The organism is Yoonia vestfoldensis (genome assembly GCF_002158905.1).
Taxonomy (GTDB): domain Bacteria; phylum Pseudomonadota; class Alphaproteobacteria; order Rhodobacterales; family Rhodobacteraceae; genus Yoonia; species Yoonia vestfoldensis_B.
On sequence record NZ_CP021431.1, the window covers coordinates 2713634 to 2825370 of the forward strand.

The 111737-nt window shown below is 62.1% G+C and carries 107 protein-coding genes, 1 tRNA gene and 4 pseudogenes (2 of these 112 running past the window's edge); 61 read left to right on the plus strand and 51 right to left on the minus strand.

All coding sequences use genetic code 11. The annotated features are described in order from the left end of the window. The 11 genes from ureG to LOKVESSMR4R_RS13635 all read right to left on the minus strand — a co-directional run. Window positions 1–287, minus strand: partial view of an urease accessory protein UreG gene (gene ureG / locus LOKVESSMR4R_RS13585; protein ID WP_237331792.1) — the 5' portion only. Its footprint begins 322 nt before the window's first position; the window shows 287 of its 609 coding nt (coding positions 1–287); the start codon lies at window positions 285–287; its stop codon lies off the left edge, out of view. Between the two features lie 14 nt (window positions 288–301). Further along, window positions 302–955 carry an urease accessory protein UreF gene (locus tag LOKVESSMR4R_RS13590; RefSeq protein ID WP_335673966.1) on the minus strand — a complete coding sequence of 218 codons (654 nt, stop codon included), beginning with the start codon at window positions 953–955 and terminating at the stop codon, window positions 302–304. Next, window positions 930–1397, minus strand: a complete 468-nt coding sequence (locus LOKVESSMR4R_RS13595) for an urease accessory protein UreE (RefSeq protein WP_204248678.1) — start codon at window positions 1395–1397, stop codon at window positions 930–932. The genes LOKVESSMR4R_RS13590 and LOKVESSMR4R_RS13595 overlap by 26 nt, the downstream gene beginning before the upstream one ends. A 22-nt stretch (window positions 1398–1419) precedes the next feature. Then, a complete protein-coding gene (locus tag LOKVESSMR4R_RS13600) occupies window positions 1420–1644 on the minus strand; it encodes a hypothetical protein (protein ID WP_087209357.1) in 225 nt (74 codons plus the stop codon). 120 nt (window positions 1645–1764) lie between these two features. After that, window positions 1765–3525: an urease subunit alpha gene (ureC, locus tag LOKVESSMR4R_RS13605; RefSeq protein ID WP_087209360.1), complete on the minus strand. Its 1761-nt coding sequence runs from the start codon at window positions 3523–3525 to the stop codon at window positions 1765–1767. Window position 3526: 1 nt separating this feature from the next. Next, the gene (locus tag LOKVESSMR4R_RS13610) at window positions 3527–3832 is read right to left on the minus strand and encodes an urease subunit beta (RefSeq protein WP_087209363.1); all 306 of its coding nucleotides are present in this window, start codon (window positions 3830–3832) and stop codon (window positions 3527–3529) included. A gap of 48 nt (window positions 3833–3880) precedes the next feature. Continuing rightward, window positions 3881–4183: an urease subunit gamma gene (locus LOKVESSMR4R_RS13615; protein ID WP_087209366.1), complete on the minus strand. Its 303-nt coding sequence runs from the start codon at window positions 4181–4183 to the stop codon at window positions 3881–3883. Between the two features lie 3 nt (window positions 4184–4186). Further along, the gene (locus LOKVESSMR4R_RS13620) at window positions 4187–5020 is read right to left on the minus strand and encodes an urease accessory protein UreD (RefSeq protein WP_087213247.1); all 834 of its coding nucleotides are present in this window, start codon (window positions 5018–5020) and stop codon (window positions 4187–4189) included. A gap of 128 nt (window positions 5021–5148) precedes the next feature. Beyond that, window positions 5149–7437, minus strand: coding sequence for a glycosyl hydrolase family 28-related protein (locus tag LOKVESSMR4R_RS13625; RefSeq protein WP_087209369.1), 2289 nt, complete (start codon window positions 7435–7437; stop codon window positions 5149–5151). Between the two features lie 102 nt (window positions 7438–7539). Beyond that, on the minus strand, window positions 7540–7944 hold the full coding sequence (locus tag LOKVESSMR4R_RS13630; RefSeq protein WP_087213251.1) for a DUF4864 domain-containing protein: 405 nt from the start codon (window positions 7942–7944) through the stop codon (window positions 7540–7542). A gap of 126 nt (window positions 7945–8070) precedes the next feature. After that, window positions 8071–9645, minus strand: a complete 1575-nt coding sequence (locus tag LOKVESSMR4R_RS13635) for a lysine--tRNA ligase (protein ID WP_087209372.1) — start codon at window positions 9643–9645, stop codon at window positions 8071–8073. Between the two features lie 111 nt (window positions 9646–9756). Between LOKVESSMR4R_RS13635 and LOKVESSMR4R_RS13640 the strand changes: the two genes are divergently transcribed. Beyond that, window positions 9757–10176, plus strand: coding sequence for a tellurite resistance TerB family protein (locus LOKVESSMR4R_RS13640; RefSeq protein WP_087209375.1), 420 nt, complete (start codon window positions 9757–9759; stop codon window positions 10174–10176). A 94-nt stretch (window positions 10177–10270) separates the two neighbouring features. On the opposite strand, the gene dacB is transcribed toward LOKVESSMR4R_RS13640, so the two are convergent. After that, window positions 10271–11737, minus strand: a complete 1467-nt coding sequence (gene dacB / locus LOKVESSMR4R_RS13645; protein WP_237331793.1) for a D-alanyl-D-alanine carboxypeptidase/D-alanyl-D-alanine-endopeptidase — start codon at window positions 11735–11737, stop codon at window positions 10271–10273. Continuing rightward, window positions 11737–12354: a nicotinate-nucleotide adenylyltransferase gene (locus LOKVESSMR4R_RS13650; RefSeq protein WP_087209381.1), complete on the minus strand. Its 618-nt coding sequence runs from the start codon at window positions 12352–12354 to the stop codon at window positions 11737–11739. Before LOKVESSMR4R_RS13650 ends, dacB begins: the two co-directional genes overlap by 1 nt. 167 nt (window positions 12355–12521) lie before the next feature. On the opposite strand from LOKVESSMR4R_RS13650, the gene LOKVESSMR4R_RS13655 reads away from it, so the two are divergent. Genes LOKVESSMR4R_RS13655 through LOKVESSMR4R_RS13665 form a run of 3 tightly spaced genes read left to right on the plus strand, consistent with a single transcriptional unit; the run spans window position 12522 to window position 14879 of the window. Further along, window positions 12522–13454, plus strand: a complete 933-nt coding sequence (locus LOKVESSMR4R_RS13655) for an aldo/keto reductase (RefSeq protein WP_087209385.1) — start codon at window positions 12522–12524, stop codon at window positions 13452–13454. After that, a complete protein-coding gene (locus LOKVESSMR4R_RS13660) occupies window positions 13451–14521 on the plus strand; it encodes an NAD(P)/FAD-dependent oxidoreductase (RefSeq protein ID WP_087209388.1) in 1071 nt (356 codons plus the stop codon). Before LOKVESSMR4R_RS13655 ends, LOKVESSMR4R_RS13660 begins: the two co-directional genes overlap by 4 nt. A 4-nt stretch (window positions 14522–14525) precedes the next feature. Then, window positions 14526–14879, plus strand: coding sequence for a hypothetical protein (locus LOKVESSMR4R_RS13665; RefSeq protein WP_237331794.1), 354 nt, complete (start codon window positions 14526–14528; stop codon window positions 14877–14879). Here the strand turns inward: LOKVESSMR4R_RS13665 and LOKVESSMR4R_RS13670 are convergent. Together LOKVESSMR4R_RS13670 and LOKVESSMR4R_RS13675 are read right to left on the minus strand one after the other, a co-directional pair. Continuing rightward, the gene (locus LOKVESSMR4R_RS13670) at window positions 14876–17368 is read right to left on the minus strand and encodes a GcvT family protein (RefSeq protein ID WP_087213257.1); all 2493 of its coding nucleotides are present in this window, start codon (window positions 17366–17368) and stop codon (window positions 14876–14878) included. The two genes, LOKVESSMR4R_RS13665 and LOKVESSMR4R_RS13670, sit on opposite strands and share 4 nt — an antisense overlap. Window positions 17369–17534: 166 nt before the next feature. Beyond that, on the minus strand, window positions 17535–18521 hold the full coding sequence (locus LOKVESSMR4R_RS13675; protein ID WP_087209390.1) for a 2-hydroxyacid dehydrogenase: 987 nt from the start codon (window positions 18519–18521) through the stop codon (window positions 17535–17537). Window positions 18522–18627: 106 nt separating this feature from the next. Between LOKVESSMR4R_RS13675 and LOKVESSMR4R_RS13680 the strand changes: the two genes are divergently transcribed. Both LOKVESSMR4R_RS13680 and LOKVESSMR4R_RS13685 read left to right on the plus strand, forming a co-directional pair. After that, window positions 18628–19158, plus strand: coding sequence for an SH3 domain-containing protein (locus tag LOKVESSMR4R_RS13680; protein ID WP_237331795.1), 531 nt, complete (start codon window positions 18628–18630; stop codon window positions 19156–19158). A 27-nt stretch (window positions 19159–19185) separates the two neighbouring features. Further along, window positions 19186–20094: a cation diffusion facilitator family transporter gene (locus tag LOKVESSMR4R_RS13685; protein WP_087209394.1), complete on the plus strand. Its 909-nt coding sequence runs from the start codon at window positions 19186–19188 to the stop codon at window positions 20092–20094. A 65-nt stretch (window positions 20095–20159) separates the two neighbouring features. On the opposite strand, the gene LOKVESSMR4R_RS13690 is transcribed toward LOKVESSMR4R_RS13685, so the two are convergent. From LOKVESSMR4R_RS13690 to LOKVESSMR4R_RS13710, 5 genes are all read right to left on the minus strand, one after another. Further along, entirely contained in the window at window positions 20160–22181 is a 2022-nt protein-coding gene (locus LOKVESSMR4R_RS13690; protein WP_087209397.1) for a M3 family metallopeptidase, read from the minus strand. Continuing rightward, the gene (locus LOKVESSMR4R_RS13695) at window positions 22178–23245 is read right to left on the minus strand and encodes a HesA/MoeB/ThiF family protein (RefSeq protein ID WP_087209400.1); all 1068 of its coding nucleotides are present in this window, start codon (window positions 23243–23245) and stop codon (window positions 22178–22180) included. The genes LOKVESSMR4R_RS13690 and LOKVESSMR4R_RS13695 overlap by 4 nt, the downstream gene beginning before the upstream one ends. Further along, entirely contained in the window at window positions 23242–23688 is a 447-nt protein-coding gene (gene dut / locus LOKVESSMR4R_RS13700; protein ID WP_087209403.1) for a dUTP diphosphatase, read from the minus strand. Before dut ends, LOKVESSMR4R_RS13695 begins: the two co-directional genes overlap by 4 nt. Then, window positions 23685–24878, minus strand: a complete 1194-nt coding sequence (gene coaBC, locus LOKVESSMR4R_RS13705; RefSeq protein WP_087209406.1) for a bifunctional phosphopantothenoylcysteine decarboxylase/phosphopantothenate--cysteine ligase CoaBC — start codon at window positions 24876–24878, stop codon at window positions 23685–23687. Before coaBC ends, dut begins: the two co-directional genes overlap by 4 nt. 66 nt (window positions 24879–24944) lie before the next feature. After that, complete coding sequence (locus LOKVESSMR4R_RS13710) at window positions 24945–25823, minus strand: RNA polymerase factor sigma-32 (RefSeq protein ID WP_087209409.1); 879 nt, start codon at window positions 25821–25823, stop codon at window positions 24945–24947. A 90-nt stretch (window positions 25824–25913) separates the two neighbouring features. On the opposite strand from LOKVESSMR4R_RS13710, the gene cobU reads away from it, so the two are divergent. From cobU to LOKVESSMR4R_RS13730, 4 genes are read left to right on the plus strand one after another with little or no spacing between them, the layout of a single operon-like run. Further along, window positions 25914–26429 carry a bifunctional adenosylcobinamide kinase/adenosylcobinamide-phosphate guanylyltransferase gene (gene cobU, locus LOKVESSMR4R_RS13715; RefSeq protein WP_087209412.1) on the plus strand — a complete coding sequence of 172 codons (516 nt, stop codon included), beginning with the start codon at window positions 25914–25916 and terminating at the stop codon, window positions 26427–26429. After that, window positions 26426–27004 carry a histidine phosphatase family protein gene (locus tag LOKVESSMR4R_RS13720; protein ID WP_087209415.1) on the plus strand — a complete coding sequence of 193 codons (579 nt, stop codon included), beginning with the start codon at window positions 26426–26428 and terminating at the stop codon, window positions 27002–27004. Before cobU ends, LOKVESSMR4R_RS13720 begins: the two co-directional genes overlap by 4 nt. Before the next feature lie 58 nt (window positions 27005–27062). Further along, on the plus strand, window positions 27063–27752 hold the full coding sequence (locus LOKVESSMR4R_RS13725; RefSeq protein ID WP_087209418.1) for a glutathione S-transferase: 690 nt from the start codon (window positions 27063–27065) through the stop codon (window positions 27750–27752). Between the two features lie 41 nt (window positions 27753–27793). Next, complete coding sequence (locus LOKVESSMR4R_RS13730) at window positions 27794–29308, plus strand: YifB family Mg chelatase-like AAA ATPase (protein WP_087209421.1); 1515 nt, start codon at window positions 27794–27796, stop codon at window positions 29306–29308. A 48-nt stretch (window positions 29309–29356) separates the two neighbouring features. Here the strand turns inward: LOKVESSMR4R_RS13730 and gshB are convergent, their stop codons facing one another. The 3 genes from gshB to rsmI all read right to left on the minus strand — a co-directional run bounded on the left by gshB (window position 29357) and on the right by rsmI (window position 31597). Beyond that, on the minus strand, window positions 29357–30316 hold the full coding sequence (gene gshB / locus LOKVESSMR4R_RS13735; RefSeq protein WP_087209424.1) for a glutathione synthase: 960 nt from the start codon (window positions 30314–30316) through the stop codon (window positions 29357–29359). 67 nt (window positions 30317–30383) lie between these two features. After that, window positions 30384–30740, minus strand: coding sequence for a YraN family protein (locus LOKVESSMR4R_RS13740; RefSeq protein ID WP_087209429.1), 357 nt, complete (start codon window positions 30738–30740; stop codon window positions 30384–30386). After that, window positions 30737–31597 carry a 16S rRNA (cytidine(1402)-2'-O)-methyltransferase gene (gene rsmI / locus LOKVESSMR4R_RS13745; protein WP_087209432.1) on the minus strand — a complete coding sequence of 287 codons (861 nt, stop codon included), beginning with the start codon at window positions 31595–31597 and terminating at the stop codon, window positions 30737–30739. Before rsmI ends, LOKVESSMR4R_RS13740 begins: the two co-directional genes overlap by 4 nt. Before the next feature lie 104 nt (window positions 31598–31701). Here rsmI and LOKVESSMR4R_RS13750 point away from each other — a divergent pair, with 104 nt between their 5' ends. From LOKVESSMR4R_RS13750 to murJ, 3 genes are read left to right on the plus strand one after another with little or no spacing between them, the layout of a single operon-like run. Beyond that, complete coding sequence (locus tag LOKVESSMR4R_RS13750; RefSeq protein WP_087209435.1) at window positions 31702–32880, plus strand: penicillin-binding protein activator; 1179 nt, start codon at window positions 31702–31704, stop codon at window positions 32878–32880. Next, window positions 32861–35653, plus strand: coding sequence for a [protein-PII] uridylyltransferase (locus LOKVESSMR4R_RS13755; RefSeq protein WP_087209437.1), 2793 nt, complete (start codon window positions 32861–32863; stop codon window positions 35651–35653). Before LOKVESSMR4R_RS13750 ends, LOKVESSMR4R_RS13755 begins: the two co-directional genes overlap by 20 nt. Window positions 35654–35675: 22 nt before the next feature. Next, a complete protein-coding gene (gene murJ, locus LOKVESSMR4R_RS13760; protein WP_087209440.1) occupies window positions 35676–37238 on the plus strand; it encodes a murein biosynthesis integral membrane protein MurJ in 1563 nt (520 codons plus the stop codon). 51 nt (window positions 37239–37289) lie between these two features. Here murJ and LOKVESSMR4R_RS13765 read toward each other — a convergent pair whose 3' ends face one another. After that, window positions 37290–37979, minus strand: a complete 690-nt coding sequence (locus LOKVESSMR4R_RS13765; protein WP_087209443.1) for a rhomboid family intramembrane serine protease — start codon at window positions 37977–37979, stop codon at window positions 37290–37292. 87 nt (window positions 37980–38066) lie between these two features. Here LOKVESSMR4R_RS13765 and trpS point away from each other — a divergent pair, with 87 nt between their 5' ends. The 16 genes and pseudogenes from trpS (at window position 38067) to LOKVESSMR4R_RS13845 (ending at window position 50985) form a co-directional block, all read left to right on the plus strand. Beyond that, window positions 38067–39083, plus strand: coding sequence for a tryptophan--tRNA ligase (gene trpS / locus LOKVESSMR4R_RS13770; RefSeq protein WP_087209446.1), 1017 nt, complete (start codon window positions 38067–38069; stop codon window positions 39081–39083). A 93-nt stretch (window positions 39084–39176) separates the two neighbouring features. Beyond that, a complete protein-coding gene (locus tag LOKVESSMR4R_RS13775; RefSeq protein ID WP_087213262.1) occupies window positions 39177–39671 on the plus strand; it encodes a VOC family protein in 495 nt (164 codons plus the stop codon). Window positions 39672–39862: 191 nt separating this feature from the next. Beyond that, a complete protein-coding gene (locus tag LOKVESSMR4R_RS13780) occupies window positions 39863–40318 on the plus strand; it encodes a universal stress protein (RefSeq protein WP_087213265.1) in 456 nt (151 codons plus the stop codon). Window positions 40319–40405: 87 nt separating this feature from the next. Beyond that, window positions 40406–40969, plus strand: coding sequence for a NifU family protein (locus LOKVESSMR4R_RS13785; RefSeq protein WP_087209449.1), 564 nt, complete (start codon window positions 40406–40408; stop codon window positions 40967–40969). 17 nt (window positions 40970–40986) lie between these two features. Further along, on the plus strand, window positions 40987–41571 hold the full coding sequence (tsaB, locus tag LOKVESSMR4R_RS13790) for a tRNA (adenosine(37)-N6)-threonylcarbamoyltransferase complex dimerization subunit type 1 TsaB (protein WP_087209452.1): 585 nt from the start codon (window positions 40987–40989) through the stop codon (window positions 41569–41571). Continuing rightward, the gene (locus tag LOKVESSMR4R_RS13795) at window positions 41568–41987 is read left to right on the plus strand and encodes a GNAT family N-acetyltransferase (RefSeq protein ID WP_087209455.1); all 420 of its coding nucleotides are present in this window, start codon (window positions 41568–41570) and stop codon (window positions 41985–41987) included. The genes tsaB and LOKVESSMR4R_RS13795 overlap by 4 nt, the downstream gene beginning before the upstream one ends. Window positions 41988–42172: 185 nt before the next feature. Further along, a complete protein-coding gene (locus tag LOKVESSMR4R_RS13800; protein WP_087209458.1) occupies window positions 42173–43168 on the plus strand; it encodes a BMP family lipoprotein in 996 nt (331 codons plus the stop codon). Window positions 43169–43244: 76 nt separating this feature from the next. Next, window positions 43245–44270 (plus strand): annotated as a pseudogene (locus LOKVESSMR4R_RS13805) (ABC transporter ATP-binding protein); the annotation flags it as partial. 68 nt (window positions 44271–44338) lie between these two features. After that, window positions 44339–45271 (plus strand): IS5 family transposase, encoded by a 933-nt coding sequence (locus LOKVESSMR4R_RS13810; RefSeq protein ID WP_087207531.1) that lies wholly within the window; start codon window positions 44339–44341, stop codon window positions 45269–45271. 53 nt (window positions 45272–45324) lie between these two features. Beyond that, window positions 45325–45912 (plus strand): annotated as a pseudogene (locus LOKVESSMR4R_RS13815) (heme ABC transporter ATP-binding protein); the annotation flags it as partial. A 2-nt stretch (window positions 45913–45914) separates the two neighbouring features. Then, window positions 45915–47009, plus strand: coding sequence for an ABC transporter permease (locus tag LOKVESSMR4R_RS13820; RefSeq protein ID WP_087209461.1), 1095 nt, complete (start codon window positions 45915–45917; stop codon window positions 47007–47009). Next, complete coding sequence (locus tag LOKVESSMR4R_RS13825) at window positions 47006–47428, plus strand: hypothetical protein (protein ID WP_087209463.1); 423 nt, start codon at window positions 47006–47008, stop codon at window positions 47426–47428. Before LOKVESSMR4R_RS13820 ends, LOKVESSMR4R_RS13825 begins: the two co-directional genes overlap by 4 nt. After that, on the plus strand, window positions 47429–48397 hold the full coding sequence (locus LOKVESSMR4R_RS13830) for an ABC transporter permease (protein ID WP_087209466.1): 969 nt from the start codon (window positions 47429–47431) through the stop codon (window positions 48395–48397). It abuts the gene before it with no gap. Further along, window positions 48381–49187 (plus strand): purine-nucleoside phosphorylase, encoded by an 807-nt coding sequence (locus tag LOKVESSMR4R_RS13835; RefSeq protein WP_087209468.1) that lies wholly within the window; start codon window positions 48381–48383, stop codon window positions 49185–49187. Before LOKVESSMR4R_RS13830 ends, LOKVESSMR4R_RS13835 begins: the two co-directional genes overlap by 17 nt. A gap of 134 nt (window positions 49188–49321) precedes the next feature. Then, window positions 49322–50239, plus strand: coding sequence for a sulfite exporter TauE/SafE family protein (locus LOKVESSMR4R_RS13840; RefSeq protein WP_087209470.1), 918 nt, complete (start codon window positions 49322–49324; stop codon window positions 50237–50239). Next, window positions 50236–50985, plus strand: coding sequence for a TIGR02186 family protein (locus tag LOKVESSMR4R_RS13845; RefSeq protein WP_087209473.1), 750 nt, complete (start codon window positions 50236–50238; stop codon window positions 50983–50985). The genes LOKVESSMR4R_RS13840 and LOKVESSMR4R_RS13845 overlap by 4 nt, the downstream gene beginning before the upstream one ends. Here the strand turns inward: LOKVESSMR4R_RS13845 and LOKVESSMR4R_RS13850 are convergent. The 4 genes from LOKVESSMR4R_RS13850 to LOKVESSMR4R_RS13865 all read right to left on the minus strand — a co-directional run bounded on the left by LOKVESSMR4R_RS13850 (window position 50982) and on the right by LOKVESSMR4R_RS13865 (window position 56157). Continuing rightward, the gene (locus LOKVESSMR4R_RS13850; protein ID WP_087209477.1) at window positions 50982–51692 is read right to left on the minus strand and encodes an SDR family oxidoreductase; all 711 of its coding nucleotides are present in this window, start codon (window positions 51690–51692) and stop codon (window positions 50982–50984) included. The genes LOKVESSMR4R_RS13845 and LOKVESSMR4R_RS13850 overlap by 4 nt on opposite strands. After that, window positions 51689–53215, minus strand: a complete 1527-nt coding sequence (locus LOKVESSMR4R_RS13855; RefSeq protein ID WP_087209480.1) for an ATP-dependent DNA helicase — start codon at window positions 53213–53215, stop codon at window positions 51689–51691. The genes LOKVESSMR4R_RS13850 and LOKVESSMR4R_RS13855 overlap by 4 nt, the downstream gene beginning before the upstream one ends. A 133-nt stretch (window positions 53216–53348) precedes the next feature. Next, on the minus strand, window positions 53349–54644 hold the full coding sequence (ccrA, locus tag LOKVESSMR4R_RS13860; RefSeq protein ID WP_087213267.1) for a crotonyl-CoA carboxylase/reductase: 1296 nt from the start codon (window positions 54642–54644) through the stop codon (window positions 53349–53351). Between the two features lie 115 nt (window positions 54645–54759). Next, window positions 54760–56157 (minus strand): 1-acyl-sn-glycerol-3-phosphate acyltransferase, encoded by a 1398-nt coding sequence (locus tag LOKVESSMR4R_RS13865; protein WP_087213270.1) that lies wholly within the window; start codon window positions 56155–56157, stop codon window positions 54760–54762. Between the two features lie 133 nt (window positions 56158–56290). Here LOKVESSMR4R_RS13865 and LOKVESSMR4R_RS13870 point away from each other — a divergent pair. The 4 genes and pseudogenes from LOKVESSMR4R_RS13870 to deoD form a co-directional block, all read left to right on the plus strand. Further along, a pseudogene (locus LOKVESSMR4R_RS13870) lies at window positions 56291–58261 on the plus strand (methylmalonyl-CoA mutase family protein); the annotation flags it as partial. An 82-nt stretch (window positions 58262–58343) separates the two neighbouring features. Continuing rightward, window positions 58344–59276: an IS5 family transposase gene (locus tag LOKVESSMR4R_RS13875; protein WP_087207531.1), complete on the plus strand. Its 933-nt coding sequence runs from the start codon at window positions 58344–58346 to the stop codon at window positions 59274–59276. Between the two features lie 143 nt (window positions 59277–59419). After that, complete coding sequence (locus LOKVESSMR4R_RS13880) at window positions 59420–59746, plus strand: H-NS family nucleoid-associated regulatory protein (RefSeq protein WP_204248679.1); 327 nt, start codon at window positions 59420–59422, stop codon at window positions 59744–59746. Window positions 59747–59827: 81 nt separating this feature from the next. Further along, window positions 59828–60532 carry a purine-nucleoside phosphorylase gene (gene deoD, locus LOKVESSMR4R_RS13885; protein WP_087209486.1) on the plus strand — a complete coding sequence of 235 codons (705 nt, stop codon included), beginning with the start codon at window positions 59828–59830 and terminating at the stop codon, window positions 60530–60532. Here deoD and LOKVESSMR4R_RS13890 read toward each other — a convergent pair. Together LOKVESSMR4R_RS13890 and LOKVESSMR4R_RS13895 are read right to left on the minus strand one after the other, a co-directional pair. Continuing rightward, entirely contained in the window at window positions 60529–61374 is an 846-nt protein-coding gene (locus LOKVESSMR4R_RS13890) for an urea carboxylase-associated family protein (RefSeq protein WP_087209489.1), read from the minus strand. The two genes, deoD and LOKVESSMR4R_RS13890, sit on opposite strands and share 4 nt — an antisense overlap. A gap of 42 nt (window positions 61375–61416) precedes the next feature. Further along, complete coding sequence (locus LOKVESSMR4R_RS13895; RefSeq protein WP_087209492.1) at window positions 61417–62196, minus strand: succinate dehydrogenase iron-sulfur subunit; 780 nt, start codon at window positions 62194–62196, stop codon at window positions 61417–61419. Window positions 62197–62396: 200 nt separating this feature from the next. Here LOKVESSMR4R_RS13895 and LOKVESSMR4R_RS13900 point away from each other — a divergent pair, with 200 nt between their 5' ends. After that, window positions 62397–63434, plus strand: coding sequence for a glycosyltransferase family 4 protein (locus tag LOKVESSMR4R_RS13900; protein ID WP_087209495.1), 1038 nt, complete (start codon window positions 62397–62399; stop codon window positions 63432–63434). Between the two features lie 13 nt (window positions 63435–63447). After that, on the plus strand, window positions 63448–64242 hold the full coding sequence (locus tag LOKVESSMR4R_RS13905) for an FkbM family methyltransferase (protein WP_157898230.1): 795 nt from the start codon (window positions 63448–63450) through the stop codon (window positions 64240–64242). Window positions 64243–64273: 31 nt separating this feature from the next. Here the strand turns inward: LOKVESSMR4R_RS13905 and LOKVESSMR4R_RS13910 are convergent, their stop codons facing one another. The 8 genes from LOKVESSMR4R_RS13910 to LOKVESSMR4R_RS13945 all read right to left on the minus strand — a co-directional run bounded on the left by LOKVESSMR4R_RS13910 (window position 64274) and on the right by LOKVESSMR4R_RS13945 (window position 69985). After that, window positions 64274–64549, minus strand: coding sequence for a hypothetical protein (locus LOKVESSMR4R_RS13910; RefSeq protein ID WP_087209500.1), 276 nt, complete (start codon window positions 64547–64549; stop codon window positions 64274–64276). Beyond that, window positions 64549–66354, minus strand: coding sequence for a succinate dehydrogenase flavoprotein subunit (sdhA, locus tag LOKVESSMR4R_RS13915; protein WP_087209503.1), 1806 nt, complete (start codon window positions 66352–66354; stop codon window positions 64549–64551). Before sdhA ends, LOKVESSMR4R_RS13910 begins: the two co-directional genes overlap by 1 nt. 18 nt (window positions 66355–66372) lie before the next feature. Then, window positions 66373–66744: a succinate dehydrogenase, hydrophobic membrane anchor protein gene (gene sdhD, locus LOKVESSMR4R_RS13920; protein ID WP_087209507.1), complete on the minus strand. Its 372-nt coding sequence runs from the start codon at window positions 66742–66744 to the stop codon at window positions 66373–66375. A gap of 12 nt (window positions 66745–66756) precedes the next feature. Beyond that, entirely contained in the window at window positions 66757–67140 is a 384-nt protein-coding gene (gene sdhC / locus LOKVESSMR4R_RS13925; protein WP_087209510.1) for a succinate dehydrogenase, cytochrome b556 subunit, read from the minus strand. Window positions 67141–67370: 230 nt separating this feature from the next. Beyond that, the gene (locus LOKVESSMR4R_RS13930) at window positions 67371–68396 is read right to left on the minus strand and encodes a MaoC family dehydratase (RefSeq protein WP_087209513.1); all 1026 of its coding nucleotides are present in this window, start codon (window positions 68394–68396) and stop codon (window positions 67371–67373) included. After that, entirely contained in the window at window positions 68393–68596 is a 204-nt protein-coding gene (locus tag LOKVESSMR4R_RS13935; protein ID WP_007206852.1) for a DUF1737 domain-containing protein, read from the minus strand. The genes LOKVESSMR4R_RS13930 and LOKVESSMR4R_RS13935 overlap by 4 nt, the downstream gene beginning before the upstream one ends. 4 nt (window positions 68597–68600) lie before the next feature. Beyond that, complete coding sequence (locus LOKVESSMR4R_RS13940) at window positions 68601–69146, minus strand: NnrU family protein (RefSeq protein WP_087209517.1); 546 nt, start codon at window positions 69144–69146, stop codon at window positions 68601–68603. Continuing rightward, complete coding sequence (locus tag LOKVESSMR4R_RS13945; RefSeq protein ID WP_087213276.1) at window positions 69143–69985, minus strand: HpcH/HpaI aldolase/citrate lyase family protein; 843 nt, start codon at window positions 69983–69985, stop codon at window positions 69143–69145. Before LOKVESSMR4R_RS13945 ends, LOKVESSMR4R_RS13940 begins: the two co-directional genes overlap by 4 nt. Before the next feature lie 172 nt (window positions 69986–70157). Here LOKVESSMR4R_RS13945 and LOKVESSMR4R_RS13950 point away from each other — a divergent pair, with 172 nt between their 5' ends. Next, complete coding sequence (locus LOKVESSMR4R_RS13950) at window positions 70158–70460, plus strand: hypothetical protein (RefSeq protein ID WP_237331796.1); 303 nt, start codon at window positions 70158–70160, stop codon at window positions 70458–70460. Here the strand turns inward: LOKVESSMR4R_RS13950 and LOKVESSMR4R_RS13955 are convergent, their stop codons facing one another. After that, complete coding sequence (locus LOKVESSMR4R_RS13955; protein WP_087209520.1) at window positions 70461–71216, minus strand: sulfite exporter TauE/SafE family protein; 756 nt, start codon at window positions 71214–71216, stop codon at window positions 70461–70463. A gap of 157 nt (window positions 71217–71373) precedes the next feature. Here LOKVESSMR4R_RS13955 and mdh point away from each other — a divergent pair, with 157 nt between their 5' ends. The 8 genes from mdh (at window position 71374) to LOKVESSMR4R_RS13995 (ending at window position 81607) form a co-directional block, all read left to right on the plus strand. Next, window positions 71374–72336 carry a malate dehydrogenase gene (mdh, locus tag LOKVESSMR4R_RS13960; RefSeq protein WP_087213282.1) on the plus strand — a complete coding sequence of 321 codons (963 nt, stop codon included), beginning with the start codon at window positions 71374–71376 and terminating at the stop codon, window positions 72334–72336. 250 nt (window positions 72337–72586) lie between these two features. Next, window positions 72587–73780 carry an ADP-forming succinate--CoA ligase subunit beta gene (gene sucC, locus LOKVESSMR4R_RS13965; RefSeq protein WP_087209522.1) on the plus strand — a complete coding sequence of 398 codons (1194 nt, stop codon included), beginning with the start codon at window positions 72587–72589 and terminating at the stop codon, window positions 73778–73780. Window positions 73781–73836: 56 nt separating this feature from the next. Continuing rightward, entirely contained in the window at window positions 73837–74718 is an 882-nt protein-coding gene (gene sucD / locus LOKVESSMR4R_RS13970; RefSeq protein WP_087209525.1) for a succinate--CoA ligase subunit alpha, read from the plus strand. Window positions 74719–74795: 77 nt separating this feature from the next. After that, the gene (locus LOKVESSMR4R_RS13975) at window positions 74796–77759 is read left to right on the plus strand and encodes a 2-oxoglutarate dehydrogenase E1 component (RefSeq protein WP_087209527.1); all 2964 of its coding nucleotides are present in this window, start codon (window positions 74796–74798) and stop codon (window positions 77757–77759) included. Then, complete coding sequence (gene odhB, locus LOKVESSMR4R_RS13980; RefSeq protein WP_087209530.1) at window positions 77756–78973, plus strand: 2-oxoglutarate dehydrogenase complex dihydrolipoyllysine-residue succinyltransferase; 1218 nt, start codon at window positions 77756–77758, stop codon at window positions 78971–78973. Before LOKVESSMR4R_RS13975 ends, odhB begins: the two co-directional genes overlap by 4 nt. A 95-nt stretch (window positions 78974–79068) precedes the next feature. After that, window positions 79069–79479, plus strand: a complete 411-nt coding sequence (locus tag LOKVESSMR4R_RS13985; protein ID WP_087209535.1) for an MAPEG family protein — start codon at window positions 79069–79071, stop codon at window positions 79477–79479. A gap of 16 nt (window positions 79480–79495) precedes the next feature. Next, complete coding sequence (gene lpdA, locus LOKVESSMR4R_RS13990; protein ID WP_087209538.1) at window positions 79496–80884, plus strand: dihydrolipoyl dehydrogenase; 1389 nt, start codon at window positions 79496–79498, stop codon at window positions 80882–80884. Window positions 80885–81163: 279 nt separating this feature from the next. Next, window positions 81164–81607, plus strand: coding sequence for a DUF533 domain-containing protein (locus LOKVESSMR4R_RS13995; RefSeq protein ID WP_087209541.1), 444 nt, complete (start codon window positions 81164–81166; stop codon window positions 81605–81607). On the opposite strand, the gene LOKVESSMR4R_RS14000 is transcribed toward LOKVESSMR4R_RS13995, so the two are convergent. Both LOKVESSMR4R_RS14000 and LOKVESSMR4R_RS14005 read right to left on the minus strand, forming a co-directional pair. Continuing rightward, window positions 81604–82254, minus strand: coding sequence for a GntR family transcriptional regulator (locus LOKVESSMR4R_RS14000; RefSeq protein WP_087209544.1), 651 nt, complete (start codon window positions 82252–82254; stop codon window positions 81604–81606). The genes LOKVESSMR4R_RS13995 and LOKVESSMR4R_RS14000 overlap by 4 nt on opposite strands. 31 nt (window positions 82255–82285) lie before the next feature. Further along, on the minus strand, window positions 82286–82969 hold the full coding sequence (locus LOKVESSMR4R_RS14005; protein ID WP_204248782.1) for a M48 family metallopeptidase: 684 nt from the start codon (window positions 82967–82969) through the stop codon (window positions 82286–82288). A 110-nt stretch (window positions 82970–83079) separates the two neighbouring features. On the opposite strand from LOKVESSMR4R_RS14005, the gene LOKVESSMR4R_RS14010 reads away from it, so the two are divergent. Next, window positions 83080–83406: a TIGR02300 family protein gene (locus LOKVESSMR4R_RS14010; RefSeq protein ID WP_087209551.1), complete on the plus strand. Its 327-nt coding sequence runs from the start codon at window positions 83080–83082 to the stop codon at window positions 83404–83406. Window positions 83407–83487: 81 nt separating this feature from the next. Beyond that, window positions 83488–83563 (plus strand) — tRNA-Ala (locus tag LOKVESSMR4R_RS14015). A 117-nt stretch (window positions 83564–83680) separates the two neighbouring features. On the opposite strand, the gene LOKVESSMR4R_RS14020 is transcribed toward LOKVESSMR4R_RS14015, so the two are convergent. The 3 genes and pseudogenes from LOKVESSMR4R_RS14020 to LOKVESSMR4R_RS14030 form a co-directional block, all read right to left on the minus strand. Continuing rightward, window positions 83681–84562 carry a bile acid:sodium symporter family protein gene (locus tag LOKVESSMR4R_RS14020; RefSeq protein ID WP_087209555.1) on the minus strand — a complete coding sequence of 294 codons (882 nt, stop codon included), beginning with the start codon at window positions 84560–84562 and terminating at the stop codon, window positions 83681–83683. Window positions 84563–84592: 30 nt separating this feature from the next. Next, a pseudogene (locus LOKVESSMR4R_RS20765) lies at window positions 84593–86241 on the minus strand (AMP-binding protein). Between the two features lie 140 nt (window positions 86242–86381). After that, the gene (locus LOKVESSMR4R_RS14030) at window positions 86382–87299 is read right to left on the minus strand and encodes a hydrogen peroxide-inducible genes activator (RefSeq protein WP_087209558.1); all 918 of its coding nucleotides are present in this window, start codon (window positions 87297–87299) and stop codon (window positions 86382–86384) included. Between the two features lie 138 nt (window positions 87300–87437). Here LOKVESSMR4R_RS14030 and katG point away from each other — a divergent pair, with 138 nt between their 5' ends. Further along, window positions 87438–89639 (plus strand): catalase/peroxidase HPI, encoded by a 2202-nt coding sequence (gene katG / locus LOKVESSMR4R_RS14035; protein ID WP_087209562.1) that lies wholly within the window; start codon window positions 87438–87440, stop codon window positions 89637–89639. Window positions 89640–89711: 72 nt separating this feature from the next. Next, window positions 89712–90752: a flavin monoamine oxidase family protein gene (locus LOKVESSMR4R_RS14040; protein WP_087209565.1), complete on the plus strand. Its 1041-nt coding sequence runs from the start codon at window positions 89712–89714 to the stop codon at window positions 90750–90752. Here LOKVESSMR4R_RS14040 and LOKVESSMR4R_RS14045 read toward each other — a convergent pair whose 3' ends face one another. Together LOKVESSMR4R_RS14045 and LOKVESSMR4R_RS14050 are read right to left on the minus strand one after the other, a co-directional pair. Further along, on the minus strand, window positions 90753–93872 hold the full coding sequence (locus LOKVESSMR4R_RS14045; protein ID WP_087209569.1) for an efflux RND transporter permease subunit: 3120 nt from the start codon (window positions 93870–93872) through the stop codon (window positions 90753–90755). Beyond that, entirely contained in the window at window positions 93869–95014 is a 1146-nt protein-coding gene (locus tag LOKVESSMR4R_RS14050; protein WP_087209572.1) for an efflux RND transporter periplasmic adaptor subunit, read from the minus strand. Before LOKVESSMR4R_RS14050 ends, LOKVESSMR4R_RS14045 begins: the two co-directional genes overlap by 4 nt. A gap of 208 nt (window positions 95015–95222) precedes the next feature. Between LOKVESSMR4R_RS14050 and LOKVESSMR4R_RS14055 the strand changes: the two genes are divergently transcribed. From LOKVESSMR4R_RS14055 to LOKVESSMR4R_RS14070, 4 genes are read left to right on the plus strand one after another with little or no spacing between them, the layout of a single operon-like run. Further along, window positions 95223–95972, plus strand: a complete 750-nt coding sequence (locus LOKVESSMR4R_RS14055; RefSeq protein WP_257790133.1) for a 5-oxoprolinase subunit B family protein — start codon at window positions 95223–95225, stop codon at window positions 95970–95972. Then, window positions 95972–97009: a biotin-dependent carboxyltransferase family protein gene (locus LOKVESSMR4R_RS14060; protein ID WP_087209575.1), complete on the plus strand. Its 1038-nt coding sequence runs from the start codon at window positions 95972–95974 to the stop codon at window positions 97007–97009. The genes LOKVESSMR4R_RS14055 and LOKVESSMR4R_RS14060 overlap by 1 nt, the downstream gene beginning before the upstream one ends. Further along, window positions 96993–97751, plus strand: coding sequence for a LamB/YcsF family protein (locus LOKVESSMR4R_RS14065; protein WP_087209578.1), 759 nt, complete (start codon window positions 96993–96995; stop codon window positions 97749–97751). The genes LOKVESSMR4R_RS14060 and LOKVESSMR4R_RS14065 overlap by 17 nt, the downstream gene beginning before the upstream one ends. Window positions 97752–97764: 13 nt before the next feature. Further along, window positions 97765–98577, plus strand: coding sequence for a bifunctional allantoicase/(S)-ureidoglycine aminohydrolase (locus tag LOKVESSMR4R_RS14070; protein WP_087209581.1), 813 nt, complete (start codon window positions 97765–97767; stop codon window positions 98575–98577). Between the two features lie 47 nt (window positions 98578–98624). Here the strand turns inward: LOKVESSMR4R_RS14070 and LOKVESSMR4R_RS14075 are convergent, their stop codons facing one another. Beyond that, window positions 98625–99653 carry an NAD(P)/FAD-dependent oxidoreductase gene (locus tag LOKVESSMR4R_RS14075; RefSeq protein WP_087209583.1) on the minus strand — a complete coding sequence of 343 codons (1029 nt, stop codon included), beginning with the start codon at window positions 99651–99653 and terminating at the stop codon, window positions 98625–98627. Between the two features lie 47 nt (window positions 99654–99700). Here LOKVESSMR4R_RS14075 and mnmD point away from each other — a divergent pair, with 47 nt between their 5' ends. Together mnmD and LOKVESSMR4R_RS14085 are read left to right on the plus strand one after the other, a co-directional pair. After that, window positions 99701–100381 (plus strand): tRNA (5-methylaminomethyl-2-thiouridine)(34)-methyltransferase MnmD, encoded by a 681-nt coding sequence (gene mnmD, locus LOKVESSMR4R_RS14080; RefSeq protein WP_087209586.1) that lies wholly within the window; start codon window positions 99701–99703, stop codon window positions 100379–100381. Continuing rightward, window positions 100371–101246: a DMT family transporter gene (locus LOKVESSMR4R_RS14085; protein ID WP_087209589.1), complete on the plus strand. Its 876-nt coding sequence runs from the start codon at window positions 100371–100373 to the stop codon at window positions 101244–101246. Before mnmD ends, LOKVESSMR4R_RS14085 begins: the two co-directional genes overlap by 11 nt. A gap of 29 nt (window positions 101247–101275) precedes the next feature. Here LOKVESSMR4R_RS14085 and LOKVESSMR4R_RS14090 read toward each other — a convergent pair whose 3' ends face one another. Then, window positions 101276–103237 carry a lytic transglycosylase domain-containing protein gene (locus tag LOKVESSMR4R_RS14090; protein ID WP_237331798.1) on the minus strand — a complete coding sequence of 654 codons (1962 nt, stop codon included), beginning with the start codon at window positions 103235–103237 and terminating at the stop codon, window positions 101276–101278. Window positions 103238–103384: 147 nt separating this feature from the next. Here LOKVESSMR4R_RS14090 and dapA point away from each other — a divergent pair, with 147 nt between their 5' ends. The 6 genes from dapA (at window position 103385) to LOKVESSMR4R_RS14120 (ending at window position 109124) form a co-directional block, all read left to right on the plus strand. Beyond that, window positions 103385–104257, plus strand: a complete 873-nt coding sequence (gene dapA, locus LOKVESSMR4R_RS14095) for a 4-hydroxy-tetrahydrodipicolinate synthase (protein WP_087213293.1) — start codon at window positions 103385–103387, stop codon at window positions 104255–104257. A 23-nt stretch (window positions 104258–104280) separates the two neighbouring features. After that, entirely contained in the window at window positions 104281–104754 is a 474-nt protein-coding gene (gene smpB / locus LOKVESSMR4R_RS14100; RefSeq protein WP_087209591.1) for an SsrA-binding protein SmpB, read from the plus strand. Window positions 104755–104905: 151 nt separating this feature from the next. After that, window positions 104906–105772 (plus strand): 3-mercaptopyruvate sulfurtransferase, encoded by an 867-nt coding sequence (sseA, locus tag LOKVESSMR4R_RS14105; RefSeq protein ID WP_087213296.1) that lies wholly within the window; start codon window positions 104906–104908, stop codon window positions 105770–105772. Then, on the plus strand, window positions 105772–106956 hold the full coding sequence (locus LOKVESSMR4R_RS14110) for an aromatic amino acid transaminase (protein ID WP_087209594.1): 1185 nt from the start codon (window positions 105772–105774) through the stop codon (window positions 106954–106956). The genes sseA and LOKVESSMR4R_RS14110 overlap by 1 nt, the downstream gene beginning before the upstream one ends. 170 nt (window positions 106957–107126) lie before the next feature. Continuing rightward, window positions 107127–108086 carry an L-malyl-CoA/beta-methylmalyl-CoA lyase gene (locus LOKVESSMR4R_RS14115; RefSeq protein WP_087209597.1) on the plus strand — a complete coding sequence of 320 codons (960 nt, stop codon included), beginning with the start codon at window positions 107127–107129 and terminating at the stop codon, window positions 108084–108086. Between the two features lie 75 nt (window positions 108087–108161). Continuing rightward, complete coding sequence (locus tag LOKVESSMR4R_RS14120; protein WP_087213298.1) at window positions 108162–109124, plus strand: acetyl-CoA carboxylase carboxyltransferase subunit alpha; 963 nt, start codon at window positions 108162–108164, stop codon at window positions 109122–109124. Here the strand turns inward: LOKVESSMR4R_RS14120 and LOKVESSMR4R_RS14125 are convergent. The 3 genes from LOKVESSMR4R_RS14125 to LOKVESSMR4R_RS14135 are packed head-to-tail and all read right to left on the minus strand — an operon-like array spanning window position 109121 to window position 111419. Continuing rightward, on the minus strand, window positions 109121–109858 hold the full coding sequence (locus LOKVESSMR4R_RS14125) for a lysophospholipid acyltransferase family protein (RefSeq protein WP_087209600.1): 738 nt from the start codon (window positions 109856–109858) through the stop codon (window positions 109121–109123). The two genes, LOKVESSMR4R_RS14120 and LOKVESSMR4R_RS14125, sit on opposite strands and share 4 nt — an antisense overlap. Beyond that, the gene (locus tag LOKVESSMR4R_RS14130; protein ID WP_087209603.1) at window positions 109855–110748 is read right to left on the minus strand and encodes a cell division protein FtsX; all 894 of its coding nucleotides are present in this window, start codon (window positions 110746–110748) and stop codon (window positions 109855–109857) included. Before LOKVESSMR4R_RS14130 ends, LOKVESSMR4R_RS14125 begins: the two co-directional genes overlap by 4 nt. After that, complete coding sequence (locus LOKVESSMR4R_RS14135) at window positions 110745–111419, minus strand: cell division ATP-binding protein FtsE (protein WP_087213302.1); 675 nt, start codon at window positions 111417–111419, stop codon at window positions 110745–110747. The genes LOKVESSMR4R_RS14130 and LOKVESSMR4R_RS14135 overlap by 4 nt, the downstream gene beginning before the upstream one ends. Window positions 111420–111583: 164 nt before the next feature. Here LOKVESSMR4R_RS14135 and LOKVESSMR4R_RS14140 point away from each other — a divergent pair, with 164 nt between their 5' ends. After that, window positions 111584–111737, plus strand: the beginning of a protein-coding gene (locus LOKVESSMR4R_RS14140) for a zinc-ribbon domain-containing protein (RefSeq protein ID WP_087209606.1). It continues 695 nt past the right edge of the window; only the first 154 of its 849 coding nucleotides appear in the window; the start codon lies at window positions 111584–111586; its stop codon lies off the right edge, out of view.

Genomic DNA, 111737 nt, shown 5'->3' on the forward strand with positions numbered 1-111737 from the left:
TCGGGGTGGCGCGCGCGCATTTCGGCCACGGCGGCCAAGTTGATCGACGCATCTTCGCGGATCGCGGTATGCGGGCAGCCGCCGGTTTCCACGCCCATCACCCGGTCGGCGGGCAGGATCTGCATCCGCATCAGGGCTTCGGCATCTTCCTGCGTATAGATGTCATTGGTGATCACGCAGAGGCTCAGCTCATTTTTCAGCGCCCGCGCGAGGGCGGCTGTCAGCGTGGTTTTGCCCGCGCCGACCGGGCCGCCGATACCGATGCGCAAAGGACCATGGGGCGACATGCTGTGACCTTTCGTCATGACCGGAAAATCCGGCTATATTGGTTGTTGTGCTGCATGGCGGCGGTATCAACGGCAAAGACCGCCGTGCCGAGATCGTCGAGGCTGGCGTGGCTGGCCTCGGTCCCGATGCGCAGGCAGAGCGGGGCAAGATCCGCCAGGATCCGCTGCGCCTGGGTCTGGCCAAGCGGCATCAGCCGCTGTGCCGCCTGCACCAGGTTGCTGGCGAAACTTTGCAACCACAGCTGCGCGACAGGCTGGACCGCCATCGCCATCAGCCGCGCCGCGCGCCCCACTGCCACCGGATAGGCCATATCGGGCAGATCCAGCCCCCAGACCGCGCGGGTCGTCGCGGCGAAAGCGGCCCCTTGGTGCAGCGTTTCCATCCGGCGTTCCCGGCTGGGGGCCAGCACGGCGGCCAGCTCTGCCAAGGCGGCGGGGTCATCGGCTGCATGGGCCGCGCAGAGCAAGATCGCATCGCTGCGCCCTGCCCCCTGGTCCAGCACATCGGACAGCCAGTCCGCCAGATCCTGCGCATCGCGCAGATCACCGCGCCCGATGCTGCGTTCCAGCCCGTGCGACCAGGCAAAGGCCCCCACCGGATAGGCCGGCGACAGCCATTGTGTCAGCGTCAGGTAGCGCGCGTCATCCATGGCTATGCCCGTGATCATGGCCGTGGTCATGCCCCAATGTGCGCCCATGCCCATAGGCCCCCCCCTCGGGGGTGAAAGGCCCATCCATATCCGTGACGCTTGCGCCCAGCTGTTCCAGCATCGCGCGCATCACCTTGCCCCGCTGCACCACCAGCGCATCGGGCAGGATCGCGCAGGGCGCATGGCGGTTGCCGATATGCCAGGCCAGCCGGACCAGATCGCCGGTAACGCGCATCAGCGCCTCATGCGCGGCAACGACAGCGATCTGGCGGCCGTCTTCGAGCACAAAGACCTGGCCTGCATCCACTGATATTGTCCGGGGGAGATCGACAAGAAACGGCGCGCCGCTGTCGGTCAGCAGCCGTTTGCGACGCAAAAGCCGCGCGTCGTAGGTCAGGCTGACCCGATCCGCCACCGGGCCATGCGCATGGTCATGGATGGTCAGGGCACGGGCCATCATGGCGCATGCCCCAAAGTCGCAATCAGCTGCGAATGCTGAGGAATTTGGCCATCGCTTCGGCGCGGGTCATGCCCCATTCTTCGAGCTGGGCATCGGACATGTTGTTGAGCTCGTGCAAAAGACGCGCCTGCGCCGTCGCCTCGGACATATGGATGATCCCACGCCCAAGTGCGCGCAGCGGCGCCATCACCAAGCGGGTCAGTGTTTCGCGGTTGGAAATCTGGATAAAGTCTGTCTGGAAAGCCATGTTGCACCTCTATAATGCGATTACCTTTCCTCCCTGCACCCAAGCTAGCCCTTGTGCCGCGTCCCAACAACCGCGCTTTGCGCAAAGCCACTATGCGTTTTCTGCAATGCAGCATCATGGTCAGAACAGAAAATAGCGTTGCGCCATCGGCAAACGCTCTGCCGGTGCGCAGGTCAGCAAGACGCCATCGGCGCGCACCTCATAGGTTTCGGGGTTCACCTCGACATGCGGCATGGCGGTGTTCAGCTTCAGATCCTTTTTGCCGATATTGCGGGTATTGACGACGGGCAGGGTCTGTTTGGCCAGGCCCAAACTGCCACCGATGCCCGCCTCTTGCGCGGCGGCGCTGACAAAGGTGACGGCGGAATGTTCCACCGACCGCCCGTAAGCGCCAAACATCGGGCGGGTGTAAACCGGCTGCGGTGTCGGGATCGACGCATTGGGATCGCCCATCTGGGCGGCAACAATCGTGCCCCCCATCAGGATCATCTCTGGCTTGACCCCGAAAAAGGCGGGGTTCCACAAAACCAGATCGGCGCGCTTGCCGACCTCGATTGATCCGACATGGGCGGAAATGCCATGCGCAATCGCGGGATTGATCGTATATTTCGCGATATAGCGGCGCACGCGCATATTGTCATTATCGCCCTTTTCCTCGGGCAATTGGCCGCGCTGGACCTTCATCTTATGGGCGGTCTGCCAAGTGCGGATGATCACCTCGCCCACACGGCCCATCGCCTGGCTGTCCGACGCGATGATCGAAAAGGCACCCATGTCGTGCAGGATATCCTCGGCGGCGATGGTTTCGCGGCGGATCCGGCTTTCGGCAAAGGCCACATCCTCGGGGATGCTTTTGTCCAGATGATGACAAACCATCAGCATATCGAGATGTTCGTCGATCGTGTTGACGGTAAAGGGCCGCGTCGGATTGGTCGATGAGGGCAGCACATTGGGCTGGCCGCAAATCTTGATAATGTCGGGGGCATGACCGCCGCCCGCGCCTTCGGTGTGAAAGGCGTGGATGGTGCGGCCTTTCAGGGCGGCAACGGTGTTTTCGACAAAACCCGCCTCGTTCAACGTGTCGGTATGGATCATGACCTGCACATCCCAGGCATCCGCCACCGACAGACAGCAATCAATGGCGGCGGGGGTGGTGCCCCAATCCTCATGCAGCTTCAGACAGCAGGCCCCCGCGAGGACCTGTTCTTCCAAGGCCGCAGGCAGCGATGCATTGCCCTTGCCCGCAAAGGCGAGGTTCATCGGAAACGCATCCGCCGCCTGCAACATCCGCCCCAGATGCCAGGGGCCGGGGGTGCAGGTGGTGGCCAATGTGCCATGCGCGGGGCCGGTGCCACCGCCGATCATGGTGGTCAGACCGGAATAAAGCGCATCCTCGATCTGCTGGGGGCAGATGAAATGGATATGGCTGTCGATGCCGCCTGCGGTCAGGATACGGCCTTCACCGGCGATGGCCTCGGTGCCGGGGCCGATGATGATATTCACACCCGGCTGCGTATCGGGATTGCCCGCCTTGCCGATGGCCACGATACGCCCGTCTTTGAGGCCGACATCGGCCTTGATGATGCCGGTCCAATCCACGATCAGCGCATTGGTGATGACCGTATCCACCGCGCCCGCGGCCCGCGTGACCTGGCTCTGGCCCATACCGTCGCGGATCACCTTGCCACCGCCGAATTTCACCTCTTCGCCATAAGCCAACGCATTGGGGCCAGTGCCGCCCGTGGTGGCGCGACCGGCCAACTCGGCGGTCAGATCGCGTTCGACCTCGATAAACAATTCGGTATCGGCAAGCCGGACCTTATCGCCCACCGTGGGGCCGAACATCGCGGCATAATCGCGGCGGTTGATCACTGCTGGCATCTTAAAGATCCCCCATCACAGCTTGGTTAAACCCGAACACCCGCCGCGCACCCGATATCGGGATCAACGCCACTTCGCGCCTTTGGCCCGGTTCAAAGCGCACAGCAGTGCCTGCGGCGATATCCAGCCGCATGCCGCGCGCCGCCGCCCGGTCAAAATCCAACGCCGGATTGACCTCGGCAAAATGGAAATGCGACCCCACCTGCACCGGCCGGTCGCCTTTATTGGCCACCTGCAAGACCAGCACCGGCGTGCCTGCATTCAGCGTCAGATCACCCGCCGCCACGATCACTTCACCCGGTTTCATGGCATGACACCCCACTTCTTTTTTCCAAAAATACTCATCTTCTTCTTTTCAACGGATCGGATCATGGACCGTCACCAGCTTGGTGCCATCAGGAAAGGTCGCCTCGACCTGCACCTCGTGGATCATCTCGGCGATGCCTTCCATCACCTGATCGCGGGTGATGATATGCGCGCCCGCCTGCATCATGTCGGCAACAGACCTTCCGTCGCGCGCGCCTTCGACGACGGCATCGGTGATCAGGGCAATCGCCTCGGGATAATTCAGCTTCACCCCCCGGGCGAGCCGCTTGCGGGCCACCTCGGCAGCCATCGCGATCAGCAATTTGTCTTTTTCACGCGGGGTCAGTTGCATGGGTCACAATCTCCAGACACGGGGGATGGGTGCTGCGGACAGCGCCTCGATCAAGGGAATAAGGTCGCGGCGCAGGGTGAAACCGTCTGCTGCCAAAAGCCGGATCAACAACAGATCATCCGCCAAAAGGCTGGCACCGGCGGTATCGGGCAAATCCAGCGTGCCAGCCAGCGCCGCCGCCTGCGGGGCCGCCAAAAGCAGCGTTGCCATCGCCCCTGCCCCGCCCGCGATGGCCGGACGCGCCAATAATGCAGCAGCATCGCCGATCAGGCGGATCGCATCGGCAAAGACCAGCACGCCATCACGCCTTATGCGCCATTGGTCGCGCAGATGCAGGGTATGGACGACCTCGCCCATCGCGACACGGCCAAAGATCACCGGTTCCACGATCAGGCATTGTGCCGACCCGGTCAGATCGACCTGTAGATGCCGGTCCAGCGCTGCGGCATCAAACAGGATGGTTTCCTGCGGCAACCAGTCAATGCGCGCATCCTGCGCCACCTGCAGGGTCACATCGACCCGCGCCACCTGCCCCGGCAGCGCGGCATAGCCGCGTTCCGCCGCCTGCGAGGACAGCACGACATGCGCGCCCGCCTGCGCCACGATATCCAGCGCCATCCGGTCGCCACCGGTCAGCCCGCCCGAGGTGTTCAGGAAAACCGCATCAAGCGTGGGGCCATAGCTGCGCGGAAACAACGCCTTCAGCGCGCCTTGCTGGCGCAGATCGGCAATCACGCTTTGCGTGCCACGGCGCTTGGCCACAAGACGCAAAGCGCCTTGCGCACGCGGCTGCAAAGGCGCGGCCCTGTCCATGTCGATCTGCGCGCGATAGGTCATCTGCCGCCTTTCCTTGGCCTCTTGTGCCAAGGATCAGCTGCGCAGGACCAGCGGTGCCGCACCGATACCGCGCAGAAAAACGCGATATCGCAGTCATCTGCCTAAAAATGAGGCAGCTTCATCAGAAATCAGCCTGTCCTATCCATCCGCACCTGATAGCGGACCGCGCCGCGCACGGCGCTGCTCCAGTTCAGATGCACGGATCGTTGGTCCGCGCCGCGCTCTCCTTCGGCCCAGGGCAGCTCGCGGATCGTGGCATTGGCCGGCGTGGTGATCGCGCCGCTGGGCATGACGAAATCGACATGCCGCGCGCGGCCACCAAAGGGCAGGGCTTGGCCTGTATTCATAACCCATGTGCTGGCCGCCGTTGTCTGGCTATGGGCCAGCACCGCAGGGTTCGCGACGGGAAAATCGACATTGTGAAAGGTGTTGGCGCTGAATTCGAAACTGCGGGTGCGACTGAAATCCAGATCGGCAAAGGTGGTATCGACCATCTCGACCCTGTTGATGCGGCCATTGATGGCCCGGAACACATTGCCCACCACGGCAAAACCATTGATGAAATGCCCCGGACCATAGGGCTTGATGACGATGAAATTGAACCAGGGCGCGACATCATTCGTGGTAAAGATATTGCCGGTGATCGTCAGCCCGCCGAATGAAAACTGAACGCCCAGCGCCGGGCTGCTGGTATGTTCATTGGTCCATTCGATGAAATTATTGTCGCAGTAATTGCCGGTGAAAATGCTTTTCGGATTGGGCAGGGTCAACACGATCCCACCTTTGCGCACGCTGCCCGGCTCGTCATCGCCGTGAAACCAATGGTTCGCCGTGATCAGATTGCCCGAGCCCGCCAGCACGCAGAAATGCAAGAACCGGCTGGTGCGGTTGTCGCGGATCTTGACGTCATTGGCATTGGCGTTGAACCCGATGCTGACGCGGGCGGCGACCGGCACGGATTGTTCATCCGAAATGAACTGGCAGCGGTCGATCATCATCCCCTGACAGCCATAGCCGGGCGATGTCACCCCCCGGTCGCGGGGCCGGTTGATGAAACAATCGCGGATGTGAAAGGTCACGCCGTCGGGCGCCATCATGATCCCGCTGGCAACACCGCGCCCCTGGAATTCGATATCGGACAGAATGAGCTGGCTCAGCTTTTCATAGCCCGAAAAATCCAGCATATATCTGAAACGGGTAAAGGTAAAAACCTGCGTGCCCTCGGCATCATAAAGCGGATTGCTCAGCGTCAGGCGCGCTTGGGCCACATCCACCGCCATCACATAGATCTCGCGGCCGACACCGGCCCCGCTAACCAGCGACCCCACCGCGATATTGGCGATCCCGGCGACATTGGTCAGCTGCCGGTCATTGGCCGCAGCATAGCTCGCCTGCGACGTGACCACGGCTGTATCCCAGGCGGCGCTGTCATCGGGTTGAAACTGGCCATTGCGGATCACGCGGCGGGTCTCAAAGCGCAGCCGCGCGGGGTCGCAGGCCTGCATATCGACAGGTGCCGTCAACAGGATGCGCCGGCCGCACAGATCAAGCGAATCGTGATCGGCGAAATTGATCAGCGCCTGATAGGCTTTCTTGAACGCCGTTTCCTCGTCCTTGAACGCATCAAGATAGGCGTCGAAATTGTACCCTTTCTGCAAAATGAACCGATGGTCGGCGGCCTGCAGGATCCGGCCCTCAAAGCGGGTATTGTTCTGCATGGTGACATGGCCCGCCAAGCGGTAATCACCCGCAGGCACCATCACCGTCCGTCCGTTCGCCGCCGCATCAGCGGCGATAAAGGCCGGGGCATCATCGCTGACGCCGTCGCCCTTGGCACCGAAATCACGCACATCGACAAGGCTGACCAGATCACGGGTGAAAACGGCGCTGACATCCTCGATCGTGATGTCATCAATGCGCACCACCCCGCCCAGCGGGCCGGTCAGATCCAGCCCCAGATGGCCGTAATCCGCCCCGGCCCAGACCAGGTCAACCCCGGTGCGCGCGGCGGTGGCGATGATCGCGCTGATCGTGACGACCGCGCCATAGGCGGTCAATTGCGTGGCCGGGCCGGTCGTGGGCACGCCGGGCAGCAAAGTGCCATTGGCGCGCCCCGGCCAGCCCGCGATGCGCACGGACGGCAAAGGGCCCGCCACCGCCTTGACGCGGGCGGTCACGCGCAGATAACAGCCCGGCAGGATCGGCGTTTGCCCCATATAGCGGACACGGGCGACAGGATCGCGCTTGAGCACCTCCAGACAGCCCGCGAAATCCTGATCGGCGGCGACAAAGACGCCCGATCCGCTGACGGCATAGGTGTCGGACCCCGGCGTGCCGTCGCCGCTGGACCAGACCCCCAGACCCGCCGCAAAAGGCAAAGGGTTGAAAACGATGGCGTCGGTGATGGCTTTGTTCATGCTCGATCCTCACATTCTCAGCTACGCAACTGCCAAGAGGATAGAACAAAGAGCTAAAGACCGGCTGACACCACCGTCACGGTCGGGCGCGCAACGGGGGCATCAGACCCCCAGATCAGGCGCAGGCAGAAGCGTGACACCATTGATCTGCCAGCCCTGCGGCGTTGCGATCATCTGGTAATCCAGCAGATGCAGCCCGCCCTGCGCATCGCGGATCATGACCTTTTGCCACCAGAAACCCGCCATATCGCGCAGGTCTAGAAACCGCACATCGGCATTGTCCCAGACCATCGGATAGCCTTGCTGGACCATCGCGCCGAAATTGCCCTCATTGCCAAACAGGCGCTTGATATTGGGACTGGCAAAAGACCAGGCCGCCGCCACATCACGCTCATGAAAGGCTTGCAGCTGATCAGTGATCACGGATTGGATGGCCGCATGATCCTGCGCGGCAAGGGCGCTGGCAGTCAACCACAGCCCAAGAATGACGACAAAAATACGCTTCATCAGCCTCTCCATAAAATGCCCCATATCAAAGATACGCGACAAAAGGCCGATCAGTTTCAATTTCGTGCAATCATCCCATCTTCCGAGCCCAAATATCCCCGCCGGAGGCTCCGCGCCAGCGGACCCTCAGACCTCGCGCGATAGCTGGGCCTCGATCAGGGCGATGGTTTCGGCGACACCGTAAAGCGCGATGAACCCGCCAAAGCGCGGGCCTTGGGATGCGCCCAGCAAGACCTCATAAAGGGCGGTGAACCAGTTGCGCAACGGATCAAACCCATGGTCGTTGCCAACGGCGAAAACCATAGTCTGCAAGGCCTCGGCGTCAAGCCCGCCATCCCAGACCTTCAGCCGGGCCGCCAGATCCTGCAAGGCCGCGCGTTCCTGATCTGTGGGCGCCCGGTAGGTTTTGGCGGGTTTCACAAAATCGTTGTAATAGCGCACGGCAAACCCTGCCGCCTGATCCATCTGGGGGTTCTTTTCGGCGGATGCATCGGGGGCATAGCGGCGGATAAACCCCCAGAGCGTATCCTTGTCCTCGGCCCCTGATACGGATGCAAGGTTCAGCAGCATCGCGAACGGCACCACCATGTCGGACACCGGCACGTCGCCGCCGTGGATATGGAACACCGGATTGTTCACCCGGCCCGCATCATCCTGATCGGCATAGGCGCGCAGCTGCTGGTGATATTCATCCACCGCCTTGGGGATCACGTCAAAATGCATCCGTTTGGCGGTTTTCGGCTTTTGATACATGAAATAGCTCAGAGATTCCGTCGCCGCATAGGTCAGCCATTCATCAATCGAAATGCCGTTGCCCGAGGATTTGGAAATCTTCTGGCCGTTCTCGTCCAAAAACAGCTCATAAGAAAAATGGTTCGGCTTGCGGCCGCCCAGAATTTCGCAAATCCGGTCATAGATCGCGGTATTGGTGGCATGTTCCTTGCCATACATCTCGAAATCAACGTCAAGTGCGGCCCAGCGCGCGCCGAAATCAGGCTTCCATTGCAGTTTCACATTGCCGCCCGTGACCGGCAGGGTCCATTCGCGGCCATCCTCGTCATCGAATGTCACCTCGCCCCGCACCGCATCGACATTTTTCATCGGCACATAGAGCACGCGGCCGGTTTCGGGATGGATCGGCAAAAAGATCGAATAGGTTTCCTGCCGTTCCTCGCGCAAAGATTTCAGCATGACCGCCATCAGATCGTCATAGCGTTCAGCAGCCCGCAGCAGGATGTCATCGAACTGGCCCGTGCGATAGAATTCGCGCGCGGAATAGAATTCATACTCGAACCCGAAAGTATCCAGAAAACGCCGCAGCATGGCGTTGTTGTAATGGCCAAAGCTTTCATATTCGCCGAACGGGTCCGGCACCGATGTCAGCGGTTTATGCATATGCTCTTTGAGCATCTCTTGCTGGGGCACATTGCCCGGCACTTTGCGCATCCCGTCCAGATCGTCCGAAAAGCAGATCAGCTTGGTCGGAATGTCGGAAATGACCGCGAATGCGCGGCGGATCATCGTGGTGCGCAACACCTCGCCGAAAGTGCCGATATGCGGCAGGCCGGACGGGCCATAGCCGGTTTCAAACAGCACATAGCCTTTGGCGGGCGGGCCGGATTCGTAGCGTTTGAGCAGGGCGCGCGCTTCTTCAAAAGGCCAGGCCTTGGATGTCATCGCAGCGTCACGCAGGTTGCTCATTCTCTTGCTCGCAATTTCAGGCGGCACCCCAAATGGCGCCTGCACGCATACTCCCTATTGCGAGACGGACAGGGCGTCAATAAATGGGACAGGTATCGCAAAGGATAGAGAATGTCAGACGCCGGCCCATTGACTGCCCAGGACGCTTTGGTCGTTCTGATGATCAGCGTTTCCGCCGCGGATGGCAATATCCGCACATCCGAGCTGGTGAAGATCAGCAACGCGATCAACAACCTGCCGGTCTTTGCCGGTTATGATGTCGAACGCGTGCCGCAGATGTCGCAGCTGGTTTTCGACCTGCTCGAACCCGAGGACGGGCTGGAAGCCCTGTTCGGCCTGATCCGCGAAGCCCTGCCCAGCCGGTTGTTCGAAACCGCCTATGCCTTGTCCTGCGATGTTGCCGCAGCCGATGGCCGCATCGCCGGGCAAGAGGCGCGGATGCTGGAAGAAATCCGCGAAGAGCTGGATATCGACCGGCTTTATGCCGCCGCGATCGAACGCGGTGCGCGCGCCCGGCATATGATTCTTTGAAAGATTCGCGGAGAGAGCCGGGGAAAGAGTCGGGTCTTCAAAAGATTCGGGCCTCCGGCGGGGATATTTAGGCTCCAAAGATGATCAGGCCGGGTCAATAGGCCCGCAAAGCCCATTGCTGCAGGATATCTTGTTGCAGGCGCCGCGCCTGCCGGTTCCAGCTGCGCGCGCCGGGGGGGATTTCCGCGGCCAGCGCCTTGCCGCGGTTGCGCGCCGCCAGATCGGCGGCGAAGAACGCAAAGCTGAGGTCGCGCCCGCCCGCCGTGCGCAGATATCCCGCCAGGCCAGAGACGAAATTCAGCGTGCCGGTCTTGGCCTGCACCCCCGCCTGTCCGGCGCGGATCACCGTCTGGCCCTGGTCGACCAGCGCGATGTCGCGCATCAGCGGGCGCAGCCGGGGCATGACATCGGGGGCTTGCAGAAAGGTGACCATATCGGCCGCGCTGATCTGTGATGCATCGCCAAGGCCGGAATGATCCACGAATTGAGGCGCGATCCCCGGGGCGCGCGCTTGCGCCCAGCGCGCCATGCCAAGCGCCGAGCTGCGTAGCCCCTGCGCCGGTCCTTCGGTCTGCGCGGTTGCGCTAAGCCCCAGCGCCTCGGCGGTGATATTGGTGGAATAGCGCATCATCTGCGTCAAAAGTCCGGGCAGCGGCTGACCCTCGTGGCGTGCCAGTTCCACCGCCTGCGGCAAGGCATCGGTGACACGGGGGCTGCCCAGCACGATCCCCCGGCTGCGGGCGAAAACCGCAAAGACCTCGGCTGCGTAAAGCGCGGGCGCGCGCACCGGCAACCAGCGCGACCCTGCCGCGTTCAATGCCGCGCGGGCCACTGTCCAGGCATCCGTATCGCCATCACGCCGATAGGTGAACAAGGGCATATCGCGGTCCACGATCTGCATCTGCGCGATGGTCACGGGTGGGCGGTGGGTGTCGCTGCGCGCATCCATCGCGGTGATAAAGCGCTGCCCTTGCTGCTGCCATTCGAAATGGACGCGGTTATAATTCAGGTTCAGCCCGCCCAGCGCGGGATTATAGCCGACATGCGGCAATTGCGCGGGGTCGATCTGGTCGATGTAGGGCAAAGCCGCGTCCCAGATCAGCACATCTCCGGTGACTTCGCGCAGGCCCGCCGCATGGGTCGCATCGGCCAGTCTGGCCATCTCATCGGTCAGCAGATTGGGATCACCACCCCCTGCAAGGATCAGATTACCATGCAAAATGCCGTCTATCAGAGTGCCTTGCGCAAGAACCCGTGTCGTGAACCGATGCTCTGCGCCCAAGCTTTCCAGCGCATAAAGCGCCGTGACCGCCTTGGTCACACTGGCCGGTGGCAGCATGATGTCTGCGCGATAGCTTTCCAGCACCGCCCCCGTGGCCGGATCACCCAGTGCCACGCCGATCTGACCGCTGAGCCCCGCGCGGTCGACCAATGCGCCCAGCGCGTTGCGCGGTGACACCCGCGCGACTGGCCGGTAGGACCGCAGCGGGGCTTCGGCATGGGCAGTGGTCCCAAGCGTCGCGCCCAGCCCTGCCAGCATCTGCCGCCGCGTCAGCCGCATCACCAATCTCCGCGTGCGCGGATCGCCGAAGACGATTGCCGCGACATCGGCAGGTTGATGAAGGACCAGACGGGGGCCTGTGCCCGGCCCAGCCCATGGCTAGCCCTGTCGGGCAATTGCGCCGCGCCATAGATCCGCGCCGCCTTTGACAGCCGCGCCGATATCCGGTCGTCAGGCCGCGCGATCACGCCGACGGGCACGTTATCCATGATCCAGCGCCAATCCTGCCAACGGTGCAATTGCGCCAGATTATCGGCCCCCATCAGCCAGACGAACCGCACGCCCGGATAGCGCCGCTGCAAGGCCACCAGCGTCTGGGCGGTATGGCGGGTGCCAAGCCGCGCCTCGATATCGGTCACGGTCACGCGGGGGTGGCGCATCAGGGCCTGCGCCGCCTGCATCCGATCGAGCAGCGGCGCAGGCCCGTTCGGTTTCAACGGATTGCCCGGGCTGACCAGCCACCAGAGCTTGTCCAGCCCGAACCGCGTCAGCGCTGCTTTGGTGATATGGACATGGCCGTGATGCGCCGGATCAAAGGATCCGCCGAGCAGCCCGATCACCTGTCCTGCCTTTGCCACCGGAAAGCCGTGCAAGTTTTCGCCCCTTATCGGCCCCATTACCTTGCCGCAACAAGCAGGCTGGGCGGCAAAATGTAAACCCCCGACGCAAATCCCGGCATGCAAACCCCGTCTGCCAAAAGACATGCGGGCCGACCGGCTGCCGGGGTTGAAAATTCCCTGCGCCGCCGCTTTTCATCGCCACGGCGCCGTGCCAGATTGCCCGCATGACACAAATGACCACACAAGACGGCACGCCTGTTTCCCGCCTGACCTTTGGGACGATGCAATTCGGCGGCAAGGCCGATGCGGCCGAAAGTACTGCGATGTATGATGCCGCGCGTGCTGCCGGGATCACCCATTTCGACACCGCCGTGCGCTATACCGAGGGGGCGGCCGAAAAGATCCTTGGCCAGCTGGTCAAGGCAGAGCGCGACAAGATCTATCTGGCGACCAAGGTCGGCTATACCGGCGGGGCGGGCCGCGCCAATATTCTGGCGCAATTCGACATCTGCCGCAGCCAGTTGCAGATGGATCAGGTCGATCTGCTGTATCTGCACCGGTTTGACGATGACACCCCGCTGGAAGACACATTTGCCACGATGGCAGAGCTGCAATCGCAAGGGCTGATCCGGCAGATCGGCGTGTCCAATTACGCGGCATGGCAGGTGATGAAAGCGCAGGCCGTGGCGCAACGCCTTGGCACCCGGATCGATGTGATGCAGCCGATGTATTCCTTGGTCAAACGGCAGGCCGAGGTCGAGATTTTCCCCATGGCGCAGGATCAGGGGATCGCATTGGTGCCCTATTCGCCCTTGGGCGGCGGTTTGCTGACCGGTAAGTATGCCAGTGGCGGCACCGGGCGGCTGATTGATGATCCACGCTATGCTTTGCGCTATGGGCAAGATTGGATGCATGATGTGGCCGCCCGCCTGACAGCCTTGGCCCGCGATCTGGGGACCGACCCCGCCACGCTCGCCGTGGCATGGGTCATGACCCATGCGACAAGGCCATCGCCCATCATTTCGGCGCGCTCATTGGCGCAATTGCGGCCCTCGCTGGCGGCGGCGGATTTCGCAATGCCGGCGGAACTCTATGCACAGATCACAGCCCTTAGCCCAGCGCCGCCACCGGCCACCGACCGGCTGGAGGAAGCATGAAAGATTTCGTGATCATCGGGGGCGGTATCGCGGGTCTTTCCGCCGCAGCACGGCTATCGGCGCTGGGCAGCGTCACCGTGCTGGAACGCGAGGATGCGCTGGCCTATCACGCCTCTGGCCGCTCTGCCGCTTTGTTCGAGGAACATTATGGCAAGCCATCGACCATCGCGCTGAACCGCGCGAGCCTGGATTACCACCGCACAGCCGATGTGCTGTCGCCGCGCGGCTTGATGCTGGTCGGCAGCAAGGGCGAGGCCGATCTGTTCGCCGCCGATGTGCAGGCGATGCAGATGGACAAGATCACGATGGACGCGGCTTTGGCCCTGTTCCCCGTGCTGAACCCCGCCCAAGTGGACCGCGCGGCCTATGATCCGGGCGCATGGGATATCGACACCGACAGGTTGATCCAGACATTCGCGAAAACCGCGCGTGGCAATGGCGCGCAGATCGTGACCAAGGCCGAGGTGATCCAGATCAGCCGCACCGCGACGGGCTGGGCCATCCGCACGCAGGCGGGCGAATACGAAGCGCGCCAGCTGGTCAATGCCGCGGGCGCATGGGTCGATGTGATCGCCCAGATGGCGGGGATGGCCCCTTTGGGGTTCCAACCCCTGCGCCGGTCGATGGCGCGCATTCCCGCACCTGACGGGCATGATGTCCGCGCTTGGCCGATGGTCTTTGGCGCAGGCGAAGGCTGGTATGCCAAACCCGATGCCGGTGCGCTGATCGTCTCTCCTGCCGAAGAAGACCCCGCAGCCCCCCATGACGCCTATGCCGATGATATGGTGCTGGCCGAGGGTCTGGCGCGCTACGAGGCAAATGTCACCACGCCCGTCACCCGGCTGCTGGCGTCTTGGGCGGGGCTGCGCACGTTTTCGCCCGACCGGACCCTTGTGCTGGGACCGGACCCCGCGCAGGCCGGTTTCATCTGGTGCGCGGGTCAGGGCGGCTATGGGATGCAATCCGCCCCCGGTGCCAGCCAGCTTCTGGCCGATCTGGTCGGCGGAAACACGCCTGCGATTGGCCCCGATATGGTGGCAGCGCTGGCCCCCGACAGGTTTCGCTGAAAAATTGGCCGCAGCGGCCAAAGGCACCCTTACAAACCGCGCAGCCTTGGCCTATCTGCACCCGATGAAGCGCGAACGCGACCATATCCGGGCCCGATTTGACCGACAATATCGCAAGATCCAGCCCCTGGTGCCGGGCATGGCCAGCCTGCGCAAACCCGGTTGGATGATCGCGCGGGTCAGCCTTGCGGTCACCTTGATCCTGGGCGGATTTCTGGCGATCCTGCCAATCTTTGGCCTATGGATGATCCCTGTCGGCCTGCTATTGCTGGCCATCGACCTGCCGATCCTGCAAGATCCCGTCGCACGGCTGATGATACGGGGCCGCAGGTGGATCGCGCTGCGGCGCAGGCGTTAGCCGTCCTGACGGATCACCGCGTTCTGCGGGTCATAGGGGCTGTCCTCGACGATCACGGCCGGCCAAAGCTGGTCCAGCATCTTGACCTGCAATTGGGTGCCGACCGCCGCCATCTCGGGTTTGACATAGCCCATGCCGATGGATTTGCCGAAGGCCACCGAATAGCCGCCCGAGGTCAGACGCCCGACGCGGGTGTCACCGTCATACAATGCCTCGCGCCCCCATGGATCGGCATCCGCAGGCCCGTCGATCAGCAAGGTGACGCATTTGCTGCGGATCCCCTTGGCCAGCATCGCCTCTTTGCCGTGGAAATCCTTGGACAGGTCCACGAAACGCGGCAGATCAGCCTCGAGCGGTGTCGCGTCGCGGCCCAATTCATTGCCAAAGGCGCGGTAGGATTTTTCCTGCCGCAGCCAGTTCTGCGCCCGTGCGCCGACCAGTTTCATACCATGTGGCGCGCCTGCCTTTTCCAGCAGGTCGAACAGGTAATTCTGCATTTCAATCGGATGGTGCAATTCCCAGCCCAGCTCGCCGGTATAGGCGACGCGGATCGCATTGACCGGACACATCCCGAGTTCGATCTTTTGCGCAGACAGCCATGGGAAACGCTTGTTCGACAGGGCGGTGGCTGGATCGGCATCCTTGATCACGGCGGCCAGCACGTCGCGGGATTTGGGACCGGCGATGGCGAAAACGCCCCATTGCGTGGTCACATCCTGCGCGTTGATCCGGCCGAATGTGGGTTCCTTGTCCTCGATCGCCTTGAACAGGTAATCCTGATCATAGGCGGTCCATGCCCCGGCAGAGACGAGGTAATAATCATTCTCGCCATTGCGCACGATGGTATATTCGGTGCGCGTCGTGCCATGGGCGGTCAGCGCATAGGTCAGGTTGATCCGGCCCACGCGCGGCAATTTATTGGTGGTGAACCAATCCAGAAAGGCGGTCGCCCCCGGCCCGGTGATCCGGTGCTTGGTAAAGGCGGTGGCGTCGATCAGGCCCACGCCTTCGCGGATCGCCTTGGCCTCTTCCACCGCATATTGCCACCAGCCGCCGCGCCGGAAGGACCGCGCGTCATGGTCGTTGAACCCGGCGGGGGCATAATAATTGGGCCGTTCCCAACCGTTCACGAAACCGAATTGCGCGCCACGCGCCGCTTGGCGGTCATAGGCGGGCGAGGTGCGCAAAGGCCGACAGGCGGGGCGTTCTTCATCGGGATGATGCAGGATATAGACGTGGTCGTAGCATTCCTCGTTCTTGCGCGCGGCAAATTCGGTGGTCATCCAATTGCCGTAACGCTTGGGGTCAAGCGAGGCCATGTCGATTTCCGCCTCGCCATGCACCATCATCTGGGCAAGGTAATAGCCGGTGCCACCAGCCGCCGTGATGCCAAACGAAAACCCTTCGGCCAGCCACATATTGCGCAATCCGGGTGCGGGGCCGACCAGCGGGTTACCGTCGGGCGTGTAACAGATCGGGCCGTTGAAATCGTCTTTCAGCCCCGAATCCTCGCAAGACGGAATCCGGTGGATCATCGCCATATATTGGTCCTCGATCCGTTCCAGATCGAGCGGGAAGAGATCGGCGCGGAAAGAGTCAGGCACGCCATATTCAAAAACCGCAGGGGCGTTCTTTTCATAGACCCCCAAGATCCAGCCGCCGCGTTCCTCGCGCACATAAGATTGCGCATCGGCGTCGCGGATCACGGGATGTTCGACATGGCCTTCGGCGCGGAATTTCACCAGCGCGGGGTCTTGGTCCATCACGATGAATTGGTGTTCAACGGGGATCGCGGGGATCTTGATGCCAAGCTTTTTCGCCGTGGTCTGCGCATGGTTGCCAGAGGCGGTGACGACATGTTCGGCGGTGATGGTGATCTGTTCCTCGGATGGCACCAGATTGCCGCCCTTTTCGACCATCTTGGTGCAGGTCACTTCCCAATGGGTGCCGTTCCAGTGGAATGCATCGGCCTGCCATTTGCGCACGATCTCGACGCCGCGCTGGCGGGCACCCTTGGCCATGGCCTGCGTCACATCGGCGGGGTTAATATAGCCGTCGGTATGGTGATACAGCGCGCCTTTGAGGTCATCGGTATTGATCAGCGGCCATTTCGCCTTGATCTGGTCAGGGGTCATCCAGACATAGGGCACATCGCAGGTTTCGGCCGTGGATGCATAAAGCATGAATTCATCCATGCGGTCCTGCGTCTGGGCCATGCGCAGATTGCCGACCACGGCGAAACCTGCGTTCAGGCCGGTTTCCGCCTCTAGCGATTTGTAGAAATCGACCGAATATTTGTGGATATGGGTCGTGGCAAAAGACATGTTGAACAAGGGCAGCAGGCCCGCCGCATGCCATGTGGACCCCGAGGTCAGCTCGTCGCGTTCCAGCAGCATCACATCATCCCAGCCCGCCTTGGCCAGATGATAGGCGATCGACGTGCCCACGGCGCCACCACCGACGACCAATGCTTTGACTTGCGTTTTCATGCTGACGATTCCCTCGGCGCTGCTTTGGGTGCAATCTGCTTGAAAGCCGCAAGGCGCGACAGAACCAGCCGACGCCTTGTCGTCTAATTGCGACAGGCGGACCGGTTGGCGCTGGTCCAAAGCGCAGGGCAAGCGGCCCGCCGGCGGCTGGTGCGCCGGCGCGCCATCACAACATGCTGGGCACAACCAGATCCGGCGGGCGATGCCCATCGGCAAAGGTCTTGATGTTCAGGATGACTTTCTCGCCCATCTCGACCCGGCCTTCGAGCGTGGCCGACCCCATATGCGGCAGCAGGATTGCATTTGGCAATTCCTTCAGGCGCGGATTGATCAGATGGCCGCGTTCAAAGACATCAAGACCCGCGCCCGCGATTTCACCCGCGCGCAGCATCCGCGTCAGCGCGTTTTCGTCGATCACCTCGCCGCGTGACGTGTTCACGATCACCGCAGAGGGTTTCATCAGCTTCAGCCGGCGCGCGTTCATCAGGTGAAAGGTAGACGGCGTATGCGGGCAGTTGATCGACAGGATGTCCATCCGCGCAACCATCTGGTCAAGGCTTTCCCAATAGGTCGCATCCAGCGCCTCTTCGACCTCGGGGCGCAGGCGGCGGCGGTTGTGGTAATGGACTTGCAAGCCAAAGGCGGCGGCACGTTTCGCGACCGCCTGCCCGATCCGGCCCATCCCCAGAATGCCCAGACGCCGCCCCTTGATCCGGCCGCCCATCATCGCGGTCGGTGTCCAGCCCTGCCATGTCTCTGATTGGGCCAGCTTGATCCCCTCGCCCATGCGGCGCGTCACACCAAGGATCAGCGCCATCACCATATCGGCGGTGTCATCGGTCATCACGCCCGGCGTATTGGACACATGGATGCCCCGCTGGCGCGCGGTGGCCACGTCGATATGATCGACACCTGCGCCGTAATTGGCGATCAGCTTGAGCTTGTCACCCGCCCGCGCGAGGATTTTCGCGTCGATCTGATCGGTGATCGTGGGCACCAGCACATCGGCGGATTGCATCGCCTCGACCAATTCCTCGGGCGTCATCGGCGCGTCAGTGTCGCGCAATTGCACGTCGAATAATTCCTTGAGCCGGGTTTCCACCTGTTCAGGCAATTGTCGCGTCACGACAACAGTAAGATGCTTTCCTGGCATGGCTCGTCCCTCTTGGCTTTTCAAATCCGGTCCTGCATGGCAGGTTGCGCGAAAGGGACGCGCAGCACAAGAACAGCGCGCCCGAAACGGGCATAAAAGGCAGAAAATGAACAGTTTCGTCCGGTGGTCCCGCAGATTGCGCCTGGCGCTTTGTGCCGCCTTGCTGGCCGGTGCCGCCGCCGTGGCACAAGAGGCCAGCGACGGCCCCGCAATCGGGCCGGAAACCAACCTGCCGGTGCCACGCTTCGTGTCGCTGAACGCGGGCGAGGCGAATGTCCGCCGTGGCCCGTCGCTGTCGCACCGGATCGACTGGGTGTTCAAACGGCGCAACATGCCGCTGCAACTGGTCGCGGAATATGGCCAATGGCGGCGCGTCATCGACCGCGACGGCCAAGGCGGGTGGATTCATTATACGCTGCTGTCGGGCGCCCGCACCGTGCTGGTCAATGAGGCACGCACCGCGCTGCGCGCGCGCCCCGAACCTGGCGCGACCGAGACCGCGATCCTCGAACAGGGGGTGATCGCGCGGCTGGGTCAATGCGCACCCGATTGGTGCCAACTGAACGCGGGCGGCTATCGGGGATGGGTACCCAAATCCGATATCTGGGGCGTCACGCTGGAAGAATTGCGTGACTAGCTGCGGCGGATTGCCTAATCAGCGCGGATGAGCCTGCAACACGACACCCGCATGAACCTGTCCGCCGGGCTGTTATCCGTGACCGTCGCCGCCGTGCTGGTCGCGGCCAAGCTGTGGGCGCTGGCGGAAACCGGATCGCTGGCAGTGGCGGCGACGCTGGCGGATAGCGCGCTTGACCTGATGATGTCGCTGGGCGGTCTGGCCGCCATCGCCTATGCTGCCAAACCTGCCGATGACGACCATAATTTCGGCCATAGTTCGGCCGAGGATCTGGCGGCGCTGGGCCAATCCTTGTTCATCCTTGTCTCGGCGGCGGTGATCGCGGTGGCGGCAGTGCTGCGCTTGCTGGATGATACCACCGCCATGCCCCGGGCCGAAGGTTTCGGCATCGGAATCATGGTGTTTTCGATCATCGTCACGCTGGGGCTGGTCAGCTGGCAGCGCCATGTCGCGCGCCGCACCGGCAACAAGGTCGTGCTGGCCGACAGCCTGCATTACATGGGCGATCTGATCCCCAATATCGGGGCGATTGTCGCGCTTTGGGCGGCGGCCCGGTTTGGCCTGTTCCAGATCGACAGTGTCGTGGCTTTGGGGGCTGCGGCCTTTCTGGCGGTGGGGGCGCTGCGCATCGGCAAGGGGGCTTGGGATGCGCTGATGGACCGGCAGGCCGACCCTGCGATGATCGCGGGCATCCGGCAGATCGTGGACAGCTGCGACGGCGTGCGCGGTTATCACGACCTGAAAACGCGCGTCGCGGGCAGCCGGGTTTTCGTGAACCTGCATATCGAATTGGACGGGGCGCAATCGCTGGACGCCGCCCATGCGATCGGTGCGGCCCTGCGCCGCGACATTATCGCCGCCTATCCGCGCGCCGATGTGCTGATCCACAAGGACCCAGTCGGCGTGAAACGCCACCCTGACGATCCTCGCCGCTAAGGTCGCAGGGGGCGCTGCCCCCGCCCCTGCGGGACTCCCCCGGGATATTTACGCTCGGAAGATGGTCAGGCGGCCAGACCGCGGCCTTTGAGCAAAGCATCCACCCCCGGCATCCGCCCACGGAAAGCGGTGTAGAGATCGGCCGCATCCACCGATCCGCCCGAGGACAGCACGGTCTGTTCAAGACGGGCGGCGGTGGCGGGATCGAAAGGATCGCCTGCTTCCTCGAAGGCGGCGAAAGCGTCGGCGTCCATCACCTCGGACCACATATAGCTGTAATAGCCGCTGGAATAGCCGTCACCGGCGAAGACATGCGCGAAATGCGGCGTCGCGTGGCGCATGCCGATGGCGCGCGGCATCCCGATATCTGCAAGGATTTCCGCCTGCTTTTGCATCGGATCGGCGGGGGCAGGCCCGTCATGGAACCCCAGATCGACCAGCGCCGAGGCCACATATTCCACCGTCTGAAAGCCCATGTCGTAATTTGCCGCCCCCAGCATCCGTTGCAGCAGATCGGCAGGCATCGCAGCGCCCGTATCCGCATGGGTCGCGAATTCCGACAGGACAGCGGGCAGGCTGAGCCAATGTTCATAGAGCTGGCTGGGCAATTCCACGAAATCCCGCGCGACGGAGGTGCCGCTGATGCTTTCATAGGTTACATCCGACAGCATCTGGTGCAAAGCATGGCCGAATTCGTGAAACAAGGTCCGCGCGTCGTCAAAGGATAAAAGCGCGGGTTGGCCTGCCTCGGGTTTGGCAAAGTTGCACACGTTGATGACATGCGGGCGGGTGTCACCGCCCAGCCGTTTTTGCGACCGCATCGCCGAACACCAGGCCCCTGACCGTTTCGATCCGCGCGCGAAATAATCGCCGATGAAGACCGCGACATGCGCGCCATTGCGCGTGACCTCCCACATCCGCACATCGGCATGGTAGACGGGGCCGTCGATGGGGGTGAAATCCAGCCCGAACAGCCGGTTGGCACAGGCGAAGGCCGCGTCGATCATCCGGTCGAGTTGCAGATAGGGTTTGAGGGCGGCCTCATCCAGATCATGCAGCGCGCGGCGCCGTTTTTCAGCATAATAGCGCCAGTCCCAAGGTTCCAGCGGGCCTGTCTGCCCATCGGCATGCAGCATCTGTTCCAGGATCGCGGCATCAGCCTCGGCCGCGGCTTTGGCGGGGTGCCAGACCTGCATCAGCAGATCGCGCACCGCCGCAGGATGGCCCGCCATCTCGGTTTCCAGCTTGAAATCGGCAAAGCTCGCGTAGCCCAGCAGCGCCGCACGTTCTTGCCGCAGGGCCAGCGTTTCGGCCGCAATCGCGCGGTTGTCGGTCGCCCCGCCATTGGCCCCGCGCGCGCCCCAGGCGAGATAGGCCTTTTGCCGCAGATCGCGGCGCGCGGAAAATTGCAGGAACGGCACGATCAACGCGCGCGAAAGCGTGACGACAGGGCCGCCCAGGCCTTTTTCAGCCCCTGCCGCGCGGGCAGTTGCCAGCACGAAATCGGGCAGCCCGTCCAGATCATCCGCACCAAGCGGCATGACCCAGTCGCGTTCATCGGCCAGCAGGTTTTGTGTGAATTGCGTGCCCAGCACCGATAGCCGCGATTTCACCGCGCGCAGCCGGGCGGCGGCGTCCCCGTCCAGCAAGGCCCCCGCACGCAGAAAGCCACGCCGTGTCAGCATCAGCACGCGCTGTTGCTCGGCGGTCAGATCAAGCGTATCGCGGGCGGCCCAGAGCGCCTCTATCCGCGCGAAAAGCGCCTTGTTTTCGGAAATCTCGGAAGAATAGGCGCTGAGCAAGGGCGCGAAATCGCGCTGCAAAGCGTTGCGCGCGGGGGTGCTGTCGGCCCCTGCAAGGCTGTAGAACGCGCCCAGCACGCGGTTCAGCCCGGCATCAGCCAGTTCCAGCGCCGCGATCGTATTGGCAAAGTCAGGCGCATCGGGATTATCCGCAATCGCGGCGATATTGGCGCGCGACTGGGCCAGTGCGGCATCGACCGCAGGCGCGAAATCATCATCCGTGATCCGGTCAAAAGGCGGCAGGCCAAAGGGCGTGTCCCAATCGGACAGCAGCGGGTTGGTCATGGCGAAACTCCTGTCGATCGTGTCAGCCCCTTGCCCGCACAGACCGGGCAATCGGGCTGCGGCTTGATCGTGATGGTCCGGGTCTGGGCATAGAGCGCGTCATAGATCAGCAGCCGTCCGGCCAGGCTATCGCCGGCCTGGGTGATCCATTTGATCGCCTCGACCGCCATCATCGCGCCGATCACGCCGGGCAAAGGCCCCAGCACGCCCGCCTCGGCGCAGGAAGGGACCAGCGCGGCATCGGGGGCTTGGGGGAAGACGCAGGCATAGCAAGGGCTGCCATGGGCCGGATCATAGAGGCTGATCTGCCCTTCCCATTGCGTCAGCGCGGCCGCGATCAGCGGGATCCCTTGGGCCAGCGCCGTTTGGTTGACCAGATAGCGGGTGGCGAAATTGTCGCTGCCATCCAGCACCAGATCATAATCGGCGCAAAGCGCGGTTGCGATATCAGCCGTCAGCCGCCGGTGATAGGGGCGCACGGTCACGAACGGGTTCTGCGCCATCATGGCAGCAGCAGCGGAATGCACCTTGGGCATGCCGATATTCTTGTCGGGATGGATCACCTGCCGTTGCAGGTTGGTATTCTCGACAATGTCATCGTCGATCACGCCGATGGTGCCGACACCGGCGGCAGCCAGATATTGCAGCGCGGGCGCGCCCAGCCCGCCTGCCCCCACCACCAACACGCGCGCATCGCGCAAGGCCTTTTGCCCCGGCCCGCCGATTTCACGCAGCACGATATGGCGGGCATAGCGGTTCAGTTCCGTGTCCGAAAAGCTGCCGGGTTTCGCGGTGGGCGCAGCGACGGGCGTGACCCGCGCGCGCAGGCGGGCAAGGCCACGGCGATAGGCCGCAACGATGAAACCAAAGGCGATCAGCAGCCCCCATAGCCGCGCATCGCCCCCCGTCGCCATGCGCAAAGGATGGCCCGCAGGCAAGATCACATGCAGCATCATCACGCTGACCAAAAGGATGCCCAGCATCGTCCAGCGCGCGTGATACGGCGCTTTCATCGCGATGCCGATCCCCCAGAGGGCGGCGGCCATGGCACCCACCATGATCATGTGCCGGTGGACCCGAAACCGCCCGCGGCACGGGGGCTGTCCGACAGGGATTCAACCAACGTGAAATCCACCTGCACCACGGGGGCCACGACCATCTGGGCGATCCGCATGCCATGGGTGATCTGCACCGGATCGGTCCCGTGGTTCACCACGATCACCCCCACGGGGCCGCGATAATCACTGTCAATCGTGCCGGGCGCATTCAGCAGCGTCAGCCCCTGTTTCAGCGCCAGACCAGAGCGTGGGCGGATCTGCGCCTCATAGCCTTGGGGGATTTCCATCCGCAGCCCTGTGGGGATCAGCGCGCGCGCGCCGGGGGGCAGGTCAACCACGCCCCTGTCAGGCAGATTGGCGCGCAGATCAGCACCCGCCGCCCCGGCCGTTTCATAGCGGGGCAGGCCAAGCGAGCGGTCTGCCCCCGCGTCCCAAACCAGATTGATCATGCGATCTCCTGTGCGATACGTTGCGCCAGCTGGGCGGCCACGGCATCCTTGGTCATGCGTGGCCAGCTTTCGGCACCAGCCTCGGTGATCAGGGTCACGGCGTTTTCGCTGCCCCCCATGATGCCCGTCGCAGGGGATACGTCATTGGCGACGATCCAGTCGCAGCCTTTGCGCAGCCGCTTGGCGCTGGCATGGGCGATGACGTCATCGGTCTCGGCCGCAAAGCCCACGACCAGCGCCGGGCGGCCAGCGCCCATCTGCGATATCGTGGCCAGAATGTCGGGGTTTTCGGCGAATGCCAGCTGCGGCAGGCCAGTGGCTGTTTTCTTGATCTTGCTTGTGCCCGCATTGGCCACGCGCCAATCCGCGACGGCGGCGGCGAAAATGGCCGCATCGGCAGGTTTGGCGGCCTGCACGGCGGCCAGCATTTCGGCGGCGGTCTGCACGCGCACCACATGCACGCCGTCAGGGGGCGGCACATCGGCAGGACCAGTGACGAAAGTCACCTCTGCCCCAAGCCCCGCCAGCGCGCGCGCAATTGCCGTGCCCTGCGCGCCCGATGACCGGTTGGCGATATAGCGCACCGGGTCAATCGGTTCATGGGTGGGGCCGGATGTCACAAGAATATGCTTGCCCTGCAACGGCCCATCGGCCAGCGCGGCACTGATTGCGGAAATGATATCAGGGACTTCTGCCATGCGGCCGGGGCCAAATTCGCCGCAGGCCATCACGCCCTCATCCGGACCTGCCACCAGCACGCCATCAGCTTGCAAGGCCGCCAGATTGCGCTGCGTGGCGGGGTGGGTCCACATCCGCACATTCATTGCAGGCACGATCAGCACGCGTTTATCCGTGGCCAGCAGCAGGGTCGAGGCCAGATCATTCGCCAGCCCGCCCGCCATCTTTGCCATCAGATCGGCAGTGGCCGGGGCCACGACCACCAGATCGGCAGCGCGCGACAATTCGATATGGCCCATTTCGGCCTCGTCGGTCAGGTCGAACAGGTCCTGATAGACTTTGGACGCGGCCAGCGCCGACAAGCTGAGCGGGGTGACAAATTCCGCCCCCGCGCGGGTCAGCACAGGTGTCACCCGTGCGCCCTGATCGCGCAGGCGGCGCACAAGGTCGAGCGATTTGAAAGCAGCGATACCACCGCCCAGGATCAGCAGAATATGTCGCCCCGCCAGCATTGTCTTTCTCCGGTCAATTCCAGTCGGACCTTAGGGCGGAACCGACCGGAAAGACAATGTGGCGTATCAGGCAAAGAACGATTGAACTTCGGTGCTTTGCGCCTCGAGGCTTTTGCGCATCTTGCCAAAGGCCGCGGCCTCTAGCTGGCGGACACGTTCCTTGGACAGGCCGAGTTCGGACCCAAGGCTTTCCAGCGTGCGCGGATCGTCGCGCAGCTTGCGTTCGCGCACGATGAATTGTTCGCGGTCATTCAGCGCGGATAGCGCCGTGACCAGCCATTGGCGCAATGTGTCGGTGTCATGCGAATTCTCGACCTTTTCGGCGGCCTGCGGCGCGTCATCTTCCAGCGCGTCGATCCATTCGCGGCCTTCGTCATCGACTGATTGCGTGGCGTTCAGCGAAAAATCAGACCCCGACAGGCGGCCATCCATCATCTGCACGTCATGCAAGGGAACGCCGACCTCGATCGCGATCAGCTCGTGCAATTCATGCGTTTCGAGTGTGCGGCCTTCGGCGGCGGCTTCGCGTTCCAGACGGGCCTGCACGCGGCGCATGTTGAAAAACAGCGATTTCTGCGAAGAGGTGGACCCGGTGCGCACCATGGACCAATTGCGCATCACATAATCCTGGATCGAGGCCTTGATCCACCAGACCGCATAGGTCGAAAAGCGCACGCCACGGTCTGGGTCGAATTTGTCGGCGGCTTTCATCAGCCCGACCGATGCTTCTTGGATCAAATCATTCATCGGGGCGCCGTAGCGTTTGAATTTCGACGCCATGGAAATCGCCAACCGCATATAGGCGGTGATCAGCCGGTGCAGGGCTTGTTCATCGCGCTGGTCGCGCCAGGCATAGGCAAGGCGCAATTCGGTTTCAGCATCCAGCAATTCGGCCCGCATCGCGGTCCGTGACAGTGTTTGATCGGAATAACCACGAGCGGCCATTATTCTTCCCCCAGATTGTCGAGCTATGGATTAACTTTTCCTTATGTCCTTGTTACGAGAGCATTCTGAAAACGGATCACTTGAATATTCATGACAGCATTGCCAAAACTCACACTTGTCCTAGGCGGCGCGGCCTCTGGTAAATCCAGCTATGCCGAGGGGCTGATCGCCCAAAGCGGTCTGGCAAAGATTTATATCGCGACAGCACAGGTGTTTGACGATGAAATGGCGGCCAAGGTCGCGCGTCACCGTGATCTGCGCGGCAGCGGGTGGACCACTTTCGAGGAACCGCTGGACCCCGGTGCCATCTTGTCGCAGCACAAAGCGGATAGCGCGGTGCTGGTCGATTGCGCGACGCTCTGGCTGAGCAATGTGATGCTGGCCGACCAGGATGTGCCGGCCGCATCGGCGATTTTCGTGCAGGCGCTGGCGGATTGCGCGGCCCCTGTCGTTGTGGTGTCAAACGAGGTGGGGCAAGGCATTGTTCCCGATAATGCGCTGGCGCGGCGGTTTCGCAATGCGCAAGGCGCGCTTAATCAGGCGCTTGCGGCACAGGCCGACCGCGTCGTCGCGGTGATGGCGGGGCTGCCGCTGGTGCTGAAATGACGCGGCTTTGGTGGGTGCGACATGCGCCGACGCATGAAAAATCCTTTGTCGGCTGGCGCGATGTGCCTGCGGATCTGTCGGATACGGCGCTGATCGGGCGGGTCGCGGATCATCTGCCCGGCGATGCGGTGATCGTCGCCTCTGATCTGCAACGCGCCTCGGCCACGGCGGATGCTATCGGGCGGGGCCGCGCGCGCCTGCCCGATCTGCCACATCTGCGCGAGATGGATTTCGGGCTTTGGGACGGGATGGATTGGCGCGCTGTCGCCGCGCGCGACCCCGATCTCAGCCGCCGGTTCTGGGAAGAACCCGGCGATCTGCGCGCCCCCGAGGGCGAAAGCTGGAATGACGTCAGCGCCCGCGTGGCCGGCGTGGTCGATGACCTGACAATGCGTTTCGCTGGCCGTGATATCGTGCTGGTCGCGCATATGGGCGTGATCATGACCCAGATTCAGCGCGCCTCCGGCAGCACCGCCTATCAGGCGCTGGGGCACCAGATCGACAATCTGTCAGTGACACGCATGGCGCGCGACAGCACGGGCTGGACCCTGGGCGCGGTCAATCACTTGCCGTGATGGGGCAGATCACGCGATGTCGCTTTGCGCTGCCACGGGTGTCGGATAAGATCGGCGCATGACATATACAGTTTACATAGGTGATCGGTCATTCAGCAGCTGGTCCTTGCGCGGCTGGCTAATGCTGGAAAAGTTTGGCCTGCCCTATCAGACCCGCTTGGTCGGGCTTTACGCCGGGACAATGGCGGCAGAGCTGGCGCAAATCCCACCCGCGCGCACCGTGCCCGCAATGACGACACCCGAAGGCTTTGTTCTGACCGACAGCCTTGCCATGGCCGAGACCTTGGCCGAACGCCACCCAGAGCTGGCGCTCTATCCGCGCGATCCTGCCGCACGCGCGCTGGCACGCTCGATCTGCGCCGAAATGCACAGCGGTTTCAACGCCTTGCGCGGGCAATGTCCGCATATGATTACCCATGTCTGGGACGGTTTTGCGCCCTCCGATGCGGTGCTGGCCGATCTGGCCCGGATCGAGGATCTGTGGTCGCTGGCCCGCGCGCGGCACGGCGCGGACAGCCCGTGGCTGTTCGGGGATTACTCGCTGGCCGATGTGTTCTATGCGCCCGTGGCGATGCGGATCACCACCTACGGGCTGCCGGTCAGCGGCGCCGCACAGGCCTATGTCGATGCCCATCTGCACGATCCGGCGTTTCTGGACTGGCGCCGCGCGGCGCTTGCGGAAATCCACGACCCCTGGCCCTATCCGATGGATCTGCCGCGCCGCGACTGGCCCGTTAACCATTCCTAAACCGCCGCAAGCTACCCGTTAACCAAAAGCGGGAGCAGCGCATGGTCGCCATCGCCTATACAGTGGCCTTTGAAGGGATCGAGGCCCGTCTGGTCGAGGTGCAATGCGCCATCGCCCCCGGCGTGCCCGCCTTCAGCATCGTGGGCCTGCCGGACAAGGCCGTCTCCGAAGCCCGCGAAAGGGTGCGCGCGGCGCTGACGGCCATGGCCATCGCGCTGCCGTCGAAACGGATCACGATCAACCTTTCGCCCGCCGATCTGCCCAAGGAAGGGTCGCATTTCGACCTGCCCATCGCGCTGGCGCTGCTGGCGGCACTAGAGATCGTGCCGCGCGAAGAGGCCGCGCAAACCGTGGCGCTTGGGGAATTGTCGCTTGACGGCACGCTGGTCCCCGTGGTCGGCGCATTGCCCGCCGCGATGACCGCGGCCAGCGAAGGGCGGATGCTGCTGTGCCCCGCCGCCTGCGGGGCCGAGGCGGCCTGGGTCGGCGCGGCCAATGTCATCGCCCCCCGGAGCCTGGCCGCGATGGTGCGTCATTTCACCGGGCAAAACGTGATCGCACCCTCGGTGCCGGGCGAGGCACAAACCCTGACACGCAGCCGCGATTTCGCGGAAGTGAAGGGCCAGGAACGCGCCAAACGCGCGCTGGAAATCGCCGCCGCCGGGCGGCATCACCTGTTGCTGGTCGGCGCGCCGGGGTCGGGCAAATCCATGCTGGCCGCGCGGATCGCGGGCATCCTGCCGCCCCTGTCCCCTGCCGAGGCGCTGGAAACCTCGATGATCCATTCGCTGGCGGGGCTGCTGGATGATGGCGGGATCAACCGCGAACGCCCGTTTCGCGAACCGCATCACACGGCCTCGATGGCGGCCATCGTCGGCGGCGGGCGCGGCGCCAAACCGGGCGAGATTTCGCTGGCGCATAACGGCGTGCTGTTCATGGACGAATTCCCCGAATTCCCCCGCACGGTGCTGGAAACCCTGCGCCAGCCAATCGAGACAGGCGAAGTCGTCGTCGCCCGCGCCAATGCGCATGTGCGCTATCCCTGCCGGTTCATGCTAGTCGCCGCCGCCAACCCCTGCAAATGCGGCTATCTGACCGACCCCGCCCGCGCCTGCACCCGCGCGCCAATTTGTGGCGAGGATTACATGGGCCGCATTTCCGGGCCCTTGATGGACCGCTTCGATCTGCGGGTCGAGGTGCCGCCGGTCGCATTTCAGGACCTCGATTTGCCGCAATCGGGCGACAGCTCTGCCGTGATTGCCGCGCGGATCGCGGCGGCGCGCGCGCGGCAGGCGACGCGGTTCGCAGGCCATGGCGAGGCGCGGGTCAATGCCGATGCCGAAGGCCATCTGCTGGAACAGATCGCGACACCCGATGCCGAAGGGCGCGCGCTGTTGTTGCGTGTGGCGGAGAAATTCGGCCTCTCGGCGCGCGGCTATCACCGGATCTTGCGGGTGGCGCGCACCATCGCCGATCTGGACGGGTCAGAGGCGGTGCACCGCCATCATGTGGCCGAGGCTGTCAGCTACCGGCTGGCCATGGCCAAAGAGGTCTAGGCCGCTTTCCCGTTCCTGCGGAACGGGATGCCTCCGGCGGGGATATTTCTACTCGGAAGAAAGAGGGGTGGCGCGGCGCGCCTCGATTGCCAGCCAGATCTTTTCGGCGATATTGACGCCGTCGAACCGTTCCAATTCCTGAATTCCCGTGGGCGAGGTCACGTTGATTTCGGTCAGCCAATCACCGATGACGTCGATACCGACGAAAACCTGCCCTTTTTCGCGCAAATGCGGCCCGATCCGGGCGCAGATTTCGCGGTCGCGGTCGGTCAGCGCCACCTTTTCAGGGCGTCCGCCGACATGCATGTTGGACCGTGTTTCACCCGCCGCAGGCACGCGGTTGATCGCGCCGACAGGTTCGCCATCGACCAGGATGATGCGCTTGTCACCCTTGGACACGGCGGGCAGGAATTGCTGCATGATCAGCGGTTCGCGGTTGATGCCTGCGAATAATTCATGCAGCGACGCAAGGTTCGCATCCCCCCCCGCCAGTTTGAACACACCCGCCCCGCCGTTGCCGTAAAGCGGTTTGAGGATGACATCGCCATATTCCGCGCGGAAGGCACGCAATGTCTGCAGATCGCGCGCGATCATCGTGGGCGGCGTGAGGTCGGGAAAATTCAGGACCAGCAGTTTTTCAGGCGAATTGCGCACCCAGAACGGATCATTGACCACCAGCGTATCGGGATGGATCATGTCAAGGATATGCGTCGTCGTGATATAGCCCATGTCAAAGGGCGGGTCCTGGCGCAGCCAGACCACATCCATGGCGCGCAGGTCCAGTTCGGCAGGGTCCCCAAGGCGGAAGTGATCGCCCTTGACGCGCTGCACCTGCAACGGCCAGCCCCGGGCGATCACCCGCCCGCGATCATAGGCCAGCTTGTCCGGCGTGTAATAGAACAGCGCATGCCCGCGCGCCTGCGCCTCTTCGGCGATGCGGAACGTGCTGTCGGCATCAATGTCGATCGGCCCGATCGGGTCCATCTGAAACGCGACTTTCAACGCCATGGTGCCACCTTTGTCAGAGAATGATACCGCTACATGCCGCAGCGCGCCGCCCGGCGCAATGGCGTGTTCACGCCTCCATAAAGGCGTTTTCGATCACGCTGACACCGCCGCGACCATCGACCAGCGCAAGATCAAAGCGCATATCGGTCAATTGCCCCCGTGGTTCGCCTGCCAAGAATTCCCCCGCGCTGGCGCAAAGCCGGTCCATCTGCCGCCGCCCCAGCCGTTGTGCCGCCGCGGCAAAGGTCCTGCTTTTCTTGACCTCGACAAAGACGACGGTATCCCCGTCGCGCATGACAAGATCGATTTCACCAGACTTGCCCCGCCAGCGGCGCGCAGCGACCTGATGCCGGCGCAGCGCGTAATCGCGTGCGACGATATCCTCTGCGGCCAGACCGCTGTAATAATTGGCATGGCCCATCATGCCCCATCCCCCAGCGCCAGTGCGATTTGATAGACCTGCCGACGCGGCAGGCCCAGCGCCCCTGCGACAACGGTTGCTGCATCTTTGACACGCATGGTTTTCATCGCCTCCTTCAACGCCTGTGTCACATCGCCATCGGCCACGGCGGTCGCGCCTGCACGCCCGACCAGCACGACCAATTCGCCTTTGACAATGCGATCCGCATAATGCGCGGTGACATCATCCAAAGTGCCGCGCGTGGTTTCTTCGAATCGTTTGGTCAGTTCCCGGCACACCACGACCTGCCGTTCACCGCCCAATGTATCGCGCAAACTTGCTAACATTTCGCCAACGCGTTTGGGGCTTTCATAAAAAACCAGCGTAAAGGGGACATCGCGCAGCGCCGCGATTTCGGTCTCGCGTTGTTGGCGCGCGGCGGGCAGGAAGCCGATGAAGGCAAATCTATCCGTGGGCAGCCCCGACACTGTCAGCGCCGCCAGCAGCGCCGAAGCGCCCGGTGCCGCCGTCACCGGCATGGCTGCCGCAATCGCGGCCTTTCCCAGCTCATAGCCCGGATCGGCAACCAGCGGCGTGCCCGCCTCAGAGACATAGGCCACGGATTTGCCCGCGACCATATCTGCCACCAGCCGGTCGACCGCGCCTTCGCCGCTATGGTCGTGAAAGGCCACGACCTTGCGCCCGTTCAAGGGCACGCCGTGGATTTCCATCAATTTGCGCGCGGTCCGCGTATCCTCGGCGGCGATCAGATCGGCAGAGGCCAGAATGTCGAGCGCGCGCAGCGTGATATCGCGCGCCGACCCGATCGGGGTCGCGACGAAATAAAGACCGGCAGAGAGTGGCTTGGTCTGATGATTCATGGCTGGACCCTTGTCGCCCCTGCTTTATGATGCGTTTTGAATACAGTACAAGCCGCGCGGTCGCGGGACCTGCCAGTTTGTGCAAAATCAGAAGGAATACCACCATGGTCGCCGCTTTTCGTCAGGGCTGCAAGCCGGTCGCGCGTGTTTTCGCATTTTTGTCGCTGCTCTGGTTGGCGGCTTGCGGTCCGGCTTTGCAGACCGGCACCACGGGCGGCCTGTCGCTGGGTGCTGCGCGGTCGGTCCAGGTCGCCTTGCTGGTGCCCGGCGGATCAGGCGAGGGCAGCGATGCCTTTCTTGCGCAGAATTTCGAAAACGCAGCGCGCATGGCGATTGCGGATCTGAACGGGGCGCGGATCGACCTGCGGGTTTATAACACGGCGACCGATGCGGCGCAGGCGGCTGTGGTCGCGCGGATGGCGGTGGATGATGGCGCCCAGATCATCCTGGGGCCCTTATTCGCCGAAGCTGCCAATGCCGTGGGCGTGGCCGTGGCCAATAGCAATGTCAACGTGCTGGCCTTTTCCAACAATAGCAGCATCGCTGGCGGCAATGTCTTTATCCTGGGCCAGACATTCGACGATACCGCACGCCGGCTGGTGCAATATGCAAACGGGCAAGGCATCGAGCGGTTCATGATCGCCTATGGTCAGGATATCGGCGGCGAGATGGGCCGCGATGCCATCGCTGCCGCCGTGCGCCAGACTGGATCCCAAGTCGTGGCCGCCGAGGCCTATCCGCTGTCGCAGGCCGGTATCTTTGCGGCGACCCGGCAGCTGGTCAGCACCGCCCAGGCGAGCGATGCCCAGGCGATCTTTACCACCGCCGGGGCCAATGCCGATCTGCCGATCATCGCCACCGGCCTGCCCGAGGCCGGGCTGGATGCCACCCAGACCCGCCTGATCGGCCTGACCCGCTGGGATGCCGTGCCACAGCTTTTGGCGCTGCCCGGTGTGCAGGGCGGTCTGTTCGCCATGCCCGACCAAGGCCCGGCGACCCTGTTTCAGGACCGCTATGCCGCCACCTATGGATCACAGCCACATCCGCTGGCGGGGCTGGCCTATGACGGGATCGCCGCCGTGGGCGCGCTGATCGCCACCGGCGACGGCGCCTTGACGCGGGCCGCGCTGACAAGTCCGCAAGGGTTTCGTGGCACATCGGGCGTCTTCCGCCTGCTGCCCAACGGGCAGAATGAACGCGGCTTGGCCGTTGCCACCATCCAACAAAATCAGGTCATAATCCTTGAACAAGCCCCTAGAAACTTTGGCGCAGCCGGGTTCTGAACCCGTCCGTGCGCGCCATGTCGAAACACCTGACGGGCTGATCTGCCCGACCGCCGTCATTTTCGACACGGCCGCCGTGACCACACGGATCGCCACAGAAACCGCTGGCGTCGCTTCGGAAAAAGAGGTGCGCGCCATCGCGGTGCGCATCCTGGCCGAGGCGCGCCAGACCGGGCTGGCCGAGATCAGCACCGCCTTTGCGATGCAGCCTTTCGCATCACGCCCCACGACGCGTGCCTATTGCTGGCTGACCGACCAGATCGTGACCATCGTGCTGGATGTGGCGACCCGCCGCCTGCATCCCGCCCCGAACCCGACCGAGGCGGAGAAACTGGCGCTGATTGCCGTCGGCGGCTACGGGCGCGGCGAAATGGCGCCCTATTCCGATGTCGATCTGCTGTTCCTGACGCCCTACAAGATCACCCCCTGGGCCGAGAGCGTGATCGAATCCATGCTGTACATGCTCTGGGACCTGAAGCTGAAAATCGGTCACGCCAGCCGGACGATCAAGGATTGCCTGCGCCTTGCACGCGAGGATTACACGATCCGCACCTCTTTGGTCGAATACCGCTATCTGGCGGGCGATGCGGCACTGGCGCAGGCGCTGGGCCAGCGGCTCTGGCAGGATCTGTTCCGCAATACCGCCAGCGATTTCATCGAGGCAAAACTGGCCGAACGCGCCGAACGCCACCGCAAGCAGGGCGGCCAGCGCTATATGGTCGAACCCAATGTCAAAGAGGGCAAAGGCGGGCTGCGCGACCTGCAATCCATGTTCTGGATGAGCAAATACGTCAATGGCGTCAAACATGCAGCCGAGCTTGTGGGGCTGCGGGTCTTTACGCAGGACGAATTCGAAGCCTTCGTCAAAGCCGAGGATTTTCTTTGGGCCGTGCGCTGCCATCTGCATCTGATCGCGGGCCGCGCGGTTGATCAGCTGACCTTTGACATGCAGGTCGAGGTCGCCGCCGCCATGGGCTATACAGATCACGGCGGCAGGCGGGCGGTCGAACATTTCATGCAGGCCTATTTCCGCGAGGCCACCCGCGTCGGCGAATTGACCCGCATCTTCCTGACCGCGCTCGAGGCGACCCATACCAAGCCCGAACCGATGCTGGTCCGTTTTCTGACCCGTCGCAAGGCCGCCAAGCCCCCCTATGCGATCAAGCAAAACCGGCTGACCGTCGCCGATGATGCCGCATTCTTTGCCGACAAGCTGAACATGCTGCGCATCTTCGAAGAAGCCCTGCGCACCGGCACCCTGCTGCACCCCGACGCCATGCGGCTGATCGCATCGCATCTGCATCTGGTCGATGACGCCATGCGCCAGAACCGCGAGGCAAGCCGGATCTTCCTTGATATCCTGCTCAAACACGGCAATCCCGAACGGGGCCTGCGGCGGATGAATGAACTGGGGATGCTGGGGGCCTTCATCCCCGAATTCGCGCCGATTGTCGCGATGATGCAATTCAATATGTATCACCATTACACGGTCGACGAACACACGATCCAATGCATCAGCAATCTGGCCCAGATCGAACGCGGCGAATTGGTCGAGGAATTGCCGGTGGTGTCGGGCATCCTCAAGCGCGGGATCAGCCGCAAAGTGCTTTATGTGGCGCTGCTGCTGCATGATATCGGCAAGGGCCGCCCCGAGGATCACGCCATCCTTGGCGCCCAGATCGCGCGCAAACTCTGCCCGCGGCTGGGGCTGAACAAAAAGGAATGCGACACTGTCGAATGGCTGATCCGCTACCATTTGCTGATGTCGGATGTGGCGCAAAAACGCGATATCGCCGAACCGCGCACCGTGCGCGGCTTTGCCAATGCGGTCAAATCGGTGGAACGGCTGGACCTTTTGACCGTGCTGACGGTCTGTGACATCCGCGGCGTCGGCCCCGGCACCTGGAACAACTGGAAAGCGGTGCTGATCCGCAATCTCTATAAGGCGACGCGCGCCGCGCTGGAAACCGGGCTTGAGGATCTCAACCGCGAAAGCCGCGAGGCCGAGGCGAAACGCACCCTGCGCGCCGCGCTGGCGGATTGGGATGCCAAGGCGCTGAAAACCGAGGTCGGCCGCCATTACGGCCCCTATTGGCAGGGTCTGCCCAGTGCGGCGCAGGTCATTTTCGCCAATTTGCTGCGCGACATCGATGATGACCAGATCTGCATCGACCTGATGCTGGACGCCGACCGCGATGCGACCCGCGCCTGTTTCGCCATGGTGGATCATCCGGGCCTGTTCAGCCGGATGACCGGCGCGCTGGCGCTGGTGGGGGCCAATATCGTGGATGCACGCACCTATACGTCCAAGGACGGCTATGCCACGGCCGTGTTCTGGGTGCAGGACGGCGACGGCAATCCTTACGAGGAAAGCCGCCTGCAACGCCTGCGCCAGATGATCGTGCGCACCCTGCGCGGCGAGGTCGTCGCCCGCGAGGCGCTCAAAGACAAGGACAAGATCAAGAAACGCGAACGCGCCTTCCGGGTTGATACGAAAATCACCTTCGACAATGAAGGATCCGAAATCTACACGATCATCGAGGTCGACACCCGCGACCGGCCCGGCCTTTTGTATGATCTGACGCGCACGCTGGCCAATGCGCATGTCTATATCGCCTCGGCCGTGATCGCGACCTATGGCGAACAGGTCGTGGATACATTCTATGTCAAGGATATGGTCGGGCTGAAATATTATTCCGACGCCAAGCGTCAGGCCCTTGAACGCAAATTGCGCGAGGCCATCGCGCAAGGCGCGCAGCGGGCCATATCATGACCTTTCCGCAGCGGGTAATGGTATGAAACAGGTGCGCCTGATGGCGGGCTTTTTTACCGTCGGGCTCTGGACGCTGGTCAGCCGCGTGGCGGGGTTCGTGCGCGATATCTTTATCGCGGCCTATCTGGGCACAGGCCCGGTGGCCGAGGCCTTTCTGGTCGCCTTCTCATTGCCCAACCTTTTCCGCCGGTTCTTTGCCGAAGGCGCGTTCAACATGGCCTTCGTGCCGATGTTCGCCAAAAAGCTCGAAGCGGATGACGGGGCGCATCAATTCGCACAAGATGCCTATCTGGCGATGTGGGTGATCCTGTCCGGCTTTACCGTGATCGGGATCGTGGCGATGCCCGCGCTGGTCACGGCGATGGCCAGCGGGTTCATAGGGACCGACCGCTTTGATCTGGCGGTCTATTACGGGCGGATCGCCTTTCCCTATATCCTGTTCATCTCGCTGACTGCGCTTCTGTCGGGCGTACTGAATGCGACTGGCCGCTTTACCGCCGCTGCCGCAGCCCCCGTGATCTTGAATGCAGGCTTTGTCGTGGCGCTGCTGATCGCGGCAGCCACCGGCAGCGGGGCGGCGAGCGACAATCCCGAACGGATGGGGCTTTGGCTGGCCTATGCGGTGCCACTTGCCGGGATCGGGCAATTGGCGCTGGTCTGGTGGGCGGCGAAACGGGCAGGCTTTGCCCTGCGGATCGGCAAACCGCGCTGGACGCCGGCACTGAAACGGCTGGCGATCATCGCCGCCCCAGCGGCATTGGCGGGTGGCGTTGTGCAGATCAACCTGCTGGTGGGCCGTCAGGTCGCAAGCTATTTCGACGGGGCTGTCGCATGGCTGTCCTATGCCGACCGGCTCTATCAACTGCCGCTTGGCGTTGTCGGCATTGCCATTGGCGTGGTGCTGCTGCCCGACCTGTCACGGCGGCTGCGCGCCCAAGACCTTGCGGGGGGCAAAGATGCCTTCAACCGCGCCTGCGAAGTCTCGCTCGCGCTGACGATCCCTGCGGCGGTGGCGCTGGTGGTGATCGCGCTGCCCTTGGTCGGCGTGCTCTTCGAACGGGGGGCCTTTGATGGATCGGATACCGCCGCCACGGCGCTGGCGGTGGCTGTCTACGGGCTGGGACTGCCCGCTTTTGTCATGCAAAAGACGCTGCAACCGCTGTTCTTCGCGCGCGAAGACACCAAACGGCCCTTCTACTACGCCCTTGCCGCATTGGGCCTGAATGCCGCGCTGGCGATCGGGCTTGCCCCTTTCATCGGCTTTATCGCCGCCGCATGGGGCACCAGCCTGACCGGCTGGGCGATGGTCTGGCTCTTGTGGCGCGGCAGCCGCGACATGGGGGCTGCGGCCGATTTCGACGCAAGGTTCAAATCGCGCCTGCCGCGGATCATCGCGGCTGCGGCTGTGATGGGGCTGGTGCTGGCCGCACTCGCCGCCGTGATGGCACCGTTCTTCGACATCCCGACATGGCGCTATCTGGCGCTGCTGGTGCTGATTGCGGCAGGCATCGTGACCTATTTCGGCATAGGCCAGATGATCGGCGCATTCAAACTCGCCGAGTTCCGGCGCGCGATGAAACGCTGATCGCAGTCATCTTCCGAGCCCAAATATCCCCGCCGGAGGCATAAAAGTCCTTTACGACCTCTGCCGCATCCGCGCCAGCAGCATGGCCCAGCCACCGGGTGCCAATGGCACCGCCAGCACGAATCCCGCGACAAAGCCCGACAGTTCCGCGATCCATGACTGGCCCGCGCCAAAGATCAGCCCGAACCCCAGTTGCAGCGCCAGCAAAAACCCGATCAGCCGGAACGCCATCAGCTGGTTTTCCCCCGCCTGCCCCAGCCGCAGCCAAAGCACATAGGTATAGGCCCCGATCAGGCCGTAAACGGGGGTAAAACCACCCAGCAGCGGCGCATTGCCATCAACCAGCAGGCCATAAGCGACAGCCCCGATGATCGCGCAGGCCAGATAGATCACCAGCACCTTCAGCCCACCGAAATATTCCGACGTGAACTTGCCCAAGGCCAGCGTCAGCGCGGCGCAGAACGCCGTCTGCACGATTTCGCCATTGACGAAAGGATAGGTCACAAAGCGCATCAGCATATCAACCGACCAATCGCCCTGCACCAGCACGCGGTCCAGCACGGCGGGCGAAAAGCCGAACCGGCCCACCGCCTCCATCCGCCAGCCAAGGCCACGCGGCCCGCCGATCAGCCCCGCATTGGCCAGCTGGAACGCGGCCTCAGCGCCAATGATCAGCAGCGCAAGGCCGATCACGACAGGTGAAAGGTCATTGATCGGCTTCTCGGACATGTTGTCGGACATCGGGAACCTTCGGGCGGTTGAAGTTGACGGGCCTGTCTGGCATGGGTATGCGACGCTTGCCCTGAAATCCAGCCCGGACGTTGCCCCATGACCCAGCCAACCTTTACCCCGCGCGTCTTTTCGGGGATCAAACCTTCGGGCGGTCTGCAACTGGGCAATTATCTGGGCGCGATCAAACGGTTCGTCGGCATGCAGGGCACGATGGAAACCATCTATTGCGTCGTCGATCTGCATGCGATCACCGTCTGGCAGGACCCTGCGGATCTGGCCAATGGCACGCGCGAGGTTGCGGCGGGCTATCTGGCCGCCGGTCTGGACCCTGCGAAATCCATCCTGTTCAACCAAAGCCGTGTTGCGGCCCATGCCGAATTGGGCTGGATCTTCAATTGCGTCGCACGCGTCGGCTGGATGAACCGGATGACCCAGTTCAAGGACAAGGCGGGGTCGAACGCGGAAAAGGTCTCGCTCGGGCTTTATGCCTATCCGTCACTGATGGCGGCGGACATCCTGCTTTATCATGCGACCCATGTGCCAGTGGGCGAGGACCAGAAACAGCATGTCGAACTGACCCGCGATATCGCGGCCAAGTTCAACCACGATTACGGCGTCGATTTCTTTCCGCTGACCGAACCGGTGATCGACGGGCCAGCCACCCGCGTGATGAACCTGCGCGACGGGACCAAGAAAATGTCCAAATCCGGCGACAGCGATATGGAACGGATCAACATGCTCGATGATGCCGACACGATCGCCAAAAAGTTCAAAAAGGCCAAGACCGACGCCGAGCCTTTGCCCGAAACAGTCGAAGGGCTGAAAACCCGCCCCGAGGCGCGCAATCTGGTGGATATCTACGCAGCCCTCGACGATACCACGCCCGAGACCGTGATCGCACAATATGCCGGGGCGGGCTGGGGCACGTTCAAACCCGCGCTGGCCGATCTGGCGGTGGCGAAACTGGCCCCCATTTCGCAAGATATGGCGCGGTTCATGGACGATCCCGCCGAGATCGACCGCATTCTGGCGCAAGGGGCCGACAAGGCCCGCGCCATCGCGGACCCGGTGCTGCAACGGACCTATGATATCGTGGGGCTGCTGCGCGGCTGATCTGCAAAGGCGCACAGATGCTCTGTGATCCTGCCCGATGACGGCGGGGGGCATGATCCTTATCCTGGCAGCATTGCTGAAAGGATCACCGCCATGTCCGCCCCTGCCGCCACCCGTATCGGTCATATTCATCTGCGCGTCGCTGACCTTGACCGCGCGATTGCCTTTTACGGCGATGTGTTGGGCTTTCACGTCACGCAGCGGTTCGGGACGGGTGCTGCCTTTCTGGCGGCTGGCGATTATCATCACCATATCGGGTTGAACACCTGGGAAAGCCTTGGGGCACCCCCGCCGCCTGCGGGGCATACCGGGCTTTATCACACTGCGATCCTCTATCCCGACCGTGCATCGCTGGGCGCCGCCACCGCGCGGGTGCTGGCGGCGGGCATCCCGCTCGACGGTGCCGCCGATCACGGTGTCAGCGAGGCCGTCTATCTGCGCGATCCCGACAATAACGGTGTCGAGCTTTACACCGACAAGCCGCAGGCCGATTGGCCGCGCGATGCCAATGGTGCTTTGCGCATGGTCAATGACAGGCTGGACGTGCAGGCGCTGGTCGATCTCGCGCAGAAGCTGTCACAAAACTGAATCCGGCAGGTGGGACGCTGCGCAGGCGCTGCATGGATTCGCTCTGCGCCGCCCCGGCTAGGTGTCGTCGCCCCAAGTGACACCTTGGTCCTGCAGGCACCCGGTGTTCCCCCGCACCGGGTGCCACCCCGCTGGTCCCCGTTGCCAGTGTCCGGTTCCTGCTGCACTATGCCCCGAACAGGAGTATGAACATGCGCAAGTTTCTGGTGGTACTGGATGATAGCCGCGAATGTCTGAACGCGATGCGCTTTGCCGCGATGCGGGCCGCACGGTCTGGCGGCGGTGTGACGATCCTGTCGGTGATCCCGCCCGACGAATTCAACCATTGGATCGGGGTCGGCGAAATCATGCGCGCCGAGGCCCGCGAGAGGATCGAGGTCCATTACGAGGTTTTCGCCAAATGGATGCGCGACAAGCAGAATATCCACCCCGAACTGATCATCCGCGAAGGCGAACCGCTGGATGAGATCATCGCGCAGATCACCGAAGACCCCGAAATCGGCGTCCTGGTGCTTGGGGCCGGCACCGACAGCAAAGGCCCCGGCCCGCTGGTCACCCAGCTGAGCCGGCAGGCCGGCAGCCTGCCCGTGCCGATCACCATCGTGCCCGGTGATCTGTCGAAGGAACGGCTCGAATCGATTACCTGATCCGCAGCCAGTTTAGAATCGTTCCAAATCCTTGACAGCGCCTGCCCGGATGCGCATATTCAAAGCCTGACACAGAAGGTCCGCACCATGTTCATCCAGACCGAATCGACCCCGAATCCCGCGACGCTGAAATTCCTGCCCGGACAGAACGTGCTGGATGTCGGCACCGCCGATTTCCCCAATGCCGAGGCCGCGCAGCATTCGCCGCTGGCCCAGCGCATCTTTGCGGCGGGCGGCGTGTCGGGCGTGTTTTTCGGCATCGACTTTGTCACGGTGACCAAGGCCGATGGCGTGGAATGGGACCATATCAAACCCGGCATTCTGGGCGCGATCATGGAACATTACCAATCGGGCCAATCGGTGATGGCCGCCGACCACAAACCCGTCAGCGGACATGCCGACCACAGCGGCGAGGATGGCGATATCGTCAACCAGATCAAGGAATTGCTGGATACCCGCGTGCGCCCTGCCGTCGCGCAAGACGGGGGCGACATTACCTTCCACGGCTTTGATCGTGGTATCGTCTATCTGCATATGCAGGGCGCTTGCGCCGGTTGCCCCTCGTCCACGCTGACGCTGAAAATGGGCATCGAGAACCTGCTGCGCCATTATATCCCCGAGGTGATCGAGGTCCGGCCTGTCGCGGCCTGAGCGGACGCGCATCAATCATGCCGCCTAAGACCAGATTGATCGCATTCGACACATCGGCGGCGCATTGCGCCGCCGCTTTGCTGTTGGGCGACCGGATCATCACCCGCGTCGATGACATGGCCAAAGGACAGGCCGAACATCTGATGCCGATGCTGGGGGAAATGCTGACCGCCCAAGGGCTGACATGGCGCGATCTGGACGGGATCGGCGTGGGCACCGGCCCGGGCAATTTCACCGGCATCCGCATTTCGGTCAGTGCCGCGCGCGGTCTGGCCTTGGGGCTGGGCAAGCCTGCGGTGGGGGTTTCGGTGTTTGAAACCACGCAGCAGCTGTCCGGTCGGGCGCAGGTCGCAGTGCCCGCGCCGCGCGATCAGGCCTATCTGATGGATTTCGACACAGAGGCCAAACCAGTCATCCGCCCGTTGACGGGTTTGGGCGCGGTGGCATTTTCGACCGATCACAGCCCTGCGGCGCATATCGGCTGTCTGGCGCAGATTGCGGCGGGCCGGATCGGCGGGGATTATCCCCGCCCTACGCCGCTTTATGTGCGCGCCGCCGATGCCGCCCCCGCCCGTGACGCAGCGCCCGTGATCCTGCCATGACGCCAGAAGCGCTGGCCAGGCTGCATGCGCAGGCGTTTTCATCCACCCGCACATGGTCGGCCGCCGAATTCCGCGACCTACTGGATCAGCCGGGGGCGATCCTTGCAGGCGATGACCGCGCCTTTGCCCTGCTGCGCGTCACGCTGGACGAGGCCGAAATCCTGACCATCGCCACCGCCCCTGCGCATCGGCGCAAGGGGCTCGCGCGCAAGGCGCTGGCACAGGCGGAAACGGCGGCGCAGGCGCTAGGTGCCTGTGTGATCTTTCTTGAAGTGGCCGAGGATAACACCGCCGCACGCGCGCTTTATGCGCAAGCGGGCTATGCGCAGATCGGGCGGCGACCGGGTTATTATCTGCCCAAAGATGCAGCACCTGTCGCGGCATTGGTATTGCGCAAGGCATTTGCTGCCCGGTAACGCGGCGTCAGGTGCAAAACCGGCGATCAATCCTCTGACAGATGCCCGAATTGACGCAAAAACCTGTTGATCTTCGCCAGCGGGCCATGCCTTATCTTGCGATGGTCCGAACACTGGTTCGGTAATCAACGGAAGGCGCGGGCAGTCAGCCAGCAGGACTTCGCAACACGACTTGGGAGAAAATAATGACCATGATGCATAAACTTCTTGGCGCTTCGGCTGCGCTGGCCCTGACAGCAGGTGCCGCGATGGCCGATCCGGCGATCCTGTTCGATCTGGGCGGCAAATTCGATAAATCCTTCAACGAAAGCGCCTATAACGGGGCAGAGCGTTGGGCGACTGAAACCGGCGGCAGCTATGCCGAGGTGGAAATCCAATCCGATGCGCAGCGTGAACAGGCGATCCGCCGTTTCGCCGAATCCGGTGCCAATCCGATCGTCATGGCGGGCTTTTCATGGGCAACGCCGCTGGAAAAAGTCGCCGCTGACTATCCTGACACCAGCTTTACCATCATCGACATGGTCGTGGATGCGCCAAATGTCCGCTCGGTCGTGTTCAACGAACATGAAGGGTCCTATCTGGTCGGCATGATGGCCGCGATGGCATCCGAGACCGGCACCGTGTCCTTTGTTGGCGGCATGGACATTCCGCTGATCCGCAAATTCGCCTGTGGCTATGCCCAAGGTGTCTTGGCCGTGAACCCCGATGCGACCGTGATCGCCAATATGACCGGCACAACCCCTGCCGCATGGAACGACCCGGTCAAAGGGTCCGAACTGACGCTGGCGCAGATCAGCCAGGGGTCCGACGTTGTCTTTGCCGCGGCCGGTGGCACCGGTGTCGGTGTGTTGCAGACCGCCGCTGACAGCGACATCCTGTCGATTGGCGTCGATGCCAACCAGAACTATCTGCACCCCGGTCAGGTGCTGACATCGATGCTCAAGCGCGTCGATAACGCCGTCTACGAGGCTTTCATGCAGGGCGAAGCGCTGGAAACCGGTTTCAACGTCATGGGTGTGGCCAATGAAGGCGTGGGTTACGCGCTGGATGAATTCAACGCCGATCTGGTGACTGCCGAAATGCAGGCAACCGTCGATGCCGCTGCCGCCGATATCGCCGCGGGAACGCTGAGCGTGCATGATTATTCATCCGACGAAAGCTGCCCTGCCCTGACGTTCTAAGACGTCCGACAGGCCACAACAGACGGGGCCGCGCTGATCGCCATCCGCGCGGCCCTTTTACAAGGACAAGTGCCGCATGACCGCCACAGCCCCCGCCATCGAACTCAAAGGCATCTCCAAGGCGTTCGGCCCGGTGCAGGCCAACAAGGATATCTCGATCCGCGTCATGCCGGGCACGATCCACGGGATCATCGGTGAAAACGGTGCCGGCAAATCAACGCTGATGTCGATCCTTTACGGTTTCTACAAGGCCGACAAAGGCGAGATTTTCATCGCGGGCAAAAAGGCCAATATCACCGACAGCCAGACCGCCATCGCCGCGGGGATCGGCATGGTGTTCCAGCATTTCAAACTGGTGGAAAATTTCACCGTGCTGGAAAACATCGTGCTGGGTGCCGAAGACAGCGGGTTATTACGCCCCTCGCTGGCCCGCGCCCGGCGCGAATTGCAGGCGCTGGCGAGCGAATATGAATTGAACGTCGATCCCGATGCGGTGATCGAAGAAGTGGGCGTTGGCATGCAACAGCGTGTCGAGATCCTCAAGGCGCTTTACCGGCAGGCCGATATCCTGATCCTCGACGAACCCACCGGCGTGCTGACCCCCGCCGAGGCGGATCACCTGTTCCGTATCCTTGAAAACCTGCGCCGCGAAGGCAAGACGATCATCCTGATCACCCATAAACTGCGCGAGATCATGGAGATCACCGATACCGTCAGCGTGATGCGCCGTGGCGAGATGACGGCGACCGTCAAGACATCCGATACCAGCCCTGCCGAACTGGCCGAACTGATGGTCGGGCGCAAGGTCTTGCTGCGTGTGGACAAATCCCCGCCCGTGATCGGGCGCAAGATTTTGGAAGTGCGTAACCTGAACGTCACCGACAGCAAGGGCGTTCACCGCGTCAAGGACGTCAGTTTCGACGTCCATGCAGGCGAGATTCTGGGCATCGCGGGTGTGGCGGGCAACGGGCAGTCCGAATTGCTAGAGGTGCTGGGGGGCTATGAAAAGGCCACCGGCACCATCTTGATGAACGGGGCCGAGATTGACCTGACCGGCGCGCAATCCGACGGGCAAAGCAGGCGCGCCAATGGCATCGCCCATGGGCTTTGTTGCACAAATCCCATCATGAGGGGATTCACTGTGTGAATCCAGCGTGGTAGCGGGTTGCGATGAGCAGCTGGACACCGACTACGTACAAGACCCGGAACTGGGCAGAGTACAATCATTCACTTAAGCAGCGGGGATCGCTGTCGATCTGGTTTGATCCAGAGATGTCATGGGAAGCAGAGGCCTCTGGACGCCGTGGGCGTCAGAAAACCTACAGCGATGCAGCCATCCAAGCCTGTTTGACCCTCAAGGTACTATTCGGCTTGCCCTTGCGGCAGACGACCGGGTTTGTGGAGAGCTTGCTGAAACGGGTTGAGCTGGACTGGTCGGTGCCGGACTTCAGTACCCTGTGTCGGCGTCAGAAGACGTTGTCCGTCGCCATCCCTTACAAGGGATCAGCAGGACCACTTCACCTGCTTGTCGACAGCACAGGCATTAAGGCTGAAGGCGAAGGAGAGTGGAATGCCCGCAAGCATGGCGGTCCAAAGCGCCGCTTGTGGCGCAAGATCCACATTGGGGTCGATGAGGAAACGCTGGAGATCCGCGCGATCGAGGTGACGAGTAGCAGCATTGGGGACGCCCCGATGCTGCCAGACTTGCTCAGCCAGATCCCACCTGATCAGGAGCTTGGCAGCGTCACGGCGGACGGAGCATATGATACACGCAAATGCCATGATGCGATTGCGGCACGCAATGCGCACGCCGTCATACCCCCGCGCAAGAACGCCAAGATGTGGAAACCTGACACAGCAGGAGCGAAAGCGCGTAACGAAGCAGTGCGATCCTCAAAGTATCTGGGTCGTGCTTTGTGGCGAAACCTGACTGGATATCACCGCCGGAGCCGCGTTGAGACAAAAATGCATTGTGTAAAGCTACTCGGTCAGCGCCTCTCGGCGCGGGACTTCGATCGCCAGGTTGCAGAGATCCAGATCCGTGCCGCGATCCTAAACGGCTTCACAGCTCTTGGCATACCGCGTACGGTCGCCGTAGGCTAAATCCGTCCGGGGTCAGGGGAAACACGTCCCCAAGCGGGTTTGTGCAACAAAGCCTCGCCCATGTCCCCGAAGACCGCCAGCGCGAAGGCCTGATCATGGATTTCCACGCTTGGGAAAACACCGCCTTTGGCTATCACCATGACGCACGCTATCAAAAATCGCGCCTGTTCATGGATAATCAGGCGATCCTGAAAGACACCGCCGAAAAGATGGCCCGTTTCGACGTGCGCCCGCCCGACCCGAAACTGGCCGCGAAAAGCTTTTCCGGCGGCAACCAGCAGAAAATCGTGCTGGCCCGCGAGATTGAGCGCAATCCCGACCTATTGCTGATCGGCCAGCCCACGCGCGGCGTGGATATCGGCGCGATCGAGTTCATCCACCAACAGATCGTTGCGCTGCGCAATCAGGGCAAGGCCATCTTGCTGGTCTCGGTCGAGCTAGAGGAAATCCTGTCCCTTTCGGACCGGATCGCCGTGATGTTCGACGGAAAATTGATGGGCGAGCGGGTGCCACAAGACACCAACGAGAAAGAACTGGGCCTGCTGATGGCTGGCATGACGACAGAGCCTGCGGGCGATCCGTTTCAGGCGGTTGCGGACAACCTTGCCTATAGCGGCGGCACCACCGCCAAGGGGGCTTGATCATGGATGTGATGCCAAAATGGGCCGATGTGATCCTGATCCCGCTGATTTCCATCCTGCTGGCGGCAATTCTGTCGGCGCTGGTCATTCTGGCCATCGGTGAAAACCCTTGGGAGGCCGTCAAGCTGATGGTCGATGGCGCGTTAGGGTCCACCTATGGCTGGGGCTATACGCTTTATTATGCGACGAATTTCATCTTTACGGGGCTGGCGGTATCCATCGCCTTTCACGCACGGCTGTTCAATATCGGTGGCGAAGGTCAGGCGGTGCTGGGTGGTTTGGGCGTGGCGCTGGCCTGTCTTTACATCCCCTGGCCGCATTGGACGCTGGCCCTGTTGGGGGCCAGCCTGATGGCGGCGGCTTTCGGCGCGGCTTGGGCAGCGATCCCGGCCTTTTTGCAGGCCAAACGCGGCAGCCATATCGTGATCACCACGATCATGTTCAACTTTATCGCCGCCGCCTTGCTGAACTATCTGCTGATCGGCGCGCTCAAGGTGCCGGGGTCGATGGAACCGGCGACCGCGACTTTCCCGCCCGCCACGCATCTGCCGTCGTTTCAGGATATGTTCAATTTCGGCGAGACCACGTTTTTCCGTGGCGCCCCTGCAAATGTCACCTTTTTCGTCGCGGTCGCGGCCTGTGTCGCGCTTTGGGCGCTGATCTGGCGCACGCGCTTGGGCTATGAATTGCGGTCCTTCGGCCATTCCGAACAGGCGGCAAAATATGCGGGTATCAGCCCGACCAAGATCATCATGATCACCATGCTGATTTCCGGCGGGCTGGCCGGTATGATGGCCATCAACAACGTGCAGGGAGAGGCTGAACGGCTGGTCCTGAACGCGGTCGAGGGGGCGGGCTTTATCGGGATCGCGGTTGCACTGATGGGGCGCAGCCATCCGTTCGGGGTCTTGCTGGCGGCGCTGCTGTTCGGCTTTCTTTATCAAGGTGGCGCAGAACTTGCGCTCTGGACCTCGATCCCGCGCGAATTGATCATCGTGATCCAGGCTTTGGTGATCCTGTTCACCGGCGCATTGGACAATATGGTGCGCATGCCGCTGGAACGGCTTTTCCTGGCGATGCGGAGCGCAAGACAATGATGGCCGGACCTTTCAAGATCGGGATCGAGGATGATAGCGGTGCCGATCTTGGCTTTGTCTTAAGCTGTCTGGCGCTTGGGATGATCACGATGGATGAATTGCACCGCTGGATTCATCATGTGATGGATCAGACTCCGGGCGGCGATGTGCCCGCGCATCTGGTGGCGCTGCTGGCGGTCAAGAACCGCGCCAATGTGTTCCGCCCGAATGCGGCCGTGATGCCCCGCATCCCGCATGATCCGTTCATCACCGATGATCGGTTCGACGCGATGCTGGGTTTGCAATTCTTCATGCGCCGCGACAAACCGCAGGTCAACGACATCACCCAAGACGAGGCAGAGGCCGCCCTGCGCCGCAACCCCGAAGTGGCCGACCGCTTTTTCGCGCTGTTTCCCTTCCTGACAGAGGCTGTAGGCTAAATGGATTTTGCGACCCTTCTCCAGATGCTGGACGCGACATTGCGTCTGGCGACACCGCTTTTGCTGGCCTGTCTGGCGGGCCTGTTTTCAGAGCGGGCCGGTATCTTTGATATCGGGCTGGAAGGCAAAATGCTGGCCGCCGCCTTCATGTCGGCGGCGATTGCGGCAGTCACAGGCAATGTCTGGCTGGGCTTGCTGGCGGGGATCGGCGCGTCGCTGATGCTGTCGGCGGTGCATGGGCTGGCCTCGATCACTTTCCGGGGCAATCAGCTGATTTCTGGGGTGGCGATCAACTTTCTGGCGGCAGGTCTGACGGTCGTCGTCGCGCAAAGCTGGTTCCGCCAAGGCGGGCGCACCCCGCAATTGTCCGGTGACGGGCGGTTCAACCCGATCACCCTGCCCTTTGCGGATGCGCTGCGCGATGTGCCGATCCTTGGGCCGATCTATTACGAGCTGATTTCCGGCCATACGATCCTTGTCTATGTGGCACTTTTGACGGTGCCGCTGACCTGGTGGGTGCTGTATCGCACACGGTTCGGCCTGCGCCTGCGGGCTGTGGGTGAAAACCCTGCGGCTGTGGATACGGCAGGCGTATCGGTGGTGGCGCTCCGCTTTGCCGCTGTCGGCATCTGCGGCGTGCTGTGCGGCATTGCGGGGGCCTATCTGGCGACCGCGCTGCAAGCCGGTTTCGTCAAGGACATGAGCGCGGGGCGCGGCTATATCGCGCTGGCCGCACTGATTTTTGCCAAATGGCGGCCATGGTATGCGCTTTATGCCTGCCTGCTGTTCGGCTTTCTGCAAGCGCTGTCGCTGCGGCCCGACATCATCACCGGCGTGATCGGTTTCCGCGTGAACGGCCAGTTCCTTGACGTGCTGCCCTATATCCTGACCGTGATCATCCTTGCCGGTTTCGTCGGCAAGGCGATCCCCCCCCGTGCCGGAGGCGCGCCCTATGTCAAAGAACGCTGAAACCCTAGCTGACCAGATCAAGGCGCGCGCGGGCGATGCCCCGGTGCGGCTGGGCCTGATCCTTGGCTCTGGCCTTGGCCATATCGCAGAGGCCGTGGAGGGTGTCGCAATCCCCTATGACGATCTGCCGGGCTTTCCTCATGCGGGTGTGTCGGGGCACAACCCCAAGCTGGTGATTGGCGATCTGGAAGGCGTGCGCGTCGCGGTCTTTGGCGGACGGGCGCATTATTACGAAAAGGGCGTCCCCGATGTGATGCGCCTGCCGCTGGAAGTGTTGCGCGCCCTTGGCGCAGAGGCGATGATCGCGACCAATGCGGCAGGATCAATGCGTGCAGATATGCCCACCGGGTCGATCATGTGCCTGTCGGATCATATCAATTTTTCCGGGCTGAACCCGCTGATCGGGGAACCCACGGATGCGCGGTTCGTGCCGATGAAAGACGCCTATGACCCCGCGATCCGCGCCGCGCTGCGCGCCGCCGCCGACAGCACCGGCACGCAGATGGCCGACGGGATCTATGCCTGGTATTCCGGCCCGTCCTTCGAAACCCCCGCCGAAATTCGCGCAATCGCCATGCTGGGGGCCGATGCCGTGGGCATGTCCACCGTGCCCGAAGTGATCCTTGCGCGGTTCCTTGGCCTGCGCGCCGCCGCCATTTCCACGATCACCAATATGGCGGCAGGCCTTAGCGACGAGGCGATCAGCCACGACCACACCAAAGCGATGGCCCCGATCGGCGCGGCCAAGCTGGAAAAGGTGCTGCGCGCCTATCTGCGCGGGCTGGCATAGGTCCAGTTCCGCGCCAGCACTGATGCCAAGTGACCGAAATGCAGCGAATGCCGTCTTTCATGCATGTGAGCGTTTGACACAGGGCGACGAAAGGTCTTTGTTGCGGCCAGCGGCACAAGCCCCCGGAACAGCCCATGCACATCTATCTTCCTATCGCCGAGGTTTCGGTGAACGCGTTCCTGTTACTGGGCTTGGGCGGTATTGTGGGCATCCTGTCGGGGATGTTCGGCGTGGGCGGCGGTTTCTTGATCACGCCTTTGCTGTTTTTCATCGGGATTCCGCCCGCGGTCGCCGTGGCGACAAGCACCAACCAGATCGTTGCCGCCTCGATCTCGGGGGTGCTGGCGCATTTCAAGCGCAAGACCGTCGATCTTGTCATGGGTGGTGTGCTGCTGATCGGCGGGGTGATCGGATCGGCCATCGGGATCGTGATTTTCAATTACCTGCGCGCGATGGGTCAGGTCGATCTGCTGGTGCAGCTTTGCTATGTCCTGTTTCTGGGGGCCATCGGCACGCTGATGTTCGTCGAGAGCCTGCGGGCGATCCGCCGCGCCAGCAGGCCCAGCGCCGTGCCGCAAAGGCGCAAGCACAACTGGGTCCATAACCTGCCCTTCAAGATGAAGTTCCGGGTCTCGGGGCTGTATATTTCTGTCATTCCGCCGGTGATGGTGGGGATGCTGGTCGGGATATTGGCCGCCGTGATGGGGGTGGGCGGCGGCTTTATCATGGTGCCTGCGATGATCTATATCCTTGGCATGCCGACCAAGGTGGTGATCGGCACATCATTGTTGCAGATCATCTTTGTCGCGGGCTTTACCACGATGCTGCATGCAACCACCAACCAGACCGTGGATGTGCTGCTGGCGCTTTTGTTGCTGATCGGCGGCGTGATCGGCGCACAGATCGGCACGCGGATCGGGGTCAAGATGAAAGCCGAACAATTGCGCATTCTGCTGGCGATCATGGTGCTGGTCGTCTGCGGCAAGATTGCGCTTGATCTGCTGATCATGCCATCCGAACTCTATTCGCTCAGCGCAGAGGGGCATTCATGATCCGCCTGGCCGCCCTTTTGATGCTTTTGGCGCTGCCCGCCAAGGCCGAGCAAATCGTGCTGGGCCTCAGCCGCGACGAAGTGGCGATCACCGTCACCTTTGAAGGCTCCGAGATCATCGTCTTCGGCGCGGTCAGCCGCATCGCCCCGCCACCACAGGACAGCGCGCTGGGTGTTATCGTCACCATCGCAGGCCCAAGCGAGCCGATCACCGTGCGGCGCAAGGCGCGGCAAATGGGCATCTGGGTCAATACCGACGCCGTTTTCGTCAGCTCTGCGCCCTCGTTCTATGCGGTCGCCACCAGCGCGCCGATTGCGGATATCCTGCGACAGGTCGAAGATCTGCGCCACCGTATCACGATCCCCCGCGCGATCCGGTCCGCCGGGGCGGTGGTCGAAGACAGCGTCGCCTTCACCGAGGCGCTGATCCGCATCAAGACAGATCAGGACCTTTACCAGATGTCAGAAGGCGCGGTGACGTTGGATCAGGACACATTGTTCCGCAGCGCGATTTCCATGCCCGCCAATCTGACCGAAGGCAATTACGATGTCCGCATCTATCTGACCCGCGACGGCACTGTCATCGACAATTACATGACCACGATTCCGGTCAGCAAGGTCGGGCTGGAACGCTGGCTTTACAACCTCGCGCATGAACAGGCCTTGCTTTATGGTCTGCTGTCACTGGCCATCGCGGTTGGCGCGGGCTGGCTTGCCTCTGCGGTCTTTGGCCTGCTGCGCCGCTAGCCCCGCCCGATATGCGGCATCTTGGAGGCCATCACCATCATGGTCTGCACATTGGCCTCGGGCGGCAAAGACGCCATATGAAACACCGCGCGCGCCACGTCCTCGACAGCCATCGTCGGCAAGGGCGGCAGGCCTTCAGCAGCGCGCTTGACCTCTAGCCCCTGCACCAATTCGGTGCGCGCATTGCCGATATCGATCTGCCCGCAGGCGATATCGAAGGCGCGGCCATCCAGCGTCAGCGTCTTGGTCAGACCGGACACACCATGCTTGGTGGTGGTATAACAGACTGAGCCTTCACGCGGCGTATGCGCAGAAATAGAGCCGTTGTTGATGATCCGCCCGCCTTGCGGCGTCTGGTGGCGCATCTGGCGGAACGCGGCGCGCGCGCAAAGAAACATGCCCGTCAGGTTCACATCCAGCACGGCGCGCCAATCCTCCAGCGCGATTTCATCGATGGTCGTCTGGGGGCCGAACATGCCGGCATTGTTGAACAAGACATCCAGATGGCCAAAGGCCGCAAAGGCGGCATCGACAGCAACCTCATCGGTCACATCGCAAGGCAATGGCACGGCATTGGGATGCGCCATTTCGGCCAGCACCTCGGGCCTGCGCGCGATCAGACCAACGCGCCAGCCATTGTCCAGAAAATGCAGCGCTGTCGCGCGCCCGATCCCGGCACTGGCGCCGGTGATGATGATGGTTTTCATATGTCCTCCGCTTTCAGTTCCAATGGCGCGACCGGCACATCCAGATCATCCACCCCCAGCGCCTGTTCCGGCCGGGCCAGCCGGTTGCGCACAACCCAGCGCAATTGCGTCTCGGCGCGGGTGATCGCGACATAGGCCAGACGTTTCCACAAAGGCTGGCCCGCCTCCATTCGGCCCATGCGGCTGGCAACCTCGATATCGGGGGCAAAGACCTGCACCGTATCCCATTGCGAGCCTTGCGCCTTGTGGATCGTCACCGCCGCACCATGCAAAAAGGTCGCCCCCATCCGCGCGGCAAAAGGAATAAACGGCTCTGCATCGCCTTCCAGTTCGATCTTGACGATGCTGGCCGCCGAAATGCGCGGGTCTTCGGCCCCCATCACATGCAGACGCGAGAAACCGGGTTTGCGCCCGGCCCCCAGATAGATGACCTGCGCGCCTTTGATCAACCCGCGCGCCTCCAGATCCAGGCGCTTCTTGCGATGCTTCAACGGCAGTTCGATCCCGTCGCAGATCAGCGGCTCGCCCGGCAACAGCGCATCGGGCGGGGCGTTGAATGCGGCACGGAACGCATGGATCAAGCGGATGCGCGTGGCATTGCGCCAGACCAGACAGGGCGAGCGCGCCATCAGATCGGCCTCGACCCTTTGGGCCATCACGACACGGTCGTCACGGGCGGCAGCCTCGGCCACCATCCGCTCGAATGTGTAGAAATCCAGCATCGGATCGGCCAAGGCATGGGCCAGATCAAGGATCGGGTTACCCGCATCCTGGCGGTGGATACGGCTTAATGTCAGCACGCGGTCTTTCGGCAGGGTCTCGAACACCATGCCGCCGCTCGATTGCACGGGGGGCAATTGCGCGGGATCACCGAATAACAGCAGGGTCGGGAAAATCTCCTTGAGATCCTCGAATTGCTTGGCATCCAGCATGGAACTTTCATCGACAAAGCCGATGTCCAGCGGCTCCTCGCGGCGTTTCCAGCCGGTGATGAAATCACTGCCGCGCAGCCCGGCGGCGGCCAAGGCGGCCGGCACCGAGGTATTGACCTGATAGGATGCCCAGGCCCGGTCCAGCGCCACATCGGTCAGGCCTTCGATCTCGGGGCGCTCACCCTGCCCCGCCAGCCATTCGGCGATCTTTTCATATTCGGGGTCATAAACGGGGGTATAGAGAATACGGTGGATCGTGGTGGCAGGCACGCCGCGGTTGCGCAACACGCTGGCGGCTTTGTTGGTCGGGGCAAGAATCGCCAGCGTGCGGCGATCCTTGCGCTTGCGCCCTTCCCAATCGCCGGAAATCACATCGACACCCGCCTCGGCCAGCGCCTTATATAGCTGGGCCAGCAACATGGTCTTGCCCGACCCCGCCTTGCCGATCACGGCCAGAACCGAGGATGCATCGCTTTGCGGCGGTTGCAGCAGGCTGTCGTCCAGATCGACACCGGCCTGGCGCAGGGCGGATGCGACATTGTCCCAAGCCTCGGCCTGGTCGTCGGAAAAACTGATCACGGGGGCATTCATGGCGGCGACATTAGCCGCGCCCGCCCCCCGTCACCACCGCCTTCCGCATCTTCCGAGCATAAATATCCCCGCGCGGAGCGCATCCTGCCCTTTGCGCGCCACCACCCGGTGGCGATGGCGCGCAGGGGTGATCTCAGCGCCCCTCCCGTGACGCTTCGATTGTGTCGGCAAAGGTCCGCAAACCCATCACCGGTGCCTGCACCAGCACGGCCATATTGCCGGGCTTATGTTCATTGCGGCGCATCTTGGTATGGGCCAGCGGGATTTCAGCCCAGGAAAAACATTCCGACATGCACGGATCAAGACGGCGTTCGACCATCAGGTTATTGGCGGCACTGGCCTGTTTGAGATGGGCAAAATGGCTGCCCTGCAACCGTTTTTGATGCATCCACATATAGCGGACATCAAAGGTGCAGTTAAATCCCGTGGTGCCAGCGCAGATGACGACCATGCCGCCTTTCTTGCAGACCAGCGATGATACCGGAAACGTCGCCTCGCCGGGATGTTCGAACACCATATCGACATTCTTGCCCTTGCCGGTGATGTCCCAGATCGCCTTGCCGAAGCGGCGCGCCTCTTTCAGCCAGATGTCATATTCCACGGTATTGACCGTGGGCAGCTGGCCCCAGCAGGAAAAATCATTGCGGTTGATGACGCCTTTGGCCCCCAGCGACATCACGAAATCGCGCTTGCTTTCATCGCTGATCACGCCGATCGCATTGGCCCCCGCCGTGTTGATCAGCTGGATCGCATAGGACCCCAGCCCGCCCGAGGCCCCCCAGACCAGTACATTCTGCCCCGGTTTCAAATCATGCGGTTCATGGCCGAACAACATCCGATAGGCGGTGGCCAGCGTCAGCGTGTAACAGGCACTTTCTTCCCATGTCAGATGCTGCGGGCGCGGCATCAGCTGCTGCGATTGCACGCGGGTGAATTGCGCGAATGACCCGTCGGCGGTTTCATAGCCCCAGATCCGCTGGCTGGGCGAATACATCGGATCGCCGCCGTTGCAATCCTCGTCATCGCCATCATCCTGATTGCAATGCACCACGACCTCGTCGCCAACTTTCCAGCGCTTGACCTTGTCGCCCACAGCCCAGACGATGCCCGCCGCATCCGACCCCAGGACCGCATAGGGCGCCTTATGCCCGTCAAAGGTCGAGACCGGCTGGCCCAGACAGGCCCAGACGCCGTTGTAATTGACGCCCGCCGCCATCACTAGAATGACAACTTCGTGGCTGTCGGGCTTGGGGCAATCGACGACTTCCAGCTGCAAGGCGGTTTCGGGTTCGCCATGGCGTTCGCGGCGCAGCACCCAGGCATGCATCTGCGCGGGCAGATGACCCAGGGGCGGCATTTCGCCCATGGCATAAAGGTCTTTGCGTTCAGCCGCATAGGCCGCTTCGCCGGTGGTCAGATCAAGGGCCATGTCACTCTCCATCGCGATCATTCCGTTGCGCCGCAGTGCAGAATCACGCGGCCTTGGGGAATTGATACGAAGCGTCGCGCAAGATTACAACACTGAGGTGTCGTATTTTGTAATTTTATGTCTGCAGCAACGCAGAAATAGGCGCATCATCCGCCGCAATGTCGAAATGATGCGCAATGGAATTGGCGTAATAGCTCAGGATCGGCTGGCCAAGCGCGGTGACCTGCACAGTCTCGCCCTGACGGCTGATCAGGCGGCGCGCCTGCAACCGGTCCAAGGCATCACTGACGAAATCTTCGGGCAGGCGGCGCGGGCGCGGCACTTGGCGGGCCTGCAAGAACGCCAGCGCCCCGGACACATCCTGCATCAATTGGGCGGTGGTGATCGGCGCATCGGCCAGCAGATACCGCGCCACCAGCGGCACCGCGGGCACCGGCGTGACATCCGCGATCCGCTGCATCAGGGTTTCCGCCAACGCCTGGGTCACGTCCCCCGTATGATTGGCCACGAAAGACGACAGCTTTAGCGGTTCGCCAAAGCTGACAGAGGCGGTGCCGAAGCCGCGAAACCGGCCGGTGACGCGCTGCCAGAAATGCTGGGCGACGCGGCGCAGGACCGTCATCAAAGGCGGGCGGAACCGGCGCGTGCCTGCCTTATGCGCCGCGATCAGGATCGTATCTTCCAGCACCCGGTCATAATTCAGCGCGACAGGAATAAAGATCACCTCGCGGCCTGCGGGGTCGAAATCCTCGATGATGTAATTCAACAACCCGGTGCGCGGCGTGGCCAGCTTGCCATCCAGCGTCAGCCCACCTTCGGGAAAGACCGCTTGGGTCACGCCGGCCCGTGTCGCCATCTGCACATAACGCGCCAGCACCTTGCGATAGAGCGCGCCGCGCGAATTGCGCCGGATGAAATAGGCCCCCATCGACCGGATCACCGGCGACAGCGGCCAGACCCGCGCCCATTCGCCCACCGCATAAGACAGCGCGCCCGCATTGGCCGCCAGATAGGTGACCAGCATGTAATCCATATTGCTGCGATGGTTGATCACAAAGACCACGGCCGCATCGGGGTCGATCTCGGCCATGCGTTTGCGGTCCAGCCGCCCCAGCTGAATCCGATAGAGCGATTTCGACAGCCAGCGCGCCAGCCTGATGCCGATGCTGAAATAGGCCGTCGCGGAAAACGATGGCACGATCTCGCGGGCATAGCTGCGCGCTTTCTCGAAGGCGACGTTTTCGGGCACATTATTGGCACGCGCATGGTCTACGACCGCCTGCGTCACCTCTGGGTCATAGATCAGGCGCTGAATCATGTCATAGCGATGCGCCAGCTTGAACGGCTCGATCGGGCGCTGCAATTTCTTATTGACCCGCGCGATCACCCGTTCCGCGCGTTTGCGGAAAAACCAGCGGACCGAGGGAAACAGGAAATGCGACGCGAAAGTGACCCCCGCGAACAGAATAATCAGCACGAAGGCCCAGACCGGCATAGAGATCGTTTGCGTCATCAGCAGAAAGTGACAGGGTTCCTCGCCAAGGTAAATCCCGCCATGCCGCAACGCAGCGAATTGACAGCGCCACAAAATGTCCGATAGATGGACCAAAGCGTAATTAAATTGCGCAAGATGATTCAGGAGACGCCCGATGTCGCAGATGCAAAAAGACCGCCCCTGGCTGTTCCGCACCTATGCCGGCCATTCCACTGCTGCGGCGTCCAATGCGCTTTATCGCGGCAACCTTGCCAAAGGGCAGACCGGCCTGTCGGTGGCTTTCGATCTGCCCACCCAGACCGGTTACGACAGCGACCATGTTCTGGCCAAAGGCGAGGTTGGCAAGGTCGGCGTGCCGGTGGCGCATCTGGGCGATATGCGGATGCTGTTCGCGGATATCCCACTGGACCAGATGAACACATCAATGACGATCAACGCGACAGCGCCCTGGCTGCTGGCGCTTTACATCGCCGTGGCCGAGGAACAGGGCGCCGATGTCAGCGCGCTGCAAGGCACGGTACAAAATGACATCATCAAGGAATATCTGTCGCGCGGCACCTATATCTGCCCGCCCGAACCCAGCCTGCGGATGATCACCGATGTCGCGGCCTATACCCGCGAACATCTGCCGAAATGGAACCCGATGAATGTCTGTTCCTATCACCTGCAAGAGGCAGGCGCGACGCCCGAGGAAGAACTGGCCTTTGCACTGGCGACCGCAACGGCAGTGCTGGACGATCTGCGCGGCAAAGTCCCGGCAGAACATTTCCCCGAAATGGTCGGGCGGATTTCCTTTTTCGTCAATGCAGGCATCCGTTTCGTGACCGAATTGTGCAAGATGCGCGCCTTTGTCGAATTATGGGATGAAATCTGCGCTACCCGTTACGGGGTAGAGGATGCGAAATACCGCCGTTTCCGCTATGGCGTGCAGGTCAATTCGCTGGGCCTGACCGAACAGCAGCCCGAAAACAACGTCTATCGCATCCTGCTGGAAACCCTGGCGGTGACCCTGTCGAAAAACGCCCGCGCCCGCGCCGTGCAATTGCCCGCCTGGAACGAAGCCTTGGGCCTGCCCCGGCCCTGGGATCAGCAATGGTCTTTGCGGATGCAACAGATCCTGGCCTATGAAACCGATCTTTTGGAATTCGATGATCTGTTTGACGGCAATCCCGCCATTGACCGCAAGGTCAGCGCATTGAAAGACGGCGCGCGCGCCGAATTGGCGCAGATCGACGGCATGGGCGGGGCGGTCAAGGCCATCGGCTATATGAAATCCCGCCTTGTCGAAAGCAATGCAGCGCGAATCGCCGGGATCGAAAGCGGCAGCACCATCGTCGTTGGCGTGAATAAATGGCAGGCAGGCGAATCTTCGCCACTGACGGCGGGGGATGACGCGATCATGGTCGCCGATCCCGAGGCCGAGGCAGACCAGCTGCGCCGTCTGGCCAGATGGAAGGCCGACCGCGACCCCCAACAGGTGCGTCAGGCATTGGCCGCGCTGCGCATGGCGGCCAGCAGCGATACCAATATCATGATCCCCTCGATTGCCTGCGCGCGGGCCGGGGTCACGACGGGCGAATGGGCCGATGTGATCCGCGCCGTTTTCGGCCAGTACCGCGCCCCCACCGGGGTCAGCGCGCATCCGTCCAACCGGACCGAAGGGCTGGACGATCTGCGCGAACAGGTCAATCAGGTCAGCAGCGCACTGGGGCGGCGGTTGAAATTTATGATGGGAAAACCTGGGCTTGACGGGCATTCGAACGGGGCGGAACAGATTGCCGCACGCGCGCGCGATTGCGGAATGGACATCGCCTATGAAGGCATCCGCCTGACAGCTGATGAAATCATCGCCTCGGCCCGCGACACTGGCGCCCATGTCATCGGCCTGTCGATCCTGTCGGGATCGCATGTGCCGCTGGTGCGCGATGTCATGGCGAAATTACAAGCGGCGGGGCTGAAAGATATACCTGTGGTTGCCGGCGGCATCATTCCCGAGGAAGATGCAATTGCATTGCGCGCTATGGGTGTGGCGAAAGTCTATACGCCAAAAGATTTCGAGCTTAACAAGATTATGGCAGATATCATCACATTGGCTGATCCACGCGCCACTGCAGCCGAATGATCATATCCTTTTGAGGGCTTTGTTGCACAAATCCCATCATGAGGGGATTCACTGTGTGAATCCAGCGTGGTAGCGGGTTGCGATGAGCAGCTGGACACCGACTACGTACAAGACCCGGAACTGGGCAGAGTACAATCATTCACTTAAGCAGCGGGGATCGCTGTCGATCTGGTTTGATCCAGAGATGTCATGGGAAGCAGAGGCCTCTGGACGCCGTGGGCGTCAGAAAACCTACAGCGATGCAGCCATCCAAGCCTGTTTGACCCTCAAGGTACTATTCGGCTTGCCCTTGCGGCAGACGACCGGGTTTGTGGAGAGCTTGCTGAAACGGGTTGAGCTGGACTGGTCGGTGCCGGACTTCAGTACCCTGTGTCGGCGTCAGAAGACGTTGTCCGTCGCCATCCCTTACAAGGGATCAGCAGGACCACTTCACCTGCTTGTCGACAGCACAGGCATTAAGGCTGAAGGCGAAGGAGAGTGGAATGCCCGCAAGCATGGCGGTCCAAAGCGCCGCTTGTGGCGCAAGATCCACATTGGGGTCGATGAGGAAACGCTGGAGATCCGCGCGATCGAGGTGACGAGTAGCAGCATTGGGGACGCCCCGATGCTGCCAGACTTGCTCAGCCAGATCCCACCTGATCAGGAGCTTGGCAGCGTCACGGCGGACGGAGCATATGATACACGCAAATGCCATGATGCGATTGCGGCACGCAATGCGCACGCCGTCATACCCCCGCGCAAGAACGCCAAGATGTGGAAACCTGACACAGCAGGAGCGAAAGCGCGTAACGAAGCAGTGCGATCCTCAAAGTATCTGGGTCGTGCTTTGTGGCGAAACCTGACTGGATATCACCGCCGGAGCCGCGTTGAGACAAAAATGCATTGTGTAAAGCTACTCGGTCAGCGCCTCTCGGCGCGGGACTTCGATCGCCAGGTTGCAGAGATCCAGATCCGTGCCGCGATCCTAAACGGCTTCACAGCTCTTGGCATACCGCGTACGGTCGCCGTAGGCTAAATCCGTCCGGGGTCAGGGGAAACACGTCCCCAAGCGGGTTTGTGCAACAAAGCCCCTTTTGAGCATACAAAAGTTGTTTTCATTTTCTTTCGATAGCAGTACTGCTATGCAATCCTGATCAAACAGACTTATGGATTGTATCGATGAACAAAGACCTTTCCTCCATGACGCGCAGCGAACTTGAAGCTTTGAAGCGGCAAGTCGAAAAGGCCATGGTTGACGTAGCAGAGAAAGACAAGAAAGCCGCGCTTGCTGCTGCCGAAAAAGCCGCCGCAGAACACGGGTTTTCTCTGGCAGAAATCACCGGCGCCGCCGCGCGCAAGGGCAAGACCGGATCAAAATCTTCGGCACCTGCAAAATACCGCAACCCTGCCGATAGCAGCCAGACCTGGACCGGCAAAGGCCGCCAGCCTGCTTGGTTCAAGCAGGCACTGGCCAATGGCACATCGCCCGAAGCGATGGAAATCTAAAAAAGCGCGGGACAGGGCTTTGCCCTCTCCCGCTTGCTTGCGGCACAGGCTAGCTTTCCTGCACTGACAGGAGAGAAAGCAATGACAATACATATCGGCGCTGCCAAAGACGATATCGCCCCGACCGTGCTGATGCCGGGCGACCCTTACCGCGCGAAATGGGCGGCCGAGACCTTTCTTGACGATGCGCGCTGCATCAACCAGGTGCGCGGCATGCTGGGGTTTACCGGCACATGGCACGGCCATCCGGTCACGATCCAGGGCTCTGGCATGGGGATGCCATCGCTGTCGATCTATGCCAATGAGTTGATCCGCGATTACGACGCACAGACCCTGATCCGCATCGGGTCCTGCGGCGGGATGCAGGACGATGTGGGCATCCGCGATGTGATCCTCGCCATGACGGCCACGACAATCTCGACACCGTCGCGGGGCATTTTCAAGGAAGTGAATTTCGCACCCTGTGCCGATTTCGACCTGCTGGCAGCGGCGCATCGCGCAGCGCTTGCCAAGGGCACGACCACCCATGTCGGCGGGATCTATTCATCGGATGTGTTCTATGATGAACGGCCCGACCTGAATGACCAGATGATGCGGCATGGCATCCTGGCCGTGGAAATGGAAGCGGCCGAGCTTTACATCCTGGCCGCGCGGTATAAACGCCGCGCCCTGGCGGTTCTGACCGTCAGCGACCATCTGATCACGCAAGAGGCCCTGCCCGCCGCAGACCGCGAAAGCAGCTTTGGCGATATGGTGGAGATCGCATTGCAGGCGGCCTTTGCCTAACGCCCGTGCGATCCATCATAGGCGTTGACCGCAGGCGGCACCCATCCATCCAGATGGCCAGCCTGCGGCACGCGCTGTTCCATCACCAGCGGACAACAGGCGGCAGCGTCAGAGGAATGTTCGGCACTGCAATCGCCACCGGGACAGGCGCTCAACACGGCCAGCAGATCGATCTCGGCGAAAAGATCAAGATAATCGCCGGGCCGAACCGGGCTGGCCTTCATGAAATATTGTCCGGTGTCGCGGGTAAAGCCCGTGCACATGAAGACATTCAGCACATCATGCACATGGCGCTCTGCCTGCGTCAAAGACAGCCCCGCCGCATCGGCCAGGGCGCGGGTCAGGTTGGAATGGCAGCAATGGTGATAATCGACAGCCGACAACAACCGGCCAGTATAAGGATCACAGCGGGTGCCAATCACGTCATGGACCGACCCGCCAAAAGCGTCGATCCCGTACCAGCCCAGCGTATCGGCCACGATAGTCGCCATCGGGCGCAGATAGGGAAACGACGACCATAATTGATCGCCCGTCGTCACATGGGTGCCATGCAGCGCGCGAGTCTTGCCCGAATAAAACCGCTCGTCCAGGTTATCGGCAGCAAACAGGTTCAGATCGCCGACCTGCGGCCCCTCCACCGCCGAAATCCGCAAGATATGCCCCGCCGGCACCCGGATCGCGGCGGCATCACGCGGTGGCACGACAACCCGCGCCCCCAGCTGCGCAGCAGCCGAAGCGCGCTGCAACAGCGCCATATCAGGGCGCGGCAAAGCCTCGGTCGGATAGCAAATCACCGGTTTGACGGCACGCCGCGCATCCGCATCATCGGGAATATTCATCATCTTCCGAGCCTAAATATCCCCGCGCGGCGCGCATAAAAGTCCTTAGACCACCCGTTCCACCATCATGCCCTTGATGCTGGCGATGGCTTTGGCCGGGTTCAACCCTTTGGGGCAGGTTTTGGCGCAGTTCATGATCGTGTGGCAGCGATAAAGCTTGAACGGATCTTCCAGCTCGTCCAACCGCTCGCCCGTGGCCTCGTCGCGGCTGTCCACGATCCAGCGATAGGCGTGCAACAGCGCGGCTGGCCCCAGATAACGATCACCGTTCCACCAATAAGACGGGCAGGATGTCGAACAGCAGGCGCACATGACGCATTCGTAAAGGCCATCCAGCTTCTTGCGGTCATCGACCGATTGCTTCCATTCCTTGGCAGGCGTGTTCGACTTGGTTTCCAACCACGGCATGATGCTGGCATGCTGGGCATAGAAATGGGTCAAATCGGGGATCAGATCCTTGATCACCGGCATATGCGGCAACGGGTAAATCCTGATGTCGCCCTTGATCTCATCCATGCCATAGATACAGGCCAGCGTGTTGATCCCGTCGATATTCATCGCACAAGACCCGCAGATCCCCTCGCGGCAGGACCGACGGAAGGTCAGGGTCGGGTCGATCTCGTTCTTGATCTTGATCAGCGCATCCAGAACCATCGGCCCACAGCTGTCCATATCAAGGAAATAGGTATCCAGCTGCGGGTTCTTCCCGTCCTCGGGGTTCCAGCGATAGATCTGCACTTTGCGCAGATTGGTCGCACCTTCGGGCTTTGGCCAGGTCTTGCCCGTCGTCATCCGGGAATTCTTGGGAAGTGTCAGTTGTACCATTTTTCAGACCTTTATGCGCGTCGTCATCGTCGATTGGTGATATCACAGACTTTATATAGCCTTTCCAGCAGGATCAAAAGTGCTGTATTAAAGCATGATATGCGCTGAAAGAGTAATGCGCTGCGACAGCAGGGTCCGATCGGGACAGACGCTGTCCAGCCGGATGTGTTGACTAGGAATTTGTTATCGTTATCAGTATCTTGAACATACCTTATGCGCATGGCAACCCCTATCATCAGCTGCTCTATGGGGCTGCGGGGCCCTATGTTGCAGTGCCGGGCGCCAAGGATCTGGACCAGCTTGCACAATATGCCGCAGGCCAGGCCAGCCCCGTGGTGCATCTGCATTGGGATGACCGGATGTTCGGGCGCGATGACGACCCGGATGCCAACCAGGATCACGCGCAAAGATTGGTCCATCGGCTGCAGGCGTTCAAAGCGGCGGGCGGCAAGATTTTCTGGACGATCCACAACAAACGCGCCCATTTCGAACGCGACGCCGAAAGTTTCGCCTGGGGGCGCGGTCAGCTTTGCGCGCTGGCCGATCTGGTGCATGTCCATGCATTGCATGCCGCGCGGCACATGATCGAGGATTGGGGCGTGGCCCCCGAAAAGATCCGGATCATCCGGCATCCCAGCTATCTGGGGGCCTATGAACCCGCTGAAACGACCCTGCAACGGCCCTTGCCCGTCTCGGCGACCCGTCGCTTTGTGTTTTTTGGCACCATGCGCGGGAATAAGGGAATAGCGCTGCTGCCTGAAACAATCCTGCGCCTGGCCAAGCACCGCCCCGATTTCGAGCTGCTGATCGCGGGCAAGACATTGCGGCGCCCGATGCGACAGATGCGGCCCATGTTTGAGCTGCCCCAAGTCAGCCTGCAGGACGGGTTCATCCCCGATGCGCAGATCCCCGGGGTTTTCGTGGATAGCCATGTTTTTCTTGCACCTTTCGGCGATTTCTTCACCTCGGGCAGCGTGATGCTGGCGCAGACCTTCGGCCTGCCCGTCATCGGCCCCAACCGCGAGGAAATGCGTGCCATCACCCCGCCTGCCAACCACGACCTGCTTTATGATGGCCAGCGGCCCAAGCCACTGGTCCAGATGATGAAACGGCTGATCGAAATGCCCCATGACGAATTGCAGGACCGGCGGAACCACTGCCAGCAATTTGCGATCCAGACCCAAAGCGGAACGATCAGCAAAACCTTCACCGAGACCATGCAATCACTCCAACACTAGAAAGACACTTGCCATGAGCCGTGCCGATCCATTCGCCTTTTTCCGTGCCTTGAATGCGATCGGGCTGGAATTCGTACCCACAGAATCAGCAAAAACAACAACCCTGCACAAGCGGCCAAGACCCTTGCTACGTCAGCTGGAACGCCAAGGCATTACCATCGAGACAGCCAAACCATCTGCACAGGCCTTGCAGGCATTTGATTTCCAAGTGGCCACCGTATTTGACGTTGGCGTCGATGCCGGCACACCGCTGATCTATGATGCCTTCCCCGATGCAAAATTTGTACTGATCGATCCAATCCAAGAATCACGCGACCGCGTTTCCCATTGGCAGCAAAAGATCGATTTCGACTTTATCGTTTGTGGGGTCGGTGCAAAGCCGGGACAGATGGAAATTACCATTCCGATGCGCCCCGGCAGGACCAATTTAGCGCGGTCTTCGCTGGCAGGCTTTACCGATGCGAATGCATCCATGTTTACCCAGTTCGAGAAAAGAGACGTTGATATCCGCACGCTTGACGATATTGCCCAAGATTACCAAGGCCCATACGGTCTTAAGATCGACACCGAAGGGTTTGAACGCGAAGTCATCAGGGGGGCGCATAAGATGTTGACGCAATGTGAATTCGTCATTGCAGAAGTGTCGATCAAACGCAGATTTACCAACGGATATCGCTTCAGCGAATTCATCGCCGATATGGGCGAACGCGGCTTTGAGCCGATTGATTTTCTGCGGCCTCTGCGACCTGATGCTGTCGATTGTGACGTTCTCTTCGCCAAATACGATAGCCCGCGCTTCGATTTCTAAGCGCGGACCAGCAGCGACGCGGCAGCCTTGATTAGCGCAACCGCACCGGCCGGATCGGTGTCTCGCCCGTCAGCCGGAACACGCAATCGTCGTAAACCTGCAGCGGATCACGCCCGCGGATCGCGTCGGATGTGATCCCGATACTACCGCTGGCGAAAGGCCCGCTGTTGCTGTTCGCCCCCAGCGTCAGGCCGATCTGCGGCCCCTGTGCGGCGCGGGCGCGGTCTTCGCAGCGGTCGGCGGCGCGGTCCGGCGATACCGGACCGCAAGCCGCCAGCCCCAGCACAAGAACCGCAGCCCAGCGCATCAGAAAGTGCGGACTTTCGGCTTGATCCGGTCTTCGGCAATGCCGCCTTCGGCCTCCGATGTCAGCGGCTTGGTGATCACAGGACGATAGCTCAGCGTGGTTTTCGCGCCATCGACATGCGCCAGCGTATGGACCCGCCATTTCGCATCGTCGCGGTCGGGGTAATCCTCATGCGCATGGGCGCCACGGCTTTCCTTGCGCGCCTCGGCGCCCACGATTGTGGCCAGCGCATTGGGCATCAGATTGTCCAGTTCCAGCGTTTCCATCAGATCGCTGTTCCAGACCAAGGACCGGTCGGTGACTTTCAGATCATCCATCTTGCCCGCAATGGCGGTCATTTTGGTGACACCATCGGCCAACGTCTTGTCGGTGCGGAAGACGGCGGCGTCTTCCTGCATCGCGCGCTGCATTTCCAGCCGCAATTCGGCGGTGCCAACATTGCCCTTGGCATGGCGCAGCCGGTCAAAGCGGGCAAAGCTTGCATCCACCGATGCCGCGTTCAGCGTCGGATTGGCTGCCTTGCGATCAACGACCTGGCCCGCGCGGATCGCAGCGGCACGGCCAAAGACCACAAGGTCGATCAGGCTGTTCGACCCCAACCGGTTCGCACCATGCACCGAGGCACAGCCCGCCTCGCCCACAGCCATCAGGCCGGGCACGATCGCTGTCGGGTCATCTTTGGTCGGGTTCAACACCTCGCCGTGATAATTCGTGGGGATACCACCCATATTGTAATGCACGGTCGGCAGCACGGGGATCGGTTCCTTGGTCACATCGACACCGGCGAAAATCTTGGCGCTTTCGGAAATGCCCGGCAGACGTTCGGCCAAAGCCTCTTTGGGCAGATGGTTCAGGTTCAGGTGGATATGATCGCCATTGGCACCCACACCACGGCCTTCGCGGATTTCCATCGTCATGCAGCGGCTGACGTAATCGCGCGGCGCCAGATCTTTATAGTTCGGGGCATAGCGTTCCATGAACCGCTCGCCTTCAGAATTGGTCAGATAGCCGCCTTCGCCGCGCGCGCCTTCGGTGATCAGGCAGCCTGCACCGTAAATACCGGTAGGGTGGAATTGCACGAATTCCATATCCTGCAAAGGCAGGCCCTGCCGCGCGACCATGCCGCCACCGTCACCGGTGCAGGTATGGGCAGATGTGGCGCTGAAATAGGCGCGGCCATAGCCGCCCGTGGCCAGCACCACCATCTTGGCGTTGAAGACATGCATCGTGCCATCGTCCAGCTTCCATGCAATGACGCCCTGACAGATGCCGTCATCGGACATGATCAGATCAAGCGCGAAATATTCGATATAGAACTCGGCCTTCTGTTTCAGCGACTGACCATAAAGCGTGTGCAGGATCGCGTGGCCCGTCCGGTCGGCGGCGGCACAGGTCCGCTGCACGGCTGGGCCTTCGCCGAATTGGGTCGTGTGACCGCCAAAGGGACGCTGATAGATCTTGCCCTCTTCGGTGCGCGAAAACGGCACGCCGTAATGTTCCAGCTCGTAAACCGCCTTGGGCGCTTCGCGGGCCAGATATTCCATCGCATCGGTATCGCCCAGATAATCCGACCCTTTGACCGTGTCGAACATATGCCATTGCCAGCTGTCAGGGCCCATATTGCCCAGGCTCGCGGCAATCCCGCCCTGGGCCGCAACCGTATGGGACCGGGTCGGGAATACCTTGGTGATGCAGGCAGTGCGCAGGCCCTGTTCGGCCAGCCCCAATGTCGCGCGCAGACCCGCGCCCCCGGCGCCTACGACGATGGCGTCATAGGTATGTGTCTCGTAATCATAAGCGGCCATGTGGTCGTGCTCCGAAAATTACAATGCGATGCGGATGATCGCGAAAACCGCAAACCCCGCTGCGGCATAAGAAAGGCAGATCATGAAAATGATCGCCGCCTTGCGGGCGAAACCATGAACATAATCCTCGATCACGGTTTGGACACCCAGGCGAAAATGGAAAAATCCCACCAGCAGCGTCAGAATGGCCACCACTGCGGGAAACGGACGCTGATAATAGGCGATCACCTCTGCATAAGGCGCACCAAGGATCTTGCCAAAGGTGAAGACGAATAAAGGCACCAACACCAAAAGAGCAACCGACGTCACCATCATCTGCCAATGGTGATGCGTGCCCGACTTGGCCGATCCCATGCCCACCGCGCGTTTGCGATCTGTCAAAAATGCCATAGCAATTGATCCTTACAAAAGAGCGACGGTGACAAGCGTCAACACCACCGACAAGGCGACCATCGCCTGGCCCGCGCGTTCCGAACTGGCCACATCCAGCATCCGGCCGCTATCCCAGACCAGATGCCGCAACCCGCCAAGGCTGTGATACCACAAGGCCCAGATCGACCCCAGCATGATCAATTTGCCAAACCAGCTTGTCAGCACGCCATTGGCCAGCGCGAAAGCCTCGGGTCCGGTCGCGGCGGCCACGAACCACCACACGATCAGCAGCCCCGCCACCAACAAAGCATTGCCGGTGATACGCACCAGGATCGAGGTGATAGATGTCCATTGCGGACGATAGATCGTCAGATGCGGCGAAAGCGGGCGATTGCCCCGGTTCACATCGGCCATAGTGCTTCCCTTCAGTGGCGCGCGCTGTCCGGCGCGACAGCGGCTTGGCTTCCTACTTGCACCATTCCACTGCCAGAGTCACGCATCGCACAAGTGTTTTTACGCTTCATTCCACCGCGACCAGCTAATTTTTTTGATTTGTGATCACGAATTTTTCGCGTGTGATCACACCCTTCCCATCTTCCGAGCCCAAATATCCCCGCCAGAGGCTTGGCATCGCGCCAGCGATGTCAAATCGGCATCAGGGCCCAATAATCAAGGTCCAGCAGCACATCCGCGTCATATTTGCCATCCGCCCCGCGCAACACGCCCGCCGCCCCTTTGGTCGCCACCAGCCGCAGCCGGATCGCGCCGACGCCGGGGGCGGATGTCTCGGCCAGATCAAGCACTTCGGACCAGGCGCGCAATGTCTCCCCCGCAAAACAGGGGTTCGCATGTGCACCACCGTTCAGCGCCACGATCATCTGGGCATTGGCCAAACCATTGAAAGACAAGGCCCGCGCCAGCGACATCACATGGCCACCATAGATCAGCCTCTTGCCATCGGCGCGGTGGGTCGCGTCGAAATGCACCTTGGCGGTATTCTGCCACAGACGGGTGGCCAGCATATGCTCTGCCTCTTCGATGGTGACGCCATCGACATGGTCGATCACCTCGCCCAGGGCATAATCCCGCAGGCGGTGCGGCTCTCCGGCCAAAGCAAAATCATAGCGGCTGAAATCGAGACCCGCAGGGATGACCAGATCAGCGGCGGCAACAAAAGGCGCAAGCTCTGGCACAACCGCCCGTGGCGCGGGTCCCGACCCGCGCTTACGCACCATCACCCAGCGCACATAGCGCAGCACATCCGCGCCATGCTGGTTGCGCCCGGTCGTGCGGACCCAGACCACACCCGAGGTGCCGTTCGAATTTTCCTTGATCCCGATCACTTCGGATGTCGCCGTAACCGTATCACCGGGCCAAAGCGGGGCAAGCCAGCGCCCCTCGGCATAGCCAAGATTAGCCACCGCATTCAAAGAGACATCAGGCACCGTTTTGCCAAACACCGTATGGAAGCTCACCAGATCATCCAGCGGGCTGGCCGGCAGACCGCAGGATTGCGCAAAGACATCCGAGGAATGCAGCGCATGGCGCGCGGGGTAAAGCGCGTGATAAAGCGCGCGTTCCCCGCCCGAAACCGTGCGCGGCACCGCATGGGTGATCACGTCACCAACCGCGTAATCCTCGAAAAACCGGCCCGCATTGGTCTTGGTCATTGCTGGCCCAGCTTCATCTCGGGGGAATAGGGCGTGTCGATCTCTTTTGTGACCGCCTGTCCGCAGCGCATCACGCCATTGGCCTGATCAAACGCATAGGTCGGGCTGCCATAAAGCTCCCAGCCTTTGGACAAAGCCTCGGAAACTTTGTGGCAGAATGCAGATGTGTCGTCTTCGGTCAGCAAGCGATAGATTTTCATGGGATCATCCAAAAGGGTTATAGCCAAGCCAGGCGTGGATCGCCGCAATGATCGCAAAGACAACCACGGTCGCCACCACGGCGGTGATTTCCTTTTTCACAGGTGCCACAGGGGGCGGCGTCCAATTGCGGTTGGCGCGGTTGATCAAGATCACCTCGGCCACGGCCCAGGCCAGCAAGCCGCCGAACAACACGAAAGACGGCACATCGCCGTTGACCAGCAGATGCGCCAGCGCCCAGATCTTGACGGCGGTCAGCTGCGGGTGCCGGATGCGGCGGGTGATCCGCGTTTTCGCCCCGCTTGCGGCATAAAGATAGACGGCAAAGACCATCAGCAGGTTGTTGATGCCGGTCATCGCAGGGCTGCGGCCCCAATAGACCGCGCCATCGGCCATCCGGTAGCCGATCACCATCAGCACGATGCCAAGCACGGCACCCAAGGTGACAAGCAGCTTGCCCTTGTCGCCCATGCTGGCGCGGCTGGCGGGTGCCAGACGTTTCCAGAAATGGACGCCCGCCCATAGGGCCAAGCCCAGAATCAATACACTCATGCGCTCTCCAATGCGGCGATGGCCTCTGCTTTGGCCAAAGTCGCCTTTGCGGTGACGATATGCAAGTTCTCGACGATCTTGCCATCGACGACCGCGACACCCTGGCCCTGCGCCTGCGCCTCGGCAAAGGCGGCGATCTGGCGATGGGCCAGCGCGATTTCCTCGGCGCTTGGGCCAAAGGCGGCGTTGGCAATGGCGATCTGCGCGGGATGGATCAGCGTCTTGCCGTCAAAGCCCAGATCGCGCCCTTCGACACATTCGGCGCGCAGACCCTCGTCATCCTGAAAGGCGTTATAGACCCCGTCGAGCGCCACAACCCCCGCAGCCTTGGCCGCCAGCAGGCACATCTGCAAGGCCATCATCAAGGCAGGCCGCCCGCGCGACCCCATATCCTTGGCCAGATCATTGGTGCCCAGCACGAAACCCGCGATGCGCGGATGCGCGGCGATACTGGCGGCATTCAGCACGCCTTGTGGCGTTTCCATCATCGCCCAGATCGGCAGATCAGGGACAAATGCGGCCAGCGCATCGACATCGGCGGTGCTGTTGACCTTGGGCAACAGGATCGCATCGCAATCCATCGCGGCGACGGCGGCGGCATCGGCACGACCCCATTCTGTATCAAGCGCGTTGATCCGCACGATCCGCTGGCGCGGGCCATAACCGCCACCCGCCAAAGCCGCGAACAAGGTATCGCGCGCGGCGATCTTGGCGTCGGGGGCGACCGCATCTTCCAGATCGAACAGGATCACGTCGACAGGCAGACCGCGCGCCTTGTCCAAAGCGCGGTCCTTTGATCCCGGAATATAGAGCGCTGACCGTGTGGGGCGGGTGTGCATCGAATCCTCCTCGCAACAATATTGCGCGAACATGGCCAGAGTCTTGCCGATGATTCAACCCCGATCTTGCCGCGACGCAGCAAAGGGCCGGTTACAGGATATTAACCCCTTTGCCCTATTCCCGATAGCAGACCTGCGCGGACAGGTCATCCGGCAGAAGGCGGACACGATCGTGCGGTATTTGTATTATATGTGTTTTGGTTGCATCGCGGCGTTTCTCGGGGCGACGCAGGCGCAGGCAATGGCCTGCGCCGATACCGCTCTTGTCGCGCAGCGGCTGGCGCAGATTTATGGCGAAAGGCAGCTACTGGTGACCCCCGGCCCCGACGGCAGCCTGACCCAGCTATTTGCCGCAACCGATACCGGCAGCTGGACCATCGCCATCACCCAGCCGGATGGACAGACCTGTCTGGTGGCCTCTGGCGCTGGCTTTGACTGGCGCGCGGCGCTGTTCGGCCCCGGACGCAGCACCTGATCAGGCCAAGGCGACCCAGATCAACCGCAACCCCGTTGCCACCAACAGCAGATAGGTCAGCGCAAAGAATACCCGCTCTGGCACCAGCCGATGCGCCCTGATCCCGATCCATGCGCCGATCAGCGCAAAAGGGGCCAGCACCACACTGGCCGTGAGCGTCTCGAGCGAGAAAATCCCCAGATAGGCGTAAGGCACCACCTTCATCCAGTTGATCGCCCAGAACGACAGCACGGTCGTTGCCTGAAACGCGGTCTTTCCCAGCCCTTGGGACAACAGAAAGATTGCCGTGGGCGGCCCGCCTGCATGGCTGACAAAACTGGTAAAGCCGCCGACCAGACCGGCCAGCCAGGCAAAGGGCCGCGAAAACGGCATATGCCGCATTGCCAGCCAACCCCGCGCGCGGGCTAGCTGGAACGCGACGAAACCCAGACAGATCACCCCGATCAGCAGGCGGAACACATCCGCATCGACCAGCGCATAAAGCACCGCCCCGATGATGCAGCCGGGCACGGCGCCTTGCATGATTCCCTTGGCGGACGGCCAATGCCATTGCCCCCAATAGGGCCGCAAGGTCGCCGCATCGACCAGCATGAACAAGGGCAGGATGATCCCCAGCGCCAGCCCCGGCGGCACCACCAGCGCCAGAATCGCCCCCGCGACAAAGGCGGCACCCGACCCGAAGCCCGCTTTGGAAATCCCCGCAAAGATGATCGCGGGGATACCGAGCGCAAAGAAAACCCAATCGAATACGATCACGCGACAGCCTCAAATGCCTGTTGTTTGGCCCGCTTAGCCGCTTTGCCGGGTCATGGCCATGGCCTGACCCGCGATGCCGCGTTGCAGCACACTTGCCAGAGCGGCTGCAAAGGCTTACCCAATGCGCCAAATCCAAACCACCAAAGGATCCATTTCCATGGCCAGACCCAAGATCGCCCTTATCGGCGCCGGACAGATCGGCGGCACGCTCGCGCATCTCGCAGCTGTCAAAGAACTCGGCGATGTCGTGTTGTTCGACATTTCCGACGGCATCCCGCAAGGCAAGGCGCTTGATATCGCCGAATCCGGCCCCGCCGCGAAATTCGACGGCAGCTTTAAAGGCACCAATGATTACGCCGATATCGCGGGTGCGGATGTCTGCATCGTGACCGCAGGCGTGCCGCGCAAGCCCGGCATGTCGCGCGACGATCTGCTGGGGATCAACCTCAAGGTCATGAAATCCGTGGGCGAAGGCATTGCCGCACATGCGCCGAATGCTTTTGTCATCTGCATCACCAACCCGCTGGATGCGATGGTCTGGGCGCTGCGCGAATTTTCCGGCCTGCCGCATCACATGGTCTGCGGCATGGCAGGCGTGCTGGATTCGGCCCGTTTCCGGCATTTCCTGGCCGAGGAATTCAACGTCTCGATGCGCGATGTCACCGCTTTCGTTCTGGGCGGGCATGGCGACACGATGGTGCCGCTGACGCGCTATTCCACCGTCGCCGGTATCCCTCTGCCAGATCTGGTCGAGATGGGCTGGACCACACAGGACAAGCTGGACGCCATCGTACAGCGCACCCGTGACGGCGGCGCCGAAATCGTCGGCCTGCTGAAAACCGGGTCGGCCTTTTATGCGCCTGCGACCTCTGCGATCGAGATGGCCGAGGCTTTCCTGAAAGACCAAAAACGCGTGTTGCCCTGTGCGGCGCATGTGGATGGCGCTTACGGGTTGAACGGGTTTTACGTTGGCGTGCCGACCGTGATCGGCGCTGGCGGGATCGAACGCGTGGTCGAGATCAGCATGAACAAGGACGAACAGGCGATGTTCGACAAATCGGTTGACGCGGTCAAAGGTCTTGTCGAGGCTTGCAAGGGCATTGACGGCACATTGGCCTAAGCCCCAGACAGGGCGGGTTGCAGGGGGTCGCCAGTGGCGGCCCCTTTTTGTTGCGCGGCGCTGATCGCGCGAATCTTTGCAAATTGCGCGAAATCATCAAGAACTGCAGGGAGATCGATTTTGTGATCACACTTTTCAATCAAGTGATCACAAATGTCGGATTATCTGTGCCTCACTCGCATTTAAGTTAGAAATGTACGATTTGTTGTGATTTAGGCTGTACCAACCGAAGTCAAATTGGACATGCCTTATGAATATCCACGAATATCAGGCCAAAGCCTTGCTGCGCAGCTACGGCGCGCCCGTTTCCGACGGCCGCCCCGTGATCCGCGCCGAAGATGCGAAAACCGCCGCTGGTGAATTGGACGGCCCGTTGTGGGTCGTCAAGGCACAGATCCACGCCGGCGGCCGTGGCAAAGGGAAATTCAAAGAGGCTGACGCCGGTGACAAAGGCGGCGTGCGCCTGTGCCGGTCCGTCGAAGAAGCCGCCGAAGAGGCGAAAAAGATGCTGGGCCGCACGCTGGTGACGCACCAGACCGGCCCCGCCGGCAAGCAGGTCAACCGCATCTATATCGAGGATGGCTCGGGGATCGAAACCGAAATGTATCTGGCCCTGCTGGTGGATCGCCAGACCAGCCGGATCAGTTTCGTCGTCTCGACCGAAGGCGGCATGGATATCGAAGAAGTCGCCGCAGCGACCCCTGAAAAGATCCTGTCCTTCAGCGTCGACCCTGCCACCGGCTATCAGGCATTTCACGGCCGCCGCGTCGCGTTCACGCTGGGGCTGACCGGCAGCCAGATCAAGCAATGCGTCACGCTGATGGGCCAGCTGTATAAAGCCTTCACCGAAAAAGACATGGAGATGCTGGAAATCAACCCGCTGATCGTGACCGACAAGGGCGATCTGAAGGTGCTGGATGCCAAAGTATCGTTCGACGGCAACGCCATGTATCGCCATGCCGATGTCGCCAGCCTGCGTGACGAGACCGAGGAAGACCCCAAGGAACTCGCCGCTTCCAAATACGACCTGAACTATATCGCGCTGGATGGCGAAATCGGCTGTATGGTCAATGGTGCGGGCCTCGCCATGGCGACGATGGATATCATCAAGCTTTACGGCGCAGAACCTGCCAACTTCCTCGACGTGGGCGGCGGTGCGACCAAGGAAAAGGTGACCGAGGCTTTCAAGATCATCACCTCTGACCCCAATGTCAAAGGCATCCTTGTCAACATCTTCGGCGGCATCATGCGCTGCGATGTCATCGCCGAAGGCGTGATCGCGGCTGTGAAAGAGGTGGGGCTGAAGGTCCCGCTGGTCGTGCGCCTTGAGGGCACGAATGTCGAGAAAGGCAAGGAAATCATCCGCAATTCCGGCCTTGATGTGATCGCTGCTGACGATCTGAAAGATGGCGCGCAGAAGATCGTGAAAGCCGTCAAAGGTTAACCCGTAGGGTGGGTCCAGACCCACCTTACCCCCAGATTTCCCAAGGAGCCACCAACATGGCCATTCTCGTCAACGAAAACACCCGCGTGATCTGCCAGGGCCTGACCGGCTCGCAGGGCACGTTCCATTCCGAACAAGCCATCGCCTATGGTACCAAGATGGTCGGCGGCGTCACCCCCGGCAAGGGCGGCAGCACGCATCTGGACCTGCCGGTCTTTGACTCGGTCCACGAGGCCCGCCATGTCACCGATGCGAATGCCTCGGTCATCTATGTGCCGCCACCCTTCGCCGCTGATTCGATCCTGGAAGCCATCGACGCCGAGATGGAATTGATCATCTGCATCACCGAAGGCATCCCCGTGCTGGATATGATGCGCGTCAAGCGCGCGCTGGAAGGGTCCAAATCCCGCCTGATCGGGCCAAACTGCCCCGGTGTCATCACGCCCGACGCCTGCAAGATCGGCATCATGCCGGGCCATATCCACCGGCGCGGGTCGGTCGGGGTTGTGTCGCGCTCTGGCACGCTGACCTATGAGGCTGTCAAACAGACCTCGGACAGCGGTCTGGGCCAGTCCACCGCCGTGGGTATCGGCGGCGATCCCATCAAAGGGTCCGAGCATATTGATATTCTCGAAATGTTTTTGGCCGATGATGAAACCCATTCGATCATCATGATCGGCGAAATCGGCGGCTCTGCCGAAGAAGAAGCCGCGCAATTCCTGGCCGACGAACGCAAGAAAGGCCGCTGGAAACCCACCGCCGGTTTCATCGCGGGCCGCACAGCGCCTCCGGGCCGTCGCATGGGCCATGCCGGTGCGATTGTTGCGGGCGGCAAAGGCGACGCCGAAAGCAAGATCGAGGCGATGAAATCCGCAGGGATCATCGTGGCCGACAGCCCCGCCACATTGGGCGAGGCTGTACTGAAGGCAATCGGGTAACGCGGGGTTCACCCCGACACCCACCTTGCGGCGGGGGCAATCCCCCGCCGGATGACATTCAACAAAGGTCCCCTGTCATGAACGACCATTCCCCTAACGACCTGTTCCACGCTTCCAGCTTTTTGCAGGGGCATAATGCAGGTTATGTCGAACAGCTTTACGCGCGCTATGCCGACAATCCGGGGGCGGTCGATGAAAGCTGGCAGGCCTTTTTCCGCAGCCTTGGCGACACCCCCGCCGATGCGCAGGCAGAGGCCGCAGGCCCATCTTGGGCGCGCCGCGACTGGCCGCCGGTGCCCAATGACGACCTGACCGCCGCCTTGGATGGCCAATGGCCCGCCGAACCCGGTGCCGCCGCTGACAAGATCAAGGCGAAAGCGGCCGAAAAAGGCGTCGGCCTGTCCGAGGCGCAGGTCCGCAATGCGGTGCTCGATTCGCTCCGCGCGCTGATGATCATCCGCGCCTATCGCATCCGTGGCCATCTGATCGCCGATCTGGACCCGCTGGGCATGCGCGAAACCGTGCCACACCCGGAACTGGACCCTGCGAATTACGGCTTTACCGCCAAGGATATGGACCGTCCGATTTTCATCGACAATGTGCTGGGCCTTGAAGTCGCCACCATGGCCGAGATCATGGCCATCGTGCAGCGCACCTATTGCGGCACTTTCGCGCTGCAATATATGCATATTTCCAACCCCGAAGAGGCGGGCTGGCTGAAAGAACGTATCGAAGGCTACGGCAAGGAAATCAGCTTTACCCGCGAAGGGCGCAAGGCGATCCTGAACAGCCTTGTGCAGGCCGAAGGCTTTGAGAAATTCCTGCATGTCAAATATATGGGGACCAAGCGTTTCGGCCTTGATGGCGGCGAAAGCCTGATCCCCGCGATGGAACAGATCATCAAGCGCGGCGGCCAGCTGGGGCTAGAGGATATCGTGATCGGCATGCCGCATCGGGGCCGTTTGTCGGTGCTGGCCAATGTGATGCAGAAACCTTACCGCGCGATTTTCAACGAATTTCAGGGCGGATCGTTCAAGCCCGAGGATGTCGATGGATCGGGTGATGTGAAATACCACCTTGGCGCATCCAACGACCGCAGCTTTGACGACAATATTGTGCATTTGTCGCTGACCGCCAACCCCAGCCATTTGGAGGCGGTGAACCCCGTCGTTCTGGGCAAGGTCCGCGCCAAGCAGGACCAGAAGCACGACACCGACAAGACCAAGGTCATGGCGATCCTGCTGCATGGCGATGCGGCCTTTGCGGGCCAAGGCGTCGTTGCCGAAGGGTTCGGCCTGTCCGGTCTGCGCGGTCACCGCACCGGCGGCACGATGCATATCGTGGTCAACAACCAGATCGGTTTCACCACCGCCCCGCATTTTTCACGGTCCAGCCCCTATCCCACCGATATCGCGCTGATGGTCGAAGCCCCGATCTTCCACGTCAACGGCGACGATCCCGAGGCTGTGGTCCACGCCGCCCGTGTCGCGACCGAATTCCGCCAGAAATTCCACAAGGATGTGGTGCTGGACATCATCTGCTACCGCCGCTTTGGTCACAACGAAGGCGATGAGCCGATGTTCACCAACCCGGTCATGTACACAAAGATCAAGAAACAGAAGACCACGCTGACGCTTTATACCGAACGCTTGGTCAAGGACGGCCTGATCCCCGAAGGCGAGATCGAGGATATGAAAGCCGCGTTTCAGGCCCATCTGAACGAGGAATTCGAGGCGGGCAAAAATTTCAAACCGAACAAGGCCGATTGGCTGGACGGGCGCTGGTCGCATCTCGACCGGATGAAGGAAAAGAAATACCAGCGCGGCAAGACCGCCATTTCAGATGGCGACTTTAGCGCCATCGGCAGGGCGCTGACCACCGTGCCGGATAATTTCCCGACGCATAAGACCATCGACCGCCTGCGCGACGCCAAGGCGCAGATGTTCGAAAACGGCACCGGTATCGACTGGGCCACGGGCGAGGCGCTGGCGTTTGGGTCTTTGCTGCTTGAAGGTTTCCCCGTGCGCCTGTCCGGTCAGGACAGCACGCGCGGCACGTTCAGCCAGCGGCATTCGGCCTTTATCAATCAGGAAAACGAAGACCGCTATTACCCGCTGAACAACATCCGTGACGGTCAGGCCCGTTACGAGGTCATCGATTCGATGCTGTCGGAATATGCGGTGCTGGGCTTCGAATATGGCTATTCGCTGGCCGAACCCAATGCGCTGACCCTGTGGGAAGCCCAGTTCGGCGATTTCGCCAATGGCGCGCAGATCATGTTTGACCAGTTCATTTCCTCGGGCGAAAGCAAATGGTTGCGCATGTCCGGCCTCGTCTGCCTGCTGCCGCATGGCTATGAAGGCCAAGGGCCGGAACATTCCAGCGCGCGTCTGGAACGGTTCCTGACCATGTGCGGCGGCGACAATTGGATCGTGGCCAATTGCACCACGCCGGCCAATTATTTCCACCTGCTGCGCCGCCAGCTGCACCGCACCTATCGCAAGCCGCTGATCCTGATGACGCCGAAATCCTTGCTGCGCCACAAGCTGGCCGTGTCCAAGAAAGAGGAATTCACGACAGGGTCCAGTTTCCACCGCGTGCTGTGGGATGATGCGCAATATGGCAATTCCGACACCACGCTGGTGGCCGATGCCAAGATCAAGCGCGTGGTGATGTGTTCGGGCAAGGTCTATTATGACCTGCTGGAAGAACGCGATGCGCGCGGGATCGACGATGTCTATATCCTGCGGTTTGAACAATTCTATCCCTTCCCCGCACAATCCGCGATGAAGGAATTGGAACGGTTCCAGAATGCGGAAATGGTCTGGTGTCAGGAAGAGCCCAAGAATCAGGGCGCATGGGCCTTTATGGAACCCAACCTTGAATGGGTGCTGACCCGGATCAAGGCGAAACATACCCGCCCGGCCTATGCCGGACGCGCCGCCGCCGCCAGCCCTGCGACCGGCCTCGCAAGTAAGCACAAAGCAGAACAAGAAGCGCTGGTTGACGACGCGCTGACCATCAAAGGAACAAAGAAATGAGCACCGAAGTCCGCGTCCCCACGCTTGGTGAATCCGTGACCGAGGCCACGGTCGCCACATGGTTCAAGAAACCCGGCGATACCGTCGCCGTCGATGAAATGCTGTGCGAGCTGGAAACCGACAAGGTCACCGTCGAAGTGCCCAGCCCCGTTGCCGGTACGCTGTCGGAAATCGTCGCCGCCGAAGGTGAAACCGTGGGCGTCGATGCTTTGCTGGCGCAGGTCACCGAAGGTGACGCCGCCCCCGCCCCCGCGAAAGCAGCGCCCAAGGCAGCCCCTGCCCCCGATGCAGCCGCAGCGCAGACAGAGGCTGGCCCCGAAGAACCCAAATTGCGCGATCCCGAAGATGCTCCATCGGCCAAGAAGCTGATGGCCGACGCCGGCCTGTCCGACGTCAAGGGCACCGGCAAAGATGGCCGCGTGATGAAAGAGGATGTGCTGAAGGCGCTGACCGCGAAATCCGACGCCCCCGCGCCCGCCGCCGCCCCCCGCGCGCCGGTTGCCGCCAGCGACGAGGCCCGCGAAGAACGCGTCAAGATGACCCGCCTGCGCCAGACCATCGCCAAGCGGTTGAAAGACAGTCAGAACACCGCCGCCATGCTGACCACCTATAACGAGGTCGATATGACCGAGGTGATGGCGCTGCGCGACGCCTATAAGGATCTCTTCGTCAAGAAACATGGCGTGAAACTGGGCTTCATGTCGTTCTTCACCAAGGCCTGTATCCACGCCCTGCATGAAGTCCCCGAGGTCAACGCCGAAATCGACGGCACCGACGTGGTCTATAAAAACTATGTCCATATGGGCATCGCCGCGGGCACACCCACAGGTCTTGTGGTGCCGGTGATCCGCGACGCCGACCAGATGTCATTCGCCGGTATCGAAAAGGCGATCGCCGAAATGGGCGCCAAGGCCCGCGACGGCAAGCTGTCGATGGCCGAGATGCAGGGCGGCACTTTCACCATCTCCAACGGTGGGGTCTATGGCTCGCTGATGTCCTCGCCCATCCTGAACCCCCCGCAATCGGGTATTCTGGGCATGCATAAGATCCAGGACCGCCCCATGGCGATCAACGGTCAGGTCGTGATCCGCCCGATGATGTATCTGGCTTTGTCCTATGACCACCGGATCGTGGACGGCAAAGGCGCTGTGACCTTCCTTGTGCGCGTGAAAGAAGCGCTCGAAGATCCCCGCCGCTTGTTGATGGATCTGTAAACGGTAAGGCGGGGTCAACCCCGCCCTACGGCGCAACCAGAACCGCCCCCGTAGGTCGGGGTTTACCCCGACCACCCCAAACAAGGCTCTGCATCATGACCCCCGAACTGACCGTCCTTGCCCTTGCGGGCCTGTTGCAAGGGGTGCAATTCGTCCTGATGTCGGTGCCTGCCAATCTGGAACTCGGCCCGGGCAAGACAGCGGGGCCGCGTGACCCCGGCCGCCTTGGCAAGCCGCTGATCGAACAGGTCAGCCCCAAGACGGGCCGCCTGTTCCGGGCGCTGAATAACCATTTTGAAGGTTTGATCCTGTTCACACTCGCCGTGGTCGTCGTTACGCTGGGCGACAAGGCGACAGGGCTGTCCGCCGCCTGCGCCTGGGTCTACCTTGGCGCGCGGGTGCTATATATCCCTGCCTATTACTTCGGCCTGACGCCCTGGCGTTCGGTGATCTGGATGTTTGGCTTTGCGGCCACCATGCTGATGATCATCTCGGCCCTGATCTGAATCTGAAGGAGTTTCCATGTCCAGCTATGATGTCATCTTTATCGGCTCCGGCCCCGGCGGCTATGTCGGCGCGATCCGCGCGGCGCAACTGGGCCTCAAGGTGGCCTGCGTCGAAGGCCGCGCCACATTGGGCGGCACCTGCCTGAACGTCGGCTGCATCCCGTCCAAGGCGCTGCTGCATGCAACCCATATGCTGCACGAGGCGGAACATAATTTCGCGGGCATGGGGTTGAAGGGCAAGGCCCCGTCGGTCGACTGGAAACAGATGCTGACCTACAAGGACGACACGATCGGCCAGAACACCGGCGGCATCGAATTCCTGTTCAAGAAGAACAAGATCGACTGGATCAAGGGCTGGGCCTCTATCCCCGAGGCGGGCAAGGTCAAGGTCGGCGAGGATCTGCATGAGGCGAAGAATATCGTCATCGCCACAGGGTCGCAGTCGGCCAGCCTGCCGGGTGTCGAGGTCGACGAAAAGATCGTCGTCACATCGACCGGCGCGCTGGAACTGGGCAAGATCCCCAAGACGATGGTCGTGATCGGCGCGGGCGTCATCGGGCTGGAACTGGGGTCGGTCTTTGCCCGCCTTGGCGCGGATGTGAATGTGATCGAATATCTCGACGCAATCACGCCGGGCATGGATGCCGAGGTTGCCCGCCAGTTCCAGAAAGTGCTGACCAAACAGGGGCTGAAATTCACCCTTGGCGCGGCTGTGCAGGGTGTGACCGTCAAAGGCGGCAAGGCCACCGTGTCCTATAAGCTGCGCAAGGATGACAGCGCCCATGAAATGACCGCCGATACAGTGCTGGTGGCAACGGGCCGCAAACCCTATACCGATGGGCTGGGCCTCGCGGATCTGGGTGTGGAACTGACCGAGCGTGGCCAGATCAAGACCAATGCCAGCTTTGCGACCAATGTCGCGGGGATCTATGCCATCGGTGACACGATCACCGGCCCCATGCTGGCCCATAAGGCCGAGGATGAAGGCATGGCCGTCGCCGAAATCCTTGCAGGCCAGCATGGCCATGTGAATTACGGCGTGATCCCCGGCGTGATCTATACCCATCCCGAGGTCGCCAATGTCGGCGAAACCGAGGAATCGCTGAAAGCGGCCGGGCGCGCCTATAAGGTCGGCAAATTCCCCTTCATGGGCAATGCGCGGGCCAAGGCGAACCATTCCGCCGATGGTTTCGTGAAAATCCTTGCCGACAAGGAAACCGACCGGATCCTTGGCGCGCATATCATCGGCCCGATGGCGGGTGATCTGATCCACGAAATCTGCGTCGCGATGGAATTCGGCGCCGCAGCCGAGGATCTGGCCCGCACCTGCCACGCCCACCCGACCTATTCCGAGGCCGTGCGCGAAGCGGCCCTTGCCTGCGGCGACGGCGCGATCCACGCCTGATCGGCATGCTGCGGCGGTGGTCCCGGTGGGCCATCGCCACAGCCCGCGCGGCACAAAGCCCGCATCCCGGACCCTATCCACCATATCGGCGCCACAATCACCCGTTAACCAGAGGGTCACTTTATGTGACAAGGCTGGAATGACAGATGAAGCCGGTGATCCTTGCGATAGGCTGCGGATGATGCAGGCGATATCAGCGCGCGTGACCACCGCGCGCGGCACCAGCTCTTGCACGGATTTCGCCCTTGCACCACCGCTCGCCAGGCCGCGGGTCCGGTCATGATCCGGCGCATCGCAGCGCAGCTTGGCTTGCCTGCAGCCGCCCGCCTGCGCAAGACAGCGGCGGTGCGCATATTATCGGCCATGTGCCATGTCAGCAAATGCGACGGCATCATCGCCCCGGCCGAGGTCGCGCTGATCAGCGACACGATCCAGCGGCTGACGGGACGCAGCTTTGCACCGGACGAAATCATGCAGCTGGCCGATCAAACCCGCCTGCAGCTGACCCCCCAGGATTACGCCGCCTTCGGAACCGGTCTGCGCAAGGACGAAAAAGCCGTGATGATGCATGGCGTACTGGCGATCGCGATAGCCAGCGGGCGGATCTTTCCCGCCGAATATGCCTTTGTCACGGCGCTTGCCCAAGGGCTTGGCTTGCAAGGCGCAGATGTCCGCCGCCTGCTGGGCCTTGCCATCGCGGATATGAATACGCGCGGCGCCTAGCCTTTGAGCATCCGCAACCCCTGCGTCACATCCGTGCGGATCGCCAGACGCAGCCCCGGTTCGTCCCCGGCCTTGAGCGCGCCCAGGATCAGCTTGTGATGATAGGGCGGTTCCTTGCGGTTCAGCCGGCCATAAAGCGCGCGCATCGTCGGCCCCAGCTGCAACCAGACCGTTTCGGTCATCGCCAGCATCGCGGGGGCCTGCGCGCGCAGATACAACATCCGGTGGAATTCCAGGTTCATGCGGATATAGCCTGTCGCATCATGGCGGGCGACCATCTGGCTGACGCCTTGGTTGATCGCCTCCAGCCGGTCGATCAGCGCGAAATGGGCGCGGGGCAAGGCGCGCGATGCCAGTTCCGGCTCCAGCATGGCGCGCAGCGTCGCCAGCTCTTCGATCCGCTCGTTGGACAGGGCCGGCGTGGACACGCGCCCCGACGAGGACAAGAACAACGCGCCTTCCGCCACCAGGCGGCGCACGGCCTCACGCGCGGGGGTCATGGACACGCCATAGGTCTTGCCGATCCCGCGCAGCGTCAGCGCGGCACCGGGCGCCAATTCGCCATGCATGATCTGGGTGCGCAAGGCGCGGTAAACCCGTTCATGCGCAGAGGTGGTTGAATCGACAGGGCGGGGCTGGATCAGCATGGGAAATATGTGATCACATAAACCGCGCCCGTCAATCGTCGAAACGCAGGCGATGCAGGCTTTCACCGTGATCGCGCAGCCATTGCCGGTGCAATGCATAATCGGGGCATAGCCCTGCGACCAGGTCCCAGAAAGCGGGCGCATGGTTCATCTCGCGCAGATGCGCCACCTCATGCGCGGCGACATAATCCAGCACGACAGGCGGGGCCATGATCAGCCGCCATGAATACATCAACACCCCTTTGCTGGAACAAGACCCCCAACGCGACCGCGTATCCCTGATCGACAGCTTGTCGTAACTGACCCCCAGCGTGGCGGCATGCCGGTCCGACGCCGCGGCCAGCGCATCGCGCGCCAGCGCCCGCAGACGGGCGCGGATCGGTGCCGCAGCGGGGCGGGACGGCGGCACCTCGATCCGGTCATCCAGAAACCGCACGCGCGGCCCCGCCACCACAGGCAAGGCCCTGCCCTGCACCGGCACCGATGATCCGATGCTGACAGGCTCTGCCGGACCGATCCGGCCCAGATGGCCGCGCAGCCAATCTTCCTTGTCATGCAGAAAGGCCAGCCCATCGCGGTCCGGCAAGCCCAGCGGCATGGTCAGCGTCACCCGCCCGTCCAGCCGCGACACCCGCAAAGACAGCCGCCGCGCCTGTGCCGATTTGCGCAATGTCACGTCAATCGGGGGGTTGCCATGCAACGTGTGACGGCCCATATCCAGCTTTCTGTAAATGCCTGCGCCAAAGCCTTTGACACCTGTCAATGCTTATGGCAGTTGGCAGCGATCCCCCGCAAGGGGCGACCAAGTTTTTGAAGGGATAGCCTATGCCTAAGGAAGAATGGGGCACAAAGCGCCTTTGCCCCGAAACCGGCAAACGCTTTTACGACCTGAACGCGACACCGATCATCAGCCCCTACACGGGCAAAGAGGTGACGATCGACACATCCAAGACCCGCACCATGGTCGCGGATGCCGAAGATCTGCAATCCAAAAAAGCCCGCGACGTCGATGATGAAGACGATCTGATCCTCGACGACGAGGAAGAAGATGATGTCGATCTGGGCGATGACGTGCTCGAAGACGATGACGACGAAGACACCGTTTCCTTCGACGATCTGGGCGATGTCGCGGCCAAAACCGACGACGATTAAAAGCTGAACCCCGGGCGCGATTAGCACTTGATCTCGCCCGGTCTGCTGCCTAAACAGCGGCACGCAACGCAGGTTGCAAATGGGGCCATAGCTCAGATGGGAGAGCGCTTGCATGGCATGCAAGAGGTCAGGGGTTCGATTCCCCTTGGCTCCACCAAATTCCACATGAAAACGCGATATGCACAGGGGCGGCCACCACCGGTCCCTGCCTGATCCTGCATCTTCCGAGCCTAAATATCCCCGCCGGAGGCCCTAAATCTTTTTGGGGCCAGCCTCACAACAACCCGTTCGGCAAGGGCTGTTCGGCTGCCGTGTTGATCCGCCGGAACCACAGCGTCAGCGCGGCAGAGCTCATCACGATAAACAATGAATAGAGCACCGGAACGGCCATGACCGCCTGCGCCTCGGCCCCGCTGAAGGTGAAGGCGATGATCGCAATGGCCAGCGGGCCGTTCTGGATTCCGGTTTCCAGCGCCACCGTGCGGGCATTGCGCGGATGCAGGCGCAACAGCTTTGCAAAGCCATAGCCGATGGCAAAGCCAAACAGCCCCAGCATGATCGAGGCGAAATAAGTGCCCCAAGTCGTCGCCAGCAGAAATTCCCAATTGCGCGGAATCCACGATACGATCAGGAACAGGATGAAGAACAGCGCCAGCAGCGACCCGAAAAACTCGGTCACCGCGCCGACATTGGCGCTGACCTTGCGCAAGACCATCCCGATGGCGACCGGCACCAGCAGCAGGATCAGCGTCACGATGATGTTCTCGCGCGGGATATCCAGATCAAGCGCACCGGCATAGACCAGCAGAACAACGGGAATCAGGATCACGCCAAAAACCGTCGATGTCACGGTCATCAGCACCGATAGCGCAAGATTGCCCTTGGAAAAATAGGCAAAGATATTCGACGTGGTCCCGCCCGGCATGCAGGCCATGATCAGGATGCCGATCTTGATCGTATCCGACACCGGCAAGGTCGTCGCCAGCACAAAGCCGATCAGCGGCATGAAACCGAATTGCGCGATCACGCCGACCGCCAACCCATAGGGCCGCTTGAGCGCCAGCGCAAAATCTCGCGGGGTCAGTGACGCGCCCATCCCCAGCATGATCACGAAAATCATCAGCGCCAGAATGGCCTGTTCGAGTGGTCCGACCATGTTACAACTTTCCTTTCAACGCGATCCGCATCACGCGGCCTGCGCCTGTTCCTGGGCGCGCAAATCCTTGCGCAGGATTTTTCCGACGTTGGATTTCGGCAATTCGTCGCGGAATTCCACGAATTTGGGCACTTTATAGCCGGTCAGATGGTCTTTGCAGTAGCTGCGCAGATCGTCCTTGCTAAGGCTTTCGTCGCGGGCCACGACATAGGCTTTCACCGCCTCGCCCGCCGCCCCGTCGGCCACGCCGATCACGGCGACCTCGACCACATCGGGATGGGCTGCGATCACATCCTCGATCTCATTGGGATAGACGTTGAAACCGGACACAAGGATCATGTCTTTCTTGCGATCCACGATGCGGAAATAGCCATCGGCATCCATCACCCCGACATCGCCGGTCAAAAGCCAGCCATTCTGGATCGTTTTCGCGGTCTCTTCGGGTTTGCGCCAATAGCCCAGCATGATCTGCGGCCCTTTGGCGATGACCTCGCCGGGCTGGCCTTGGGGCACATCGGCCCCGTCATCATCGACACAGCGCACATCCGTGGACGGGATCGGCACGCCGATACTGCCATGCCGGACCTGCCCGAAGGGGTTGAAGGTCAGCACCGGCGAGGATTCGGTCAGCCCGTAGCCTTCCAGCACCGGCTTGCCGGTCACCTGTTCCCAGCGTTCGGCCACCGATTTCTGCAAGGCCATCCCCCCGCCGAGGCGAATTTCAGATGTTTGGGCGGCGTGTCCAGAAACCAGATTTCATTGTTCAGCCCGTTGAACAGGGTGTTCACCCCGCTCATCCAGGTGATCTTGTAATTCTCAAAGGCGCGTTTGAGGTTCGACAAGGGGCGCGGGTTCGGGATCAGGATGTTGCGCGCCCCGATGGAATAGAACCCCAGAAAATTCACGGTAAAGGCAAAGATATGATAAAGCGGCAGCGCCGTCAGCGCGACTTCCTTGCCCTTGTCCAGATTGGTGATCAGCGACATGGTCTGCGCCATATTCATCAAGATATTGGCATGCGACAGCATCGCGCCCTTGGACACGCCGGTCGTGCCGCCGGTATATTGCAGACAGGCGACATCATCAGGGCGGATCGTGCTGCGGTAAGCGCCGACCGCATTGTGCAGGCTGTCATGCTTGGCACGTCCCGCCGCAATGGCATCGGGCAGGCGGATATGCGGAATCGTGACCGGATGCACCGATTTATCCCAATGTTTCTGCACCAGCCCGACGATCATCTTGGGCAGGCGCGGCAGGTATTCGGCAACGCGGGTGACGATCACATGCTCGATCGGATAGGTTTTCACGGCCTCGGCCAGCTTGTCGGCGAACATATCCACCACGATGACAGCGGCGGGTTCGGCATCGGTGAATTGCTTGGCCATTTCATCAGCCGTGTAAAGCGGGTTGACGTTGACCAGCACGCAGCCCGCCTTGAACACGGCCATCGCCGCCACCGGATAGGACAGGCAATTGGGCACCTGCACCGCCACCCTTTCCCCCGCCTGCAAGCCTGCGACATCGCGCAGATAAACCGCAAGCGCATCGGACATTTCGTCAGCCTGCCTAAATGTCAGCGTGCCGTTCATGCCGTTCGGCAGCACCGTGGTGAATGCGGGCAGGTCGCCATAGATCGCCGCGGTTGCGCTGATGAAATCGCCAAGGCTCTGGTGGGGCATATCGTCAATCGAATTTGGAACGGACGGGCCATAAAAGGCCATCCACGGACGGTCATGTGCCAAAGTGCTTCCTCCCAAAAGCGTTTGGAAGACCGTAGCCGGATTGACGGCTTTGTGAAGCCAGAGTTTACAAGGGGACGTTACGTCGCGACAGGCGCAGGCACTTGGGTCAGCGGCATTGCTGTCTGGCGCACCACATCGCCCAGCTGGCGGAATTGCGCGGCCATCGGATTGGTCTTACGCCAGATCATACCCACCCGGCGCGCCGGTTGCGGGTCTGCAAAGCGGCTGATGCTGACACGGGCAGAGCGGGTTTCCACCGCCACCGCCATCTGCGGGATCAGCGTCACACCGATCCCCGCCCCCACCATCTGCACCAGCGTTGACAGCGAACTGCCGTCCAACCCGTCGCGGGCCATCGCCGATTGCAGATTGCAAAACGACAGCGCCTGATCGCGGAAGCAATGGCCCTCTTCCAGCAGCAACAGCCGCAGGTGGCGCAGATCGGACGGCTGCGGCACTGGCGCTGCACCGTCCTTTTCGGACCTGACCAACAGCAGGTTTTCATCGAAGAGGGCCAGTTCTTCCAGCCCCGGCTCGACCACCGGAAGTGCGACAATCGCCGTATCAATCTGCCCGTCATGCAATTCCTCGATCAGCCGCTGGGTCACGGTTTCGCGCACATGCACGTCCAGATCAGGAAAGCTCTGGCCCAGCGCGCCAATCAATCCGGGCAAAAGATAAGGCGCGATGGTCGGGATCACCCCGATCCGCAACCGCCCCGCCAGCCCCGATTGCGCAGCCCGCGCCATATCGCCCAATTCATCGACCGCTTGCAGGATATCGCGCACCCGCTGCGCCCAATCTGCGCCAAAGGCGGTCAGCCGCACCTGCCGCGCGCCGCGTTCGAACAAGGCAGTGCCAAGCGTGCTTTCCAGCTCTTTGATCTGCACCGACAGGGCGGGCTGTGAAATGGCGCAGGCATCCGCCGCACGCCCGAAATGACCGTGGCGGGCCAAAGCCTCGAAATAGCGCAGTTGTTTGAGCGTGATATTCATAACCTGAAGTTATCGAAACTATTAAAAATTGCAACTTAAACAAATGAGGAAGATATGTTAGAAAGATTCTAAGCGCGCGTGCCGGGCAGCCGGCAGCGCCGCCATCACACTTTGCCACAAGCAATCGGAGAGAGAATCATGGACGGAAATGATGTTGGAAAATGCCCAGTCATGCACGGGGTCGGTCTGAACACCACCACCGGCACACGCGGCAACCGCGACTGGTGGCCTAACCAGTTGAACCTGCGCATCCTGCACCAGAACGCGCCCGAGATCGACCCGATGGGTGCTGATTTCAACTATGCCGAAGAATTCAAAAAGCTCGATTTGCAGGCGCTCAAGCAAGACCTGACCGCGCTGATGACCGACAGCCAGGATTGGTGGCCCGCCGATTACGGCCATTACGGCCCGTTCTTTGTGCGCATGGCATGGCACAGCGCCGGCACCTATCGCACCGCTGACGGGCGCGGCGGGTCCCGGTCCGGCACCCAGCGTTTCGCACCGCTGAACAGCTGGCCCGATAACGCCAACCTCGACAAGGCGCGCCGCTTGCTCTGGCCGCTCAAGCAGAAATACGGCAACCAGATTTCCTGGGCTGATCTGATGATCCTTGCGGGCAATGTCGCGATGGAATCGATGGGCTTCAAGACTTTCGGTTTCGGCGGCGGCCGTGCCGATATCTGGGAACCCGAGGAAGACATCTATTGGGGCACAGAAGATACTTGGCTGGGCGACACCCGCTACAAAGGCGACCGCGAGCTGGAAAACCCACTGGCTGCCGTGCAGATGGGCCTGATCTACGTCAACCCCGAAGGCCCGAACGGCAACCCTGATCCGCTGGCCTCCGCCCGCGACATCCGCGAAACATTCGCGCGGATGGCGATGAATGACGAAGAAACCGTGGCCTTGGTCGCCGGTGGCCACACATTCGGCAAATCGCATGGTGCAGGTGACGCGGCTCTTGTCGGTCCCGAGCCAGAAGGCGCGCCGATCCACCAGATGGGCTTTGGCTGGAAGAACGGCCATGGCAGCGGCAAGGGCGTGCATACCACGACCAGCGGCATCGAAGGTGCCTGGACCCCCACGCCCACAACCTGGGACATGAGCTATTTTGACACTTTGTTGGGCAATGAATGGGAACTGACCAAAAGCCCCGCCGGCGCAACCCAGTGGCGCCCCGCCAAAGGGGCCATGTCGGATGCGGTTCTTGACGCGCATGACCCCGCCCAGCGTCATGCCCCGATGATGACCACCGCCGATATGGCGCTGAAGCTGGACCCGACATATGCGCGGATTTCCAAGCATTACCACGAAAACCCCGAGATCTTCGCCGATGCCTATGCCCGTGCATGGTTCAAGCTGACCCACCGCGACATGGGGCCAAAGGCGCTGTATCTGGGCAATGAAGTCCCCGCCGAAGACCTGATCTGGCAGGACCCGATCCCCGCCGTGGATCATGACCTGATCGACAGTGCCGATGTGACAGCGGTGAAGGCGCAGATCATGGCGACAGGTCTGTCGGTGCAGGAATTGGTGCGCACGGCCTGGGCCTCGGCCTCGACCTTCCGTGGCTCTGACAACCGGGGCGGTGCCAATGGCGCGCGCATCCGTCTGGCCCCGCAAAAGGACTGGACCGTCAACGAACCAGCAGAATTGTCCAAGGTGTTGGCCGCATTGGAAGGCGTGCAAAGCGCGTTCAACGCAGCCCAGACCGGCAACAAGCGCGTATCGCTGGCCGATCTGATCGTGCTGGGTGGCTCTGCCGCGATCGAAGCAGCCGCAAAGGCCGCCGGTCACGACGTGTCGGTGCCTTTCACACCTGGCCGGACCGATGCAACAGCCGAACAGACCGATGCCGAAAGCTTTGAAGTGATGGAACCGATTGCCGATGGTTTCCGCAACTACCTCAAGCCCGGCCTGTCGGTGGCTGCCGAAAAGCTGCTGGTGGATCGCGCGCAATTGCTGGGCCTGTCGGCACCGGAAATGACCGCGCTGGTCGGTGGTCTGCGCGTTCTGGGGGCAAACTATGGCAACACCAGCCACGGTGTGCTGACCGATGCGCCCGGCACGCTGACGAACGACTTTTTCGTCAACCTGACTGATCCGTCCTATGATTGGGCCCCGGTCGCAGGTGACGAAAATGCGTTCGAAGGCCGTGATCGGGCGACCGGCACCGTCAAATGGACCGGCACCCGCGTCGATCTGGTGTTCGGCTCGAACTCGCAGCTGCGCGCCATCGCCGAGGTTTATGCCCAGAACGATCAGGCCGACCGCTTTGTCGGGCGTTTCGTGCAGGCCTGGACCAAGGTCATGGAACTGGATCGTTTCGATCTGAAATAAGCAAGACAGGGCGCAGCGGGTTTTCCGGCTGCGCCCCTTTTTCGCGGCCATTGCACGGCAAGGGGGCCGCTGATGAAAACCTCAACCCTGATCATTGGTGGTGGCCTGACCGGCCTTTCCCTTGCTTACCGCTTGCAGATGGCGGGGCAGGATTTTCTGCTGGTCGAAGCGCGCGACCGGTTTGGCGGGCGGATCGCATCGCTGTATGTGGATGGCGAAGGCTTTGATCTCGGCCCGTCCTGGGTCTGGCCGGGGCAGGCGCGGATCGCGGCCCTTTGCGACCATCTGGGCCTGGCTTTATTTGCCCAACATGCCCAAGGTGTGCAGCTTTACGAACATCCCGACGGACAAATCATCCGCGACCAAGGCTTCATGTCGATGGCCGGATCGCTGCGGATCACGGGCGGCACCGGCGCACTGGTGGCGGCGCTTGTTGCGCGGCTGGACCCTGCGCGGCTGCTGATTGATGCGCCTGTGCAACAGGTATCCGACAGCGGCGCCAGTTTGCAGGACGGGCGCGCCATCAGCGCCGACCGGGTGGTGATCGCCATCCCGCCACGGCTGGCCGCTGGCTTGGCCTATACCCAAGCGCTGCCTGCGGATGCGCTGCGGGCATTGGCGGGCGTGCCGGTCTGGATGGGGGCGCATGCCAAATGCGTCGCGGTCTATGACACCCCGTTCTGGCGCGCTGCCGGTCTGTCCGGCGATGCGGCCAGCAGGCGCGGCCCTTTGGCGGAAATCCATGATGCCAGCCCCGCGCGGGGGCCGCTGGGGGCCTTGTTCGGCTTTGTCGGTGTGCCTGCGGATCTGCGCGCCCAGACCGATCTGCGCGCCCCGGTGATCGCGCAACTGGTCCATCTGTTCGGGCCGCAGGCCGCGTCGCCGCGCGCGCTGCAGATCATGGATTGGTCGCGCGAGGCCTTTACCGCCACCCCTGCCGATGCCAGCCCGCCGCCGGGGCATCCGGCCTATCTGCTGCCCGCTGCCTTGCGGCAGGTCGCGGATCACCGGATCATCTTTGCCTGCGCGGAACTGACCACCGACAATGGCGGCCTGATCGAAGGTGCGCTGGCCGCCGCCGAACGGGCGGCCCGTCTTATTCTGCCGGGCTGATCATTCCGCCGGGGCCAGTGCCGCGTTCGGCACATGCCGTTTCGCGCGCTTTTCACCCAGCATCAGCATCGCAGGCGTGACCAGCAAGGTCAGCACCGTGGCAAAGACCAGCCCGCCCGCGATGGCGCTGGACAATTCTGTCCACCATTGCGTCGATGGCGCGCCATAGACAATTTCACGCGTGAAAAAATTGATGTTCAGGCCGATCACCATGGGCATCAACCCCAGCGCCGTCGTCACCGAGGTCAGCACCACGGGCCGCAGACGTTGCGCCCCGGTGCGCAAAGCGGCCTCGAGCGAGGAAAGCCCCTGCGCGCGCAAGGCGTTGAACGTGTCGATCAGCACGATGTTGTTGTTCACCACGATCCCCGCCAGCGCGATCACGCCAATCCCGCCCATGACCACGCCAAAGGGGCGGCCCGTGATCATCAGCCCCAAAAGCACGCCCGCGACCGAAAAGACAATCGCCGACATCACGACAAAGGCCTGCCAGAAACTGTTGAATTGCGTCAGCAGGATCAGGAACATCAGCCCGATGGCCGACAGGAAAGCCCCGATCAGAAAGGTCATGGATTCGGCCTGATCCTCGGCCTCGCCACCGAATTTGATGGTCACGCTATCGGGCAGATCAAGCGCGTCAAGCGCCGCTTGCAGCGCCAATGTCTGGTCATTCGCCAGCACGCCGGGGGCCACGTCGGCGGATATCGTCAGCACGCGCGCCTGATCAATGCGCGTGATCACACCGGACCGCGGGGCCGGATTGAACGACACGAAATTGGAAATCGGCACCAGACCGACAGAGGTCGGCACGCGCAAAGCCTCTAGTTCTTCGAGCGTGCGGCTATCGGCGGGAAAGCGCACGGCGATATCCACCTCGCCATCACCGTCATCGGGGCGATAGGTCGCGACATTGATCCCGCGCGTCAGCAATTGCACCGCTTGGCCCAGCAAAGCGACATCCGCGCCACTGCGCGCAGCCTCGGAGCGGTCGACGCTGATCTGCCATTCAACGCCGGGGCTGGGGCGCGAATCGATCACATCGATGAACCCGCCCAGCCGGTCCATTTCCGCCAGAACCGCCGCAACCGCAGTGGTCTGGTCGGCGTCATTGGGGCTGAAAATCTCCAGGTTGACGGGTTTGCCGCCGCCGGGACCCGCAGCACTGGTCTGGACCTGCACCTCGATTCCGGGGATTTCGGCCATTTCGGCGCGGATATCCTCGGCAATCAATGCGACGGGGCGGCGCGTGTCCCAATCCGTCATTTCAAGCTGCAACGTCCCAATCACATCGCCGCCTTCGCGCGATTCGCCAGAGCGGGCATAGATGCTGGCCACCTCGCCATAGCGCGACAGCCGCGTTTCCACCGCGCGGACCAGCGCGTCTTGTTCGTAGACCGAGAAATTATCCTTGGCCAAAATCTCGACCTGGGCATAATCGGGTTCGACATCGGGAAAGAAGGTCAGCCCATTGCCGAAATGGCCATAAGCCACGAAAGACCCGACCAGCGCGATCATCGCCAGCGACAGCGTCGTCCATGGCCGCAAGATCGACCATTCCAGCACCCGGATATAGCCGCCCATGAACCCGGTCATCTGGCGCGGATCACCCTTTTCGGCGGCATAGAGCTGCGCCTTGGCACGGGCGGTCTGGCCTTGGCGCTTGCCGATCATGCCGCCGACCACGGGGATGAAGATCAACGCCATGAAAAGCGATGCCGATAGCGTCACGATCACCGTGATGGGCAGGAATTTCATGAATTCGCCCACAACCCCCGACCAGAACAGCAGCGGAAAGAACACGCAAAGCGTGGTCGCGGTCGAGGCGATGATCGGCCAGGCCATGCGCTTGGCCGCGCGGGCATAGGCGGTTTTCGGACTGTCGCCTTCATGCAGATATCGATCCGCCAGTTCCACGGTGACGATGGCCCCGTCCACCAGCATGCCCACGACCAGGATCAATGAGAACAGCACGACGATATTCATCGTCAGCCCCATGAAATACAAGACCGCAACACCCGTCAGAAAGGCGCCGGGAATGGCCAGCCCGACCAGCAGCGACGACCGCAGCCCCAGCGCATAGACGACAACGATCATCACCAGGATGATCGCCGCGATCACATTCGCCTCGAGATCAGAAAGCATGGTCTTGACGGTCTCGCTTTCGTCCAGCGTATAGCTGATTTCGACGGTCTCGGGCCAGCTGGCCTGCACACGGTCGATGACGGCACGCACATCATCCACCGTATCGATGATATTGGCCCCGGCGCGTTTCTTGATTTCCAGCGCCAGCGCGGGCTGTCCGTCGATGCGGGCAAAGCCCACCGGATCCTCGAAAGTGCGGCGGATCGTGGCCACATCGGCAAAGGTCACCACCGTCTGGCCGCGCGTGATGATGGGCAGATCCATCACATCCTGCGCATTCTCGATCAGCCCCGGCACCTTGAGAACGATGCGCCCAGCCTCGCTTTCGATGGCACCGGCGGCGATCAGCTGGTTGTTGCGCGTGATCGAGCCGATCAATTCGTCAAAGGACAGATTATAGGTCTCGAACACGGTGGGGTCGATCAACACCTCCAGCAATTCGTCGCGCTTGCCCGCCATATCCACCTCGAGCACGCCGCCCAGCGCCTCGATCTCGTCTTGCAGATTGTCGGCGATGGCGTTCAGCGTGCGTTCGGGCACCGGGCCGGACAGGATCACCGTCAGGATCGGAAACAGGGCGGTGTTAATCTCGGTCACGGTCAGCTGGACGCTGTCGGGCAGGTCGTTTTCGGCGCGGTCGGCGGCCTGGCGCACATCATCCAGCGCCTGCCCCGCGTCATAGCCCGGCTCGAATTCCAGCTGGACCGTTGCAAACCCTTCGCCAGCCTTGGCGGTCATCGTGCTGAGGCCCGTCAATGACGCGAATTCGGTTTCCATCGGGCGCACCAGCACGTCTTCGGAATCCTGCGGCGATATTCCGTCCATCGAGGTGGATACATAGACGACCGGGATCGTCACCTCGGGGTTGCTTTCCTTGGGGATGGCCAGATAGGCGAAAGCGCCCACCAGCAGCAGGAAGGCAAAGACCAGCGTGACGACCTTGCCACGCCCAAAGGCGGCGTCGATCAGCCCGTTCATGGCTGCACCAGGGCTGTCTGGTCCTGGCTTGGCGCGCGTGGTTCGACCGGATCGCCCTGATTGACGAAGCCTTGGCCCACGGTGATGATCCGTGCCTGTTCAGGCAAGCCCGCGATCCAGATGCCATCGGTCTGCGCGCGCACGATCTGCACTGTCGAAAACACCACGCGGTTATCGGCATCGACGGTCTTGATCCCCAATTCGCCATTCGTCCCCAGCGACAGAACCGCAGGCGACAGAAAATGCCCCCGCGCCTGACCAGTCGGAATGGCCACCCGCGCGCTGAGCCCCGCCGGCATCACGCTGTCGGGGTTATCAACCACAACCTCGACCCGGAAGGTGCGGGTCTGCTGGTCGGCATTGGCCCCGATAAAGGCAATGGTGCCGGCCTTTTCTTCGCCGGTGATAAAAGAGACCTGCGCCTCCTGACCGGTTTGCAGCCGTGACAGCGCCTGTTGCGGCACCTGCACAACCACTGTCAGCGGGTCATTATCCAGCACCTCGGCAATGATCATGCCGTTTTCGACGGATTCGCCGATATCGACCGTCAGATCATTCAGCCGCCCGGCAAAAGGGGCGGTCACGATTGTATTGTCCAGCTGGTCCTGCGCCGATGTGACACCAGCCTCGGCGGCGGCACGGGCCGCGCGCGCCTGTGACACCCGGTCTTCGGTCGCGGCACCGCGATCCTGCAAGGCCAGCGCATTGTCATAATCGCGCTGCGCCTGTGCCAGCTGCGTCTGCGCCTGCACCAGCTGGGCCTCGGCGATGCCCGCGTCGATACGGGCGATTTCCTGCCCTGCTTGCAGCAGATCACCGCGCGACGCCGCAACGCTGGCGATTTCGCCGTCAGCTTTGGCGCGCAGGGTGACGGCACGGTCGGGGATGGACTGGCCTTCGGCGGTCAGCACCAACGGCACATCCTGCGCAACCGAATCGATCACCGCGACACTGACGGCACGGTCGGGCGTCTCCGCGACAGCCCCATCCCCGGCACCGACCGAGGGGATGATCGCCCCGCTGCCCATCCAGCCGACCAGCACAATGGCCAATAGCCCTGCGATCCATTTCGACCGCGAAGCACCGGTGTCGGTGTCGAATTGCAATTGTCCCGTCTGATCGGGTGGGGTCGCGCCAGCCATCGGTTGTCCTTCTTGGTCTGCTCCGCATATAGTAACCGCCAAGCCGTTTATAAGTAGTGTTCACGGCCCAGCGTTACCAGATGCCGCAAAGCTGATACGCCAATGACACAACAACAAGGTGATGACCCGCCGCTTGGGCAGGCGCGGCTGTCTGGACATTGGCCCGCGCGGCATGGCTAACTTGACCCGGCAATCAAAGGAGCAACGCTTGCCCGACATCGCCTCTGGACATGGGAACAGCGACGCGGCCATTTCCCCCCTTGGCATGGATGGCGTTCTGGTGCGGTTCTCGCGGATGCTGTCGCCGCAGGCCAATGGCGCGGCGCATGGCTTTTGCGATGCGGTGATCGCGGCCGATCTGCCCGGCGTGACCGAGGTGGCCCCCTCGCTGACCTCTGTGCGGGTCGGTTTCGATATCACCAAGACCAATCGCGACAGCCTGACCCGCGCCTTGCGCGCCCTGCTGGCGGGGCTGCGCGACGCCGATCCCGCGCCCCGCCGCCTGTGGCGCATTCCGGTGGCTTTTGGCCCTTCCCATGCCCCGCAGCTGGCCGAGGCGGCGGCCCTTGCCGGGCTGACCCCGGATCAGGCGGTGGCCGAGATCACGGCCCAGCGCCTGCGCGTTCTGGCCATCGGTTTTGCCCCCGGCCAGCCCTATCTGGGGATGATGCCGCCGCATTGGGACATCCCGCGCCAATCCGAGCTGACGCCAAAGGTGCCGCGCGGCGCGCTGGTGACAGCAGTGCGCCAGCTGATCATCTTTGCTGCCGATACGCCCACCGGCTGGCGACAGATCGGCCAAAGCGCCTTTGCGGTCTGGCGTCCCGACAGTGACAGGCCCTTCGCGCTGGACCCCGGCGATGCGGTGCAATTTCACGCCGTGTCCGACGATACTTTGCGCGATCTGCAAGCCAATCCCAACAGCAACGGTGGCGCAACCTGCGAGGTTCTGCGCTAATGCCGGTGCTGCGCGTCCATAGTGCGGGTCCGGGTGTCACCGTACAGGACCTTGGCCGCCCCGGCTGGACCGCCCAAGGCCTGTCGCGCGGCGGGGCGGCCGACCGCCTGGCCTTGCTGGAAGCGGCGGCATTGCTGGATCAGGATGCCGGATTGGCGGTTCTGGAAATGGCGGGCTTTGGCGGGGTGTTCAGCACCGACAGGCCCATGCGCATCGCCCTGACCGGCGCGCAGATGCAGGCCAGCATTGACGGCGTGCCGGTGCCGCCCAATATCAGCCAGCTGTTGGCGGCGGGCGCGAAACTGACCATCGGCGGCGCGCGGGCGGGGGTTTACGGCTATCTGGCCTTTGCGGGCGGGATCGTGACCGCGCCTGTCATGGGCAGCCGTGCCACACATCTGACCGCCGGTCTGGGCCGCGTGCTGGCAGCGGGTGACAGCCTGCCCTTGGGCGAAGACCCAGCGCCGGATACGCCGCCCCGGCGACTGGATATTGCCGACAGATGCCATGGCGGGATCATCCGCCTGATGCCCGGCCCGCAGACCGATCTGTTCGACAAGGCGACGCTGGCGCGGTTCCTGTCCACACCCTTTCGCCGCGATCCGCGCGGCAACCGGCAGGGCGTGCGGCTGGACCATGACGGCGCACCTTTCGGCGCGGCAAGCGGGCTAAGCATCACATCGGACCTGATCGTGCCGGGTGATGTGCAATTGACCGGCGAGGGTGTGCCTTATGTGCTGCTGGCGGAATGCCAGACCATCGGGGGATATCCGCGCATCGGCACGGTTATCCCCGCCGATCTGGCGCGCGTGGCACAGACAGCCCCCGGCACAATGTTGCAATTCACCCTGCTGGATATCGCGCAGGCCGATGCGACCGCGCAATCCGATGCGGACCTGCTGCGCGGCCTGCGGCAGGCCTGCCGCCCCCTGATCCGCGATCCGCATGACATCGCAGATCTCTTGGGCTACCAACTGGTCAGCGGGGTGACCGCGGGCGACGATCTGGAACGGGACGGTGATGGCACTCAAGGTTGATCTGAACGCCGATATGGGCGAAAGTTTTGGCCCCTGGACGATGGGCGATGACGCGGCTTTGCTGGATATCGTGACCTCGGCCAATGTGGCTTGCGGGTTTCACGCGGGCGATCCCGATGTGATGGACCGGACCATGCGGCAGGCCATCGCGCGTGGCGTCGGACTGGGCGCGCATCCGGGTTTTGCCGATCTCAAAGGCTTTGGGCGGCGCAACCTGCCGATCCCCGCAGAGGAGGTCGCCAATGCCGTTGCCTATCAACTGGGTGCAGCACAGGCGATGGCGCGGCGTGCGGGCGGGCGGATCCGGCATCTCAAACTGCATGGGGCGCTGGCGAATATGGCCTCGGTCGATGCCGCCCTGGCGCGGACCTGTTATCAGGCAGCCCTCGACGTTGATCCCGATCTGGTGATCATGGTGCTGGCCGCGACCGCGCAGGAAAGTGCCGCGCGCGATCTGGGCTGTCATTGGGCGGGCGAGATTTTCGCCGACCGGGCCTATAACGCGGATGCCACGCTGGTCGATCGCCGCCTGCCCGGCGCCGTGCTGCATGATGCGGCAGCGGTTGGCCCGCGCATCCTTGCGATGTTGCAGGCGGGGGCGATCATTACGGAGAATGGCAAGCATCTGCCCTGCCGGATCGACACGATCTGCCTGCATGGCGACACCCCGGGCGCTGTTGCCATCGCGCGCGGCTTGCGCGATCACCTGACACAGGCAGGGATCACGCTTGCCACCTTTTGAAACGGAGCCTGCCATGACCGATTATTATGCACCCAACGGCGGCCTGCCCCCGCAAACCGACCTGCTGACCGGACGCGCGGTATTCACCACCGCCTATGCCGTGATCCCCAAAGGCGTGATGACAGATATCGTCACCAGCAACCTGCCATTCTGGGACAAGACCCGCGCCTGGGTGCTGGCGCGACCAATGTCAGGTTTCGCCGAAACCTTCAGCCAATATATCATGGAGGTATCGCCAGGCGGCGGCAGCATCCGGCCCGAAACGGACAGAGCCGCGCAAGGCGTGATCTTCGTGGTCAAAGGCGGGTTCACCCTGACCGTCGCGGGGATGGATCACGCGATGCGCCCCGGCAGCTATGCCTATCTGCCCGCAGGCGGCGACTGGCAGCTGCGCAATGACGGCACCGCGCCAGCGACCTTCCATTGGCTGCGCAAAATCTATGAATCTGTCGATGGGATTGCCGCACCCGATGCCTTTGTCACCCATGAGGATGCCGCGACCACCATCGCCATGCCTGACACGAACGGCGCTTGGGCCACGACCCGTTTCGTGGACCCCGCCGACATGCGCCACGACATGCATGTCAATATCGTGACCCTGCAACCTGGCGGGGTGATCCCCTTTGCCGAAACCCATGTCATGGAACACGGGCTTTATGTGTTGCAGGGCAAGGCGGTTTACCGGCTCAACCAGGATTGGGTCGAGGTCGAGGCGGGCGATTTCATGTGGCTGCGCGCCTTTTGCCCGCAGGCCTGTTATGCAGGCGGGCCGGGGCCGTTCCGCTATCTGCTTTACAAGGATGTGAACCGGCATATGCCGCTTTGAAAAACTTTTATGCCTCCGGCGGGGATCACGGTGAATTGTGCAACAATTCACCGCGCTCGGAAGATGGGGGGAGTGGCGCGAAATCCGTCAGGGATCATGTCTTTGTCTTCCAGCAGCAGATCAGCCATGACCTGCCCGACCTTGGGTGCCATGCCGAAACCGATCTTGAAACCGCCATTGGCAATATATTCCCCCGCCCGCGTTGAGTGATGGCCCAAAACCGGCGCGCGGCTGGGGGCGCGGGGGCGCACACCGGCCCAGCGGGCAATGATTTCGGCGCCTTGCAGCACCGGAAAGGCGGCGATGGCCCGCGCGATCACGTCATCAAGGGCGGTGTCGGTGCTGGCGGGATCGGTGAAATCGCGTTCGGAGGTAGAGCCAATGGCGACGGTGCCGTCCAGATGCGGGATGATATGCAAAGCATCGGCAAAAAGCTGCGGGCTGCCCGCCGCGTCAAAGCGCAAAAGCGCCGCCTGCCCTTTGACGCCATTGCCGCCGATCTCGGCCATGCCTGCCCAGCCGGTGGCCCAGACGATCTTGCCCTGCGCCGTGCCTGCGCGCAGGATACTGCCGCCCAAAGCTGCCACCGCATCCGCCAAGGCGCGCGTCGCGCGGCGGGGATGGACCAGTGCAGACAGCGTGTCGCGCACGACGTAACCGCTGGGCGATGGCGGCATCCAAGCCGTATCGGTGATTGGTTCGACCTGCCATGTCGCCAGCCCCTGCCAGAGGTCTTTGGCAGATGCCCCGCGCGCGCGTGCCAGCGCCACCGCATTCTCATCCGCCAAAGGTTGCAAACGCCCGCTGCGCGCATAGCCGGTGTCCGCCCCGGTCAGCGCGCTGACATCCGCCCAGAAGTCTTGCGCCATGATCAGGCTGTCGAATTGGAACGCCTTTTTGTCATTCCAATGTTCGGGCACATGCGGGGCCAGCGCACCGACCAGCCCGCCGCTGGCCCCTGCGGCCACACCGGCAGGGTCGATCACCTGCACCTTGGCCCCGCGCCGCGCGCAGGCGTAGGCCACCGACAGACCAAAGACACCCGCGCCCATGACCGTGATATCAGCAATTGCCATTCCGCGCCCTTCCGCTCAAAGATGCCTCTGACCTAGGGCAGACCGGCATGACAGACCAGACAGCAAAACTCGATTGGCGGGATGGCGTGCCGATCGCGCGTGATTTCGACGATCCATATTTCTCGCTCGATGACGGATTGGCCGAGACGCGGCATGTGTTCCTGGATGGCAATGATCTGCCCGCGCGGTTTGGCGGCGATCTGCGGATCGGCGAATTGGGCTTTGGCACCGGGCTGAACCTGCTGGTGACATGGGACGCCTGGGTGCAGGCAGACAGGCCCGGCAGGCTGGATTTCACCTCTTTCGAGGCTTTCCCGATGGCGCAGGCCGACATGGCCGCAGCTTTGGCGCATTTCCCGACGCTGGCAGGCTATGCCGCAAAGCTGCTGGCGGCATGGACGCCCGGCACAGGGCCCGTGGCGCTGGACGACGGGCTGACGCTAGAGGTCATCATCGGCGATGCGCGTTTGACGCTGCCCGCTTGGCAAGGGGCGGCGGATGCCTGGTATCTGGACGGCTTTTCCCCCGCCAAAAACCCCGAGCTTTGGGAACCTGCGCTTTTGCAGGCGGTGGCGGCGCATACCCGCATGGGCGGCACAGCGGCAACCTATAGTGCGGCGGGACATATCCGGCGCGCGCTGGCTGATGCCGGATTCACGGTGACCCGCCACCCCGGATATGGACGCAAGCGGCATATGACCCGCGCAAGGATGCAAGATGCAGACTAATACGAGGCTCGGGATCATGCTGATGATCCTCACGACCTTTATCTTCGCGATACAGGACGGGATTTCGCAGCATCTGGCCGCAAACAACAATGTCGTGATGATCGTGATGATCCGCTACTGGTTCTTTGCGGCTTTCGTGATCGCCATCGCGCGGCGGCAATCAGGGTCGATCCGGGCGGCGGCACGGACCAGGCAACCTGTGCTGCAAATCGCGCGCGGCACGCTGCTGGCGTTGGAAATCTGCGTGATGGTCACCGCCTTCGTCTATCTGGGGCTGGTGGAAAGCCATGCGATATTCGCTTGCTATCCGCTGCTGATCGCCGCCTTGTCCGGCCCCGTACTGGGCGAAACTGTGGGCTGGCGGCGCTGGGTGGCGATCGGGATCGGCTTTATCGGCGTGCTGGTGATCCTGCAGCCGGGCTTTGCGGTGTTTTCGCCCGCCGCCGCGATCCCGCTGGCTTCGGCCTTCATGTTCGCGCTTTACGGGCTTTTGACGCGCTATGCGGCGCGACAGGACAATACCACCACCTCGTTTTTCTGGACCGGCACATCGGGGGCGGTGGTGATGACATTGGTGGGTATCTGGTTCTGGGAACCGATGTCGGCATCCGACTGGCGCTGGATGATCACGCTTTGCATCACGGGGGCTGCCGCGCATTGGCTGCTGATCAAAACCTACGAGGTCGCCGAGGCAAGCGCGGTCCAGCCCTTTGCCTATCTGCAACTGGTTTTCGCCAGTATCATTGGCGTCACCCTGATGGGCGAGACGATCCGCCCCAACGTCGCCATCGGCGCCGCCATCGTCGTGGGTGCCGGGCTTTTTACATTGTGGCGCGCCCGCCAGAAAGCCGCATCTTCAGAGTAGAAATATCCCCGCCGGAGGCCAGAAAGTTCTTAATCCCGCGCCGGTCGCGCCACAGGGCGCAACACCGGCTTTTGCCCGATCAGCAGCGCCGTGAACCGCACCGGCCCGGCCTGCCCGCTCAGCCGTGCCTGATAGACCGGCAGGCTTTCGGTGACGCGCTGCACATAATTGCGGGTCTCGACAAAGGGGATATGCTCGATCCAGTCCACCACATCCATCTGCCGCAGGCGCGGATCGCCGCGTTCGCGCATCCATGCGCGCGGGCGGCTGGGACCGGCGTTATAGCCTGCGGCGATCATCACCGGGCTGGGGCCGAATTCATCCTGCAGATAGGCCAGATAGGCCGCCCCCAAAGTGGCATTGTAAGGCCAGTCGCTGGTCAGCCGGGCGCGCGAATAGGGCAGGCCCAGCCAGCCTGCGACCTCTTCCGCCGTGGCGGGCATGACCTGCATCAGGCCCAGCGCGCCAACGGGGCTGGCAATGCCGATGTTGAATTCGCTTTCGCGCCGCGCAATCGACAGGGCAAGGGCCGGATCAACCGGCAGGTCCATCTGCGCCAGATCATGCACAGGGTAATAGATTTCCGGCATGACGATGCCGCGCGCCGCTGCGGTCTTGCCCAGCAACAGGGTGTAATAATCCTCGTCGATGGATGACAGATAGGCCCCCAAGGCGCGCAGGGCGTCAGGCTCCAGCCGCTCGCCAAGGGCGGCAAAGAAGGTCACGGCAGCGCCCCGTTCGCCCCCCGCCAGCAGGATCAGCGCCGCGCGGGTCAGGTCATCGTCGAACACCGGCGCGCCTTGCCAGGCGATATCGGCCCCGACCAAACCCGCATCCAGTGGCCGGTCGATCCGTTCCGAGGCCAAGAGCCCATAGAATGTCGTCTGGTGGTCTGCCGCGCGCGCATAGGCGGCAATGGCCAGATCATTATTGCCCTTCACATCCTGCGCCCGCCCGATCCAATATTGCATCCGCGCCACGGATATCGGGCCAGAGACCCGCGCCGCCGCCCTGTCGAAATGCGCCAGCGCTTGCACCGGATTTCCCTGATAGATCAGCGCGATATAGCCTGCGAGCCATTCCAGATCGGCAAAAGCCTCACCCTCGGCCAGAAAATGGCTGGCGGCCAATGCATAGGCCAGATCGGCGCGGCCTTCGCGCATGTGCCAGCGCGCCAACACCCGCCGGTAGCCCGACCAACGGAACGGGTCTTGCAAGGCGGCAGCACTGGTCGATTGCGCGCGCAGCACCTCGGTCGCCTCGGTCCAATCGCCGCGCGCCGCCAGCCAGCTATAGCGCGCATAAAGCAGGCCGGGTGTATCACGCAGCGCCGCTGGCACGGCATTGAACAAAGGCAGCATATTGTCGGTGCCGGTGGCATAGCCGATGCGCGCGGCGATCAGGGCACGTTGATCTGCGGGCAGCACCGGCAGCAGGCGCGCGGCATCACTGCTGCGCCCGCGCCAGAGCAGCGCATCCGCGCGCGCCACATGCCACGGGGCAAGCCTGTCCGCGAAACTGGCCATCATCACGGCATGGCCATCCGCGTCCATCCCCAGCGTCAGCCAGGCATTGCGCAAGGCGGCCTCGGCGGCCTCGGCCTGTCCTGTGGCGCGCAAGGCCGCGACCAGCCGGACGACACCGGCGCCCGTTGCAGGGGGGACCGCATCGAACCATGCGATGACATTCTGCGGATCGGCGTCAGCGGGGATCAGTGGCTCGGCGGCGCGGCGCAGCTGGGACAGACCCGGCCAATCGGGGCGCGCAGCGACAAAGGCAGGGTAATCCGCGAATTCCGCGTCACCCGCGCGCAACCGCAGCCAAGTCAGCACGTCGCGCGCCACCGGATCGGCATTTGCCAGCAGCAGATCGGCGGCCTCTCGATCCTCGGCCGCAAGCACCACAGCCGCCACAGCGCTCTGGTCGATCTGCTGCGCTGCAACCGGCATGGCCACCATGCAGGATAGAAAACAAAGGGCCGAAAGACGCATCAGGATCACCGCTCTTGATTGTTTTTCTGCAGGGTAAACCAGCCATGCGCCAAGGCAACTGACAAACTTGGCAACAGGCGCAAAGGCGTCTAGGGTCCGCGCGATTTCGCCAAGACGGGAATCGTCCCGCAGATAAGGAAACGTCGCATGTTCAAGGGTTCCATTCCCGCGCTGGTCACACCGTTCGCAAACGGGCAGGTGGATGTCGCGACGCTGAAAAAACTGGTCAACTGGCATGTGGACCAGGGCAGCCAGGGCTTGGTGCCTGTGGGCACCACCGGCGAAAGCCCGACCCTGACCCATGAAGAACATGACATGGTCGTCGAAATCGTGGTGCAAGAGGCCGCAGGCCGTATCCCTGTCATCGCAGGTGCCGGATCGAACAATACGATTGAAACCGTGCGTCTGGTGCAGGCCGCCAAAACGGCCGGGGCCGATGCCGCCCTTGTGGTGACCCCCTATTACAACAAGCCGACCCAAGCCGGGCTGATCGCCCATTTCACCGCCGCTGCCGATTGTGGCCTGCCGGTGATCATCTACAATATCCCCGGCCGGTCCGCCGTGGATATGACCCCCGACACGATGGGCGAACTGGCGCGCCACCCGATGATCATCGGCGTCAAGGACGCAACCGGCGATCTGGCCCGCGTGCCCAAGCAACGGCTGCGTTGCGGCGCTGATTTCGTGCAATTGTCGGGCGAGGATGCCACCGCACTGGGTTTCAACGCGCATGGCGGGGTGGGCTGCATTTCGGTCACCGCCAATGTCGCCCCGGCACTTTGTGCGGCGTTTCAGGAAAGCACCCTCGCAGGCGATTACGCCAAGGCGTTGTTGCAGCTGGACCGTCTGATGCCCCTGCATGAGGCGATTTTCACCGAGCCGGGCGTCGCGGGCGCAAAATACGGCATGTCGCTGCTGGGGCTGTGTTCGGACGAGGTCCGCAGCCCGTTGACCCCGCTGACCGATGCGACCAAGGCCAGGATGCGCGCGGCGATGGTGCATGCGGGCTTGCTGAGCTGAGGCCAAGCGCCTATCTGGGACGCATGGCCAAGAAGACCGAAAAGACGAATTACAAGGTCGTCGCCGAGAACCGGCGCGCCCGCTATGATTATGCCATCGAGGATGATATCGAGGTCGGGATCATCCTGACCGGGTCAGAGGTGAAATCCTTGCGCGTGGGCCAATCGAATATTGCCGACAGCTATGCCTCGGTTGATAACGGCGAATTATGGCTGACCAATGCCTATATCGCGCCTTACGAGCGCGCGATGTTCAGCCATGAGGAACGCCGCAAACGCAAATTGCTGGTCAGCCGCAAGGAATTGGCGCGCCTTTGGAATGCGACCAAGCGCGAGGGCATGACGCTGGTGCCTTTGGTGATGTATTTCAATGACCGCGGCCTCGTGAAGCTGAAGATCGCAACCGCCAAGGGCAAGAAAAACCACGACAAACGCGCCACCGAGGCCGCCCGCGACTGGGGCCGCCAGAAGCAACGGCTCTTGCGGCACGGCGAGTAAGGGGCGCTGCCCCTCGGCCCGGACAGGTCCGGTCCTCACCCCGGAGTATTTTTGGAAAAAAGAAGCTGGCAGGACGGGGGCAGGCGGTGGTCCCTTGTTTCCATGCGGGTTGCGCGCTAGTCACGCATCCATGCGATCAAAGGGCAAGATCATGACCAAACCCGCGCCGGATGATGCCAAAACGCTGGTCAGCACCGATTGGCTGCTGGACCATCTGAAGGACCCTGACCTGCGCGTTCTGGATGCAAGCTGGTATCTGCCCGACGCTGGCCGGTCCGGGCTTGCCGAATATGCCGTCGGTCACATTCCCGGCGCGCGGTTTTTCGACATCGACGAAATCAGCGATCTACGCTCGGAATTGCCGCATATGGCGCCACCGGTCGAGAAATTCATGTCCCGGATGCGCGCGATGGGTGTGGGCGACGGCCATCAGGTCGTGGTCTATGACGGCGCGGGCCTGTTTTCGGCGGCGCGGGTCTGGTGGCTGTTCCGGCTGATGGGCCATGATGCCGTGGCCGTGCTGGATGGTGGCCTGCCGAAATGGCTGGCCGAGGGCAAGCCTGTCACCACCGCCCCGCCCGTGATCCGCGACCGCCACATGACCGTGCAGCGCCGCGCGCAGATGGTCCGCGATGTGACCGATGTCGCGCGTGCGGCCAAGCTGGGCGATCATGTGATCATCGATGCCCGCGCGCCCGGACGGTTCCGTGGCGAAACACCCGAACCCCGCCCCGGCATGCGGTCGGGCCATATCCCGGGGTCGCGCAACGTATTTTATCAAGACCTGCTGAGTGCCGATGGCACGATGAAGCCACCCGCAGCCCTGCGTGCCGTTTTCACCGATGCGGGCGTCGATCTGGACAAGCCCGCGATCACGACCTGCGGGTCGGGGGTCACGGCGGCTGTGCTGTCGCTCGCCCTGGACCGGATCGGCAAGACCGATCACGCACTTTACGATGGCTCTTGGTCCGAATGGGGCATGTATGCCGATCTTCCACTTGCAACCGGAGCCGCCTGATGCTGCACAACCTGCACCCGCAACCCGCCGACAAGATCCTGATGCTGATGGCCGAATACCGCGCCGATCCGCGCAGCGACAAGATCGACCTTGGCGTCGGCGTCTACAAGGACGCCACCGGCAACACCCCCGTGATGCGCGCCGTCAAAGAGGCCGAGCGCCGGATCCTGGCCGACCAGACCACCAAGGCCTATACCGGGCTGGCCGGTGATCCTGCCTTTGGTACGGCAATCCGCGATCTGGTGCTGGGCGACAGTGTCGCGGCTGACCGCGTGGCCTGTGTGGCGACACCGGGTGGGACGGGGGCGATCCGGCAGGCGCTGGAACTGATCCGCATGGCCACACCCGAGGCCACGATATGGCTGTCGAACCCGACTTGGCCGAACCATCCGTCGATCATCAAATATCTTGGCATGAAAATGGCCGAATACCGCTATTTCGACAATGCGACGCGCGGCGTGGATTTTGACGGGCTGATGGCCGATCTGGATGCGCTGAAGGCAGGCGATGTCGTGCTGCTGCACGGCTGCTGCCATAACCCCACCGGCGCGAACCTGACATCTGACCAGATGGCGCAGGTCATTGCCTTGATGCAGGACCGTGGCGCCGTGCCATTTGTCGATATCGCCTATCAGGGCTTTGGCGACGGGCTGGAGGCTGACGCCCAGATCACCCGCCAGATCGCGGCCGCATTCGACAATTGCCTGATTGCCGCCAGCTGTTCCAAGAACTTCGGCATCTACCGCGAACGCACCGGCGCGCTGATGGCCATTGCCAAGGATGCAGATCAGCAGGCGCTGGCGCAGCAGAACCTGGCCTTTCTGAACCGGCAGAACTATTCCTTTCCGCCCGATCATGGCGCGCGGGTGGTGACCACGATCCTGACCGACCCCGCCCTGCGCGCGGAATGGGAGGCGGAGCTGGAAGAAACCCGCCTGTCCATGCTGGGGCTACGCCAACAGCTGGCCGATGAATTGAAACGCCTGACCAATAGCGACCGGTTTGATTTCCTGGCCCATCATCGCGGCATGTTCAGCCGCCTCGGCGCAACACCTGAACAGGTCGCAGCGATGCGCGCGGACAACGGGATCTATATGGTGGGCGACAGCCGGTTCAACGTGGCAGGGCTGAACGCGCAAAGCGTTCCCGTGCTGGCGCAGGCGATTGTCACCGCAGGCATCTAAGGCAGCGGCCAAGGAATTTCGTCGAAATTCCTTGGCGGGGCGAAAATTTTTCGAGAAAAATTTTCCACACGGTGCAAATGCTGCATGTGCAAAAGCGGCTTGTTGCTGGTCGCGCAATATTATATCCAGGACCAAAGACCAGACGCAATTTTGCTACCCAAAGGATCGCCATGTCATTCCGCCTGCAGCCTGCACCGCCTGCCCGTCCGAACCGTTGCCAATTATTTGGCCCCGGATCGAATACCAAGCTGTTTGCCAAGATGGCGGCCTCGGCGGCAGATGTGATCAACCTTGATCTGGAAGACAGCGTCGCGCCATCGGACAAGGACAGCGCGCGCGCCAATGTGATCGAGGCGATCAATACTGTGGATTGGGGCAACAAGACGCTGTCTGTCCGGATCAACGGGCTGGACACGCCCTATTGGTATCGCGACGTTGTCGATCTGCTGGAACAGGCGGGCGACAGGCTCGACCAGATCATGATCCCCAAGGTCGGCTGCGCCGCAGATGTCTATGCCGTGGATGCGCTCGTCACCGCGATTGAACGGGCCAAGGGCCGCGCGCGGCCCATCAGTTTCGAGGTCATCATCGAATCGGCCGCCGGTATCGCCCATGTCGCGGAAATCGCCGCCAGCTCGCCGCGCATGGCCGCCATGTCGCTGGGGGCGGCGGATTTCGCGGCTTCGATGGGGATGCAGACAACCGGTATCGGCGGAACGCAGGACAATTATTACATGCTGCATGGTGACACGCGCCATTATGCCGATCCATGGCATTGGGCGCAGACCGCGATTGTCGCCGCTTGCCGGACCCATGGCGTGCTGCCCGTCGATGGCCCCTTTGGCGATTTCAGCGATGACGAAGGCTACCGCGCACAGGCGCGCCGGTCCGCGACGCTGGGCATGGTCGGCAAATGGGCGATCCACCCCAAGCAGATCGCCCTTGCCAATGAGGTCTTCACCCCATCCGACGCCGCTGTTGCCGAGGCGCGCGAGATTCTGGCGGCGATGGAACAGGCCAAGGCCCGCGGCGAAGGCGCGACCGTCTACAAAGGCCGCCTTGTCGATATCGCCTCGATCAAGCAGGCCGAGGTGATCGTGCGCCAATCGCAGATGATCAGCGGCGCGTAATACGTCCACGCCGTTGCCAACGCATCAGGGTTGCGCCATAACACCGTGACTTTCAGCAATGAGGCGCGCGATCTGATGACTCTCTATCTCGACTTTGAAAAACCGCTCGCCGAGATCGAAGGCAAGGCCGAGGAATTGCGCGCCATGGCGCGGGACAACCCGGAAATGGATGTCGCGAAAGAGGCGGCAGCGCTTGACAAGAAAGCGGGCGAATTATTGACCTCGCTTTACGCCAATCTGTCGCCCTGGCGCAAATGCCAGGTGGCCCGCCACCCCGAACGCCCGCATTGCATTGATTACATCGAGGCGCTTTTCGCCGAATTCACGCCGCTGGCCGGCGACCGGAATTTTGCCGATGACCATTCGGTGATGGGCGGCATCGCGCGGTTCAACGATATCCCCGTGATGGTCATCGGCCATGAAAAGGGCAATGATACCAAGTCGCGCATCGCGCGCAATTTCGGCATGGCCCGCCCCGAAGGCTATCGCAAGGCGATCCGTCTGATGGATCTGGCCGACCGGTTCGGCCTGCCGGTCATCACGCTGGTGGACACCCCCGGCGCCTATCCCGGCAAAGGCGCCGAGGAACGTGGCCAATCCGAGGCAATCGCCCGGTCAACGGAAAAATGTCTGGCGCTGAAGGTGCCATTGATCAGCGTCATCATCGGTGAAGGCGGATCAGGCGGGGCTGTCGCCTTTGCCTCGGCCAACCGGGTCGCCATGCTGGATCATTCCGTCTATTCGGTGATCAGCCCCGAAGGCTGCGCCTCGATCCTGTGGAAGGATTCCGAAAAAATGCGCGAGGCCGCCGAGGCCCTGCGCCTGACAGCCAAAGATCTGAAAGAACTGGGCATCTGCGACCGTATCATCGCGGAACCCAAAGGCGGGGCGCACCGCGACCCCGCATCTGCCATCACGGCCGTGGGGCAGGCGCTCGACGCGATGCTGGCCGAATTGACCGGCAAATCCGGCGACAAGCTGCGCAAGGACCGCCGCGACAAATACCTCAACCTGGGCAGCAAGGGGCTGGCGGCCTAACCAGCGCTCAGCGGAAACCCCGCCTCGGCGGCCAGCCTGTCAGAGGCTGTTTCGATCTCGGTTTCCAACTGGCGCATGAAATCCGCAATCTCTAGCCCCGGCGCGATCCGGGGCAGAAATTCGAATACCGCGACACCTGGATGACGATAGATGCCGCGCTTGGGCCAGAACACGCCCACATTCGTGGCGACGGGCACGACCGGCTGACCCAATTCACGGTAAAGCGCGCCGGTCCCGATCTTATAAGGCGCCTTGACGCCGGGTGCGATGCGGGTGCCTTGCGGATAGATGATCAATTGGCCGGGCAGCGCGCGCCCCGCCTGCACATCGGCGACCATCTGCTTGATCGCCTGCCCGCGCTTGCCCCGATCCACAGGGATACAGCCGATCCGCAGGCCGAACTGGCCGATCACGGGGGCATATTTGAGGATCGCCTTGAAGATGAATTTGCCGCGCGGCATCGCGCCATAGATCATCAGCACATCAAGGAACGATTGATGTTTGGGGGCGACCATCACCTCATCCGTCGGAGGGGTGCCGCGGATTTCGACCTGTAACCCGATCATCCAGCCCGCTGTCCAGCGCACCCAGCGGCAATAGGCATGGCAGGCGGCAATGGCCCCTTCGCGCGACCAGATCGCGGCCGGCAGATACAGGATGCCGATGACCAGCATGGCCAGATACATCTGCGCATTGAACAGCAATGACCGCAGCCATTGGATTGCGTAGCTCATGTCTGTTCCTTCAACCGGCGCGCCGCGGCCGCACGGGTCGCGGCAAAGGCCACGATAGCCGACAGAACCGGAATCGCCAGCGGCCAAATCCAGTCCAGCCCGACAAACCCGAAATCCGCCCCCGTGCCGCCGACGACATCCGCCTCGGGCATGCCCTGCAAGACCAGCAAGGCAAGCGCCGTCCCGATGATTGCCCCCAGCCCGGCCCGCAAGGTGAAGCGGCGCACAAAGGCCCGCGCGATATAGCCGTCGCGCGCCCCGACCAACCGCAGCACACGGATGATCTGCGCATTGGCCGCCAGCGAGGCATGGGCCGCCAGCGTGATCATCGCGGCCATTACCGTGCCGATCAGCGCCAGCACGCTCCAGCCCACCAGACGCAGCCGCTGGGCGGCCGCCTGCAAAGGTTCACGCCAGGCGCCGTGATCGTCCAGCACGGCGCCGGGCACCTCGGCCTGCAGGCGGGCGCGCAGGCCTGCCGCGTCATAGCCGGTCTCATCGGGCAGGATTTCAATCAATTGCGGCACTGGCAGCGATTCCACCGGGATATCCGGCCCGAACCACGGGGCCAGCAAGGCGCGCTGTTCATCCGCCTCCAGCACGCGGGCCGAGGCCACGCCGGTCGTCGTTTGCAAAACGGTGACAGCGGCGCGCAACGCGGCGTTTGTCTGCTCCAGATCAGCGGGCAGCCGCAATGTCGCAGTCTGCGCCAGATCATCGGCCCAGCTGCTGGCCAGCCGTCCGGCGGTCAGCGACAGCGCCAGCACAAAGACCGCCAGAAACGCCATCGCGGCGGCGACAAAGACCGTCAGCCGCGCGGACATGCCGGTTGCTGGCACCGCGCGGTCGGCAAGCGGGTCACCCTTGATGAAGGCGATGACAGGCTTCACAAATCTGCCCCCGCCTGGATCAGCTGGCCACCGGTCAGCCGCAGCACGCGCGCATTCACATCCGCCTTGACCGACCGGATCATCGCCAGGTCATGCGTCGCGATCAGGATCGTCTTGCCCATCCGGTTCAGCTCGATCAGCAGGGCCAGCAGGCGCTGGGACATGTCCCAGTCGATATTGCCGGTGGGTTCATCCGCGATCACCACATCGGGCGACATGATGACGGCGCGGGCCAGCGCCGCGCGCTGCCTTTCGCCGCCCGATAATTCCGGCGGGCGCTGTCCCGCCTGCGGCCCAAGGCTGACCCAGGCCAGCAATTCGGTCAGGTTGTCGCGCGCCTCGGCGATCCGGTCGGCGACGGTCAGGGGCAGCGCGATATTTTCCGCGATCGACAGGTGATCAAGGAATTGGCAATCCTGATGCACCACCCCGATCCGGCGGCGGACAATCGCCACCTCGTCCCGGTTCAGGGTGGCGGCATCCTGCCCAAACAGCCGGACCTTGCCGCTGTTGGCGCGCAGATCGGCATAGCACAGGCGCAACAAGGTGGTTTTCCCCGCCCCTGACGCGCCTGTCAAAAAGTGGAATGACCCCGGCGCAAGTTTCAGCGAAAGCCCTGAAAACAGCGCCGTTCTTCCATATCCATACGATACGTTGTCAAGTTCTATCACGATCTGTCCCTTGCCTGCCGTCGTTGTATTGCCGAAAACCATGCCAAGGTTCAATGATGACGCGCGGCAGACTTGCGCAAATCCTTGCGTTTGGTGGTCTCATCGCTAGATTGGCGCGGGTCACAACACCAAACCGAAGCGGCCAGATCAGAGGATTGACTAGAATGCGTTTGATTTGTCCCAGCTGCGGCGCGCAATATGACGTGCCCGATGACGCGATCCCCGAGGCGGGGCGGGACGTGCAATGTTCGAATTGCAATCACACCTGGTTCCAGCTTCATACGCCAGCCGCCCCCATAGCCGAGCCCGCAGCCCCGC

What these genes read in the sequence shown, in the direction of transcription:
- rsmI (WP_087209432.1), bottom strand. Translation starts at nt 31,597, where the DNA reads ATGAATCATCAGACCAAGCCACTCTCTGCCGGTCTTTATTTCGTCGCG.
- LOKVESSMR4R_RS13595 (WP_204248678.1), bottom strand. Translation starts at nt 1,397, where the DNA reads ATGATGGCCCGTGCCCTGACCATCCATGACCATGCGCATGGCCCGGTG.
- LOKVESSMR4R_RS14000 (WP_087209544.1), bottom strand. Translation starts at nt 82,254, where the DNA reads ATGCTGATCCAGCCCCGCCCTGTCGATTCAACCACCTCTGCGCATGAA.
- trpS (WP_087209446.1), top strand. Translation starts at nt 38,067, where the DNA reads ATGACCCAGCCAACCTTTACCCCGCGCGTCTTTTCGGGGATCAAACCT.
- LOKVESSMR4R_RS14120 (WP_087213298.1), top strand. Translation starts at nt 108,162, where the DNA reads ATGACTCTCTATCTCGACTTTGAAAAACCGCTCGCCGAGATCGAAGGC.
- LOKVESSMR4R_RS13630 (WP_087213251.1), bottom strand. Translation starts at nt 7,944, where the DNA reads ATGAAGCGTATTTTTGTCGTCATTCTTGGGCTGTGGTTGACTGCCAGC.
- dacB (WP_237331793.1), bottom strand. Translation starts at nt 11,737, where the DNA reads ATGCGGCTGACGCGGCGGCAGATGCTGGCAGGGCTGGGCGCGACGCTT.
- LOKVESSMR4R_RS13720 (WP_087209415.1), top strand. Translation starts at nt 26,426, where the DNA reads ATGACGCGGCTTTGGTGGGTGCGACATGCGCCGACGCATGAAAAATCC.
- LOKVESSMR4R_RS13995 (WP_087209541.1), top strand. Translation starts at nt 81,164, where the DNA reads ATGATCCGGCGCATCGCAGCGCAGCTTGGCTTGCCTGCAGCCGCCCGC.
- sdhC (WP_087209510.1), bottom strand. Translation starts at nt 67,140, where the DNA reads ATGGCCGATGTGAACCGGGGCAATCGCCCGCTTTCGCCGCATCTGACG.
- katG (WP_087209562.1), top strand. Translation starts at nt 87,438, where the DNA reads ATGGACGGAAATGATGTTGGAAAATGCCCAGTCATGCACGGGGTCGGT.
- LOKVESSMR4R_RS14050 (WP_087209572.1), bottom strand. Translation starts at nt 95,014, where the DNA reads ATGGCTGGCGCGACCCCACCCGATCAGACGGGACAATTGCAATTCGAC.
- LOKVESSMR4R_RS13835 (WP_087209468.1), top strand. Translation starts at nt 48,381, where the DNA reads ATGTCAAAGAACGCTGAAACCCTAGCTGACCAGATCAAGGCGCGCGCG.
- LOKVESSMR4R_RS13890 (WP_087209489.1), bottom strand. Translation starts at nt 61,374, where the DNA reads ATGATGAATATTCCCGATGATGCGGATGCGCGGCGTGCCGTCAAACCG.
- LOKVESSMR4R_RS13615 (WP_087209366.1), bottom strand. Translation starts at nt 4,183, where the DNA reads ATGCAACTGACCCCGCGTGAAAAAGACAAATTGCTGATCGCGATGGCT.
- LOKVESSMR4R_RS13930 (WP_087209513.1), bottom strand. Translation starts at nt 68,396, where the DNA reads ATGACCAAGACCAATGCGGGCCGGTTTTTCGAGGATTACGCGGTTGGT.
- tsaB (WP_087209452.1), top strand. Translation starts at nt 40,987, where the DNA reads ATGCCGCCTAAGACCAGATTGATCGCATTCGACACATCGGCGGCGCAT.
- LOKVESSMR4R_RS13610 (WP_087209363.1), bottom strand. Translation starts at nt 3,832, where the DNA reads ATGAAACCGGGTGAAGTGATCGTGGCGGCGGGTGATCTGACGCTGAAT.
- ureC (WP_087209360.1), bottom strand. Translation starts at nt 3,525, where the DNA reads ATGCCAGCAGTGATCAACCGCCGCGATTATGCCGCGATGTTCGGCCCC.
- LOKVESSMR4R_RS13910 (WP_087209500.1), bottom strand. Translation starts at nt 64,549, where the DNA reads ATGCGCTGGGCTGCGGTTCTTGTGCTGGGGCTGGCGGCTTGCGGTCCG.
- deoD (WP_087209486.1), top strand. Translation starts at nt 59,828, where the DNA reads ATGACAATACATATCGGCGCTGCCAAAGACGATATCGCCCCGACCGTG.
- LOKVESSMR4R_RS13650 (WP_087209381.1), bottom strand. Translation starts at nt 12,354, where the DNA reads ATGGGGCCGATAAGGGGCGAAAACTTGCACGGCTTTCCGGTGGCAAAG.
- mnmD (WP_087209586.1), top strand. Translation starts at nt 99,701, where the DNA reads ATGACAGACCAGACAGCAAAACTCGATTGGCGGGATGGCGTGCCGATC.
- LOKVESSMR4R_RS13800 (WP_087209458.1), top strand. Translation starts at nt 42,173, where the DNA reads ATGACCATGATGCATAAACTTCTTGGCGCTTCGGCTGCGCTGGCCCTG.
- LOKVESSMR4R_RS13820 (WP_087209461.1), top strand. Translation starts at nt 45,915, where the DNA reads ATGGATGTGATGCCAAAATGGGCCGATGTGATCCTGATCCCGCTGATT.
- LOKVESSMR4R_RS13625 (WP_087209369.1), bottom strand. Translation starts at nt 7,437, where the DNA reads ATGAACAAAGCCATCACCGACGCCATCGTTTTCAACCCTTTGCCTTTT.
- LOKVESSMR4R_RS14110 (WP_087209594.1), top strand. Translation starts at nt 105,772, where the DNA reads ATGCTGCACAACCTGCACCCGCAACCCGCCGACAAGATCCTGATGCTG.
- lpdA (WP_087209538.1), top strand. Translation starts at nt 79,496, where the DNA reads ATGTCCAGCTATGATGTCATCTTTATCGGCTCCGGCCCCGGCGGCTAT.
- LOKVESSMR4R_RS13830 (WP_087209466.1), top strand. Translation starts at nt 47,429, where the DNA reads ATGGATTTTGCGACCCTTCTCCAGATGCTGGACGCGACATTGCGTCTG.
- LOKVESSMR4R_RS13750 (WP_087209435.1), top strand. Translation starts at nt 31,702, where the DNA reads ATGGTCGCCGCTTTTCGTCAGGGCTGCAAGCCGGTCGCGCGTGTTTTC.
- LOKVESSMR4R_RS13810 (WP_087207531.1), top strand. Translation starts at nt 44,339, where the DNA reads ATGAGCAGCTGGACACCGACTACGTACAAGACCCGGAACTGGGCAGAG.
- LOKVESSMR4R_RS13620 (WP_087213247.1), bottom strand. Translation starts at nt 5,020, where the DNA reads ATGACCTATCGCGCGCAGATCGACATGGACAGGGCCGCGCCTTTGCAG.
- LOKVESSMR4R_RS13935 (WP_007206852.1), bottom strand. Translation starts at nt 68,596, where the DNA reads ATGAAAATCTATCGCTTGCTGACCGAAGACGACACATCTGCATTCTGC.
- LOKVESSMR4R_RS13680 (WP_237331795.1), top strand. Translation starts at nt 18,628, where the DNA reads ATGAACAGTTTCGTCCGGTGGTCCCGCAGATTGCGCCTGGCGCTTTGT.
- LOKVESSMR4R_RS13690 (WP_087209397.1), bottom strand. Translation starts at nt 22,181, where the DNA reads ATGACCAACCCGCTGCTGTCCGATTGGGACACGCCCTTTGGCCTGCCG.
- LOKVESSMR4R_RS13945 (WP_087213276.1), bottom strand. Translation starts at nt 69,985, where the DNA reads ATGCACACCCGCCCCACACGGTCAGCGCTCTATATTCCGGGATCAAAG.
- coaBC (WP_087209406.1), bottom strand. Translation starts at nt 24,878, where the DNA reads ATGCTGGCGGGGCGACATATTCTGCTGATCCTGGGCGGTGGTATCGCT.
- LOKVESSMR4R_RS13670 (WP_087213257.1), bottom strand. Translation starts at nt 17,368, where the DNA reads ATGAAAACGCAAGTCAAAGCATTGGTCGTCGGTGGTGGCGCCGTGGGC.
- LOKVESSMR4R_RS14070 (WP_087209581.1), top strand. Translation starts at nt 97,765, where the DNA reads ATGACCGATTATTATGCACCCAACGGCGGCCTGCCCCCGCAAACCGAC.
- LOKVESSMR4R_RS13775 (WP_087213262.1), top strand. Translation starts at nt 39,177, where the DNA reads ATGTCCGCCCCTGCCGCCACCCGTATCGGTCATATTCATCTGCGCGTC.
- LOKVESSMR4R_RS13660 (WP_087209388.1), top strand. Translation starts at nt 13,451, where the DNA reads ATGAAAGATTTCGTGATCATCGGGGGCGGTATCGCGGGTCTTTCCGCC.
- dapA (WP_087213293.1), top strand. Translation starts at nt 103,385, where the DNA reads ATGTTCAAGGGTTCCATTCCCGCGCTGGTCACACCGTTCGCAAACGGG.
- LOKVESSMR4R_RS14005 (WP_204248782.1), bottom strand. Translation starts at nt 82,969, where the DNA reads ATGGGCCGTCACACGTTGCATGGCAACCCCCCGATTGACGTGACATTG.
- LOKVESSMR4R_RS13895 (WP_087209492.1), bottom strand. Translation starts at nt 62,196, where the DNA reads ATGGTACAACTGACACTTCCCAAGAATTCCCGGATGACGACGGGCAAG.
- LOKVESSMR4R_RS14085 (WP_087209589.1), top strand. Translation starts at nt 100,371, where the DNA reads ATGCAGACTAATACGAGGCTCGGGATCATGCTGATGATCCTCACGACC.
- LOKVESSMR4R_RS13875 (WP_087207531.1), top strand. Translation starts at nt 58,344, where the DNA reads ATGAGCAGCTGGACACCGACTACGTACAAGACCCGGAACTGGGCAGAG.
- sseA (WP_087213296.1), top strand. Translation starts at nt 104,906, where the DNA reads ATGACCAAACCCGCGCCGGATGATGCCAAAACGCTGGTCAGCACCGAT.
- LOKVESSMR4R_RS13710 (WP_087209409.1), bottom strand. Translation starts at nt 25,823, where the DNA reads ATGGCCGCTCGTGGTTATTCCGATCAAACACTGTCACGGACCGCGATG.
- LOKVESSMR4R_RS14040 (WP_087209565.1), top strand. Translation starts at nt 89,712, where the DNA reads ATGAAAACCTCAACCCTGATCATTGGTGGTGGCCTGACCGGCCTTTCC.
- smpB (WP_087209591.1), top strand. Translation starts at nt 104,281, where the DNA reads ATGGCCAAGAAGACCGAAAAGACGAATTACAAGGTCGTCGCCGAGAAC.
- LOKVESSMR4R_RS13880 (WP_204248679.1), top strand. Translation starts at nt 59,420, where the DNA reads ATGAACAAAGACCTTTCCTCCATGACGCGCAGCGAACTTGAAGCTTTG.
- LOKVESSMR4R_RS13825 (WP_087209463.1), top strand. Translation starts at nt 47,006, where the DNA reads ATGATGGCCGGACCTTTCAAGATCGGGATCGAGGATGATAGCGGTGCC.
- LOKVESSMR4R_RS13685 (WP_087209394.1), top strand. Translation starts at nt 19,186, where the DNA reads ATGAGCCTGCAACACGACACCCGCATGAACCTGTCCGCCGGGCTGTTA.
- gshB (WP_087209424.1), bottom strand. Translation starts at nt 30,316, where the DNA reads ATGGCGTTGAAAGTCGCGTTTCAGATGGACCCGATCGGGCCGATCGAC.
- LOKVESSMR4R_RS13985 (WP_087209535.1), top strand. Translation starts at nt 79,069, where the DNA reads ATGACCCCCGAACTGACCGTCCTTGCCCTTGCGGGCCTGTTGCAAGGG.
- LOKVESSMR4R_RS13725 (WP_087209418.1), top strand. Translation starts at nt 27,063, where the DNA reads ATGACATATACAGTTTACATAGGTGATCGGTCATTCAGCAGCTGGTCC.
- sdhA (WP_087209503.1), bottom strand. Translation starts at nt 66,354, where the DNA reads ATGGCCGCTTATGATTACGAGACACATACCTATGACGCCATCGTCGTA.
- ccrA (WP_087213267.1), bottom strand. Translation starts at nt 54,644, where the DNA reads ATGGCCCTTGATCTGACCACCGGCGAAGCGGCCTATGCGGCTGAACGC.
- mdh (WP_087213282.1), top strand. Translation starts at nt 71,374, where the DNA reads ATGGCCAGACCCAAGATCGCCCTTATCGGCGCCGGACAGATCGGCGGC.
- odhB (WP_087209530.1), top strand. Translation starts at nt 77,756, where the DNA reads ATGAGCACCGAAGTCCGCGTCCCCACGCTTGGTGAATCCGTGACCGAG.
- LOKVESSMR4R_RS13855 (WP_087209480.1), bottom strand. Translation starts at nt 53,215, where the DNA reads ATGAATGCCCCCGTGATCAGTTTTTCCGACGACCAGGCCGAGGCTTGG.
- LOKVESSMR4R_RS13740 (WP_087209429.1), bottom strand. Translation starts at nt 30,740, where the DNA reads ATGATGGGCCATGCCAATTATTACAGCGGTCTGGCCGCAGAGGATATC.
- sdhD (WP_087209507.1), bottom strand. Translation starts at nt 66,744, where the DNA reads ATGGCATTTTTGACAGATCGCAAACGCGCGGTGGGCATGGGATCGGCC.
- LOKVESSMR4R_RS14045 (WP_087209569.1), bottom strand. Translation starts at nt 93,872, where the DNA reads ATGAACGGGCTGATCGACGCCGCCTTTGGGCGTGGCAAGGTCGTCACG.
- LOKVESSMR4R_RS13905 (WP_157898230.1), top strand. Translation starts at nt 63,448, where the DNA reads ATGAGCCGTGCCGATCCATTCGCCTTTTTCCGTGCCTTGAATGCGATC.
- LOKVESSMR4R_RS14090 (WP_237331798.1), bottom strand. Translation starts at nt 103,237, where the DNA reads ATGCGTCTTTCGGCCCTTTGTTTTCTATCCTGCATGGTGGCCATGCCG.
- dut (WP_087209403.1), bottom strand. Translation starts at nt 23,688, where the DNA reads ATGATCAATCTGGTTTGGGACGCGGGGGCAGACCGCTCGCTTGGCCTG.
- LOKVESSMR4R_RS14065 (WP_087209578.1), top strand. Translation starts at nt 96,993, where the DNA reads ATGGCACTCAAGGTTGATCTGAACGCCGATATGGGCGAAAGTTTTGGC.
- LOKVESSMR4R_RS13655 (WP_087209385.1), top strand. Translation starts at nt 12,522, where the DNA reads ATGACACAAATGACCACACAAGACGGCACGCCTGTTTCCCGCCTGACC.
- LOKVESSMR4R_RS13785 (WP_087209449.1), top strand. Translation starts at nt 40,406, where the DNA reads ATGTTCATCCAGACCGAATCGACCCCGAATCCCGCGACGCTGAAATTC.
- LOKVESSMR4R_RS13635 (WP_087209372.1), bottom strand. Translation starts at nt 9,645, where the DNA reads ATGAGCAACCTGCGTGACGCTGCGATGACATCCAAGGCCTGGCCTTTT.
- LOKVESSMR4R_RS13780 (WP_087213265.1), top strand. Translation starts at nt 39,863, where the DNA reads ATGCGCAAGTTTCTGGTGGTACTGGATGATAGCCGCGAATGTCTGAAC.
- LOKVESSMR4R_RS14115 (WP_087209597.1), top strand. Translation starts at nt 107,127, where the DNA reads ATGTCATTCCGCCTGCAGCCTGCACCGCCTGCCCGTCCGAACCGTTGC.
- LOKVESSMR4R_RS13675 (WP_087209390.1), bottom strand. Translation starts at nt 18,521, where the DNA reads ATGCCAGGAAAGCATCTTACTGTTGTCGTGACGCGACAATTGCCTGAA.
- LOKVESSMR4R_RS13695 (WP_087209400.1), bottom strand. Translation starts at nt 23,245, where the DNA reads ATGATCATGGTGGGTGCCATGGCCGCCGCCCTCTGGGGGATCGGCATC.
- LOKVESSMR4R_RS13850 (WP_087209477.1), bottom strand. Translation starts at nt 51,692, where the DNA reads ATGAAAACCATCATCATCACCGGCGCCAGTGCCGGGATCGGGCGCGCG.
- LOKVESSMR4R_RS13765 (WP_087209443.1), bottom strand. Translation starts at nt 37,979, where the DNA reads ATGTCCGACAACATGTCCGAGAAGCCGATCAATGACCTTTCACCTGTC.
- LOKVESSMR4R_RS13590 (WP_335673966.1), bottom strand. Translation starts at nt 955, where the DNA reads ATGATCACGGGCATAGCCATGGATGACGCGCGCTACCTGACGCTGACA.
- LOKVESSMR4R_RS13640 (WP_087209375.1), top strand. Translation starts at nt 9,757, where the DNA reads ATGTCAGACGCCGGCCCATTGACTGCCCAGGACGCTTTGGTCGTTCTG.
- LOKVESSMR4R_RS13940 (WP_087209517.1), bottom strand. Translation starts at nt 69,146, where the DNA reads ATGAGTGTATTGATTCTGGGCTTGGCCCTATGGGCGGGCGTCCATTTC.
- LOKVESSMR4R_RS14060 (WP_087209575.1), top strand. Translation starts at nt 95,972, where the DNA reads ATGCCGGTGCTGCGCGTCCATAGTGCGGGTCCGGGTGTCACCGTACAG.
- LOKVESSMR4R_RS13975 (WP_087209527.1), top strand. Translation starts at nt 74,796, where the DNA reads ATGAACGACCATTCCCCTAACGACCTGTTCCACGCTTCCAGCTTTTTG.
- LOKVESSMR4R_RS13865 (WP_087213270.1), bottom strand. Translation starts at nt 56,157, where the DNA reads ATGACGCAAACGATCTCTATGCCGGTCTGGGCCTTCGTGCTGATTATT.
- LOKVESSMR4R_RS13845 (WP_087209473.1), top strand. Translation starts at nt 50,236, where the DNA reads ATGATCCGCCTGGCCGCCCTTTTGATGCTTTTGGCGCTGCCCGCCAAG.
- LOKVESSMR4R_RS14075 (WP_087209583.1), bottom strand. Translation starts at nt 99,653, where the DNA reads ATGGCAATTGCTGATATCACGGTCATGGGCGCGGGTGTCTTTGGTCTG.
- LOKVESSMR4R_RS13730 (WP_087209421.1), top strand. Translation starts at nt 27,794, where the DNA reads ATGGTCGCCATCGCCTATACAGTGGCCTTTGAAGGGATCGAGGCCCGT.
- LOKVESSMR4R_RS14010 (WP_087209551.1), top strand. Translation starts at nt 83,080, where the DNA reads ATGCCTAAGGAAGAATGGGGCACAAAGCGCCTTTGCCCCGAAACCGGC.
- LOKVESSMR4R_RS14020 (WP_087209555.1), bottom strand. Translation starts at nt 84,562, where the DNA reads ATGGTCGGACCACTCGAACAGGCCATTCTGGCGCTGATGATTTTCGTG.
- cobU (WP_087209412.1), top strand. Translation starts at nt 25,914, where the DNA reads ATGACAGCATTGCCAAAACTCACACTTGTCCTAGGCGGCGCGGCCTCT.
- LOKVESSMR4R_RS13840 (WP_087209470.1), top strand. Translation starts at nt 49,322, where the DNA reads ATGCACATCTATCTTCCTATCGCCGAGGTTTCGGTGAACGCGTTCCTG.
- LOKVESSMR4R_RS14030 (WP_087209558.1), bottom strand. Translation starts at nt 87,299, where the DNA reads ATGAATATCACGCTCAAACAACTGCGCTATTTCGAGGCTTTGGCCCGC.
- sucC (WP_087209522.1), top strand. Translation starts at nt 72,587, where the DNA reads ATGAATATCCACGAATATCAGGCCAAAGCCTTGCTGCGCAGCTACGGC.
- murJ (WP_087209440.1), top strand. Translation starts at nt 35,676, where the DNA reads ATGAAACAGGTGCGCCTGATGGCGGGCTTTTTTACCGTCGGGCTCTGG.
- sucD (WP_087209525.1), top strand. Translation starts at nt 73,837, where the DNA reads ATGGCCATTCTCGTCAACGAAAACACCCGCGTGATCTGCCAGGGCCTG.
- LOKVESSMR4R_RS13795 (WP_087209455.1), top strand. Translation starts at nt 41,568, where the DNA reads ATGACGCCAGAAGCGCTGGCCAGGCTGCATGCGCAGGCGTTTTCATCC.
- LOKVESSMR4R_RS13600 (WP_087209357.1), bottom strand. Translation starts at nt 1,644, where the DNA reads ATGGCTTTCCAGACAGACTTTATCCAGATTTCCAACCGCGAAACACTG.
- LOKVESSMR4R_RS14125 (WP_087209600.1), bottom strand. Translation starts at nt 109,858, where the DNA reads ATGAGCTACGCAATCCAATGGCTGCGGTCATTGCTGTTCAATGCGCAG.